The following is a 115,343-nucleotide window of genomic DNA, read 5'->3' as shown; positions in this document are numbered from 1 at the left end:
AAGAGCAAGCCTTTATCGACGGCCCGGTAGAAGAAGCCTGCCGCATGGCCAATGACTTCGAGATCACCCACGAACTGGCCGATCTGCCGCCGGAGCTGTGGGCCTATCTGAAAGAGCACCGCTTCTTTGCGATGATCATCAAGAAAGAGTACGGCGGGCTGGAATTCTCCCCTTATGCTCAGGCCCGCGTCCTGCAAAAACTGGCGGGTGTCTCAGGTATTCTGGCGATCACCGTCGGCGTGCCTAACTCCCTCGGCCCAGGCGAACTGCTGCAACATTACGGCACTGAAGAACAGAAAGATCACTATCTGCCAGGCCTGGCGCGCGGCGACGAAATTCCTTGTTTCGCCCTGACCAGCCCAGAAGCAGGTTCCGACGCTGGGGCCATCCCGGACGTAGGCACCGTGTGCATGGGCGAATGGCAAGGCAAGCAGGTGCTGGGCATGCGCCTAACCTGGAACAAGCGCTACATTACCCTGGCACCGATTGCCACCGTGCTGGGGCTGGCCTTCAAGCTGCATGACCCAAGCCGCCTGCTGAGCGATAACGAATCCCCCGGCATCACCTGTGCGTTGATCCCAACCAACACCCCAGGGGTAGAGATCGGCAACCGTCACTTCCCGCTCAACGTGCCGTTCCAGAATGGCCCAACCCGCGGCAACGACGTGTTCGTGCCGATCGATTACATCATTGGCGGGCCAAAAATGGCCGGTCAAGGCTGGCGGATGCTGGTTGAATGCCTGTCGGTTGGCCGTGGTATCACACTGCCGTCCAACTCCACCGGCAGCCTGAAATCGGTGGCTTTGGCGACCGGTGCTTACGCCCATATTCGCCGCCAGTTCAAAATCTCTATCGGTAAGATGGAAGGGATTGAAGAACCACTGGCACGTATTGCCGGTAACACCTACGTAATGGATGCAGCCGCCTCGCTGATCACCTATGCGTTGATGCAGGGCGAAAAACCTGCGGTGCTGTCTGCCATCGTGAAATACCATTGTACCCACCGTGGCCAGCAGGCCATCATTGATGCGATGGATATCACCGGCGGTAAAGGCATCATGCTGGGCGAAGCCAACTTCCTGGCCCGTGCCTACCAGGGCGCGCCAATCGCCATCACGGTAGAAGGTGCCAATATCCTGACCCGTACCATGATGATCTTCGGCCAGGGCGCGATCCGCTGCCATCCTTATGTACTGACCGAAATGGCCGCCGCCCAGAACAACGATCTGCACAGCTTCGACCAGGCGCTGTTTGGCCACCTCGGCCACGTCGGCAGCAGCAAAATGCGCAGCCTGTGGCTTGGCCTGACCAATGGCCGCACCAGCAGCACGCCAACCAAAGATGCTACACGCCGCTACTATCAGCAGCTCAACCGTCTGAGCGCCAACCTGGCGTTGCTGTCTGACGTTTCCATGGGCGTGCTGGGCGGTAGCCTGAAGCGCCGCGAGCGTATCTCTGCCCGTCTGGGTGACGTGCTGAGCCAGATGTACCTGGCCTCGGCCACGCTGAAACGTTTTGAAGATGAAGGGCGTCAGAAAGAAGATCTGCCACTGGTTCACTGGGGCGTGCAAGACAGCCTGAACCAGGCAGAGCAAGCGCTGGACGATTTGCTGCGCAACTTCCCTAACCGCTTTATCGCCGGGGTGATGCGCCTGGTGGTGTTCCCATTCGGTCGCGTGCATACCGCACCTTCGGATAAGCTGGACCATCAGTTGGCGAAGATTATCCAACAGCCTTCTGCCACCCGTAGCCGCCTTGGCCGTGGCCAATACCTGACGCCAAGCGAGCATAACCCGGTTGGCCTGCTGGAAGCCGCGCTGCTGGACGTGATAGCCGCAGAACCTATCCACCAGCGCCTGTGCAAGCAAGCGGGTAAGAACCTGCCGTTCACCCGTCTGGATCGTCTGGCACAGCGTGCACTGGATGAAGGCAAAATCAGCGCCGACGAAGCCAAGATCCTGGTGAAAGCGGAAGAGAGCCGTCTGCGTTCAATCAACGTTGATGACTTTGCGCCAGACGCGCTGGCGGCGCAGCAGCCGGTAAAGCCCGTAAAGCTGGAAAAACGCCAGAAGCAGACTGAAGCTGCATAACGTTCAGCGGCCGTAAATGCCAAAGGGGCGATACCGTTAAGGATCGCCCCTTTTTCATTGCAGATTCAGATTGGCTCAGCCATGTTGGCGGATACGGGCCAGCAAGGCATCGATGTGTTCTATGTGCGGCGCGTTGACGATCAGCGCTCGGCCCAGATTGAGGGCGTTGCGCTGACATTCGGCACGCATTTCCACATCGGTGATACTGTCCAGATCGGCCACGTGCGCCAGCCCGATAGTGCGGCGTATCAGCTCCGTACCGCAGTAGCCCACCGCATCCGTCCATACCTGTTGCAGGAACTGCTCGGCATAGCCCGGCAGCGCCAGCGTTGCATCACGACTATGTTGGTGACACAGCGCCAGAAAGCGATCGGCAAAGATCAGCCACAGCTCACGCACATCCTGCAACCGCTGCTCACGCCCAGCCGCCGCATCACGCGGGCCAAACAGCCCAGGTAACCCGCAATAGTTCAGCAGCAGGTTGCCCAATGCAGTGCCAATATCAAAACCGATCGGCCCGTAAAAGCCGAACTCGGCGTCGATCGCCTTCAGCTTACCTTCCGCGACAAAGATCGAACCGCTGTGAATATCACCGTGCAGCAGCGCTTCGGCCTTGCTCAGGAAACGATGTTTCAGCCCGGCCACCGCCAACTTCAGCGCCGCGTCATTGCGTAGCGCCTGCACCTGCGGCAACAGCGCCTCGTCAAACTGATTACGCTCATGATCCTGGTAAGGATCGCTGAAAAACAGATCTTCGGTGATCTGGCACAGCTCCGGGTTGGTGAAACGGCTGACTTCGGCCTTTTTCTGCTGTGCGGTCTGGTAAAAATCAGAGGTGTGGAACAGCGTTTGCGCCAGGTATTCCGCCAGTTGCCCGGCAGCCAGCGGATAGTAACGCCCCTTCACCAGTTCGCTGCGCCAGATGTGATGGTCAGAGAGATCTTCTTGCACCATCACCGCCAGCTCAGGATCGTGATGCAGCACCTGCACCGTGTGGCGCGGGCACAGCGCCCCGTGGATCAGCAGCGTTTCCGCTTCGATACGCGCCCGATCCAGCGTCAACGGCCAGGATTCCCCCACGCAACGCACGTACGGCAGCGCCTGTTTGACAATCACCCGGCTGACGCCGTCAGCATCACGGATTTTAAACACCAGGTTCAGATTGCCATCGCCGATCTCGTCGGCGCTCACCAGCGCCTGTGGATCGGCCAGTTGACCATATTGGCGCGCGTATTCAACGGCATCGGCAGCAGTAAACGTACGATATTGTGACATCCCCCAACCCCTCTGTTCTTTCCCATAGCGATGATTTTTTTATTTTTAGCCGCAAAAGCGTTTGGACGTCTATACATCCGGATGTCATGTTGGCAGAATGGGTTCACAGATGCAATAAGAAACACACAAGGATTTAACCACTGATGCAAGCACTTAACACCACCAGCCTGAGCCTGCAAGACAACCGCCTCCAGATCCTCGACCAGCAAGCTTTGCCGCAGGAAACGTGCTGGCTGCCCTGCGACAGCGTGGACGAATTGGTTGGGCATATCCGCGCCCTGCGGGTGCGTGGCGCACCGTTGATCGGGCTGTCTGCCAGCCTGCTGCTCGCCCTGTTGGCCGAGCGTGGCCTGTCGCAGGCAGAGTTGGAGCAGGCATTACAGACGCTACGCGCCTCACGCCCGACCGCGGTGAACCTGATGAACAATCTGGATCGTATGAAGCAGGCTTTGGCACAACCAGATTGGGTGAGCGCGATGGCCGAAGAGGCGCTACGCCTGGTAGAGGAAGATCGGACCCTGTGCGATCGCATCGCCGATAACGGGGCCGAGTGGGTGAAACCGGGCAGTCGCCTGCTCACCCATTGCAACACCGGGGGACTGGCGACGGCGGGCGTGGGCACGGCGATTGGCGTTCTATTGCGAGCGCATCAGCAAGGCAAGATCGCCCAGGTTTGGGTCGATGAAACTCGTCCGTTGCTGCAAGGGGGCCGCCTTACCGCCTGGGAACTGGGTGAGCTGGGCATTCCTTACCGCTTGATCTGCGATTCCATGGCCGCCAGCCTGATGGCTACGGGCCAGGTCGATGCCGTCTGGGTAGGCGCAGACCGCATTGCGGCCAACGGTGACGTGGCCAATAAAATCGGCACTTACAGCCTGGCGGTGCTGGCCCATTACCACCGTATTCCGTTTTACGTGGCCGCCCCACACACCACGCACGATCCTCATTGCCCGAACGGCGCGGCCATTCCTATCGAACAGCGCGCGGCAGAGGAAGTGACGGGGGTCAGCGGTAGCTTTGGTTCCTGCCAGTGGGCACCGCTCAATGCGCCAACCTACAACCCGGCATTCGATGTCACTCCAGCAGCATTAATCAGCGGCTGGGTGTTGGATAGCGGCGTCATTACGCCAGAGCAGGTTGCCGACGGCATTTTCCAGCGCGCATTGGCATAACCTTTTGCCCCTCAATCTAGCTTTGGATATGCCTCGGCAATCTGGTCGCCGGTGAAATGGGCCACCCAACCTTCCGGATTATCAAATACGCGGATGGCGGTGAAGTTGGGGGCCGAGCCCATATCAAACCAGTGGCGAGTATTGGCCGGCACCGAGATCAGATCGTTTTTCTCGCACAGGATTTGGAAGATTTTGCCTTCGAGATGCAGGCAAAACAGCCCCGCCCCTTCAACAAAGAAGCGCACTTCATCCTCGCCATGAGTATGCTCGGCCAGGAATTTTTCCCGCAGCACTTCACGCTGGGCGTTGTCCGGACGCATGCTGATCACATCCCAGCTCTGGTAGCCCTTTTCCGCCACCAGCCGGTCGATCTCATGCTGATAGGCGGCAATCACCGCTTCTGGCTGTGGGCTCTCGCCCAACTCACGATCGGCCTGCCAACGCTCAAAACGTACGCCAATCTGCGCCAACTGCTGCTGAATAGCCTGTGCATCCTGACTCTGCCATAACGGCTGCTGCGGCTCTTTATCGCTAAAAATGGTCAATCCACTCATTAGACAAACTCCCCTAACTCGATGTGATCAAAACGGTTAACCTGCCGGTGCTGGCTTTGTGGATCGGCAGCGTCACGGATCAGTTGGCAGGTATGCCAACCTGCCAGCCGCGCCGCGTCCAATTCCTGATGGATATCGGACAGGAACAACAGTTCAGTTGGCTCCAGGCCAATAGCCTTAGCGATATTCTGATACGACTGGTTTTCACGCTTGGCCCCCACGTGCGTATCAAAGTAACCGCTGAACAGCGGTTGCAGATCGCCCGCATCGCTGTAACCAAACAGCAGCTTTTGCGCTTCAACCGAGCCGGAGGAATAGACGAACAGTTTCAATCCTTGCTGCTGCCAAGCGGCCAGCTGTTCGGCCACCTCCGGGTAGAGATGCCCCTGAAAATCGCCGTTCAGGTAACCGCTGCGCCAGATAATGCCCTGCAAGGCCTTCAGCGCGGTCGATTTGCGATCTTCGTCCATAAAGCGATAAAGGGTGGTAATAAGCCGCTCATTATCGGCGTCCGGCTGCGCAATCTCTGCACGCAATGCCACCAGCGGAGCCGCAACTTCGGCGTCGTTGGCATGGCTGCGGATAAACTCCCCCAGCCGCTCACGGGCATAGGGGAACAGCACCTGATGCACAAAGCGGATATCGCTGGTGGTGCCTTCAATATCGGTGACGATGGCGCGGATCATTTAGCCTCCAGTAAACGGCGTTGCAGTTCGCACTGGAACAGGAATTCCAGCCCTTCAAGGTGGCGGCGCGCTTCCTCCACCTGTTTGCCCCAGCAATACAAGCCGTGGCTGCGCACCAGAAAACCGTACTGCAAGGGCGTTACCTCGGCATATGCGGCAACACGCGCAGCCAGCGCCGGAATATCCTGGTCGTTATCAAAAATGGGGATGCTGACGCTGTCGAGATGGCTCTTCTGCCCGCTAAGGGATTTCTGCATTTCATACCCTTGCAGCACCAGCGCTTCACTTTTCTCCACGCGGGAAAGCACGGTGGCATTGACCGAATGGGTATGAAGGATGGCACCGACGGTGGGATAAAGGCGGTAGATCAACGTGTGCAGGCCGGTTTCCGCCGAAGGCGTACGGCCGCTGGGGACATGGTTGTTTGCCGTTTCCACCAGCAATAAATCCTGTTCGCTCAGGCTGCCCTTGTCTTTGCCGGACTCGGTTACCAGGCAATGTTGGGTATCAAGGCGCAGCGACATATTGCCGCCGGTTGCCGGGCACCAGCCTTTCTCACCGATCCAGTGGCAGGCGGCCAATAGGGCAGATAATTGCGGGTTTTCTGTCATTCCGTCTTGTTTCCTGATGGCTACGGACGTCTAAACGTCTTGATTGCTAAACATTAACATCGTGCTATATTATTCGCAACATAAGCGCCAGGAGAAAGAGCCTGAATGAGTACCGCACCTGTCCCAGCCAGCAAGTTACCCGACCTCGGCACCACCATCTTTACCCAGATGAGCGCTCTGGCGCAGCAGCATCAGGCGATTAACCTGTCGCAGGGCTTCCCGGATTTTGATGGCCCGGAGTATTTAAAACAGCGCCTGAGCTGGCACGTCAGCCAGGGGGCAAACCAATACGCACCGATGACGGGCGCAGCGCCGCTGCGTGAGGCCATTGCGGAAAAAACCGCTCAGCTCTACGGCTGGCAACCCGATGCCAATAGTGAAGTGACCGTCACTGCGGGTGCCACCGAAGCGTTGTTCGCTGCAATCAGCGCCCTGGTACGCTCCGGCGATGAAGTGATTTGCTTCGACCCAAGCTACGACAGCTATGCGCCGGCGGTACAGCTTTCCGGCGGCGTTCTGCAACGCATTGCCCTGCAACCGCCAGCCTTCAAGGTCGATTGGCAACGGTTTGCCGAACAGCTTTCACCGCGCACGCGGCTGGTGATCCTCAACACTCCGCAGAACCCCTCCGCCACGGCCTGGTCGGCAGAGGATATGCAGCAGCTATGGGCCGCCATCGCCGATCGGGAAATCTATATCCTCAGCGATGAGGTTTACGAACATATCTGTTTTGCCAAAGGGGGGCACGCCAGCGTGCTGGCCCATCCGCAACTGCGTCAGCGGGCGATCGCCGTTTCCTCGTTTGGCAAAACCTTCCATATGACCGGCTGGAAAGTGGGCTATTGCGTGGCCCCGGCAGCGTTAAGTGCCGAGGTGCGCAAGGTTCACCAGTATCTGACGTTCTCGGTCAACACCCCTGCCCAGTTAGCCTTGGCCGATATGCTGCGCAATGAGCCAGAACACTGGCAGCAGCTACCCGCGTTCTACCGAGCCAAACGCGATCGTTTTGTGCAGGCGCTAGCTAACAGCAGGCTGGAAATTCTGCCCTGTGAAGGCACTTACTTCTTGCTGGCCGATTACAGCGCCATTTCCGATCTGGATGACGTCGCCTTCTGCCATTGGCTGACCGAGCACGCAGGCGTGGCGGCGATCCCGCTGTCCGTTTTCTGTGCAGTTCCTTTCCCCCATAAACTGATCCGGCTGTGCTTCGCCAAGCAAGATGCCACGCTGGATGCCGCTGCGGAGCGCCTATGTCGACTCTAAAAATTACCCTGTTGCAGCAACCGCTGGTCTGGCGCCAAGGTGAGGCCAATCTGCGCCATTTCGATGCCTTGTTGCCCTCAATGACCGGCCGCGATCTGATTGTACTGCCGGAAATGTTTACTACCGGCTTTGCTATGGATGCCGGGGAAAGCGCATTGCCTGAACAACAGGTGATCGACTGGTTACACACTTGGGCGGTGAAAACCAACGCCTTGGTGGGTGGCAGCGTAGCGTTGAAAACGGCCGAAGGGGCGGTTAACCGTTTCCTGCTGGTGGAGCCCGGCGGCAAGGTGCATGGCTATGATAAACGCCATCTGTTCCGCATGGCCGGTGAACACCAACACTATCAGGCTGGGAAACAGCGCACCATTTTCGAATGGCGCGGCTGGCGTATCCTGCCGCAGATCTGCTATGACCTGCGCTTCCCGGTGTGGTCACGCTATCAGCAGGATTACGATCTGGCCCTGTACGTGGCCAACTGGCCTGCGGCGCGCAGTATGCACTGGCAAACGCTGCTGGCAGCACGGGCGATTGAAAACCAGATTTACGTGGCGGGGTGCAACCGCGTGGGCGAGGACGGTAACGGCCTGAATTATAGCGGTGACAGCCTGATTATCAGCCCGCAAGGGGAACGGTTGGCCAGCGCAGAACCAGGCCAGGCGGCGAGGCTGGATGCCGAGCTTTCGCTGGAAACGCTACAAACCTACCGCAACGCGTTCCCTGCCTGGCGTGATGCGGATGGCTTCCAACTGCATGACTGAGTAGGGGATATCGCGGGCCAATTCGCCACGATTTGGCAATAAGCCTGAACTGCCTGCGCTACGTCGCAGGGGGTTACAGCCTCATCAGGATGATGGCTGATCCCCCCAGCACAACGGACAAACAGCATCCCCACCGGCCAACGGGCGGCGACAGCAATGGCATCATGCCCCGCACCGCTAGGCAACATCGGGCTGCTCCCTTGTACCTGCACTACCGCGTCATACCAACGCTGCTGCAACTGAGGGTCACAAGCGGTAGCCGGTATACGGTAGAACTCCTCGCTGTCGAAGCCGACTCCGCGACGCGCGCCAATGTTCTGCGCATGTGCCAGTAATTCGGCCAGCAACGCGTCTAGCGACACATCCTGCGGGCCACGCACGTCGAGGGATAACCTGACCTGCCCAGGGATCACATTAACAGCCCCCGGTAAGCTTTCGATCTGACCGACCGTGGCAACCACATGCGGATCGTATTCCATGGTGTGCCGCTCAACCGTGACCATCCATTCAGCGGCGGCAGCCAGCGCATCCTGGCGCTGCCCCATCGGCACGGTCCCTGCATGACCAGAATGTCCGGTAAAAGTACAGTTGAGGCGGCGCGCACCGTTAATCGCCGTGACCACTCCCAGAGCCTGACCGGCGGCCTCAAGACAAGGCCCTTGCTCAATATGCAGTTCGAGATAGGCGCAGATCGAGTCTTGTGCACGCTCGGCAGAACCCACAGCCGCAGGATCAAGGCCCACCTCACGCATAGCCTCGGCCACGCTGATGCCCTCAGCATCGGTACATGCCAGCCAATCCTCTGCCCACTGACCGGTGATCCCTTTACTGCCGAGCAAGGTAATGCCAAAACGGGTGCCCTCCTCGTCGGCAAAACCGATCACCTCGATCGCCTGTGGCAAACGCCGATTACGGCTATGCAACAAGGCGACAACTTCGAGCGCGGTCAAAACCCCCAGCATGCCATCGTAGCGCCCCGCGTTGCGCACCGTATCCAGATGAGAGCCCAGCAGCAGCGCCGGTGCGGCCGGTTGCAGCCCTTCGTAACGTCCGCAGATATTGCCCACGCCGTCTTGCCAGACCTCCATCCCCAGCTCACGCATCCATTTCCCAACCAGCTGGTTGGCGCGTAAATGTTCTGGGGAGAGATAAACCCGCGTCAGTTGGCCTGGCGTGCTGCTGATGGCCGCCAATTCGTCGCAGCGAGCCATCACTCTGGCCGCGGCTCGTTCCGCTTCCAGAGGGGTCAGCAGCATTGCCATCAGTTGTGCTCGGCCTCGTAAATGTTCCATGCTGCCTGCATAGCTTCACCCTGCGGGCTAACAAAACCGAGACGGTGCAGTACCGCTTCCAGCGCGGCCAACGTTTGCAGCACGCAGTCTTTCCGCGCGTTATACCCCATGGTGCCAATCCGCCAGATCTTGCCCTGCAACGGGCCAAACGAGGTGCCGATTTCAATGGCGAAATCATTGAGCATCATCTGGCGTACCTGCTCGCCATGGATGCCCTGCGGGATCACTACGCCCAGCACGTTGTTCATCTTGTTGGCGATATCGCCAAAGACCTCCAGCCCCATTCCCTGGATCCCGGCCAACATCGCCGCGCCATTCAATTTATGGCGGGCAATAGCGTTATCCAGCCCTTCCTCCAGGATCACCCGTGCACATTCACGTGCAGCAAACAGCATGCTGGTGGCTTCCGTATGGTGATTCAGGCGCTCCGGCCCCCAATAATCCATGATCATGCCGAGATCGAAATAGTTGGAGTAGATCATCTCGTCGTCCCCGTCTGCATGATCGACGGTACGGATCCCTTCTTCAACGCACTTACGGCGGCGCACGATCTCTTCAAACTGCGGGCTAAGGGTGATTGGAGAACTGCCGGAAGGGCCACCGAGGCATTTTTGCAGCCCTGCTGACACCGCATCCAAACCCCAGGCATCGGTTTCCAACTCGTTACCGGCGAACGAGGCGGTAGCATCGGTATAGAACAGGACGCCGTGGCGGCGGCAGATATCCCCCAATTCTGCCAGCGGTTGCAGCATGGTGGTGGAGGTATCTCCTTGCACCGTCAGTAATAGGCGTGGCCGTACTTTTTTGATCGCATCCTCGATCCGATCGGCACTGAATACTTCACCCCAAGGCGCTTCGATGGTGTGCACTTCGGCACGGCAGCGGCGGGCGATTTCACACAACAGATGGCCAAAACGGCCAAATACCGGCACCAGCACTTTATCGCCAGGCCGAATGGCAGAGACCAGCATCGCCTCGATACCGGCACGCGAAGTCCCGTCTATCAGCATCGTCCAGCGGTTCTGCGTGCGGAACAGGGCGCGATACAGCTCCATCACCTGATTCATATAGCCGGTCATGGCCGGATCGTATTGGCCAATCAACTGGCTGGACATGGCACGCAGCACGCGCGGATCGGCATTGATCGGCCCTGGGCCCATCAGTAGGCGGTGCGGTGGATTGATTTGATCGAATTGGTTGATAGCTAGCATGTTCATTCCTTGTCAACTTAATAACTTAGCCTGGAGATTGCTACGTCTGCGACCGGCCGGTTTTTTGTTATTGCTAGATTATCGTCAAGCGAGAAAGGATGAAACAAAAGATTCTTAAATTATTTATCTGCAACTAAAGAATCAATAGACGCAGCATGCAGCACCCGTTTAGCCGCGTGAAAACCAACGCTTCAGCGCTGCTCCAACTCCTCCAGATCGCTGAACAGATTGGCGACCTGATGAATACGCTGCCGCCCTTGCGACAACCTGTCATGCAGCAACGCATTGCTCAGCAGGCTCGCCAGGCTCATGGCGCTGGAGTAACTGTCAAACGCCGAGACGCTATCGAGCGGCGTCATCAAATGCCAGCTAGCCAACGGGATCAGCGCCTGGGCCTGTGGTTCGCAGATCAATAACGTTGGCACCTGCTTGATCTGCAACTGTTGCAATATCTCTCGCGCCAGGCGTGGACGGCGGCGAAACGCGACTACCACCACCATATCCTGTGGCCCCAGATCCACCAGATCTTCGGCCAAGGTCTGGCCCGGCTGCGGTATTAACAAAACCTGCTCACGTACCTGCATCAGTTGCTGGCGCAAATGCATCGCGACGGGATAACTGTTGCGCATCCCCAACAGCAGCAGCCGCCGGGATTGCCCCATGGCCGCGATCACCGCGCCAAACTGTGCCGCATCAATCTGCTGCACCCAGTGCGTCAGATTGGCCATTTCCTGCTGGTAATGGCGAGCCAGCAAGGTATTGCCCTGCACCGCGTCACGGTTCTCGGTCAATGGCATACCGCTTTGGCGCAGGGTGCGCAGCTCGTCACGCATTGCGCGATAGCTGGCATAGCCCAGGCGTTTGAACAAACGGCTGACCGTGGCCTTGGACACCCCGCTCAGGCGCGCCAACTCGGTGCTGTTATAGCTAATCAGGTCGTCAAAGTGATCGAAGATAAAGTCGGCCACCCGCTGCTCTTGAGGGGCCAATTGCGGATATTCGCTGCGCAGGCGCTCATCAATCTGTTTCATTGCCATGTTCCGCTGTAACTTTTGTTTCAGCGGAACATAGCACAGCAGCCAAAGCGGCTGCCAGCGTTGAAATTTGGATAGTCATGCATGCTCAAAAACTAGACAATGGAGTATAAAAGAATTTATAGTAGCCAAAGGTATTACCTTTCACGACTGAGGACGACTTATGGCTACCGCGACGTCAATTAAAATCGATGAAGAACTTAAGCTACGTGTGCAGCAAATTGCCCTAGCACGCCAGCGTACAGCTCATTGGATTATGCGTGAAGCGATCCGGGAATATGTCGAGCGTGAAGAAAAACGCGAAGCGCTACGCAATGATGCATTGCGAGCATGGGAAACCTATCAAGCTGATGGTAAACATCTAACCCAGGAAGAAGCCGATAACTGGCTGGCTAATCTGGAAAAAGGCGATGATACGGAGATCCCGGAGTGTCACAATTAAAATGGTCACCAGCGGCATTAGCTGATGTGCAACGGCTATACCTTTTTTTGGCAGAAAAGGATAGCGACACGGCAAAGCGCGCTATCAGCAAGATCCGCCGTAGCGTAAAAATTCTGGCTCTACAACCACAGGTAGGTCGTCCGGTGGAGGAGATGCCTCACCAATACCGCGAATGGCCTATTGAATTTGGCAGCAGCGGCTACGTGGTACTGTATCACTTTGATGGCACAGTCGCCGTGCTCTTGGCGGTGCGCCATCAGCTTGAAGCGGGTTACTAGCACCAGTACGCCATAAAGTTCACCGTGGAACGGTCCAGATCGCGTTCGCCAATCAGGTAACGTCGCAACGTTTTCACCACCGAAGACTCAGCAGCCACCCAGGCGTAAAAGGTCTTAGCCCCTTCGGCACGCTCCCACAGCAAATCCCCGCCGAGGCTGTTTTCAGCCAGAGACTGCGCTTCAGCCCGTGCCGAGGCAGGGATGTTAACTCGCTGACGCACCGCCTCCACCAGCAGCGTGCCATGCAGTTGCTGATGCCCAACGTCCCGTGGCAGCCAGTAAACCTCGGCAAACGGAAAGTGCGCCATATCGAGGCAGTCCCCCGCTACCGGCACTTCGAAGAAAGCCTGCACACGCGGCGGGTTAACCTGCTGCGCCAACTGCTCGAGGATACCCATCGCCGCCGGCAGTGCCGTTTCATCGGCGATCAGCAGCGCCTGCCGGGTTTGCGCCGGAGGGGCCCACTCATAGCCGCCGCTGTCCTCAGCAAAATCGGCATTCGGCGCTACAGCCTGCAGTTTATCTCCCGCAACGGCATGCGTTGCCCAGGCAGAGGCCGGGCCATTAATGCCATGGAGCACGAACTCCACGTCCATTTCATTCTCAGCAGCACGCAATGCCCGCAACGTGTAGGTACGCATCACGGGCCGTTGCTCCTTCGGTATCGCCATGTAGTTACGGTACCAATCGTCGCTATTCGCCAACGGCTGGATCGGCCCTTCCGCTACCGGGAACAACAGCTTGATCCGCTGATCCGGGGCTTCCAACTTCATGCGCTGGACCTCTGGGCCGGTAAACACGCAGCGCAGCAGCGAGGGAGAAACGTTTTCCTTGTGCTTCAAGGTAAGATCAAAGATGCGATAGCTTGCGGACATATCACTCACTCTCCCGTGCAATGTCTGCCATTCGATGCTGGCACCATAGCCAGCTGCTAATGCCGCCCAACAGGACGGCGGCTACCAGTGCCGCCGCCACCAACTGCGACTCACCGTAAAATTTACTCACCACCGGCACCATCAGCGCGCTCGCGCCGTAGCCCAGCGTATGGCTGGTGGCGATCGCTCCCGCCCCTTTGCCGGTAGATAACTTATCGTTCAGCATCAGTTGATAGCCCGGCGTCGCCATCGCGGCCCCAAACGAAGCCAGCGCACAGCCAAGATAAAACAGCGCCAGCGGAGCGGTACACATCAGCCCCAAGCCAGCGATCATCAACCAAGCGGCAACCATCAGTAGCTGCGGCGGAGTAAGGCGCTGCGGTCGCACCACCAAAAACTGCGCCAACAACGTGCAACCTGCCGCCACGCTGAGCAATACCGCCACATGGTGGCTGACGGTCGTCGCCGAATGACTGAACAGCTGCTGCAAATGCGGAGCCAAGCCCAACTGCATCAGGCTGACACAGCCCGCCAGCAGCAACGCACACAATAAATAGGGCATCATCGTCAGCCGCAGGCGGTTTTGCTGATGTGCCACAGCAGGCAGCGGAGGATCGTTATGCTGGCGGCAGATCACCAACAGCGCGATCAACGGCGCAATCGCCATCAACCACAGCGGAGCCATCGGGTGCAAAGACAGCGCCAGGGCCGCACACAGCGGGCCAAGCAACCGGCCACAGCTCAGGCCGGAACTGATAGTGGCCAACGCCGCCATACGTTGTTCATACCCAGCGCGTTGCAGCGCCCAAGTCTGGCTGGCGGGCACCATGCCCGATACCGTCAGGCCGTAGATAATGCGCGCCACAATCAAGCCACCCAGCCCCGCCATTTCAGGCAGCCAGCCAGCAGCCAGCCCCCACACGGCCAAGGCCAATAACGCAAAGCTGAGCAGGTAACCGGCCAGGGCCATAAGCACCACGTATTTACAGCCGCGAATTTCTGCCTGTCGCCCCCACCAGGGAGAGCCGACCAGAAATAACATCGATCCCAGCGTCAGCAAGCCAGCCCACACCGACAGCGAGAGCTGGGTCAGGCTGACCAACACGGGTAAGGCGACCAGCAAGCCATTTTGCCCAATGCCCAATAGCCCGGCACAAAACGCCAGCGGCCAGTTTGAAGGAGAATCATTACCAATTGCAACGATTTTTGAACCCGAAAATAAGCGCATTAAGTAAAATAACCGTTAAAAAAATGATGTTTTTATGTGTGATTAATCAAAAAATTGTATCATGCGGTGATTGATAATAATAAGAACTATTGATATAAGAATCATTCTCAATCGCTCCAGAGTGACAAGGGTCATGACCATCCAGTTAGCAAGCGCAGCAACCGATGTGGCAGCGCAATGTTTCCTCAACGCACTAATGCGTGAAACCCGGGACTGGCACATCGTTCCGGCAACCGATAGCCAACAACCTCAGCTACATCTCCCACTTTCGGATAGCCAGTTCATTCGCATTCCATTACGGCACATCTCGCCAACCCAACATCATCAATATCAGTTCCCCGCCAGCCTGAATGGCAACGGTGAAGCGCTGAGTTTTGAGCGGTTGGTTACGTTGTTGCTGGCCAAACCGGCGATAAAAGGCCATCTGGGTGAGGAGGTTTTGGCACGCTTTCGCCAGCGAGTGCTGGAAAGTCATGACAATACCCAACAGGCGATCGCCATCCGGCTGGACTGGCCAAAGCTACGTGACCAGCCGCTGAACTTTGCCCAGGCAGAACAGGGGTTATTAGCTGGCCATGCCTTCCACCCGGCTCCGAAATCCCATGAGCCCTTCGATCAGCAGCAGGCACAGCGCTATCTGCCAGATTTCGCAGGCAGCTTCCCCCTACGCTGGTTTGCGGTAGATAAACACCACCTGTGTGGTGACAGCCTGGATCTAACGTTACAGCAGCGCCTGCAGCGCTTTGCCGCAGAAAGCGCGCCGCAGTTGTTAGGCCATTTTACCGATGACGTCTGGCTGCTGCCGATGCATCCGTGGCAGGCCGATTATCTGCTGGCACAAAGCTGGTGCCGCGAGTTGGTCGAACAGCACAAGCTGAGCGATCTGGGTGAGGCCGGTGAGCGTTGGCTGCCAACCAGCTCTTCACGTTCGCTGTATCACGCGGGCAGCCGCGACATGATCAAGTTTTCCCTTAGCGTACGGCTAACCAACTCGGTGCGTACCCTGTCGGTCAAAGAAGTGAAGCGTGGCATGCGTCTGGCACGCCTGGCACAGACCTCCCGCTGGCAGGAGTTGCAAGCTCGTTATCCAACGATGCGTGTGATGCAGGAAGATGGCTGGGCCGGGTTACGTTCCGCAGACGGCACGATCCAGGAAGAGAGCCTGATGGCGCTGCGCGATAACCTGCTGTTCGGCCAGGCACAGAATCAAACCAACGTGTTGGTTACCCTGACACAGGCAGCGCCAGACGGTGGCGATAGCCTGTTAGCCGCGGCAGTGCGCCGCCTGGCTGCCCGCCTGAACTTACCGTTGCAGCAGGCCGCCCATTGCTGGCTGGAAGCTTACTGCCAGCAGGTGCTGCTACCGCTGTTCAGCGCCGAAGCCGACTACGGCCTGGTGTTGCTGGCCCATCAGCAAAACATTCTGGTGGAAATGCAGCAAGACTTGCCGGTGGGCATGCTGTACCGCGATTGCCAGGGCAGCGGCTTTACCCGCGATGCCACGCCTTGGTTGGATGAAATCGGCGAAGCCGAAGCGGAGAACCGCTTTAGCGAGCAGCAGCTGTTGCGCTACTTCCCTTACTACCTGCTGGTGAATTCTACGTTGGCCGTGACCGCCGCAATGGCGGCAGCAGGGTTCGACAGTGAAGAGAGCCTGATGAGACGAGTACGGGATGCGTTAACCACGCTGCGTAACACGGCGAAAAATACCCGCTGCCTGGACTATGTGCTCGACAGCCAACATTGGAACTGCAAGGGCAACTTCTTCTGCTATCTGCACGATCACAATGAGAACACCATTGTCGATCCGGCGGTGATCTACTTTGATTTCACCAATCCGCTGCGCGTGGAGGCCGCCCAATGATGCCCGTTGCCAAGATTGTTCACGCCACCAGCGGATTCCGCTGCGAACTGCTGGGGAAAAACCTGTCCCTTAGCCTGGGATTGGACGGCAGCGCTGCGTTGCATTATCCAGGCTCACTACCGGCAGGCTGGTTGATCCAGGCATTGGATCAGTTGCTGATCGCGGCTCCACAGCTGAGCGGCATTGCCCTGCCCTATGCCGAATGGCGCGAGGAACCACAGGCTCTGGCACTGTTCGCCCAGGCCTGCGGTGATTACCTGGCCCGTGAAACCTTCTATCAGTTGCCGCTGTGGCTGATCGCTGAACGCCAAACCGCTGGCGGCCAGATGCAATACGACGCCGAGCGCGAGCTGTGGTTCCCGCAGCGCCCTGCCAGACCCAGCGGTGAGGTTTATCGCCGCTACGATCCACAAATCAAGCGCAGCTTGAGTTTCCGTTTGCCCGAAGTGGAACGCGACGCCGAGCAGTTCACCCGTTGGATGAACTCCCCCCGTGTTGACGCCTTCTGGGAAATGAGCGGTCCGCTCGAGGTTCAGGCCGCCTATTTACAGCGCCAGCTAGATTCCAGCTATTGCTACCCGCTGCTGGGCTGCTTTGACGACCAGCCGTTTGGCTATTTCGAAGTTTACTGGGCACCCGAAGATCGCATTGGCCGCCACTATCGCTGGCAGCCGTTCGATCGCGGCCTGCACATGCTGGTCGGTGAAGAGGACTGGCGTGGCGCGCAGTACATCCGCAGCTGGCTACGTGGCCTGACCCACTATTTATACCTGGATGAACCCCGCACCACTCGCGTCGTGGCCGAGCCACGCGCAGACAATCAGCGGCTGTTCCGCCATCTGCCCACTGCTGGCTACCACACGCTGAAAGAGTTTGATTTCCCCCATAAGCGTTCACGGCTGATCGTGAACCAGCGTGATGACTTCTTCCGTGAGGGACAGGTATGAGCCGCCACGATTACGCCGATTGGCAACGCGTTAACCTGCAGATGACCGCAAAAATCCTGGCGGAACTGGAGTACGAGCGCACCTTGCAGGCCGAGGAACACGGCGGCCAATGGCAAATAGCCCTCGGTGACGCGACTTACAGCTTTAACGCCAAACGCGGGATCTGGGGTTGGTTGCACATCGACGCCAACAGCCTGAGCTGCGATCGCCTGCCGCTGGCCGCCGATCAAACGCTGCGGCAGCTGGCGCAGGTGCTGAAGATGGACGACGCACAGATCGCCGAACATTTGGAAGATTTGTATGCCACGCTACGCGGTGACATGCAGTTACTCACCGCTCGCCACGGGATGAGCGCCAACGATCTGATTGCGCTGGATGCCGACGCGCTGCAATGCCTGCTGGCAGGCCACCCGAAGTTCGTCTTCAACAAGGGGCGCCGTGGCTGGGGGCTGACGGCGCTGCAACAATATGCGCCAGAATATCAGGGCCAGTTCCAGCTGCACTGGGTGGCCGCCAAACGCAGCAGCTTTGTCTGGTGCATTGACGAGGACTTCCCGCTAGAAAACTTGCTCAACAGCGCGATGGACAGCGTGGAACGCCAGCGCTTTGACCGCCGTTGGCACGACCTGAAGTTGAACAACGACTGGCTGCCGGTGCCGCTGCACCCATGGCAATGGCAGCAAAAAATTGCGCTGCATTTCCTGCCACAACTGGCCAGCGGTGAACTGGTTGAGCTGGGCGAGTTTGGCGATCGCTATCTGGCTCAGCAGTCCCTGCGCACTTTGACCAATACCAGCCGCCGGGTGCCCTTCGATATCAAGCTGCCGCTGACCATTTACAACACCTCCTGCTATCGCGGCATTCCGGGCAAGTACATCAGCGCCGGGCCTGCGGCTTCACGCTGGTTACAGCAGATTTTCGCCAGTGACAGCACCTTGCAGGCCAGCGGCGCCCAGATCCTGGGTGAACCGGCGGCCGGCTATCTGGCCCACCCAACCTACGGAGCGCTGCCCAAGGCCCCGTACCGTTATCAGGAAATGCTCGGGGTGATCTGGCGTGAAAATCCGTCCTGTTATCTGCAACCGGGCGAACAGGCGATCCTGATGGCAACGCTGATGGAAACCGACAATCAGGGTGAACCACTGATCGCCGCCTACATCGCCCGTTCTGGCCTGAGCGCAGAGGCGTGGCTAGCGCAGATGTTCCAGGCGGTAGTGCTGCCGATGTACCACCTGATGTGCTGCTACGGGGTGGCGCTGATCGCCCACGGCCAGAACATCACATTAGTGATGAAAGACCATGTGCCGCAACGCGTGCTGCTAAAAGATTTCCAGGGCGATATGCGCCTGGTAGATCAGGACTTCCCACAGGCCTCTTCACTGCCGCAGGTGGTAAAAGACGTCACGGTGCGCCTGCCTGCCGACTATCTGATCCATGACCTGCAAACCGGGCACTTCGTCACCGTGCTGCGTTTTATTTCGCCGCTGATGAGCGGCTGCGGCATAAGCGAACCGCGTTTCTATCAAGTGCTGGCACAGGTGCTGGAGCGCTATATGGCGCAGCATCCGCAGCTGGCCGACCGCTTTGCCCTGTTCGACCTTTTCAAACCACAGATTATTCGCGTGGTACTCAACCCGGTGAAACTCACCTATTCAGAGCAGGATGGCGGCAGCCGCATGTTGCCGAACTATCTGCAAGATCTGGATAACCCTCTTTATTTGGTCTCCAAGGAGTTTGCCCAATGAATCAGCCTCTGGATTTCATCGGCATCGGCGTCGGCCCATTCAATCTGAGCATTGCCGCACTTGGCAGTGAGGTTACCGGCTTTAACAGCAAGTTTTTCGAACGCAAACCGCACTTCTCCTGGCACCCGGGCATGATGGTGCCGGACTGCCATATGCAGACCAGTTTCCTCAAGGATCTGGTCAGCGCGGTTTCGCCGACCAACCCGTACAGCTTTCTCAACTACCTGGTGAAAAGGAAGAAGTTCTACCGTTTCCTGACCACCGAGCAGCGCACGGTCTCCCGCGAAGAGTTCGCCGACTATCTCGATTGGGCGGCTAACGGGCTGGAGACGCTCGAGTTCAGCCAAGATATCCGCAGCGTGGATTTTGACGACCAGCAACGCCAATTTGTTGTCACCACCCAGCGTGATGTCTACCGGGCTCGCCATCTCTGCTTGGGGATAGGCAAACGCCCCAAGCTGCCGGACTGCGTCAGCGAGCAGAACGATCGCTGCTTCCATGCCAGCGAAATGAGCCTGCGTAACCCGGATCTTACCGGCAAACGCGTCACCGTTATCGGCGGCGGCCAAAGCGGTGCCGATCTGTTTTTGAATATTTTCCGCGCCGAGTGGGGCCAGCCCAAGCAGTTGAACTGGATCTCGCGCCGCAACAATTACAACGCGCTGGATGAGGCCGCCTTCGCCAATGAATACTTCACGCCAGAATATGTAGAAAGCTTCTACACCCTGAGCGACAGCGCCAAACAGCGCATGCTGACCGAGCAGAAAATGACGTCGGACGGCATCACCAGCGGATCGCTGCTGGCGATTTACCGGGCGATGTATCACCGCTTTGAAGTGTTACGTGAAAAGCCTTGGGCCCACCTGCTGCCTAGCCGTTCATTGGCCGCGATGCACGCATCCGGCAATGGCTATCAGTTGGTCACCCATCACCATCTCGATCAGGGCAAGGAAACCTTCGACTGCGACGTGGTGATCTTCGCCACCGGTTATCAGCAAGACCGCCCGGCGTTTCTCGCACCGCTAGCCAATCGCCTGTTGACCACGGCGAACGATGAGTATCGCATCACGCCGGATTTCACCCTGGAATGGCAGGGTCCGAGCGAAAACTGTCTGTTTGCCGTCAACGCCGGCATGCACAGTCATGGCATTGCCGAACCCCAGCTCAGCCTGATGGCCTGGCGTTCGGCCCGTATTCTCAACCGGGCATTAGGACGCGACCAGTTCGACTTAACGTCCACCCCGGCTGTGATCCAATGGCGTAGCCAGCAGGCAGCGGTCACCGCCCAAACTGCACACGACGCCATCTTTAACTTTAACTAACCATGGAAACGTTTGAACAACAATGAAACGCAGACACCTCTGGGTACTAAACCCTTGCCTGTTGGCCATGCTCGCACCAACAGCCTGGGCAGAAGAACAAAAAAATGATGACCAACTGGTGGTTTCCGCCAGCCGCTCTCACCGCAGCGTAGCGGAAATGGCCCAGACCACCTGGGTGATCGAAGGCCAGGAAATTGAGCAGCAGGTGCAGGGCGGTAAAGAGATCAAGGATGTGCTATCGCAGCTGATCCCGGGCATGGACGTCAGCAGCCAGGGCCGTACCAACTACGGCATGAACCTGCGTGGCCGCTCGATGATGGTGATGATCGACGGCGTGCGCCTGAACTCATCGCGCAGCGACAGCCGCCAGCTAGATTCAATCGATCCGTTCAACATCGCCCATATTGAGGTGATTTCCGGGGCTACCTCGCTGTACGGCGGCGGCAGCACCGGTGGCCTGGTCAACATTGTGACCAAGAAGGGCCAGGAAGAAAAACAGGTTGAGCTGCAGCTTGGCGGTAAAACCGGCTTTAACAGCAGCAGCGATCACGATGAAAACGTGGCGGCAGCGGTCAGCGGCGGCACCGATAAGGCTTTCGGGCGCCTGTCGGTTTCCTATCAGCGTTACGGCGGCTGGTATGACGGCAAAGGCGACGAGGTGCTGATCGACAACACCCAAACCGGCCTGCAATATTCCGATCGTATTGACCTGATGGGCACCGGCACCATCAACATCGACGATCACCAGCAGTTGCAGCTGACCACGCAATATTTCAACAGTGAGTCAGACGGTAAGCACGGCCTGTATCTGGGGCAAAACTTCTCGGCGGTGACCGGCAAGGGGCAAGCCTACAACAGCGGCAATCTGGATTCGGATCGCATTCCAGGCACCGAGCGCCATCTGATCAACCTGCAATACTCCAACACCGATTTCTGGGGCCAGGATCTGGTGGCGCAGGTGTATTATCGTGATGAATCGCTGACCTTCTATCCGTTCCCGACCCTGAGTGGCGGCAAGGTAACCAGCATCGGCGCTTCGCAACAGAAAACCGACTTCTACGGCGGCAAGCTGACCCTGAACAGCAAACCGATCGATAGCCTGACGCTGACCTACGGCTTTGATGCCGACCATGAAAGCTTCAATGCCAACCAGCAGTTCTTCAATCTGGCGCAGGCCCAGCAGTCTGGCGGTATGACGCTGCAAAATGCCTACAACGTCGGCCGCTATCCGAGCTATACCACTACCAATCTGGCACCGTTCATGCAGGCCAGCTACGACATCGATCCGATGTTTACCCTGAGCGGCGGCGTGCGCTACCAGTACACCGAAAACAAGGTGGATGATTTTGTTGGCTACGCACAGCAACAAGGGATCGCCAACGGCCTGGCGACCTCTGCCGATGCCGTGCCGGGCGGTAAAACCGACTACAATAACGCGCTGTTCAACGCCGGTTTGCTGGCCCATCTGACAGAACGCCAGCAGACCTGGTTCAACTTCTCACAAGGGTTTGAGATCCCGGATCTGGCCAAGTATTACGGCTCCGGCACCTATAAGCTGGTGAATGGCCACTATCAGCTGCAAAAAAGTGTCAACGTCAATGACTCCAAGCTGGACGGCATCAAGGTTGACTCCTACGAGCTGGGCTGGCGCTACAATGGCGACAATCTGCGTACCCAGGTTGCGGCCTACTATTCCCTGTCAGACAAGACCATCACCATCAACAAAACCGACATGACCATCAACATGAATGCTGACAAACGTCGGATTTATGGCATGGAAGGCGCGGTGGACTACTTCTTCGACGACAGCGAATGGAGCACCGGTGCCACCTTCAACCTGATCAAGTCGGAAACCAAGACCGATGGCAAATGGGAGAAGTTGACCGTCGACACCGCCAGCCCGTCGAAAGCCACCGCCTACGTCAACTGGGCACCGGGTGACTGGACGGTGCGCGTGCAGTCGCAGCAGACCTTCGACGTTTCCGACAGCCAGGGCCGCAAGCTCGACGGCTATAACACCATTGACGTCCTCAGCAGCTATGCCCTGCCGGTCGGCAAGGTCAGCTTCAGCGTAGAGAACCTGTTGGACAAAGACTACACCACCGTGTGGGGCCAACGTGCGCCAATCCTGTATAGCCCAACCTACGGCGCGCCGGAGTTGTACAGCTATAAAGGCCGTGGCCGCACCTTTGGTTTGAACTACTCAGTGCTGTTCTAAGACCTCTCCGATATCACCAGGCCGAATTCCTCTATTCGGCCTGCTTCTCATCCGTACAAAGGCTGCAAGCCCCTTCAATACTAAAATCATAAATAAAAAAACATAGATATGTTCAACATCTATACACACCTGTTATTATTGCGATTTATCCTACTTGCGAATGGCAAGAATAAAATATAAGATAAAAAGTCATTAGGATTCCTCCGAATACAAAATCCGTCAGTTTCGCAGACTATTTCAACTTGACTTCACTCCGCGACTTTTAAAAGAAAAAACAAAAACAATAGGCAATAACGCCACCAAAACAGCATATTATGCTTATGCATTAAATTCCCTACAGTAATAACATTAAACATCAAAATACAACCAATAAACAGACAAAAACAAACGAAAATATCAAAAAACAGCCAATAAAAAGATTTAAATTCTTTTTATTTCGGTTATTTTTTTATTCTTATGAATTGACATTAAGTCTTCAGGCAATAATATATAAAGCCAATGTGTGGAAATGACAGTTCCAATTAACGAAGTCAGAGCCAGACAGTTTTAGCAGCGGATGCGGCGGAGTTGATAATGGATGATACGATTCAAATTAAATATGTAGCAACCCCAATCACCAAGACGAGTGAGAGTGGGTTATTGCTTTTTGGTTACATCATCAATGATGAGTATCAGGTAGATATCAAATCGGGTTCCGTAATCAAACTCTATAACACGATAGAGTACCACCAGCATGGTGACGACCGATTTACCAACTATCTAAAACTGCGTGAAACAATGCTGCGCTTACTGATATATCTATTGGCACACGCCAACTGTGGCTATGTTTCCAACCAGGAGTTACTGGTACAGGTTTGGGAGAATTATAACCTCTCCTCTTCAACCACCAGATTGACCCAAGTTATTTCCGAGCTTAGGGCGAGGTTAAGTAAAATTGGTATCGCCGATGACTTTATTAAAAGCTCGCGAGGAAAAGGATATACCTTACGTGGGGCGTCTGTAACTCCGCTGTATATAAAAAAAATATGATTTGATTGTTTATCACCGCCAAAAAAGGGAACAGTATTTTCACTGCCATAGTGAAATGACGGCTCTGTTGTTACTCCATGTAACGTTCAGAGTATTTTAAGGATAATTAACAAGGATCATATGCAATGAAAAAAACCACATTAGTAGTGGCTCTCTCACTGGCTATCGGCGGCTTTGCCGCAGTTCCGGCTTCTGCCGCCATCACCGTAGCGGGTGGTAATATCAATTTCACCGGTGAAGTCACTGACGCAACCTGCCTGATCAACGACCAGACGCCAAATGGTGCTGTCGATCTGAACGTGCCTTTGGAAACGGTCAGTGCCAGTGAATTAAGCTTTGCCGGTGCCACAGCCAAGCCTGCGCCGTTTACCATCAGACTGGGTGGCCCTTCTGATTTAAACTGCACCGACGGCAAGATTGCTTCAGTGTATTTTGAGCCAACCAGCCCGGCTATCGATAATGCGACTGGTTGGTTGAAAAATACTTCAGCAACCGATCCTGCGGCCAATGTTCAGGTACAAATTCTGAACGGCGAAACCAACAGCCCGATCAACCTGGTATCCGGCAATAACAACCATGCGCCGAAAACCATCGTCAATCAAACTGCCGAATATACCTACTTTGGCCAGTATGTTGCTGTGGGTGGCGCGGCAGGCCCAGGCCAAGTTGCCTCTACGGTTAAATACAGCATCGTTTATCAATAAAACCTGACTGAATAGGTTATGGCTCTGTTACCACAGGGCCATATTTGCCACGTCTATACTGACGAGATTGTTATGCGCTTGATTAAAAAATATTGGCTACTGCTATCGCTGTTAAGCGGATTTTTTTCCTCCTCCTTGCATGCCGGTATCGTCATATCTGGTACGCGCGTGATCTACCCAAGTGATGCCAAAGAAGTCACCCTGAAGCTGGAAAATAAAAGCCGTTTTCCGCTATTGGTTCAATCCTGGATAGATGCAGGCGATGCGAATTCAGCCCCTGAGGACAGCGATGTTCCTTTTATAATCATGCCACCGGTTTCACGAGTTGAGCCCGCCAAGACGCAAACCTTACGTATTACCTCAACGCCGTTGGTAAGCCACGCCACCGACCGCGAGACGCTATATTGGATCAACGTACTTGAAGTCCCTCCCCAGTCGAAAGGGGATCAGAATTACCTCTCCATCGCCTATCGCAACCGCCTGAAGGTATTTTACCGCCCTTCCACGTTGCCAGGGCTGTCACTGGAAACCATGGATAAGGTGAGTTGGCAACGGCAAGGGGAAAAATTGCTCGCTAAAAACCCCACGCCATACCATATCAGCTATGCCTCCGTGCAATTATCTGGCTATGGCATCGCCTCGGTAGCCGGCACTGATGGCGGCATGATCGCCCCCTTCTCTGAGCAAACCTTTCAACTAAAACGCGATAACAAGGTTATTGCGGCGCCACCAAATAGCGTAATCACCAAGGCGATTAATGACTATGGGGCTTTTATTGAAAAAACATACCCGTTAGGCCGCTGACATCACCCTTTTTCAGAAGTATTGGCTTATCTGAGTCATCAAGGATGCTATGACTAGGTGTAAACCGACAATAAAAACCGTGCTGAAGTGGTTTCTTTCATGTGCCATGGTTTCAGCCACTTCCAGCTATGCGGCAGACACGCCGGAAGAAGTGACATTCGACCCCAGTTTTTTCCCTGGCGGTAAGGTCGGAACATTCGATCCGGCCCAATTCAGCCGCAGTAACGTCGTTGTTCCTGGTATCTACACCGTGGCGATCGAGCTTAATGGCCAGCGGATCGGCAATGAAAAAATCCAGTTTAAGGCCCAGCCGGGCAATAACCTGCAAACCCTTCCCTGCTATCCGGGCAGTTTCTTCTCGTTGCTCAATTTGAGCGCAGAGAAACTGTTGGCTCAGATCCCTGCCGTGCAATTGGCGCCATTAGTGCAAGAGGGCTATTGCGGTTCACTCAGTGAACTCCTGCCCGGGGCCACCGTCAGCTTTGATATCGGCGAGCAAAAGCTGACGCTGACGATACCGCAGTTGCTACTCAACAGGACTCCGCGTGGCTATGTCAATCCCGAGCTTTGGGAGGATGGCCTAACCGCCTTGATAGTGAACTACAACGCCAACGTTTATCAGTCAAGACAGCGGGAAAACAGCAACACCTACGGCTATCTCGGGCTGCGTAACGGTCTGAACGTCGGCCCTTGGCGCGTGCGAAATAACGGCAGCGTCAATTGGTCATCGGGAAAGAGTGGCGGGGATTACAAAAGCACATCTTCCTATATCAGCCGCGATGTTACCGCGCTGCAATCTCAATTGATCCTGGGTGACGCCTTTACCAGTGGCGAACTGTTTGACGGCATACGTTTCCGAGGGGTCAGACTTTATTCTGATGACCGCATGCTACCTGACGCTCTACGTGGCTACGCCCCCGTAGTACGTGGCATAGCCAATACCAACGCCAGAGTGATCATTACTCAGAATGGTTACACGCTCTATACCACTACGGTATCTCCAGGGCCTTTCGAGATCGACGATCTCTACCCCACCAGCTATGGAGGGGAATTGACCGTACAAGTAGAAGAGGCCAATGGCCAAGTGAGATCCTTCACGGTTCCCTATGCTTCAGTGACTCAAATGTTGCGGCCAGGGATAAGCCGCTACGAAGTGGCTGCAGGTAAAGTGAATAGTGATGGGTTGGCAAACAAGCCTGAATTTGGCAGCCTGACCTACCAGTTGGGCCTGAGTAATTTCATTACCGGCTACACCGGCGCGACCGCCAGCAAAGGGTACCTTTCGGCCTTATTGGGTGGCGCTATGAACACGTTTATCGGCGCCCTCTCATTCGATGTCACCCAGGCGAAAACCCGGTTGCCCGGCCAGCACCCGCGTTCAGGGCAAAGCTATCGTATCGGCTTCAGCCAGATGTATCCAGAAACACAAACCAGCTTCTCAGTGGCCGCTTATCGTTACTCAACCGACGGTTTCCTGAGCTTGAATGACGCTGTGCAGCTGCGCGATCTGGCCCTGCGTAATGGAAATGTCGATGCCTATGGACGTCAACGCAGCCTGTTTACGCTTTCGGTCAACCAGCAACTGGGAGAAGGCTGGGGAAGCCTGTATGCCACCGGCAATCATACCTCTTACTGGAACCAGAGTCGTTCGCAACAGAGCCTACAGCTAGGCTATAGCAATTTCTGGCACAATCTCAGCTATACCCTCTCGGTCAACCGAACGCTAAGCGGGCAACTCACAGGAAATACAGAAGAGAGAACGCCGGATCGGCGGGAAACCCAATACGCGTTGACGCTCTCGTTACCGCTAGGCTCGAACCTCCATGCGCCAACGCTCAATGCTACCGGCACTACCGACGATAAGGGGAACACTGGCCTGATTGGCCTGTCGGGCAATATGGGTGAACAGAATCAGTTTAACTATGTCGTCAGCACCAGCCGTAATACCGAAGGCAATAGCAACTTTTTCAACGGTGGCATTGGCTACCGCTCAACCCTTGCCCATATGGGCGCAAACTATAGCTATGGGCAGGGAAACCGGCAGGTTTCAGCAAGCATGGATGGTGCCCTGGTGGCCCACCGTGGCGGTATCACTTTAGGGCAATCACTTGGCGAAACAGGCGGTCTGGTGCGGGCGCCTGGTGCTGAAGGCGCTCTCGTTACCAGCGCTCCGGGCGTTCAGATCGACCGTTTTGGCTATGCCATCGTCCCTTACCTGCGGCCCTATTATCTCAATCAGGTCGATATCGATCCCAAGGGCAGTTCACAGGACGTAGAGTTGCTGTCTACCCGCAATACCACGGCCCCCCGCGCCGGTGCCGTGGTCCTGCTTGATTATGAAACCAAACGCGGCAAGGTGACCTACATCAGAGCCAAGCGACCGGACGGTAGCCCACTGCCCTTCGCTGCCAACGTCTATGATGCGCAGAACAACGCCGTGGGGGTTGTCGGCCAGGCCAGCCTGGTGGTGGCTCGCGATCTCGACCTGAAAGGCGTGTTGCAAGTGAGATGGGGGGATAGTCAGGCAGAGCATTGCAGCATCCACTATTCGCTGCAGCCAAGCACCGCTGAAGACAGCAGACAGTTGATCCAAGGAGTCTGCCAATGACAAACGGCCCACACGAATTGAGAAACAACATGAAAAGAATATTCGCCTCAGCAATAGCGATATCACTGATGCTCTGCGGCGGCCTGTATGCGCAGAATGCGCTCGCAGCAAGTGCGGGTTGTGATTGGGATAGTTCCTCTGCTGTCAAAGCTCCCCTTGATACCCGGTTGACCATCGGCGGCTATGTTACCGTGGGGGAGGATCTTCCCATCGGCAGTGTCATCTATTCCCAACGTATCCAGACCAATGGCAACGGTGCCAGTCTGCTGTGCCGCGCGGGGGTTTATGATCTGGTTAACACCGTAATCAGTGCCCCCCATGGCCAATCCAGTTACCGTGACGCGACGTTTCCCACCGTGTTCAATACCAATATTTCTGGCGTCGGGGTAGCCCTGTGGCAAGGTACCCCCGATGGTAACAACGGCGCCCATCTACAGCTCCCTGGTAGGCTTACTGCCTTCTTTTCACCCAGCAGCGACAGCGTTTTCAACTTTACCGGTCAGGACGATGCCGCAGTCAGTTTTAATATTGCAATGATTAAAATCGCCGCCAACATCGGCAGCGGGACTATTAGCAGTAGCGATCTCCCTAGGTTCAAAACCTCATTCGACGGCAATGGTGAGAGCTTTGTCTATCAACAAGCGAGGATAGTGGGCGACCTGACCGCGATCCCGGCAACCTGCAACGTTGGCAACAATTATTACCTGCCGCTCGGGGAGCACTATCCTGATGAGTTCAACGGTATCGGCAGCACGGCAGGCAGCGCCGAGACTCAGATTGTGCTATCGGGTTGCCCCGCTTTCTATGGTTCAACCTCTTACGGCGTGTTCAAGCCCAATGTTATCAGCCTCAAGCTGACGCCGCGCAACGGATTTATTGATGCCGAACGCGGGATCTCGAAACTGAACACCACCGCCAGTGACGCAGCCTCAGGGGTAGGTGTCCAACTGAGCTTGAGGCAGGAAAGTGGCAACTACCAATGGGCCAAATTCAACCAGAGCATCAATCTGGCAAATTACATTACCTTCCTTGAGGACCGCGGCAGCGATTACAGCCTGGGCGTCAAGGCGACTTATGTTCAAACCTCAACCCCCATCCGGGCGGGCAGGGCAGATGCCCAAATAGAGTTTATGATCACTTACCAATAACCGGGAGTGGAGAATGAAGATAACGAATACGCAGAGAATACTGTCTCTGCTGGTGCTGATTTGCTGCGGCAACAGCGTTGAAGCCGCCTCTACTGGCATACTGAACGTTACTGGTTCCATCAAGCTCGCGACCTGTTATTTTGACAGCGTCGAGGGGCAAGAACACAAGGACTACGACTGGATGATGCCGCAGGTCTCGGCGGGGAGCCTACGCGCAGCCGGTATGACTTATGGCCGTTCGCTAGGCAGTATCCATATCGGCGGGGTGCATTGTACCAATGGCTACACGCCCTATATTACGCTGGGAAATGGGCCGACGGTCAGTTCGGATACCGGCAATCTGGTCAATACGCTGAACGGCGAGGCCGAAAACGTCGAAATCAGGCTGCTGATGAATGACAAGCCGCTGGATTTACGCACTGCCCCACGCGTTGGCTGTGCCGTTATTACCAATAACCGCAGCCAATGTGATATCGGCTATGAGTATTATGCAACCGGGCGCGCAACCCCCGGAAAAGTGAAGAGTGCGGTACTGTTTAATATCAGCTATGACTGATTTCTTCAGTGCACTAAGCAAATTGATGCCTGCGCTTGTCCGTTAGCAGGCATCCCCCCGTCTACGGCATATTTCGTCCAGAGTAAATCTCCTGCATCTCTTTACACAACAGCTTGCTGATCTCCAGTTGTCGGGCCTCGCTGAGGCTGTGCAACCTGGTACTGAACAGGTAATCATGCAAATCGAACGCTTTTAGCAACATCTTGGTATGGAAGATATTTTCCTGATAAACGTTCACATCCACCAGCTGATATAGCGACTTTATCTCTGGCGAAATGAAGTTTTGGATCGAAGTGATCTCATGATCGATGTAATGTTTCACCCCATACACATCCCGGGTAAAACCTCTGACCCGGTAATCGATCGTCACAATATCTGACTCCAACTGCTGGATCAGGTAGTTGAGGGCTTTCAGCGGCGAAATCACCCCACAGGTCGAGACGTCGATATCGGCACGAAAGGTGCAAACCCCACACCCAGGGTGACTTTCCGGGTAGGTATGAACACAGATATGGCTTTTGTCCAAATGCGCCACGACGGACTCTGGCTGGGGAAGCTTGACGCCATTTGGCTTGACCGGCTCCTCACTGGCGAGAATAGTCACGCTGGCACCTTGCGGCTCATAGTCCTGGCGGGCAACGCTCAGCACGTTGGCCCCAATCAGCGAACAGGTTTCCACCAGGATCTCGGTCAGACGGCTGGCATTATATTGCTCGTCTATATAAGCGATATAGCCGTCGCGCTCGGCTACCGTCTCGGCGTAACAAATATCGTAGATACAAAAACTCAGACTCTTGGTCAGATTATTGAATCCATGCAGCTTGAGCCTTGGCAATTGACTTCACCTCCCTTATCCCTTCACCTGCGGCCACTACCACAATGGCATACGGGCAACACATTCCGGCAGCCCGGCCTTAATCATGGTTTCATCATTTTTGACGGTGATAAACAGGCACTGCTTATCCTCACCAAACGCCAGGCTGTTGGGATGCGGAGCCATAGGTAGGGTCTGCAGCAGGCAATAGCGGGCTGTATCAAATACCGTTAGCGTGCCTTCGCCAATATCCACGCGAATTCCTTTGCGATTGGCGACGTACAGCCTTTGCCGCTCGCTATCCCATGCCAGGCCGATAGGCACTTCATCCGTTGCCATACATGCGATAACGTCGCCATTGTCGGCGTTCAGAACGAAGACCTGATGACCCGCGCTACGGGCAACATATTCACGTTCCAGATGATTGTTACGCCAATCGCTGCGGTCAATGCCCTGATCGACACCGAAGATCCGGTTTTGCTGTGGGTCATAGACCATATTAAGCAGTTGATCGACTTCAATCTCCCATTGGGAAGCAACCGCCAAGCTGTCTGGGTCCACCACAAACAGCTGACCTTGCATGTTAGAAACGAAGACGCGGCGCCCCGTTTCATCCAGCGTGATGCCCACCACGTTATAGCCGAAACCGTGAATAATCTTCTCCAGCTGACGCTTGCGGGTATCCACCACAAACAGCACGCTATCGATACCCAGCCCCAGCCCTGGCAAGAACAGGCGCTCACTACGTGGATCGAAAACCAGCTCCCGCAGCTTCCATGGGAAGCCTTCACTCACGCCAAAGCGCGCCAATTCCCGTAATAAAAAAGCCTGACGCTCGCCGACAATCCCCTCCCGTTGATACAGCTGATGGAAAGCAATCTCCTGCATCAACGCAATGGTGGCGATCGACCGATTGGTGGCAATATCCACTACGGCGACGGTGCCGTTAAACCCCTGTGAGAGGTAAAGATGCCCGCGGCGATCGTCCAGCGCCACGCCAAACCCTTTGACCTGTAACGGGATCTCCTTCTCAACGGCCAGGGTTTGCGGATTTATCCGCAGTACACGGGATTGCCGCTCATCCTCCCAATCGGGAGAGCTGACAAACAAAGCCTGCTGTGAGGCGCTATAAACCAGCTCTACCAGGGTTTTGGCCGGATAGATGCGCTGAATATCGTCCAACGGTTCCTGCTTCATAATCCCCCCCTGTTATGGCGTAGCGCATCAAGCCGTAGCGCCGGTTGACCGACGGAATCGGCCATAGCGGCAAACACCTGACGTGTCGTTTGGACGATCTGCTGGACCTGATCGCATGAATAGCGGTCAGAGCGGTAGCTCAACATGACGCGCACAGAAGGCTCGCCGTCGATTTGCTCTTCCATCACCTCAAACTGCAACCCCAGCACCGATTCTGATTTCTCAGGATCGATCTGGCGAAAGCGGATCTGCTGGCCCGCGCCCAAGCTAAACGCTCCGTTAAGCTTATTTTTGGCATGAAGCTGAATGAAGACCTCAAACATATGGCTACCGTGCGGCGCCCGATCGCCAAACAGCCCTTCTTCGACCAGATCGATCGGGATGTCGCTGAAAGGCAGTGAATCATTTATCTGCCGCTTTACGTCATCGATCAGCGCGTTCAGCGTGATACCGTCGGCAAAACCGATCCGATGGGCGACGACGGTGGTGAAGTAACCGATGGTATCGAAAAATTGCGCGTCGTTACGGCCAGATGCCGAGGTGCCAATGACCAGATCTTTCGCACCACCCAGCAGATGGAGCGCCGCAGCAATTCCGCTGTATACCACGTTAAACAGTGAGGCGCCCTGCTGTTTCGCCAGGCGGTAAAGCCCGGTGGAGACAGCGTGCTCCAACTTGAACTCAACCCAGTTGCCGGAGTGAGAAGCCGCATCGGCCTGTTGCGCTTCGCTGGCGAAAATCGACGCCCCAGACGGCGCATGGTGCAAACGTTCCAGCCAGAACTGCAGATGTCGATCGTTGACCCCGGCCTGTTGCTGTTGGATTGCGAACGCGTGGAACGGTGCCGGTGTCTGCGGCCACTCCGGTGCCGATCCGGCGGAACGGCTTGCCATCGCCAGAGCCAATTCATCCATCAGGATATTCACCGACCATTCGTCCAACACAATATGGTGGAACAAGAGCGAAACCACCTGTTGACCATTTTCCTCATCCCGCAGGAAAGTGATTCGTACCGGTAACTCATCGTCGAGCTCAAAGTGGTGGCTGGCTGCGCGCTGTAGCGCCTGATCCAGCGGCACATCCTGAGACTGCGAATGCCAGAACCATTCGTACTGAGAGAGCATCTCCGGCGGAACGATCTGCTGATAAACCTCGCCGGAAATGTCGACAAACAGGGTGCGCAAAGCCGGATGACGCAGCAAAATATCCTGGAAGGCCTGGAAGAAAAGCCCTTCATCAATCGGGTCGAGAAAGCGCAGCGCAAAGGGAATATTGAAAGCCTCGCCGCAGCCTAACGCCTGATAGATTTTCCACAATGACCGTTGTGCCAGCGATAACGGAGCCTGCGGGCTTAGCGAGGCCAAATTCTCCGCTTGCTTACCCGGCGAAGCGGCCACGTTATTAGCGATATAGGCATAGCGAGCCAGTTGAGCCGCGCTGGGGTAGCTGAAGAGATCGTTGATATTGATTTCAAGATGCTGCTGGCTCTTCAAGCGGCCAATAATTCGCGTGGCAATCAGCGAGTGCCCGCCGAAATCGAAGAAATCATCATGTTCCCCCATCGTGGGCACGGCGAGCGCCTCGCGGAAGGCTTGCAGGATATGTTGCCGTATTGCCGCATCAGATCCCTGCGTGACAGGGGAATCCACCTCCCTCGCCAAGACCTCCACCGAGGTCTGCCGAGCGGAACAATCTGGCAGCGGCAATTGCTCCATAATGAATGGCTCAGATGAGGGCGAGGCAACTTGTTGCTGGTACAGTGCACTGACCTTTTGCGGTATATCCTGCCACTCCAGTGATGCTGACAGAATGTGATGCACCACCATCCCCAGCATGCCGCCCCTGTCGCCGGAAAACAGCATAAAGCGCAGCGGCGGAGCCTGCTCCAGGTCAAAAGGTATCGCTTTGGCGCTTAACAGGGCGTCAATAGCTTCCTGGGGATGGCGGATCGTTTGGATGGTCACCGCAGGCGGTGAACATGGATTGTTGCTGCGCATCAGCCCGTTCTCACCATAAACGTAACGGACGTTGATACCTGGCAACTGCCGTTGGGCTTGTTCCAGTGCGTTGACCAAGCGGCCATAATCCACTGCACCGGTTAACTGCCAGGCCCACACCTGTTGGCCTTCCCCATGTAGCTGTTGCTGGTGTTCGAACCAGGCCTGCTGCTCAAACTCGCTGGCAGCATCTTCTTCAGCGCTGAACTCGCTAAAACTAGTGTTCACATTTTCCTCCCAGGCAAAAAACTGCTGCACCTTTGATTGGCGATAGATGGCCTTAGAAATCCAGTTGGACGACGGCGCCAACCAGGCGTGGCCGCTGAATAACCGCGGTAGAAACGTCGTTATTCATCACCATGACGCGTTTATCAGAATCAAACAGGTTTTGTGCAAACACGCTGACGCGCCCCTGCTTGAAGGTGTAAGCCAACTGCATATTGGCAATCACTCTGGAAGGGATTTTCCCGCGTGGATCGTTGTCGTACTGGGAATAATAGGTATCGGAAAGCGTCACATTACCGCTTAACTCCAACCCCGGCATAAGATTATATTTCGCCCCCATATTGGCGGTGACAGCCGGAGCGCGCGGTAATTCATGACCATCGATTCTGCTGTCGGAGAATTTCTTGATTTTGGTTTTTAATAACCCTACTGAGCTATTCAGCTCAAAATTCCCCGTCGGTTTCCAGATAGCCCCAAGTTCAGCGCCATAGGTTTCGACCTTATCTGCATTGCGGATCATCATTGAGTTCATAGTGGAATCCAGATAATACGGCAGTTGCATGTCTTTATAGTCGTTATAAAACAGGTTGGTGATCACCTCGAGATCAAGATCTTCAATGCCATGGCGGCTATACAGCTCATAGTTCCAGACATATTCAGGATCGTAGGTATAGTTGATCAAGGGGGCGGAAAACGTCATCCCAGCACCGCCGCCGTTATAGCCGCGAGCCACCTTGGCACCAAAGGTTTGCCGCGATGAAGGCTTCCACGCAACATCCAGCTTGGGCAGGAACACATCCCAGGTTTCATCAAAATCGACCTTACGCGCCTTGCCACCCTTACGTTGACGGTGCTCTCTTTCCACCCGGCTGGCGGCGGTAATATCGATATGTGGCAACACGGCCCAGGTCAATTCGCCAAAGGCGGCGTAGGTATCTGTTTTATCCTTGAACGGGCTACCGCCAGGGAAAAGATTCACAAACTCATCCTGCGACGCATGGAAGTAACGCGCACCCACCAGGCCACGCCAACGATCGTTTGGTGTGCCGAAAAGCACCAGCGGCTCCATTTGGAACTCTTTACCTTCAATGTCGGCCCACGGCAGCGCTTCTGCGGTACGGCGATGGTTACTGAAATCGGTATAAATAAACTTGTTCTGGACGCTTAACTGCTCCGACGGTTCCCAGGCAATATCCCAAATGCCACTGGTGGATTGGGTCTCAACGACTGGGCGACGCCGGTCAAAACGGGAACTGGCGTGGTTGGCCGGGCTTAGTGCTTCATTCTGCGGTGCCTGGCTTTCATAGTGATTTATCGACAGTTTAGTGGTGAGATCGCGTAGCCCGGCAGGGTTATACAACAGCTTCCCACGGATGTTGGTCACTTCGATTTCGCGCGGGTTACCCACCGGCTCGTAGGAAATCAGATCGACAAAACTCTCCCGCCGCTGGCGGTCGGCACTCAGGCGAAACGCCAATTGGTCCTCAACAATCGGCCCCGATAGCATGGCAGAGGCCTGGGTAGAATCCTGATTTCCGCCCCCGGCCCTGACCGCCGAAGTCCAGTCAAACGTCGGATCCTTGCTGCTCATCACCACCGCACCGGCAATCGCATTACGCCCCTGAATGTAGTTTTGCGGCCCCCGGTATACTTCGACCCGTTGCATATCCCACAGGGATTGCGGCCCGACGGCCAGTTCGTTGTAGGTCAGGGAACGCCCATCGAGCGAGAGGTTCATGCGTGGCCGGGTACCGCTGAGGAAAGCGTTGGCCCCCGTGGCGGGCCCTGAGCCATCAATACCGCGAATGGTGGGAATATCGTTACCAATGCCCGTATCCAGGACGTTGGCCGTCATTTTTAATAAATCGGATACCTGCGTTGCACCGGGCAGTGAATCGATCCGTGCATCGTCAAACACCTCAATACTGGATCCGGTATCGTAAATAGTGCGTCTTACCTTTTCCCCGGTAACAATAATGGTTTCAGGCTCATTATTCTCATTGCGTATTGGGGCATCATCGGCAGCAATAGCATCCGCTGCGGCGAAAACACATAACCCCAGAATAACGGAGGGCATATGATATTTTTCAGAAATGCGTTGGGGCCCATTACATAATGAAATCGGGCGTTTTTTATAACCCTTTAGTTCGCTCATTGATATCTCCTTTGCCAAATGCACACTGAATTATTAGTTTTTCAACTGAGCGACAAAGAACACACTGCTTAATAACTGGTCTTTACGACCTTATGATTAGTTTTCCACTTAATAACTGCGTGTAATACCGCGCCCCCCCCAAAGCTTGAAATAGGGGAGTCATTACAGCAAGCTAGCCAACAGCCACAAACGATAATCATTTACAATATTGAATGCAAATCAATTTGATCACATTTGCGACAGCCATCCCTTAGCCTTAGCGACAGCCGCCACGCAGTAACAGAGCCAGCAAGTACCCGCCACCTATCACTCCTGTCATTAATCCTACCGGCATCATCAGCCCTGATGGCTGTATCTGGGCGACAATATCGGCCCCTAACAACAGGCAGCCGCCCACCAGACCCGCACTGACCACCGGCAGGTTTGGACTGCGTGTCAGGCGTATTGCCAACTGTGGTGCCATAAGTGCGATAAAGGCAATCGGCCCCGCCGCGCTAGTTGCTACCGCAGCCAAAATCACGCCGCAGAACGTCATAATCTTGCGGGTGAGTTCGACACGGACACCCAGTTGGTGGGCTACCTCATCCCCCATGGTCATGATGTTCTGCTCCCTGGCACACATCAGCACCACCGGCAATAACAACGCGATGCTGCTGGCCACCGGGATAACGTGCAGCCAGTTGCGCCCCTGTGTGGTTCCCGCCAGCCATAAAGTGGCCATCACGGCGTTATCAATATCACCTTTAACCAGCAGCAAACCATTGAGGGCACTGAGTACCGCACCGACGCCAATGCCCATCAATATCAGGCGGTATCCCTTCACCACGCCGTGATGATGGGCTAACCAATAGACCAGCAGCGACGTCGCCAGCCCCCCGGCTATGGCCGACAGCACGATCGCTACGGTGTTACCGTTGAGCAGGACAATCTGCACAATCGCACCGGTTGCCGCACCGGTGGTGAAGCCAATGACGTCTGGCGATCCAAGCGCATTGCGCGATACGGACTGAAAAATCGCCCCGGAGATGCCCAAGGCGCCCCCGACTAAAACCGCCGTCAACACGCGCGGCAGGCGGATCGCCCTGACAATTTGCTGCGCCATGGGATTTCCTTCCCCCGCGATGGCTTGCAGCACGCTCGATACCGGCAACGTAAAGCGCCCCACCGTCAGAGCGAAAGCGGCAGCAACCAGCAGCAAAGAGGCCAAAACCAGGCATACCAGCACCGTCCTGTTAACGCTCATACCCGCCCCCCCTGCCAACGTTTCACCAGCAACACAAAACAGGGGCCACCGATCAGCGCCACCATGACGCCAACGCTGACTTCACCGGGATAGCCGACGATGCGCCCCAGAATATCGGCCAACAACACCAGCATGGCGGAAAACAGCATGGCCCAGGGCAATAGCGCGCGATGCTGCAATCCGGCAACGGCACGGGCAAAATGCGGTGCGGTCAGGCCAACAAAAACGATTGGCCCAGCCGCCGCCGTGGCTGCACCGGCCAGTATCACGATAATCAGAGCGGACATCACCACCAGCCAGCGCGGATTAACGCCGAGCGCCAGGCCGGCATCCGAGCCGAGTGCCGCAATATCCAGCATTTTGCTGCTGGCCAGCGCCAGCAACAGCCCCACGCCCACCAGCATGGCAACCGGGAGCAGTACGTCGAACCCTCTTCCCTGTAACGATCCAATCACCCAGTGCCGGAAGCGATCGAACGCTTCTGGTTCACTGTTGATAATGACGAGCTGAGTCAGGCTGAGCAGCACAATGGTCAATGCAGCCCCGGCCAGCACAATCCTTACCGGGTTATTGCCATCGATGCCACCAACCAGCAACACCGCAATGCTGACTATCGCCGCACCGGCCACGCCAAACCACATAGTGCTAAAGACATCCGCCACATTAAACACCGCGATCGACAGGACGATCGCCAACGTGGCACCGGCATTCACACCGAGCAGGCCGGGATCCGCCAGAGGATTACGGGTGAGCGTCTGCATGATGACGCCAGCCGCGCCAAGAGCCGCTCCAACCACCACGGCCAATAAGGTGCGCGGCAGCCGTAGATAACAGACCAGTAAATGCTCGCTATTGTGTGGATCAAACTGCGTGAGCGCCTGCCAAATCACTGCTGGAGGAATGGGGCGAGCGCCGAAATAGAGGCTGAAGCCACCGAGAGCCAGCAGTAAAAACAGGCCAGGGATCAGGCCAGCCAGTCGCCAGACACGCATTTCACCGCTCCTGCGTTGGGCTACCGGCAAAATGGCGGACAATGTCTGCCACCATCTCACTGGCACTGTAGTAATCCACCCGGAACGCATGCGCGCCAAGGCTGTAAACCCGGTGTTGTTGTACCGAAGGTAAGCGCTGAAGCAGCGGGTCATGCAGAAACTCGTTAATCCTGACGCCGCCTGCGCTCAACAGAAACGTGGTGCCCGCCGTTAACTGCGTCAGATTCTCATATTCAGCCCAGATAAAGTCACCGGAGCGGGTGAGATTGCTTTGCCAGGCCGGGTTTGGCGCTTCGATAGAAAACCCTAATGACTCGAGTAAACGGGCATGCACGCTGGCCGGTGTCGCCACGGGATTGACCGTTCCCGGGCCGTTAAAATTGATAATATTGGCTTGTCCGTCAGGCAGGTGGATTTGCTGACGGGCGTTGGTCAGCAGCGCGTCAAAACCGCCGATCCGCTGTTCAACCTGAGCCTCAAGCCCCAGTGCGGCTCCCAGCTCACGGGCAAGAGCTTGCCAGGTCTGATTGCCATAATTCACGATAATGACCGGCGCAATGGCCCGTAGCTCAGCCAAATGGGCGCGCGATGAGTCTGCGCCATTGATTGAGACGACGATCAAATCGGGGACCATGGCATAGGCCAGTTCAAGATCGATACTGCCCGCGGGCCAGACTTTAGCGATGTGGCGCTGCTCGGCCACCTTGTCCCATTGCCCAAAGAACTGGCCGTTCACCGCCGTCGCGCTGGCGACAACCGGAGCATCGATCGCCAGTAGCGTTCCGGTGACGCTGACGGAGGTAGAGAGAATGCGGCCAGGAGGGGCCGGGATCTGAGTGACGGAGCCATCCGCGTTGTGAAACGCCCTGGGCCAACCTTGGGCCAAACCATGCCCGCTGCCCATCAGCAAGGCAAGTAATAATAAAAACCCCAACACGGGATGACGACGTTTACCCGGTAACAACCTCATCTTCTGCTTGCTCCCTATGCATAACCCCGAGGTGCCATCTCAGTGGCCACGGAGTGAACTTATGTGCCTCGCATAACCTTACCCTGCTCAATGTATCGCCAACAACACAAAAAAGAATAATTTTCATTCGCATTAAGCTCTGTTATATAGTTAGGCGGCTTCCGTTGGCCAATCAGGAACGATATGCGATGAAATCATTGACTCCAATGCAGGCAGCTTCATGGGTAGGCAGGCACTCTGCGCAGGCATTAGGCGGCGTTGCCGCGCATTTGTACGCAGAATTCGATGGCACCATCACCGATATCCCCCGCTTTCGGCAGGCTGTGGACGCACTCTATCGCACGCACCCAATGCTGCGTCTTCATGTCACCGCAGAGGGGCTACAGCATGTAGTTGCCAGTCATCCACCACTGGGTATCGATGATTTTTGTCATTACCCACCAGACGAAGTACAACGATTACTGGCTGGCAAGCGGCGGCGCATGGAGAACCAGCAGTTGCTGCGCGATCAAGGCTACCCTTGCGAAATCAGCCTTACGATATTGCCAGGGCAGGCCAGCCGGCTGCATATCGATCTGGATATGATCGCCGCGGACGCCCTCTCCTTTCGTATCGTGGTGGAAGATCTCGCCCGCTTCTACCAACAACCACCGCCGCAGTGCACCCCAGTGATGGAGGTCGCCTGGTTTCGCTATCTGGCACAGCGTACCCACGATCCGCTGCTGCTTAGCGCCAGAGAGCGAGATCGCGCCTGGTGGCGGCAACGTTTACCGGACATCCCCCCAGCTCCCGCCATTCCCTATACGGACAGGCATTGTCAAACCCGCAGGATGGCAATCCAGCTTAATCCCCAAATCAGCCATGCCTTGCAGCGCTGCGCACGTCACCACCATCTGACGTTAAGCTCGCTTTTCCTTGCTTTGTTCAGCCTGACGATGATGGAAGGTTTCAGGCAGCCCGCGTTGCGCATCAACGTACCGACCTTTTTCCGCGCTCCCAAGATTGCGGGCGGTGACGACATCGTCGGTGATTTTTCCGATCTGTTGTTGTTCAGCGCCGGGCTGCGCCCCGATGAAACGCTGCTGCATTATTGCCAACGCACCATGACGCAGCTGCACGAAATCCTTGGCCACGGCGGCTATTCCGGGGTGAGCGTGATGCGCGATCTTTCGCGCCTGCGTGGCCAGTTGCAATACTCCCCCATCGTCTTTACCGCCGGGTTCGGTATCTCCGGTGGCGTGCTGTTCTCTGGGCGGGTCGGCGGGCAATTGGGTGAACTGGCGTGGGTCATCTCTCAGGGGCCGCAGGTCGCGTTGGACGCGCAGGTAGCCTGGATTGGCGATGAAATTCTGATCAACTGGGATGTGCGTGAAGATGCGTTCCCCCCCGGCCAACTGCATCAGCTCTTTACGCGTTTTCACACGCTCGCCGAACGTCTGGCAGCGGCACCGCAACACATTGATGACAGCGTTTCCGGCTGGTTGGCACCGCCAGCGGCAGTACGGCAAAAGGAGAAGCGAATGGGGAAACCATTAACGTCGCTCCAGCAGGCTTATCTGCTGGGAAGCGGCGAGCAATGGCCGCTCGGTGGCGTTGCCATGCACGATTTCAGGACCTTTAGGGGGGTCATCGATCCTGCGCACTTCCGCCGTCGGCTGGCAGAGTTGGTTAATCACTTCGCCGCGTTACGCACCTGGATCGACGAGGAAACACAGCAGCAGCACATTCTGCCTGAGCTGGAACCTCACCTGGAAGAGATCGACCTGCGCGATGCCAGTGAAGCAGACGCGGCTAAAAAAGTGCAACAGCTGCGGCAGCATTACCAACAGAGCCGCCACGATCCGTCGTCACCTCCTTGGCGGATCATTCTGATTACCTTGCCTGGCGCCACCGAGTACCAGATTTTCACCAGCTTTGATGCGCTGATCCTCGACGGCCAAGGGATCTCGCATATCGTCGCCCGGCTATTTGATGAACAGCCGCTTGCCGCACTTGAACATGACGCAACACCGAACGAAGTAGATGAAAAAGAACGGGAACGGGCAAAAGCCTGGTGGCAAGACAAGCTGGCGCAGGTCGTTACCCCTTCCCGGCTTCCCTGGCAGCAACCTTTGGGCGAGATCGTGCATCCCCGCTGGCGGCGTGAACAACAAATTCTGGATGCCAGCCACCTGAAGCAGCTCACCCGCCTTGGCACATCCCGGGGACTGTTTGCCAACACCACTCTGTCGGCTATCGTGCTCGACACGTTGGCGCTCTGGTCGGAAGATGAAGCGCTCACGGTAGGCATCCCCGTTGCCTTCCCGGCCAAAGAGGGGCAACCCACCAATCGTTCGACATTTATTGCCATTCACTACGTCCGACATTGTCGGCCGTTAGGCGAGAATGCCCAACGTCTGCAGGAAGACATTCTTGGCGGATTGCAAAACCTTGCCTGGTCAGGTGTGGATCTGGCTCGCCAGTTGTCACCGCGAACCGCGCGTGCCCCCGCGCTGCCGGTGATCCTGACCAACTGCCTGGGCTGGGAAACGCTACCGGCCAACGCGCCAATCCGTGCCGAAAGCGGTCTGACCCAAACGCCGCAGGTCGCGTTGGATATTCGCCTAATGTACGATGAGCAGCGCAATTTACTGATGATTGCCGACTATGTTGAGCAGGCTCTCGCGCCCGAACAGGTCAGCGCTATGCTGAACGCAATCCACCAGCGCATGCTGCATATAGTCTCTCAGGGGTCGCTGGATATCCCCGTCCGCGAAACGATGAATTACCCACATTACCGGACTAACACTCCCGCCAGCGACGCCGTGAGCAACGATTTTCTAGGCCACATCGCAAAAAATCTGTTTTCCGGCTCTCGTGATGGGGTGGCCGTTATCTGCGGCGAACAACAATTGCGCTGGCAGGCGCTGGGTGAGCTCGTCGCCAGCATGGCCAACGGACTGCTCGAGCGCCAGTTGGAGCCGGGGAGCGTGGTGGCCATTTATCTTCCACGCAACCTGGAGCATATCGCTATCTCACTAGCCTGCTCCCTGTTAGGGATTATCCGGGTGCCGATAGATATTAATTCTCCTACGGCACGGACGGCGTATTTACTGGAAAATTGCCAACCCAAGCTGGTGATATGCGATGAAGACGCCGTAATCCCAGGCTCGGTCATGCCTGATGCGCTCAAATCCATCAACGTCAGCCCACCTCGTTTTGACGCTCGAAGCGACAGCTCCCACCCCGCCTATTATCTATATACCTCCGGCACCACGGGCAAACCGAAATGCGTCGTGCTGAATAATCGGGCAACGGCCAACGTGATTGGGCAAACCCTCGCTCACTGGCAGATCACCGAGCGAGATGTCTTTATCTCGGTGACGCCGCTGCACCACGATATGTCGGTGTTTGACGTGTTTGCCTCACTCAGCGTGGGCGCAACGCTGGTGCTGCCAGCCAGGCATGAGGAAAAAGACGCCATCAGTTGGGGCCGCCTGGTGGCACAACACCGGATCACGCTGTGGTGCTCTGTGCCAGCGATCCTGGAAATGTTGCTGGACTGCGCAACGCCAGAACAGCTCTCCTCCCTGCGGCTAGTGGCCCAGGGCGGCGATTACATTAAGCCCGCCACCATCCGGTTATTGCGTTCAAGGTATCCTCATCTGCGCCTGATTTCACTCGGCGGCCCTACGGAAACGACTATCTGGAGCATCTGGCACGAGATCACCGCTAGCGACACGACGCAAATTCCCTATGGTAAGCCGCTGGCTGGCACTCAGTATTTTATCTGTCATGACAGCGGTGAACATTGCCCTAGCGGCGTTGCTGGGCGCATCCACACTGCCGGGGCCAATCTGGCCTGTGGCTATCTGGAACATGGGGCGTTGGTGCAGCACGACTTTGTTGACGTGATGACTCCAGATGGCCTTAGCGAGCGAACGTTCCGTACCGGAGACATTGGCTATTACCGGCCTGACGGCGTCATCATGTTTGCCAACCGCATTAATGGCTACGTTAAAATTCGCGGCGTACGGGTTTCACTGCCGGAAATCGAGGAGGCGTTGCGCCAGCATCCAGCCATCGAGGATATTGTGGTGCTCGACTACGCGGTGGACGATACGCCAGAAAAGTCGCTGGGTGCGGTCTATCTGTCCGCTAATCAAGTCCCGCCGAGCACGTCGGAGCTGCGTATCTTCGCGCAGCGCTATTTGCCCTGTACTCACATTCCTGGCCGCTTCATAGTGCAAACCCGCTTTCCCCTCTCGGCAAATGGCAAAATCGATCGCCATGCGCTGCGTACCGAGCTGGAGCAATCTCATTCGGCAACGCTCGCCGCCCCGGTGACACCTCAACAAACGGTGCTGGCAATCTACTGCGCCGTAATGGGTCAGCCGCTGCGGCCTGAATGGCATCCGCAGACCCCGTTTCTTGCCATGGGTCTGAAACTCAGCCATATGCCAACGCTGAGGGAGAGGATAAGCGTGGAACTCGGCGTTTCACTGCCAGCAGCGGCCTTGATTAAGTGCAAAAACGCCGAAGAGGTTTGCTCTCTGCTGCAATAAAAAGCCAATCTCCGCCAGCGGGCCAGCCCGTTGGCGGAAGATCTTACTGGTTTAGCAGTGGGTAAACCGGCTGCTGCCACGCTTCGGGCATCATCGCCCTACTCAGGAAGCTGTGCAGGTGGGTGAACATCTCCTCGACGTTCAGGGAAGCATACATCGCAGGATCGGCGTCAATATCGATATGCAGTTCGCTAGCATCCGTTCGGCCACGCCAGGTAATGTTAAAGCCATCCCCTGGGCCGCTCGCCATGACTTCGCGCTCTGCTTCACAGCCTGCAAACAGCGGAGGATCGAAGGGAAGTACGTTGATCAACGGAGAGAAAAAGTAACGAGTTCCTTTTCCCAACCCTTGATCGGCGGCCAGGGTCTCAATGCGATAACGCCCGTGAGCACGCAGGTCGCGTAACGTTTTCGCGGTGCGTTTGACGTAGTCCACAACCTTCTCCTGTGGTTCGACATGAACAAACAACGGCAGAATATTCACCGCCAACGCCGGGACGCTGGCGGCCACCCTGCCACGGCGGTTCATGACGGGCACCCAGATTGGCTGTATTTCAGCCTTATTCTCCCCATAAAGCCGAAACGTCAGCCAGGCAGCGGAAAGTGCCAATAGCAAATCCGGCCAACCTGTACCGCAGCGCTCGGAAAAGGCGCTCAACTGCTGGCTAAAATGTTCAGGCAGTACCGCTTCGCTGTGCAGACACTCCGCACCGTAGTCCTCCCCTCCCTTTTGCAGAACCGGGAGCGAAGGCCCATCGGTAACATACCGGCGCCAATACTCGGCATCCTGCCGCGATTTTTCGCTACTGGCGTAGTGCTGCTCTTCAGCCAGAAAATCATAAAATGCATGGAAAGGTTGGCTAGCGGTGGTTTTTTGCAGGCGGGCGCGATAAAGCTCAGCGAGGCGATGTTCGATCAGCGCCATACCGAAACCATCAATAATGATGTGATGCGCCCGAATATAAACGGTGTAATGCGAAGGTGAAAAGCGGATCAACCAGACGACCGCCAAAGGCTGGCTCAGTAAATTGAGCTGGCGCTCGATGTCGGCCTGCATTATCGATTCGGCAACGTCGGTCTGTTGTAACTCAATCAGGTGTACCCGAGGACGCCGTTGGGGATTGCAGCGCTGCAACGGTAGCTCGTCATTGTCAGCCAGTTGAAACTGGATGGTAAAAACATCGGTTTCAGCAACAACCTGCTCCAACGCCGCCAACAACGCAGGTTCATCAAGCTCGCCGCGTAGCGTGATGCGGTGGGCGACGGTAGAGACGGGCTGATGCGGATGAAAGCTAAACTCCTCCCAAAAATCAAACTGTGCCGGTGTCAGCGGCAACCAACGGACTGACTGAACGGTTTCCAACATGTTCCATCCCTTTTCAGTTTTTCAGTGTTGTGAAACAGCGACGTTGTATTCACCACCCGGTGAACGCCCTGCTTCATCCCAGAGAACAATGTGTGGCTCACGACATGCTCAGCACTGAAAATAAAAAGAAGAATTTGCTCGATCTGACAGGATGAGTAGCCCATCCATTAATGGAAATAGTAATCATTATCAATAAAAAATGAAATATCTTTGCTGTATTTTCAGCAAAAGCCAACGAGGGGAGGAAGGATTGAAGATGGCACAATAGAAGAGACGAAGCCCTGAGTTATTGCTAACTCAGGGCTTCTGAATGTTGGCGGAACGGACGGGGCTCGAACCCGCGACCCCCTGCGTGACAGGCAGGTATTCTAACCAACTGAACTACCGCTCCGCAACGTTCCCTCTTGCGGGGGAACGAGCCGAATATTACGGTTGCCTCGCCATTCCGTCAACGTCTTTTCTTATAAAAAGAGTCGTTTGCACAGTTTTTCAACGAACACGCAATGATTATGCCACTTAACCGCCATTTCTATCCTGCGAGGCCGTTATTCGGCTGCTGCGCCACCACGCCACAGACAGCTACCGCCCTTCTTTTGCACCAGATCCAGACGTGATTCGTGAGCCTGCAATTCTGCGTCACTGGCATAGATCACTTTCATCGCCGTTGCCGGGCGTTGGATGCGCTGGATATCCTGGGCAGAATCCGTCTGCTGGGTGTCCCCTTCCATCTGGAAAGCCATCGAGGTCTGGCCACCGGTCATCGCCAGATAGACTTCCGCCAGGATCTCGGCATCGAGCAAAGCGCCGTGCAGCGTTCGCTTGGTGTTGTCTATCTCGTAGCGGTTGCACAACGCATCGAGGTTGTTACGCTTGCCTGGGAACAGGCGGCGCGCCATCAACAGGCTGTCGGTGATGGTGCAGAAGGTATCCGTCTTAGGAATATCTCGCTGCAACATGCGGAACTCGTGATCCATAAAGCCGATATCGAACGCGGCGTTATGAATGACTAATTCGCCACCACGGATAAAGTCGATAAATTCAGCGGCGATCTGATCGAAAGTAGGCTTATCCGCCAGGAACTCATCGCTGATACCGTGTACGCCGTAGGCTTCCGGATCCACCAGCCGATCCGGCTTGACGTAAACGTGGAAGTGGCGCCCGGTCAGGCGGCGGTTGATCACCTCAACGGCCCCGATCTCAATGATGCGGTGACCTTCGTAGTGAACCCCTAGCTTGTTCATACCGGTGGTTTCGGTATCGAGAACGATCTGTCTGGTTGGTGTAGAGATCATAATGCTGTGCTCATGGCGCTGGTTTATGTCAGACTTGGTTTTTATAAAACTGATAGGAAGAGTCTACCAGAGATGCTTAAACAGGTAGAAATTTTCACCGACGGCTCTTGCCTTGGTAATCCAGGCCCCGGCGGTTACGGCGCAATTTTGCGTTATAAACAGCACGAGAAACTGTTCAGCGCGGGTTATTACCTGACGACCAATAACCGCATGGAGCTGATGGCCGCCATTGTGGCGCTCGAAGCCTTGACCAACCCCTGCGAAGTGGTGCTGAGCACCGATAGCCAATACGTACGCCAGGGGATCACCAGTTGGATCCACAACTGGAAAAAGCGCGGCTGGAAAACCGCCGACAAAAAACCGGTGAAGAACGTCGATCTCTGGCAGCGCCTGGATCTGGCGATTGCCCGCCACACCATCCGTTGGGAATGGGTCAAAGGCCATGCCGGGCATCCGGAAAACGAACGTTGCGACGTGCTGGCACGCGATGCAGCTGGCAACCCGACGCAGGACGACGTTGGCTACAAGCCCGAAGCTTAAGGTAGTTTGCGGTAACTCTTGGTCGCGCCCACTGCGCGGCTGAGTGAGTGCTTTCTTGCCCCGACTTTCATCGGCGTTGGCGTCAGCGGCAAGGTTCGCTTGCGGGCTACAATCACGCTCATACAGCCAAGCGCCGGTAAATGCGTACTCAAGAAAGTCCCTCCCTTGCGCTGCCAAGGCAACACGTGGAAGCGCGTCTGATCCAACACCTCATAATTGAGCAGGCTGAGCCAATCCAGCAGGCGCATCTGGGTAAACATCCGGCTGACGTAAGGCTGGCGTTTGCGCAACCGGGGGATCAGCTTCCCCAAGCCTAGCAGGCTAAAAGGGTTGAAACTGCTGATCACCAGCCAGCCATCGTCGATCATGACGCGATCGACCTCACGCAGCAAACGGTGTGGGTCATCGGCATAAGAGAGCGTATGGGCCAATAGACAGGCATCGACGGACTTGGCCGCAAAGGGCAACTGATAAGGATCGGCCTGCACATGCAGGTTATCCCCGGCCAATCCCACGTTAACCTGATGCGAGATGGCGCACTTTTCGCTATCCAACTCGGCGCTGAGATTGCCGATCTTCAACAGATGGAAACCAAACATCTTGGGCCACCAGGGCTGCAACTGCTGCTCCAACGCTTCACGATAGTATTCCCCCCACGGCAACCCGGCCCAGGAGTAGGGGCTAGTGAGCTTTTCTAGAGTCTGGGCTGGTTTCATGGTTTAGTATCTCTTTCAAGCCGTTGCCAACGAGAGGTGTTCCATGAATCTTATCAGCATTCCCGCTTTTCAGGACAATTACATTTGGTTATTGGCTAACCAGCAAGGGCGCTGCGTGATCGTCGATCCCGGCGAAGCTGGCCCGGTATTGGCGGCGTTGTCCCAACGGCAACTCACCCCCGAGGCCATATTATTAACCCACCACCACCACGACCACGTCGGCGGCGTAGCGGAAATCGTTGCGCAATATCCGGATCTGCTGGTGTATGGCCCTCAGGAAACCGCTAATAAGGGAGCAAATCGGTTGGTTCAGGATGGCGATATCCTGGAAATTGGCGGGCGTAGCTACACCACCATCGCAGTTCCCGGGCATACCCTAGGTCACGTGGCATTCTACAGTGCACCTTATCTTTTCTGTGGGGATACGCTTTTTTCTGCGGGCTGCGGACGGCTTTTTGAAGGGACTGCAGAGCAAATGTACTACTCATTTCAACGGCTCGCGCAACTTCCCGACGAAACCCTAATTTGTTGCGCACACGAGTACACGCTCTCAAACCTTAAGTTTGCCAGGACAATTTTGCCGCAAGACCGCCAAATTGAAACATATCAGCAACAAATTGAGCAATCAAGGGCAAAAGGAGTACCCAGCCTGCCCACAACGTTGCAATTAGAGCGTAAAATTAATCTATTTTTACGCTGCCATGACACTGATTTACAAAAGGAAATAGGCTTTAACTCACCACCGAGCCAGCTTCATTCGGTTTTTTCCGAATTACGCCTGCGCAAGGATGCCTTCTAAGCTTTTAGTTGTGTTTTTTGGCGAAGCAAAGTATCCTTGCTCGTCTTTTAAGCAACTATATTGACACACACATGAAGGCTAAAGCGATACTTCTCGCCTCGGTCTTGCTGGTAGGTTGCCAGTCATCCTGGAAGGATGCACCGGCCCCAAAGCAGCATGCACAGAGTCTGTCTTCGGCAGGTCAAGAAAGTGAAGCAGGAGAGTACACAGCGAGTTCGGCACGGTGGCTAGACAGTAACAGTAGCGCCGCTCAGCAGAACCTGTGGAACTTCATTAGCGACGAGCTGAAGATGGAGGTTCCGGAAAACGACCGGATCCGTGAACAGAAAAGAAAATATTTAAAAAGTAAGAGCTATCTCCACGATGTAACACTACGGGCAGAGCCGTACATGTACTGGATAGTCGGGCAGATTAAGAAACGCAATATGCCGATGGAACTGGTACTGCTACCCATAGTGGAGAGCGCTTTTGACCCTCACGCCACGTCAAGTGCCAATGCCGCAGGGCTATGGCAGATCGTGCCGCAAACGGGTCGCAATTATGGTTTGAAAAACAATCAGTGGTATGACGGGCGCCGTGATGTTGTGGCCTCGACGGCCGCTGCGCTTAACATGATGGAGCGTTTGAACCGCATGTTTGACGGTGACTGGTTATTGACCATCGCCGCCTATAACAGTGGTGAAGGCCGAGTCATGCAAGCGGTTAAGGCGAATAAACGTCAGGGTAAGTCCACTGAGTTCTGGGCATTGTCGCTTCCGCGTGAAACGTCAATCTATGTCCCGAAAATGCTGGCACTGAGCGATATCATCAAGCACAGCAAAAAGTACGGCGTCAAGTTGCCAAAAACTGACGAAACCCGTGCACTGGCGCGTATTGATGTCGGGCAGCAGATCCAGCTGACTCAGGCGGCAGAGATGTCTGGGCTTTCTCTCACCAAGATGAAGGCTTATAACCCTGGCTACAAGAAAGGCGTTACGGCACCTAATGGGCCCCATTACATCATGGTTCCCAAAAAGAATGCCGCACAGTTGAAAGACTCGTTGGCCGACGGACAGATAGCTGCAACATTACCAACCACCCAGTTGGCAAAGAACAGTGGCCTGTCAGGCGGAAGTGCGTATAAGGTTCGTTCCGGCGATACGTTATCCACCATCGCCAAACGGCTGAACGTTAAGACCAGCGATTTGCAGAGTTGGAACAATTTGCGTGGCAAGAGCACGCTGAAAGTTGGGCAAACCCTGCAAGTGGCCAGCAATGCCAAAGATAACAGCAGCATTACCTACCAAGTGCGTAAAGGTGATTCGCTATCCAGCATTGCACGTCGTCACGGCGTCGAAATTAACGACGTGATGCGTTGGAACTCAACGCTCGGCAAAGCCAGCAGTTTGCAACCTGGTGTGAAGCTGACGCTGTTTGTCAGCAACAAATCGTCGCCGGAAACCTAAGTTTTCGCTACAAAAAAAGCATCCCTCGGGATGCTTTTTTATTGGTCAAATTTCGCTACCAGACCGGTTGATCGGTTTGCGAATGGAACTCCACCAGCAGCGGATTGTGGTCTGAGGCCTGAGTCACCAGCACCGAGGCCTCTGTAACGCCCAGGTTGCGGTAAAAGATAAAATCCAACGGGCGGCCAAAGGCTTTGCGGCGATGATCGTCGGCGAAATTGACCTCGTGCAACGCCATATCGCTGGCAAATTGATACAGCGCGTTGATGCGCTTGCGGCTCCAGGCGTTAAAATCTCCCGCCATAATCACCGGCCCCCGATGAAGGGCGATCTGCTCACCAATCGGGCCAAGCTGCTTGCTGTAAACGTCCACTCCCAGGCTAAAGTTCACCGCGTGGATATTCACGACCATTAACAGTTGGCCATCTAATAAAGGGTAGACGGTGATCAACGCCGACTTGGCCAAACGCAGCAGCGGCTCCCGTTCGCGCAGCGGGCAACAATACACCGGATGTGCAGCCGCCAGCGTCATCACGCCGGAAGGGTGTTGCGGCAACACAAAGGCGGGCACCTGATCGGCCGCCAGATAGTTAGAGGTGGCAAAGCTGACCAATTCCGGCGTGGTCTGCGCCTCCTGCAATAGCACCAGCTGCGCATCTTTACCGAAGTCTTTCAATACCGAAAGCCAATCGGCACGCTGCTGTTTGAAAATATTCCATACCATCACCCGCAGCGCACCAGACGTAGGCAACGCGGCCCCGGGCGGTAGCGGCTGATTGATGGCACCAGGGAAAATCCGTTCAACTGGCTGGCCCGCAACATACCTCATTGCATAAGTTCGTTTCGGCACGTTATTCGCCTATTTCCCGTTCGGATGAAAATCACGTTGATAGCAACCTGGCTACCAAGACTCAATTCAGTATACGCCTGAGCGGCTCTGCCAACATGGCTTTTAGAGATCCAGTTATAGGGGCAAGGCGGGCCGATTTCAATCAATGCCGTGTATGTGTCTGTAAAGGTTCGCGCTGAATGCGCAAAGGCCCGCCAATGCGGGCCAAGAAGAAAGGTACAAGATGGGATCAGGCGAACTGCCGTGGGTGTTGTTTATCCAAGCGGCCACTGAGGCCAATCAGTAAAAACGCCCCCACGACAATCAGCGCACCGATCCAAGGCGTTTGTGCCAACCCTAGCGAAGCCACGGTCTGCCCGCCAATCACGGAGCCCAATGCTATCCCCACGTTAAAAGCCGCGATATTCAGGCCTGAAGCAACGTCCACCGCGTTCGGCGTGTACTGCTCGGCCTTCTGCACCACATAAACCTGCAAGCCTGGGACATTGCCAAAGGCAAATACCCCCATCACCACTACAGTCAGCAGCGCGGCGGTGCTGTGGCTGGCGGTAAATTGAAACACCAACAGCAAAGCGGCTAACGCGGCAAAGATAAAGCTCAGTGCCCGCACCGCGCCATGACGGTCGGCCAGCTTGCCGCCCCAAATGTTACCGATGGCTACCGCTATGCCATAGGCCAGCAAAATCCAACTGACGGCCGGAGCCGAAAAGCCAGCCAGCTCCTGCATCATCGGTGCCAGGAAGGTAAAGGTCGTGAATACCCCGCCGTAGCCCAGCGCGGTAACGGCGTAAATCAGCAGCAGGCGCGGGTGTGTCAGCACTTGCAACTGATCGCGGATGCTGGCACTGGCCTGGTTCTTGATGTTGTTCGGGATCAGGATCAGGCTGGCAATAATCGCCACTATGCCAATCAACGACACCGCCAGGAAGGTCTCACGCCAGCCGAAGTGCTGGCCGATAAAGGTGCCTAACGGCACGCCTGTCACTAACGCAACGGTCAAGCCACCAAACATGATGGCGATCGCCGTTGCCGCCTTCTCTTTGGCTACCAGGCTGGTGGCAATGGTTGAACCCACCGAGAAAAACACCCCGTGCGCCAGGCCAGTCAGTAAACGAGCAACCACCAGTGACTCATAGCTCGGTGACTGCCAGGCCAGCAGGTTGCCAAGGGTGAACAGCACCATCAGGCCCACCAGCAGCATCTTGCGCGGCACGCGGCCGGTTAAAGCGGTCAGTACCGGCGCACCGATCGCCACCCCAATGGCATACAGGGTCACCAGCAGCCCTGCGGACGGCACGGTGACGTTCAACTGCTCGGCGATGGTCGGGATCAAGCCGACAATCACAAACTCCGTGGTGCCGATGGCATAGGCACTGATGGTCAAGGCAAGTAAAGCGAGAGGCATTGCTAACTCCAAAATAGCGTTCGGGTTGATAGCGGTGATTATCTGCCTGTGCTTAAATGATAAAAATGCTCAAAATTTCAAATAAATTTTGCTGATGGAGCAACAATGAAGGCAAATTCGGATGAACTGATCACCTTTGTCACCGTGGTGGAATGCGGTAGCTTCAGCCGTGCGGCGGAGCACTTGGAACAGGCGAACTCGGTGGTCAGCCGCACGGTAAAAAAGCTGGAGAGTAAGCTGGGGGTCACGCTGCTCAATCGCACCACCCGCCAGATAAGCCTGACGCAGGAGGGAGAAAACTATTTCCGCCAGGTGCAGAAAGTCCTGAGCGATATGGCCGCGGCGGAAAATGCGCTGATGGAGAGCCGCCAGCGGCCCCAGGGCCTGTTGCGCGTGGATGCCGCAACGCCGGTCGTGTTGCACGTGCTGACCCCGTTGGTTGGCGAGTTTCGTGCCCGCTACCCGGAAATGTCGCTCTCGCTGGTCTCTTCAGAAACCTTTATCAACCTGATTGAGCGCAAGGTCGACATTGCCATCCGCGTGGGGGAACTGACAGACTCAAGCTTGAAGGCGCGCAAACTGATGACCAGCTATCGAAAAATTGTGACGTCACCGGCCTATCTGCAGCAGTTCGGTACCCCGCAAAGCGTAGAGGAGCTGGCGCAACACTGCTGCATCGGCTTCAACGATCTGCCCAACCTGAATCGCTGGCCATTAGCCTGCGCCGATGGCCGGCAGGTGGAGATTACACCGGGGCTGACTACCAACAGCGGAGAAACACAGCGCCACCTTTGCCTGCATGGCAACGGCATCGCCTGTCTGTCGAACTTTATGATCGATGAGGATATTCAGCGTGGGGATTTAGTGCAGATCCTGGTTAAGGAGACGCTGCCGGTTGCCATACCTGTGAATGCGGTTTATTACAGCGACAGCGCCGTAAGCAACCGCCTGCGCAGCTTTATTGACTTTCTTAGCGAAAGCCTGACACCCCACTAACCTGGCCGATGCTGCAACCAGAATGCGGTGGGCGTCAGGCCACCCAGCTTCTTCTGCGGCCAGTGCTGGTTATAGCTGGCACAGAGCGCCTGCAACACGTTATCCAGCGATGAGCTCTCCGCCGCTGGTAGCAACTGCGCCAGTTGGCTTTCGAGCCGCAGCACAATCTCCATTTGCGGTAACGCGGGTTGTTGCAACGTTATCCCCTGCTCCCGGCACCATCGCTGTAAGGGATGGGTTTGAGACTCGCGATTGCCGAACAGCTTTTTATTTTCAGTCTCAAGAGATTGTATATCACCTGGGCAGTGCGGTAACAGTTCCTTCAGCCAGTTGACCACCAGCATCGGCGAGGCTCCCGCAAAGGCTCGTGCACTCAGCCAGCCGCTGACCTTCTCTTCGGCCCACAAGAGGTGCTGCTCGCCGCCATCTTCGGCCGATAGGCTAATTCGTTGATAAAAAAGAGCGAGATTCCCCGGCCGTTCACCAGCCTTCACCGCCTTTTTACCTCGTAGCGCCCTATTTTCTGCCTCACCACGTTGGCCCACACCGCGCAGATAGCGATCCAATCCTGCACGGGAGATCGGCTGTTGCATGCCCTGAACCACCACCACCAGCAGCTCATCCAGCGGCAGCTGTAATTTTTGTCTCAGCCAGTTGATAAGCAAACTTTGCTCATCCGTCAGCGCCTTGCGAAGGGTCTTGGGCACCGTATGGCGATCGGCGACATCCTGGCGCTGCCGCCAACGGCGTACCGTCGCCACGGAAATGCCCAGCTCCTGCGCCAATAAGCGGTCACTTTTATCCGATTGCTGGATATAACGCCGCACTCGTGGGGTGGTGGTCGCATTCGCATGCAGCTTGATTTCCATCGTGGACTCCACACTAGAATTGATGCTCTATCATAACCAATCTTGTGAGATATTTTATAAATTCACCTCACACTGTGAACTGATTCACCTTTCTTTAAAATCCATTCCCTGATAATCCCAGCTAATAAGTCGCCACCCTTACCTGTTTTCTCCAATAAGCATACCTACGGGGTTTACCATGAACAACGCTCTGGGATTTCTTGAAGCCAAGCTGATGCCTCTGGCGGCCAAGGCCGCACAGCAGCGGCATTTGTGTGCCATCCGCGGTGCCTATGTTTCCTTTATGCCGTTCATTATCGTCGGCTCGATCCTGCTGGTGATCTCGTCATTCCCCAATCAGGGTTACCAGCAGTTTATGGCAGGCCTGTTTGGCGCCAGCTGGAGCAATATCATCGAGATCCCGTTCAACGCGGTGTTCTCCACCATGTCGCTGTTTGTCAGTTTCCTTACCGCTTACCGCCTGGCGGAACATTATGACGAGGATCGCGTCTCCAGCGGTATTCTGTCGCTGGTGTGCTTCCTGATCCTCACGCCGTTTATCAAGGTAGAAGCCTTGGGCAATATCAATGTGATCCCAACCGAGTGGATCGGCAGCAAGGGGCTGTTTGTGGCGATGATCGGCTCACTGCTGTGGACCGAACTGTTCTGCTACCTCAAGCGCCGCAAGCTGATTATCAAAATGCCCGAAGGCGTACCACCGGCGGTACAGGAATCCTTCGCCGCTCTGCTGCCTGCGCTGTTCGTGATTATCCTGGTGCTGGCGATCCGTATTCTGTTCGAACACACCAGCTACCAAACCATTCATCAGTTTATTTATAACGTAGTCGCCACGCCGGTACGTCACTTTGGCACTTCCTATATCGGTGCGCTGCTGACGGTATTGAGTATCACCATCCTCTGGTCGGTGGGGATCAACTCCGGTTCGATGGTCAACGGCATCATTCGCCCGCTGTGGATGGAAAACCAGACCGACAACATCGCCGCTATCCAGGCCGGGGTCACGCCACCGCACATCGTTACCGAACAGTTCTTCGATATGATCTGGATGGGCGGCGCTGGTGCCACCCTGTCGCTGGTGATCGCCATTCTGTTCTTTGCCCGTAGCAACAGCATCCGCGAAGTAGGTCGCATGGGGGCTGCGGCTTCAATCTTCAACATTAATGAACCGATCCTGTTTGGCCTGCCGGTGATCATGAACCCTATCATGCTGATCCCCTTCAACCTGGTCCCGGTGGTGTTGGTTACCGTGCAATACGTGGCGATGAAGGTGGGGGCCGTCGCCGTCACCACCGGGGTATTTATCCCCTGGACGCTGCCGCCGGTGATCAGTGGCTTTATCGTGACCGGCCATTTGAGTGGCAGCCTGATGCAGATCGTTAACCTGCTGATCGGCGCCATGCTTTATCTGCCTTTCCTGCGCATTTTGGACAAACAATATCGCGCAGCCGAAACATCAGGAGTTTGATATGTGGGGAATGATTGCAACCTGGCGTATGGCACTGGAAGGCGTCACCCAGGCCAGTGAAACACTGAAAGCCGGAGCAAGCGCCGCACAAAGCGTGGTTAGCGCGGTGGCGGAAGTGGAGGACTTTCCGTTTTATAAATCTGTCGGTTTCGGCGGTCTGCCTACCGAAAATGGTGAGGTAGAACTGGATGCAGCCTTTATGGATGGCGATACGCTGGCCTTTGGTGCCGTTGGTAACCTGGTGGATATCGCCAACCCGGTGAAGGTTGCCCAGGCGCTGAGCCGCGAACGCTTCAACAGCGTCCTGGTGGGCGCTGGCGCACGTGAGTGGGCCCTTAGCCAAGGTTTTGCCGACAAGACCATGCTCACCGAGCGAGCAACCCAGCACTATCGTAAACGTTGCCGCGAAACCATCGATAAGGGCCTTAGCCCCTACGATGGTCACGATACCGTCGGCATTATCGGCCTCGATTTGCATGGCTCAATGAGCGTGGCCACATCTACCAGCGGCTTGTTTATGAAACGCCGTGGCCGCTTGGGTGATTCACCGGTGATTGGCTCCGGTTTCTACTGTGACAGCCAGATCGGTGCGGCAACCGCCACGGGCGTGGGTGAAGACCTGATGAAAGGCTGCACCAGCTATGAGATCGTGCGCCGTATGCAGCAAGGCATGACGCCACAACAGGCGGCCGATTCGGTCATCTTCGAGCTGGAAGACCGCCTGATTGCCCGCTTTGGCCGGGTGGGCGATCTCTCCGTAGTCTGCATGAATCGGCAGGGAGAATTCGGCATCTCTACCAATATCAAAACCTTCTCGTTTGTGGTCGCCAGCGCCATCCAGCCACCGACGGTGTACCTGGCAGAACGCCGTGCCGAGCATACCCACTACACTCCAGCCAGCAAGCAATGGCTAACCGACTATGCCGAGCGCATTCGTGCGCCGATTGAGGAGATCCATTTTGATTAATTATCGATTACTGAGTGAAATCCCCTCATGGGAAGTTAACAGCCATGTGATTAGCTATCCCGGCAGCCCACTGCAATTACCCTGCAATGCTGCCCTGTTACAGGAACTACAGGCCACCGCCCAACAGCAAACCGCCGACTGCGCCTATGGCTGTGCTCCGGCAGGTCGCGTCACACTGTTGCCAAAAACGTTCTGGCTCGATGGGCAAACCAGCAAGCTGGTCACCGCACTGCGTCCTCTACTACGCAGCGGCTCTAGTACGCAGTTGATCGTCGACTGTACGGTGTTTGACCACCGTAGCCTGCTGGCACTGCCCCCTCTGCTGCATTTCCTGTTCAACCTGGATTACCAACTGAGCGATCTCGGTCTGAAAAAGGCAGAAGCAGCACCCACACCGCGTATCCAGGAGTTGGTATTCTATTGCCAGCCGGAGCAACGAGCCACTCTCGAGCAGCGATTGTCTCAAGCGGCTGCCACCGCCATAGGGATGAAGGCAGCACGACGCATTGCCGACATGCCAAGCGATCGTTGTACCCCAGCATTTTTCGCCAGCGAGATCGCCCGCCAGATTGCCCCCTATCCCAGCCTGAGTTGCGAAGTGTTGGATGAACAGCAGATCGCTGAACAGGGTCTTGGCTTGCTACAGGCGGTTGGTAAAGGTGCCGATAATCCTCCGCGTCTGGTGGTGATACGTTACCAGGGGAGCGACACTGGCCCCTTCAGCGCCTACGTGGGTAAAGGTATCACCTTCGATACCGGCGGCCTGTGGCTAAAGGGTGGCGATGGCATGTACACCATGAAATATGACATGTGTGGCGCCGCTAACGTCTTTGGCCTGATGCTGGCCGTGGCAGAACTCAAGCTGCCGGTCCGTCTGGTAGGCGTACTGGCGCTGGCCGAAAATATGATTGGCCCGGCAGCGATGCGCCCAGGCGATGTCGCAACCAGCTACAGCGGCTTAACCGTGGAAATCAATAACACCGATGCCGAGGGGCGACTGGTACTGGCCGATGGCATCGCCTACGCCAGCAGGTTGACCCATAATCAGCAGCCGCCTGAATACGTGATCGATCTGGCTACGCTCACCGGCGCGGTGGTCAAAGCCTTGGGTTACGATCTTAGCGGCCTGATGACCGAGGATGAAAACCTGCGTCACGATCTCACTCAGGCAGGCTTGCGTAGTGGAGATCCTCTGTGGTCGCTGCCTTTGGATGATCGCTTCAGCAAACAGGTAGAGAGCCATATTGCCGATCTGTGCAACACGCCGACCAACAATGCGGCTATCAGTACCTCTGCCGCCTACTTCCTAAGCCGTTTCAGCCCGGCGGATATTCCCTGGGCGCACCTTGATATCAGCGGTACCGCGCTGTGGCGCGAAAATGGCCGTAGCGTGGCCTCTGGCCGACCGATCCCACTTTTAATCCAGCATTTGCTGGAACGCCTGGAGAAATAACATGAAAAAGATCCTGTTAGTGTGTGACTTGGGTATGTCCACCAGTCTGCTGGTGAAAAAGATGCAGGAAGCAGCCATTGCGCGCGGTATTGACGCCGAGATCTGTGCCAAGTCGATCCGTGAATACAAAACGGCGGTAACCGAATTTGACGTCGCGCTGCTGGGGCCGCAGATCCGCTATAAGCTGGCCGAGTGCGAGAAGATTGCCCAAGAGCACCATAAAAAAGTCGCCTGCATCGATATGATGGCCTACGGCACCATGAAGGGTGACAAGGTATTGGATCAAGCCCTGGCACTGATTGAGGAGGCCTGAAATGGATTTGGAAAACGAGGTGATGGAACTGATTGCCAATGCGGGTTACGCCCGCAGTCTGGTGTTTCAAGCCATGCGCTGTGCGCGCGAAGATGAAGATTTCGTGCAGGCCGAACAGTATATGCAACAAGCGCAGGAGGCACTCTCTGGCGCTCATCACGTGCAGACCAAACTGATCGAAATGGACGAAGGCAGCGGTAAAATCCCGGTTCATCTGGTGATGGTCCATGCACAGGACCATTTGATGAACGCAATTATGTTGATGGAAATGGGCCGTGAGATTATCGCCCTACACCAAAAGATCGCTCGTTAAGACCAGCCAGGCCGTCTGTGGCGTCAAACCACAGACGGCCAATCTATCAATCCCAGTTTGGTGCCAGACCTTCCGGGCTAACCAGACGGCCATTGCATTCTAATGCAGCAATCTCAGCCATTTCATCATCAGACAGCGTCAGTTGCTGGGCCAACAGATTGCTCGCCAGGTTTTCACGCTTGGTCGAGGACGGGATCACCGCATAACCCAGTTGCATAGCCCAAGCCAGGATCACCTGAGCCGCCGTCACATCACGGCGCTTGGCGATATTGTTGATGACTTCATCCTGCAGCGCCTTGCCATAAGCCAACGTCATATAAGAGGTGATGCCAATGCCATGCTGTTGCGCAAATTCAACCACCTGACGGTTTTGCAGATACGGCGAGAGTTCGATTTGATTGGTGGCGATCGCATCAGCACCCACCGCATCAATAGCACGCTGCATCAGTTCAACGGTGAAGTTGGAAATACCAATCTGGCGCGTCAGTCCGAGTTCCTTAGCCTTCACCAACTCCGCCATCGACTCGGCAACCGAGATTTCATCGTTCGGTGACGGCCAATGGATCAGGGTCAGATCCACATAGGAGGTTTGCAGCTTTTTCAGGCTTTCTTGCAGACTTGGGATCAGTTGGTCTTTGCCCAGGTTGGCGATCCAGATTTTGGTGGTGATAAATAGCTCTTCACGTTTCACGCCACTGGCTGCGATAGCTTGGCCAACGGCCGCTTCGTTCTCATAGATTTGTGCGGTATCAATGGCACGGTAGCCCAGTTCCAGAGCGGTGCTCACGGAATCGATCACCACTTGATCTTGTAGACGGAAGGTACCTAAGCCAAATGCAGGGATGCTCATAATTGTGTTCTCTCGGTTTGTTTATCAAAACAGCTTGGGAGGATTATGGCAGCAGTTTTGTTGATCAAAAACGCCCTATTGTGCATAAGACTTTTGATTAATTGGCAACAATAATCAGAAATTGACGCTAATTGAGGCAGGAATAAACCATTGGGGTGTTCAATTTAAGCAAATGAAAAAGCCCTGAGTCAGAGACTCAGGGCTTATCAATTAAGTGGCGGAACGGACGGGGCTCGAACCCGCGACCCCCTGCGTGACAGGCAGGTATTCTAACCAACTGAACTACCGCTCCACCGATTCTTTTACGTCGCATCTTTCGATGCTGGCAAAACCACCTGGGTGATTTCGCGCATTATCAGGTGTCATACTGATAACGTTTATTTGATGCCTGGCAGTGTCCTACTCTCGCATGGGGAGACCCCACACTACCATCGGCGCTACGGCGTTTCACTTCTGAGTTCGGCATGGGGTCAGGTGGGACCACCGCGCTATTGCCGCCAGGCAAATTCTGTTTCATTCCAACCGCTTCACTCTCGTGTCGCCATCGAAACCAATCTCGGAACTTCGCTGAAAATTGTCGTCTACTCTAAAACACCTTCGGTGTTGTAAGGTTAAGCCTCACGGATCATTAGTACTGGTTAGCTCAATGCATCGCTGCACTTACACACCCAGCCTATCAACGTCTTAGTCTTAAACGTTCCTTCAGGGACCTTAAAGGCCCAGGGAAGACTCATCTCGAGGCAAGTTTCGCGCTTAGATGCTTTCAGCGCTTATCTTTTCCGCACTTAGCTACCGGGCAGTGCCATTGGCATGACAACCCGAACACCAGTGGTGCGTTCACTCCGGTCCTCTCGTACTAGGAGCAACCCCTCTCAATCTTCCAACGCCCACGGCAGATAGGGACCGAACTGTCTCACGACGTTCTAAACCCAGCTCGCGTACCACTTTAAATGGCGAACAGCCATACCCTTGGGACCTACTTCAGCCCCAGGATGTGATGAGCCGACATCGAGGTGCCAAACACCGCCGTCGATATGAACTCTTGGGCGGTATCAGCCTGTTATCCCCGGAGTACCTTTTATCCGTTGAGCGATGGCCCTTCCATTCAGAACCACCGGATCACTAAGACCTACTTTCGTACCTGCTCGAGCCGTCACTCTCGCAGTCAAGCTAGCTTATGCCTTTGCACTAACCTCACGATGTCCGACCGTGATTAGCTAACCTTCGTGCTCCTCCGTTACTCTTTGGGAGGAGACCGCCCCAGTCAAACTACCCACCAGACACTGTCCTCACCCCGGATTACGGGGCCGAGTTAGAACATCAAACATTAAAGGGTGGTATTTCAAGGTTGGCTCCATGCAGACTGGCGTCCACACTTCAAAGCCTCCCACCTATCCTACACATCAAGGCTCAATGTTCAGTGTCAAGCTATAGTAAAGGTTCACGGGGTCTTTCCGTCTTGCCGCGGGTACACTGCATCTTCACAGCGAGTTCAATTTCACTGAGTCTCGGGTGGAGACAGCCTGGCCATCATTACGCCATTCGTGCAGGTCGGAACTTACCCGACAAGGAATTTCGCTACCTTAGGACCGTTATAGTTACGGCCGCCGTTTACTGGGGCTTCGATCAAGAGCTTCGCCTTGCGGCTGACCCCATCAATTAACCTTCCAGCACCGGGCAGGCGTCACACCGTATACGTCCACTTTCGTGTTTGCACAGTGCTGTGTTTTTATTAAACAGTTGCAGCCAGCTGGTATCTGCGACTGGCTTCAGCTCCGAGAGCAAGTCTCTTCACCTACGCGCCAGCGTGCCTTCTCCCGAAGTTACGGCACCATTTTGCCTAGTTCCTTCACCCGAGTTCTCTCAAGCGCCTTGGTATTCTCTACCTGACCACCTGTGTCGGTTTGGGGTACGATTTGATGTTACCTGATGCTTAGAGGCTTTTCCTGGAAGCAGGGCATCAACTACTTCTGCACCGTAGTGCATCGTCATCACGCCTCAGGGTTGGTAGCGTTCCGGATTTACCAGGAACACCCCCCTACACGCTTAAACCGGGACAACCGTCGCCCGGCTAGCCTAGCCTTCTCCGTCCCCCCTTCGCAGTAACACCGAGTACAGGAATATTAACCTGTTTCCCATCGACTACGCCTTTCGGCCTCGCCTTAGGGGTCGACTCACCCTGCCCCGATTAACGTTGGACAGGAACCCTTGGTCTTCCGGCGAGCGGGTTTTTCACCCGCTTTATCGTTACTTATGTCAGCATTCGCACTTCTGATACCTCCAGCAAACCTCACAGTTCACCTTCAACGGCTTACAGAACGCTCCCCTACCCAACAACGCCTGAGCGTCGCTGCCGCAGCTTCGGTGCATGGTTTAGCCCCGTTACATCTTCCGCGCAGGCCGACTCGACCAGTGAGCTATTACGCTTTCTTTAAATGATGGCTGCTTCTAAGCCAACATCCTGGCTGTCTATGCCTTCCCACATCGTTTCCCACTTAACCATGACTTTGGGACCTTAGCTGGCGGTCTGGGTTGTTTCCCTCTTCACGACGGACGTTAGCACCCGCCGTGTGTCTCCCGTGATAACATTCTTCGGTATTCGGAGTTTGCATCGGTTTGGTAAGCCGGGATGGCCCCCTAGCCGAAACAGTGCTCTACCCCCGAAGATGAGTTCACGAGGCGCTACCTAAATAGCTTTCGGGGAGAACCAGCTATCTCCCGGTTTGATTGGCCTTTCACCCCCAGCCACAAGTCATCCGCTAATTTTTCAACATTAGTCGGTTCGGTCCTCCAGTTAGTGTTACCCAACCTTCAACCTGCCCATGGCTAGATCACCGGGTTTCGGGTCTATACCTTGCAACTATTCGCCCAGTTAAGACTCGGTTTCCCTACGGCTCCCCTATACGGTTAACCTTGCTACAAAATATAAGTCGCTGACCCATTATACAAAAGGTACGCAGTCACACCACGAAGGTGCTCCCACTGCTTGTACGTACACGGTTTCAGGTTCTATTTCACTCCCCTCGCCGGGGTTCTTTTCGCCTTTCCCTCACGGTACTGGTTCACTATCGGTCAGTCAGGAGTATTTAGCCTTGGAGGATGGTCCCCCCATATTCAGACAGGATGTCACGTGTCCCGCCCTACTCATCGAACTCACAGTTAATGCATTTTAGTGTACGGGGCTATCACCCTTTGCTGCGCGACTTTCCAGACGCTTCCACTAACACAAGAACTGATTCAGGTTCTGGGCTGTTCCCCGTTCGCTCGCCGCTACTAGGGGAATCTCGGTTGATTTCTTTTCCTCGGGGTACTTAGATGTTTCAGTTCCCCCGGTTCGCCTCGTATGGCTATGTATTCACCATACGATAGTGTGTCGAAACACACTGGGTTTCCCCATTCGGGTATTGCCGGTTATAACGGTTCATATCACCTTACCGACACTTTTCGCAGATTAGCACGCCCTTCATCGCCTCTGACTGCCTAGGCATCCACCGTGTACGCTTAGTCACTTAACCTCACAACCCGAAGGTGTTTCTGTAAACAGAGACACTGTCGTGCTGTTTATTTGAGAGACTCTATGACAGGTTAATCCTTACCCCAATACATCTACGGAGGGATAAGTTTCAGCTGTCATGTTTCAATTTTCAGCTTGTTCCAGATTGTTAAAGAGCAATATCTTAAACACGACTCGTAAGAGTCATCTTTAAGATAATCAGTCACGAATGACCGGTGATAATGTCTTTCACTCATTATCGGATGGCGTCCCCAAGGGGATTCGAACCCCTGTTACAGCCGTGAAAGGGCAGTGTCCTAGGCCTCTAGACGATGGGGACCCGAAATTTGCTTATCGAATCACTGATTCGATAATTTCGGGTAAAGGTGAGATTTTTCGTGAAAAATCGAGCGCCATTGTTGTTTGTCACTGCACTAGACAGTCACAAATTTCCCGGCACTTACCTATACCACAAGGTTTTGTTTGCTCATTACTTTTCATCAGACAATCTGTGTGGACACTGCACTCAACTGCATATCTTTAGGTAAGGAGGTGATCCAACCGCAGGTTCCCCTACGGTTACCTTGTTACGACTTCACCCCAGTCATGAATCACAAAGTGGTAAGCGCCCTCCCGAAGGTTAAGCTACCTACTTCTTTTGCAACCCACTCCCATGGTGTGACGGGCGGTGTGTACAAGGCCCGGGAACGTATTCACCGTAGCATTCTGATCTACGATTACTAGCGATTCCGACTTCACGGAGTCGAGTTGCAGACTCCGATCCGGACTACGACATACTTTATGAGGTCCGCTTGCTCTCGCGAGTTCGCTTCTCTTTGTATATGCCATTGTAGCACGTGTGTAGCCCTACTCGTAAGGGCCATGATGACTTGACGTCATCCCCACCTTCCTCCGGTTTATCACCGGCAGTCTCCTTTGAGTTCCCGCCATGACGCGCTGGCAACAAAGGATAAGGGTTGCGCTCGTTGCGGGACTTAACCCAACATTTCACAACACGAGCTGACGACAGCCATGCAGCACCTGTCTCACAGTTCCCGAAGGCACCAATCCATCTCTGGAAAGTTCTGTGGATGTCAAGAGTAGGTAAGGTTCTTCGCGTTGCATCGAATTAAACCACATGCTCCACCGCTTGTGCGGGCCCCCGTCAATTCATTTGAGTTTTAACCTTGCGGCCGTACTCCCCAGGCGGTCGACTTAACGCGTTAGCTCCGGAAGCCACGCCTCAAGGGCACAACCTCCAAGTCGACATCGTTTACAGCGTGGACTACCAGGGTATCTAATCCTGTTTGCTCCCCACGCTTTCGCACCTGAGCGTCAGTCTTTGTCCAGGGGGCCGCCTTCGCCACCGGTATTCCTCCAGATCTCTACGCATTTCACCGCTACACCTGGAATTCTACCCCCCTCTACAAGACTCTAGCTTGCCAGTTTCAAATGCAGTTCCCAAGTTAAGCTCGGGGATTTCACATCTGACTTAACAAACCGCCTGCGTGCGCTTTACGCCCAGTAATTCCGATTAACGCTTGCACCCTCCGTATTACCGCGGCTGCTGGCACGGAGTTAGCCGGTGCTTCTTCTGCGAGTAACGTCAATGAACAGTGCTATTAACACTGAACCCTTCCTCCTCGCTGAAAGTGCTTTACAACCCGAAGGCCTTCTTCACACACGCGGCATGGCTGCATCAGGCTTGCGCCCATTGTGCAATATTCCCCACTGCTGCCTCCCGTAGGAGTCTGGACCGTGTCTCAGTTCCAGTGTGGCTGGTCATCCTCTCAGACCAGCTAGGGATCGTCGCCTAGGTGAGCCATTACCTCACCTACTAGCTAATCCCATCTGGGCACATCCGATGGTGTGAGGCCCGAAGGTCCCCCACTTTGGTCCGAAGACGTTATGCGGTATTAGCTACCGTTTCCAGTAGTTATCCCCCTCCATCGGGCAGTTTCCCAGACATTACTCACCCGTCCGCCGCTCGTCACCCAGGAGCAAGCTCCTTGTGCTACCGCTCGACTTGCATGTGTTAGGCCTGCCGCCAGCGTTCAATCTGAGCCATGATCAAACTCTTCAATTAAAAGCTTGATTTGCTGCAACTCGTGCAGCGATGCTCGAAAATTAACTTTCGTAATCATTCATTCGCATGAATGACTGCTTGGTCACTCTTCAAGACTTGATATTTTTTTGCTACCGAAGTAGCTGGATATCGTCTTGTGAGTGCCCACACAGATTGTCTGATAAATTGTTAAAGAGCGTTCGTTACCGGGAAGTTTCTCGGTAACGCGGGAGGTGCATATTACGCTTTCCCGCTGAAGAGTCAACCTTTTTCTCTTACGAGACGCGGTGTTTTCACCGGGTTGCTTCTTCCTGCCTGGGCGACTGGTTCTCGTTAGAGGAGTCGTTGTTCCCGGTCAGTGGAGGCGCATTATAGGGAGTTCTCAGAAGGGCGCAACCCCTAAATTCAAAAAACTTTTCAAGCGCTCAAATATCAGCCAAAACGGACGTTTTAGGATAATTATTAGTCTAAAAGACGCTGATTTCATGTTGTTGAACACCGAAAACCCGTCAACCAGGCTAAACCCAAACAAAAGGGGGCGGTAAAAACCGCCCCCTTCTATATAGCTACCAGCAACTACTTTTATTGCTTGGCAACGATATGGTCGTTTTCCACGTCCAGCGTCACCGGTTTGCCTGGGATCAACTTGCCAGACAAGATTTGCTGTGCCAGCGGGTTTTCGATTTCCTGCTGGATAGCACGTTTCAACGGCCGCGCACCATACACTGGGTCGTAACCCGTTTTGCCCAACAGCTCCAAGGCTGGCTCCGTGATACTGACTTCGTAGCCACGCTCTTCCAGACGCTGGTACAGACGAGCCAACTGGATCTTGGCAATCTGCGCGATATGTTTCTGACCGAGCGGATGGAACACCACCACTTCGTCGATACGGTTGATGAATTCCGGACGGAAATGTTGGCTCACCATCTCCATGACCGATTCCTTCATCTGTGGATAGCTCATCTGACCGAAATGCTCCTGGATCAGATCGGAACCCAGGTTAGAGGTCATGATCACCACGGTATTACGGAAATCAACGGTACGACCTTGTCCGTCTGTCAGACGTCCGTCATCCAACACCTGTAACAGGATGTTGAACACGTCTGGGTGCGCTTTTTCCACTTCGTCCAACAGGATCACTGAATATGGACGACGGCGCACCGCTTCTGTCAGATAACCGCCCTCTTCATAACCGACATAGCCTGGAGGCGCACCCACCAGCCGCGATACGGAGTGTTTCTCCATAAACTCGGACATGTCGATACGCACCATCGCGTCATCACTGTCGAACAGGAACCCAGCCAGCGCCTTACACAGTTCGGTTTTACCCACCCCGGTAGGCCCCAGGAACAGGAATGAACCGATCGGCCGGTTTGGATCGGAAAGACCGGCACGGCTACGGCGAATGGCATTGGACACCGCGTTCACCGCTTCATCCTGGCCAATCACCCGTGAGTGCAGTTCCTGCTCCAGACGCAGCAGTTTGTCGCGCTCACCTTCCAGCATTCTGGCCACCGGGATACCGGTCGCTTTCGCCAACACTTCGGCGATTTCGGCGTCGGTAACGCGGTTACGCAGCAGCTTCATGGTTTTGCCTTCTGCCTGCGTGGCCGCCTCAAGCTGTTTTTCCAGCTCAGGGATTTTGCCATACTGCAGTTCAGACATGCGACCAAGGTCACCTACGCGGCGCGCCTGCTCCAGCGTGATCTTGGCCTGCTCCAGTTCCGCCTTGATATTTTGGGTACCAGACAGCGAAGCCTTCTCCGCTTTCCACTCTTCTTCCAGTTCTGAGTATTCGCGCTCTTTCTGCTCCAGCTCGCTACTCAGCATTTCCAAGCGTTTCTTACTGGCGTCATCCGATTCCTTGTTCAGTGCCTGCTCTTCCAGTTTCAACTGGATGATGCGGCGCTCCAGGCGATCGAGCGATTCCGGTTTGGAGTCCATCTGCATGCGAATGCTGGAGGCGGCCTCATCGATCAGGTCGATGGCCTTATCCGGCAACTGACGGTCGGAAACATAGCGGTGCGACAATGTCGCCGCTGCTACGATCGCCGGGTCCGTTATCTGCACGTGGTGATGCAGCTCATAGCGTTCTTTCAGGCCACGCAGGATGGCGATGGTGTCTTCCACGCTCGGTTCCGCAACATAGACTTTCTGGAAGCGGCGCTCCAGCGCAGCATCCTTCTCTATATATTGGCGATACTCGTTTAGCGTGGTCGCCCCTACGCAGTGCAGTTCCCCACGGGCAAGCGCGGGTTTGAGCATGTTGCCAGCATCCATCGCGCCATCGGCTTTACCGGCACCCACCATGGTATGCAGCTCATCAATGAACAGGATGACGCTGCCTTCCTGTTTGGAAAGATCGCTCAGCACCGCCTTCAGGCGTTCTTCAAATTCGCCCCGGTATTTCGCCCCGGCAATCAACGCGCCCATATCCAGGGAAAGCACACGTTTATGCTTCAGCCCTTCGGGAACTTCGCCGTTGATAATGCGCTGAGCCAAGCCTTCAACGATGGCGGTTTTACCGACACCAGGCTCACCAATCAGTACCGGGTTGTTTTTGGTACGGCGTTGCAGCACCTGAATGGTGCGGCGGATCTCTTCATCACGGCCAATCACCGGGTCAAGCTTGCCCTGTTCCGCACGCTCAGTGAGATCGATAGTGTATTTTTTCAGAGCCTGACGCTGATCTTCTGCACCTTGGTCATCCACGCTGTCTCCCCCCCGCATTTGTTCAATGGCTTTGGCTATTTTATCCGCTGTAGCACCGGCTGCTTTCAGCAGATCGGTCAAGTTACCGCGATCTTCAAGCACCGCCAGCACAAACAGCTCGGATGAAATAAACTTGTCTGCCCGCTTTTGCGCCAGCTTGTCGCAAAGGTTGAGGACACGTACCAGTTCGTGTGAGGGTTGAACATCCCCACCGGTACCTTCAACCTGTGGCAGACGAGACAATGCCTGATCGATGTCGGTACGCACTCGCGCAGCATCAATCCCGGCAGAAGTCAGTAATGGACGAACCGTCCCCCCATCCTGATTGAGCAGGGCGCTCATCAGATGTAACGGTTCAATAAATTGATTGTCGCGCCCAAGGGCCAAAGACTGGGCATCGGCGAGGGCAAGCTGGAATTTGTTAGTAAGACGATCCAGACGCATAACACCTCCAATGTAGGTCAAAATTGCTACTGGAGATTAAATGAGGTCATCCCTCAAATTTTCAAGGTTATCTCGACACTATATTATGAGTACAACGTCATGCATCAGTGGATCGTCCTAGGGCAGTAGGTTATCTCACCCAGATCAAACTTGCCATACGTCCGGTTGTTCCGTCGCGCCGATAGGAGAAAAAATGACTCATTTCGTTCATTGTGCAACGATTACCGCCATAAATGGCGAAAATACCAGCACCTTGCAGGCGCTGACGAGCCAAAAGATAGAGGTCTGCGAGGAATTTTTCACCGTGGGGAGTAAAAGCGGCGGCGGCGGCGCTATCAATATCCATAAATGCCGCACGCACTTCAGCCCCAACTTCGAACCGGCTTGGGCCGATTGCCGGGCCGAGCCAGGCAGTGATGTTTTCTGGTGCGGCAGCAAAGCGCGCCACGGTATTTTCCAGCACGCCATGACATAAGCCACGCCAACCGGCATGCGCGGCGGCAACTTCATCCCCCGCTTGTGAAGCAAACAGTACCGGTAGGCAATCCGCCGTCATCACCCCGCAGACCAACCCGGCCACATTGCTGTAAACCGCATCGGCGCGCAAATCTTCAGGCGTTTGGCCATCCAGCGTCAGTACACGAGTACCATGTACCTGCTCCAGCCATAGCGGCATCTGCGGCAAGCCGGCGGCCGTGACCAAACATTGGCGATTACGCGCCACGGCCTGTGCATCATCACCAACGTGCTCACCCAGATTCAGCGAGTCGTAGGGAGGAAGGCTGACACCGCCATGACGAGTGGAGCTGCAGGCTGTTACCCCTGCAGGCAGCGGCCAATCGGGTACAATCAGCGAACTCATTACCAATTCATCTGATCTTTGAATTCTTCGGTATCGAGCTTCAGCGCGTTGATCAGATCGACCATATCCTGTGGGATTGGCGCATGCCATTCCATCTGGATACCGCTGATCGGATGATACAGGCGCAACATGGTTGCGTGCAGTGCCTGACGGTCAAAGCCGCGCAACGTGTTGATAAAGGCCTCTGACGCCCCTTTTGGCGGACGTGGACGGCCACCGTAGAGTTGATCGCCCACCAGCGGATGGTCGATATACGCCATATGCACACGGATCTGGTGCGTACGGCCGGTTTCCAGGCGCAAGCGCAAACGGGTATGGGCGCGGAAATGTTCCATAATGCGGTAATGAGTCACCGCAGGTTTGCCCATTGGGTGCACGGCCATGTGAGTACGTTTGGTGGAGTGGCGGGCAATAGGTTGCTCCACCGTGCCACCCGCGGTCATGGTGCCGATCGCTACCGCTTCGTACTCTCGGGTGATCTCACGCTCCTGCAATGCCTCAACCAGGCGGGTTTGCGCCGGAACGGTTTTGGCAACCACCATCAGGCCGGTGGTATCTTTATCCAAACGGTGAACGATACCGGCACGCGGTACGTCGGCAATCTCCGGGAAATAATGTAACAATGCATTAAGCACCGTCCCATCCGGATTACCCGCACCTGGGTGCACCACCAGGCCGCGAGGCTTGTTGATCACCAGAATATCGGCGTCTTCATAGACGATATCCAGCGGGATGTCTTGCGGTTCCCAACGGGCATCTTCTTCAATCTGTGCATCAATGGCGACCGTCTCTCCCCCCAGTACCTTCTCTTTCGGCTTGTTTATCGTTTTGCCATTGACCTGTACCCTGTCTTCCAGGATCCATTCTTTTATGCGAGATCTTGAATAATCAGGGAACAATTCGGCCAAAGCCTGATCTAAACGTTGTCCGAGTTGAGTTTCGGCCACCGTTGCGGTGAGTTGTACTTGTTGTGCCATATGCAGCTTCTTCGTTAACGTTGGGTTTTCACGGCGATGCCGTTTAATATAATGTGCTATTGTAACTGGTCTTTTGTCGGGAGCTTAACGGACAGTCTCCCAAAATAACACCCTGAGGATAATCTAAACGTCATGACGCGTATGAAATATCTGGTGGCGGCAGCCACGTTGAGCCTGGCGCTGGCAGGTTGCTCCACATCCAAGGATACGGTTCCCGACAGCCCGCCTTCGGAAATCTATGCTACTGCCCAGCAAAAACTGCAGGACGGTAACTTTAAGGGCGCGATTACGCAACTCGAAGCGTTAGATAACCGCTATCCATTCGGGCCGTACTCTCAGCAGGTCCAATTGGATCTGATTTATGCCTACTATAAATCTGCCGATTTACCTTTGGCACAGGCCTCTATCGATCGCTTTATGCGTCTGAACCCAACGCATCCGAACATCGACTACGTCATGTACATGCGCGGTCTGACAGATATGGCGTTGGATGACAGTGCACTGCAAGGCTTCTTCGGGGTTGACCGTTCTGACCGCGATCCACAGCATGCCCGCGCCGCATTCCGCGACTTCAGCCAGCTGATCCAGCAGTATCCGAACAGCCAATACGCGACCGATGCCTACAAGCGTCTGGTATTCCTGAAGGACCGTCTATCCAAGTACGAGCTCTCAGTGGCGGAATACTACACTAAACGTGGCGCTTACGTCGCGGTAGTTAATCGCGTTGAGCAGATGATGCGTGAATTCCCGGATACCAAAGCGACGCGCGATGCGCTGCCGCTGATGGAAAACGCCTATCGCCAGTTGCAATTGAATGCTCAGGCCGACAAGGTAGCGAAAATCATCGCCGCCAACGCGTCTTGAGTCTTTGATATGGGCACAAAAACAAAACGGCAGCTTCGGCTGCCGTTTTCATTTGCTGCAAATTCAGCCGTTTGAAGGATAAATACACAAGCAAAAACACGGTGTTAGCAAGGCTGCACCACCAGTTAACCTATCGATAATGCGCGTTCTGCTGCCAAGACTCAAGCGTTAGATGGCAGTTTCAGATGCTAAATCACAGATTGAACTAACTTTGCAAAAAGTGACAAAAATTTGTGTTTTCCATCACGCATTTCGGCAAAAAGAGCGGTATGCTGAATCTATCCAAGACGGAAAGACAGAGAGGTAAGTTATATGACACTCAACATTACCAGCAAACAAATGGATATCACCCCCGCAATCCGTAATCATGTCGAAGACCGTCTCAGTAAACTGGAAAAGTGGCAGGCGCAGCTGATCAACCCACACATCGTCTTATCTAAAGAACCTAAAGGGTTTGCCGTCGACGCCACCATTACCACGCCTAACGGTCCGCTGGTTGCCAGCGCCAAACATGAAGACATGTATACCGCCGTTAATGACCTGATTGCCAAACTTGAGCGTCAGTTGAACAAGGTACAACACAAAAGCGAGGCACGCCGCGCTTATGCCAGCGTGAAAGACCTGGCTCCAGTAATCACGCAGGAAGAAGAGGAATAACTCTGCAAGTGATTGTTTCACATCAAACGCGCCCTAGGGCGCGTTTTTTGTCTGTCGGTTTCTATTGACACAATGAAAAGCCAGCGGTTACTTTAAACCCTGATTTACACACATTTTGGAACGCCATGAGCCGTAAACCGTTTTTCTTCGCATTCTTTTTTACCTTCCCCTGATTGGGAGGCGTTTCGTCGTGTGAGAAAGAATGCGAAGACGAACAACCAAGCCTCCTCAAGCAGGGGGCTTTTTTTATGGCTATATGACAACCCGCCCCGCTGGGCTTCAAGCTGCGGCTTGCAAGACGACGGGATTAGAAGAATACAAGGCAAAGCTGATTATGACTGATAACCCGTTACTCGTGCTGCGCGAACGCATCAGCGCACTGGATATGAAATTGCTGGCCCTGCTGGCAGAGCGCCGTGAACTGGCGGTGGAGGTGGGCAAAACCAAACTGCATTCGCACCGCCCGATCCGCGATAAAGAGCGTGAGCGCGATCTGTTGGACGCCTTGATCAGCGCGGCCAAACCTTATGACCTCGATGGTTTTTACGTCACTCGCCTGTTCCAACTGATTATCGAAGACTCCGTGCTGACCCAGCAGGCCCTGTTGCAGCACCAGCTTAACCAGACCAGCCAACATTCCGCGCGCATTGCCTTCCTGGGGCCAAAAGGCTCTTACTCACATCTGGCCGCCCGCCAGTACGCCGCCCGCCATTTCGATCAGCTCATCGAATGCGGCTGTCAGAAATTCCAGGACATCTTTACCCAGGTGGAAACCGGCCAGGCGGATTACGCCATTTTGCCCATCGAGAACACCAGCTCCGGCTCTATCAACGATGTGTACGACCTGCTGCAACATACCAGCCTGTCGATCGTGGGTGAGTTAACCTTGCCGATCGATCACTGCGTGCTGGTAGCCAGCGACACCGATCTGCAGCAGATCGAAACCGTCTATAGCCACCCGCAACCTTTCCAGCAGTGCAGCCAGTATTTGAACCGCTATCCACACTGGAAGATCGAGTATTGCGAAAGCACCGCCGCCGCTATGGAGAAGGTCGCCAAGCTGAACTCGCCAAAAGCTGCGGCGTTAGGCAGCGAGGCCGGTGGTGCGCTGTACAATCTGCAGGTACTGGAACATAACCTGGCTAACCAGCAGCAGAACATCACTCGCTTCATTATTCTGGCGCGTAAGGCGATTGAGGTTTCCGAGCAGGTTCCGGCCAAAACCACGTTGATCATGGCCACCGGTCAACAATCCGGTGCTCTGGTGGAAGCTCTGTTGGTGCTACGTGACAATGGCATCATCATGACCAAGCTGGAATCACGCCCGATCAACGGTAACCCGTGGGAAGAGATGTTTTACATTGATGTGCAGGCTAACCTGCGTTCTGTGGCGATGGAGAAGGCGTTGAAAGGGCTGACACCGATCACCCGCTCGCTGAAAGTGCTGGGCTGTTATCCAAGCGAAAACGTGGTGCCGGTCAATCCGTCTTAAGTAGCAAAAAGGGTTCGGCTATGCCGAACCTTTTCCCCTCTATTGACGGCTATCGTTCGCCTGGCGCAGCAAAGAACGGCTCTCAACCAGGAAGCGCTGGGCATAATCACCAAACCAGTGCTCCACCTTCTGGAAGCTTTGAATAAAGGCCTGCTTGTCGCCCTGTTCCAGTAGCTTGATCGCCTCACCAAAGCGCTGATAGTAGCGTTTGATCAGATGAATATTGTCTTCAGAAGACATGATGATATCGGCGTACAGCTGCGGATCCTGAGCAAATAGCCGCCCCACCATTGCCAGTTCCAACCGATAGATCGGCGAAGAGAGCGCCAGCAACTGCTCCAGCTGTACGTTCTCTTCGGCCAGATGCAGGCCGTAAGCAAAGGTAGCAAAGTGGCGCAGCGCCTGGATAAAGGCCATGTTCTGATCGTGTTCGACGGCGCTGATACGATGCAAACGCGCGCCCCAAACCTGCAACTGCTCCAGCAACCACTGGTAGGCTTCTGGCTGACGACCATCGCAGTACACCACCACCTGTTTGGCCACGCTGCCAACATCCGGGCCGAACATTGGGTGCAACCCCAGTACCGGGCCACCGTGTACGGCCAGCATCGCCTGTAACGGTCGGTTCTTCACCGAAGCCAGATCGACCAGAATACAGTCCTGCGGCAGCGGCGGCAGTCGGGCGATCACCTGCTCGGTAATATGGATCGGCACGCTGACAATCACCATACCGGCATCTGCCAGCAGGCTATCCGCCTGCGGCCAATCCTCTTGATCCAACACTTTGACCTGATAACCCGACAGCGTCAGCAGCCGGTTAAACAGGCGGCCCATCTGGCCATTACCGCCAATAATGACGATAGGGCGCAGCTGTGGGCACAGCGTTTTGAAGCCTTTATCGTTCTCGCTAGTGTAGGATTCACGCATCACACGGCGAAGCACGTCTTCGATCAAATCTGGTGGAACGCCGAGGCTTTCCGCTTCCTGGCGGCGAGAGGCCAACATTGCCGCCTCCCGCTCAGGTACGTAAACCGGTAAACCGTAGTGGCTTTTGACTTCCCCTACTTCCGCCACCAGCTCCAGGCGTTTCGCCAACAGGGCCAGCAGCGCTTTATCCACTTCGTCAATTTGATCGCGCAATGCGGTCAGTTCAGCCACCATAACTCACTACTCTCCAGTGCGTGCCATCAGCGCAGCGCCGAGTTCCTGATGCATTTGGCGCAGCAGCGTCTCCGTGCTTTCCCAGTTGATGCAGGCATCGGTCACCGATACGCCGTAGCGCATATCCACACGCGGCTGTTCAGAAGACTGGCTGCCCTCATGCAGATTGCTTTCCAGCATGATGCCGGTAATCGAACGGTTACCCGCTCTGATCTGCTCAACGACGGATTCGGCAACCGCTGGCTGACGGCGATAGTCTTTATTTGAGTTGCCATGGCTGCAATCTATCATCAAGGACGGATGGAGTCCCGCATCCTGCATCTGTTTTTCGCAGGCAGCAACGTGCTCAGCGCTGTAGTTAGGCGTTTTACCACCTCGCAGGATCACATGGCCATCCGGGTTACCCTGGGTTTGCAGCAGGCAAACCTGGCCAGCCTGATTGATACCGACAAAACGGTGCGCCATGGATGCAGCGCGCATCGCGTTGATGGCCGTGCCCAGGCTACCGTCCGTACCGTTTTTGAAGCCCACTGGCATTGAGAGGCCGGAAGCCATTTCACGGTGCGTCTGAGATTCTGTAGTACGCGCACCGATCGCCGACCAGCTGAACAGATCGCCCAGGTATTGCGGGCTGTTTGGATCCAACGCTTCGGTCGCCAACGGCAAGCCCATACCGACCAGATCCAGCAGCAGGCGACGCGCAATGTGCAAACCCGCTTCTACATCAAAGGATCCATCCATATACGGATCGTTGATCAGGCCTTTCCAGCCGACGGTGGTTCTTGGTTTTTCAAAATAGACGCGCATAACGATATACAGCTGATCGCTCAATTCAGCCGACAGGGTTTTCAGACGGCGCGCGTAATCCAGCGCGGCATCAGGATCGTGGATCGAACATGGCCCACAGACCACCAGCAGGCGGTGATCTTGCCCTTTAAGGATATTGGCAATGGTTTGGCGGGCCGTCGCGATTTCCGTTTCATCGTTGGCACTGAGTGGGAACTGGTTCTTCAGCTCTTCCGGGGTGATCAGAACCTGTTCTGCACTGATATGTACGTTGTTGAGCGCGTCTTTTTGCATGATCCTATTCCTGTCGTTTGCCGTTATGCGTGTGCGTAGTGAAAACATTGAGCGTTACAGGTGCTACCTTAACCACTCCTTGTAAAGTTTTCAATCCATTTACTGTAAATAAAAAATTACCATCATGAACAGCGAAGTAAAACATCGGCGACAGAAAACAAAATACAGATCAACTAGCTGTTTTATTTAAATAAAAAAACAATAGGCCAATAGGGCGCAGCGAAGAACAACCAACGTCAGCCTCCCTAAAAAACACAGATCGTAAATAAAAGTGAACACAAAAATAGATTACTCATTGGCCCTGACGCGATCAAAAAAACACCACTTCGGCGTGTAGGAGGCACTGCATGCCACGCCCGCATAGCCAACAAATTCCTTGGCAAACCCGCCCCATCCATCGCCAAATTAAACAACTATAAAACAATTGTCATACATTTAACTGGCAATTGATTTTCATTCTTTATTCATTTGAATCTATATCAGAAATAATAGTCACTCTATTGAATAAATATTGCGGGATCTCACAGTTATCCCTCGCCAAATAAATAACTATGGCATAAATCGCTCACACCTCTTTAGGGTTACTCTGCGAAGACAGAGCCCGTACTGCCTGCATTGAGGAGCGATGGGCGTTAGCAGTTATTTCTTTCTGACAAGGGACTCTCATGATCACATTGCAATTCGCAATTATTATTATCTGCCTATTAGTCGGCACCCGATTTGGCGGTATGGGGCTAGGCTTAATAAGTGGTATTGGCTTATTTCTGCTGTGCTTTATTTTCGGTTTGGAACCAGGAAAACCTCCTGTAGATGTCATGCTCACCATTTTGGCGGTGATCGGCTGTGCCTCGGTGTTACAAACCGCTGGCGGCCTGAATGTCATGATGCAATATGCCGAGCGACTACTGCGCCGCCACCCACAACACATCACCTTACTCGCCCCTTTTACCACCTGGACGCTGACCTTTCTATGCGGTACCGGCCACGTGGTCTACACCATGTTCCCGATCATTTCTGATATCGCCATCAAAAAAGGGATCCGCCCAGAACGCCCTATGGCCGTCGCCTCTGTTGCCTCACAGATGGCTATCACCGCATCCCCGGTTTCCGTGGCCGTAGTATCACTGGTTTCGATCATTGCCGCCGGTCATGGGATCGGTAAAGCCTACTCGCTGCTGGAGATCCTGGCCGTTTCTATCCCGGCTTCGCTGGTCGGCGTATTGATGGCAGCATTGTGGAGCCTGCGCCGCGGCAAAGATCTGGATAAGGATGCGGATTTCCAGGCCAGGATCCAGGATCCGGAGCAGCGTGCCTATATTTATGGCGGCACCGAAACCCTGCTCAATCAAACATTTCCCAAGCAGGCTTACTGGTCAACGCTGATCTTCTTCGGCGCTATCGCTATCGTGGTTATGCTCGGCGCCTTTGCCGATCTGCGTCCTTCCTTTGCCGATGCCAAGGGTGTCTTGAAACCGCTGTCGATGAATCTGGTGATCCAGATGATGATGCTGATCGCCGGTGCCGTGATCCTGATGGGCTGTAAAGTCAAACCTAGCGATATCGCCAACGGTGCCGTATTCAAAGCGGGAATGGTCGCCATCTTCTCGGTATTCGGTGTGGCATGGATGAGTGACACCTTCTTCCAGGCACATATGGGGGAGTTAAAAGTGGTGCTGGAAGACGTGGTGAAAAGCCAGCCCTGGACTTACGCCATCGTCTTGTTCCTGGTTTCCAAACTGGTTAACAGCCAGGCCGCTGCTCTGGCCGCCGTTGCTCCAATGGCCTTGCAGCTAGGCGTCGAGCCTAAAATGTTGCTGGCCTTCTTCCCGGCGGCCTATGGCTACTTCGTGTTGCCTACCTACCCAAGCGATCTGGCCTGCATCGGCTTTGACCGCTCTGGTACCACTCGCATCGGTAAATTTATCATCAACCACAGCTTCATTATCCCTGGCCTGATCGGCGTGCTGTGCTCCTGCATCACCGGTTATCTGCTGGTGATGACCTTCCTTTAATCACGTTTCTGCCGGCAACGGACGCTCCCCGTTGCCGCAGCTAACACCGCCGCAAAAAGCCAACGGTATCACTAGACGAAAAGTGCATAAGCCCCCTGTTTAAACTAAAAACATAAGCTAACCAGGCCTATTTTTGTCCCCTCGGCGAATCGATATAATGTGACCGCTATCACTTATAATCACACTTAACTACTGGATCCAAAATGCTCTCTTTACGCGCTCGTCGCGCCATTCCGCTGTTTTTTAGCTGCTTGACCGCCTTCACCAGTGTTTCCGTGTTCGCCGACAATACCCTCTTCACCGCGATGGACGATCCGGCCACCGCCAAAAAGCCGTTTGATGGTAACGTCCAGGCTGGCTATAACGCCCAGTCAGGCAACACACAGAACTCGACCCTGTTGGCCAACACCACCATGACCTGGTTTAACAGCGATACGGCTTACAGCCTGTGGGGCTCGGCGAACAACACCACCTCCTCCAACGTACGCTCCTCGGAGAAATACCAGGCCGGTGGCCGTACCCGTTATAATCTGTCGGCTCGTAATTATATGTTTGGCCAGGTTGGCTGGTTGAACGACCGTTACAACGGGTACGATTCACGCTCCACGCTAACCGGGGGTTACGGGCGCCAGATCTTTAGCGACCCACGCCAAGATCTGCGTGTCGAATTCGGGCCAGGCGTTCGCCATGATGAATACCACGGCGGTGGCCGCACCACCCGCGCCCTGGCCTATGGCGCAGCCAACTATTCCTACAGGCTGACAGACACGGCCCGCCTATCCGAAGGTCTATCTGCTTTGGCGAACGACGAAACCACCGTTAACTCCGAAACCGCGTTAAACGTCGCCATCAATAACGACTTTGCCCTACGGCTGGCCTACACGGTGGTCTACAACACCAAGCCACCTGCCTCGGCACCGAAAAATACCGATACCACGACGTCAGTAACGCTGGTGTACGGTTTGTAATCTCGTCTTACCGCTCCGCACAGTCCTCCTCTAAGCCCATAATTAATGGGCTTTTTTTATTCCCATTCCCATGTTGACCATTTTGCTAAAAATAGTCCTATCCCCGCTTGACGACTTTAGCATTTTGATTAATACTGTATGCATATACAGTAATTATTGCTAAGGTAAAAACCATGATAAACCCGGCAAATGAGGCCAATATCGACCCGCTTATCGTGGCCGACAGTCGCGTTATCCTACAAAACAACCCGCTGCGACAGCAGATGTGGGGTTAATGGGATGGAGAGATTAACCTCATTCATTACCTACTCCGCGGCGCTATTTCTCGCCTGGCTTGGCAAGCTCTCACCGCAGGATGTGGCCTTTCTGATCGGCGCGGCCGTAGGAATCGGCACCTTCCTGGTTAATTGGTACTACAGACGCAAGAGTCTGGAGATCCTCAAAAGCATCGAACGCGATGCGGCAGCACGGAGACTTTTTGATGAACTCAATCGTTAAGCGTTGCAGCGCCCTGGCCATTCTGGCGATCGCCATGCTGCTGCCGCAGGCCAATCACATTAAAACCTCCGAACAAGGGCTATACCTGATTGCCGATTTTGAGGGGTGCCAGTTAACCCCGTATCAATGCGCAGCAGGGGTTTGGACGCAAGGTGTCGGCCATACGGCCGGCGTTATTCCAGGTAAGTCCATAACCCCAGTGCAAGCGGCGGAAAACCTGCTGGAAGATATCCGTCGGGTAGAGAGCCGCATGGCAGCCTGTCTGCCACAGCAGATGCCCCAGGCCACTTATGATGCCGTCATGGCGTTTGCCTTTAACGTTGGTACGGGAGCCGCATGTCGCTCTACCCTGGTTTATTTCCTTAACCATGGCCAATGGCAGCAGGCTTGCGATCAGTTACCGCGCTGGATTTATGTCAATGGCGTCAAAAACCGCGGGCTGGAACGCCGCCGGGCCGCCGAACGTGAGCTGTGCCTAAAAGGTCTCAGCACGCCGAACACCACCAGTTTCCCAGGGAAAGAACAGCTCGCTCAGTAACTTTTCGAGCATTGCTGACGAATAGTTTTTCACCGTTTTATCAAGAGGGGGTCTCTATGATGCATTGTCCACTGTGCGGTAGCGTGGCACACACTCGCTCCAGCCGCTATCTGAGCGAGTCGACCAAAGAACGCTATCATCAATGCCGTAACATTAACTGCAGTTGTACCTTTGCCACCCATGAATCCGTGGCCCGGGTCATCGTTTCACCCGGCGACATCATTCCTGCGCAGCCGCACCCGCAAGAAAGCAAACAACGCGCCGCTGCGATGTAATGAAAAAAGGGGTTACCATCTGGTAATCCCTTGGTTTCACCAGAATAACGATAATCCAACCAGAGGGAATAGATGGTAAGCTTTGGAAAACCGGGTCCTTGAGATGATAGGGAGATCAAATGCAACAGCTGGTCTTGGAACACTGGAGTTTTCATGCGCCAAAAACGACACGGCAAATTGTTGTTCCTGATGGCTGTCGGGATTTAATTTTTCTGACTGACGGGAATGGGCAGCAGGAGATGAAGATCACTGAGATCGACACCTGTGCCTATAGCGTGGAAAGCGTCGCAGGTGACCAATATGATGGTTTCCGGTTTCGGCCAGATTGTGTTATCGATGAAGGCAAATTATTTCATTACCTCAACGCATCCCGATTAACACCGGAGCATCCAACATTAGTGTCTATCATTCACGATACCGTTCGTGTGGATACGCAGCTTGCCGAAACATTGCAGTCGTTACGGCTTGCCAACTCTCTGACTCAGGCAAGCCTGGAGTTGGGGATTAGCGTTCGTACTCTGGAACGACTGGTGAAGAATAAAACCGGCAAGAGCCCGTTATTCTGGCTTCGTCTATTACGGATGAGAAGAACTGCATCAATGCTAACTGCCTGCGATCGTGTGTCCCTAACAGAAATCGCACTAAACGGTGGTTATTGTGACCAGTCGCACATGAATAGGGAGTTCCAGCACTGGTTAGGGATCACGCCTGCCGCATTCTGTATTAATCCCCATTGGCAACAGGCGTTTGGCGAAGGCTACGATTAGGCCATTACGGAACAGATCTCGACGAGGTTATGCTCTGGATCTGCCACGTAGCATATCGTTTGCCCCCAGGGCATGTGCTGAATATCTTCAACCAGTACCGCACCGGCATCCAACGCGGTTTTCAGCGCTTTCGGCACATCGTCGGTAGTGAAGGCAATTTCAAACACCGGATGGTGATAATCACTTTTAGCGCTCTTTTTACCCTGCCCAGCCAGCAACTCTCTTGAGCAAAATGACAGTCGCGTGGCACCGGTAGCCAACTCTCCCCAGTCCCCGCTTTCATGCAAACAATGGATCTCAAAGCCAAAGGCTCGATGATAGAAATCCATCGTTTGTTGCACGTTATCAACATATAAAATCGTATAGGCAAATTGCATCGCAGGCGCTCCATTCAGTGATCAGTGGCGGTAGTTTTACAAATCCGCCTTCCCGCGTATTGGATAAATACGACAGACGAATTAACGAGTGTGGCCATCATCGTCAAACCGCAACGCCATTCCGGCGCACCATAAAAAAAGGGGATTACCATGACGGTAATCCCCTTATAACTATTAACTTTTGGATGCAGCGTTAGTTAACGCGGTTCAGACGCTCTTTGATACGAGCAGACTTACCAGTACGTTCACGCAGGTAGTACAGTTTGGCTTGACGAACGGCACCACGACGTTTAACAGTAATGCTGTCGATTACTGGAGAGTGAGTCTGGAATACACGCTCAACACCTTCGCCGTTGGAAATCTTACGAACAGTGAATGCAGAGTGCAGACCGCGGTTACGAATAGCGATAACCACGCCCTCGAATGCCTGCAGACGTTTTTTGCTACCTTCAACGACCCATACCTTCACTTCCACGGAATCACCCGGACGGAATGCAGGTACGTCTTGCTTCATCTGCTCTTGTTCAATTTGCTTAATAATGTTGCTCATAATATGTCTCTTACCCTAGGTAAACTGATATATCGGTCTCGTCGAGACAACGCTCAGACGTTCCCTTCATAGTCCTGTTACTTAGCTCGATGTTCCCGTTGGAACTCGGCCAGCAACACCTCTTGCTCGTCAGTCAGAGCTAGGCTTTCTAGAAGTTCAGGTCTTCTAAGCCAGGTACGGCCCAGCGACTGCTTTAAGCGCCAGCGACGTATCTCGGCATGGTTGCCCGACAGCAGAACTGGCGGAACCTCCATCCCTTCTAACACCTCCGGGCGGGTATAGTGCGGACAGTCCAGCAATCCCTCAGCGAAAGAATCTTCTTCTGCCGAAGCCTGATGGCCCAGAACACCCGGTATAAAGCGGGCGACCGAATCGATCAGGGTCATTGCCGGTAGTTCACCGCCACTGAGAACGTAATCGCCGATTGACCATTCTTCGTCAATTTCGGTTTGGATCACGCGCTCGTCTATCCCTTCGTAGCGGCCACACACCAGGATCATCTTCTGGTTAGCCGCCAGTTCGCGCACACCGGTTTGATCCAGCTTGCGCCCCTGAGGTGACAGATAAATCACCTTTGCTCCCTCGCCTGCCGCTGCTTTTGCTGCATGAATAGCTTCCCGCAAGGGTTGCACCATCATCAGCATTCCCGGGCCGCCGCCGTAAGGGCGATCGTCCACGGTACGATGCCGGTCGTAGGTGAAGTCACGCGGACTCCAACACTGCACGCTCAGCAGGCCATTTTTTACTGCCCGGCTAGTTACCCCGTAATCGGTGATTGCGCGAAACATCTCAGGAAACAGGCTTACGATACCAATGAACACCAGCCAATCCCCATTTTGTTATTCCACTTGCTTCGACCATGAAATCCGGAGGTCAAAAACCAGGATCCCACTCAGCCTCGATAATCTTGGCGGCGAGATCGACTTTCTTGATAACCTGCCCATGAAGAAACGGGACCAACCGCTCCTTCATACCGAATGCATCTTTCAGGTTTGCCCGCACGACCATAACGTCGTTAGAACCGGTTTCCATCATATCGATGACTTTACCCAGTTCGTATCCGGAAGTGGTGACTACCTGGCAGCCCATAAGGTCTTTCCAGTAGTAATCATCGCCTTCCAACGGAGGCAACTGCTCGGAATCTACGACAATTTCGCAATTGGTCAGTAAATTCGCGGCATCCCGATCGTCAATGCCTTTGACCTTGATGATCAGATCCTGACTGTGGCGTTTCCAGTCTTCCAACTCGACAAACTGCCACTGACCAGAGCGCTGGATTAACCAGGGCTGATAGTCAAATATGCTTTCGGCGTTCTCGGTGGATGAAAACACTCTGAGCCAACCACGGATGCCGTAAGTAGACCCCATCTTACCGAGTACAATCGGCTGCTTAGGTGCTACCGGTTTGAGTTGCTTGCTCATTGCCACCACCGCGACAGATTAAGCTGCTTTCTTAGCGTCTTTGATCAGCGCGTGAACGCGATCAGAAACGGTAGCACCCAGACCAACCCAGTGCTCAATGCGATCCAGGTCCAGACGCAGTGCTTCAGCCTGACCAGATGCGATTGGGTTGAAGAAACCTACACGCTCGATGAAACGACCATCACGAGCATTGCGGCTGTCGGTCACTACTACTTGATAGAACGGACGCTTTTTAGCGCCGCCACGTGCCAAACGAATTGTTACCATAACATCCTCTTTAGTTAATAAAACAGCCGGGCCCCATTGAGGGACGGGGCCCGGTTGCAATATAAAAAGCCCGAAAATTTTACTCATTTTGGCGCAAAAAGCAATCTAAAGCGTAGATTGCCGGTAATTCGTTTTTGCACCATCACGCTCTCGGACAGGTTTTACCGTGATCGGTAAATCGGCAAACCCGCCACAGCCTTGCTGCGGCGTGGTTTTAACGGCCTGGGAAGCCCGGCGGCATCATACCTTTCATGCCACGCATCATCTTCGCCATTCCGCCTTTTTTCATCTTTTTCATCATGCGCTGCATATCGTCGAATTGTTTTAACAACCGATTAACATCCTGCACCTGCATACCTGAGCCCATCGCAATACGACGTTTGCGTGAACCCTTGATAATTTCCGGCTTGGCACGCTCTTTCAGCGTCATTGAGTTAATGATCGCCTCCATGCGTACCAGCACTTTGTCATCCATCTGCGATTTGACGTTGTCTGGCAGTTGGCCCGCGCCCGGCAGTTTGCTCAGCATGCTGGCCATACCGCCCATATTACGCATCTGCTTAAGCTGGTCGAGGAAGTCGGTCAGGTCGAAACCGTCGCCCTTCTTCAGCTTGCTAGCCAGTTTTTCCGCCTGTGCGCGGTCAACCTTGCTTTCGATATCTTCGATCAGCGACAGCACATCGCCCATGCCGAGAATACGTGAGGCCACGCGATCCGGATGGAATGGCTCCAGCGCGTCGGTTTTCTCGCCCACGCCGAGGAATTTGATCGGCTTGCCGGTAATGTGGCGAATAGACAACGCCGCACCGCCGCGCGCATCACCATCGACCTTGGTCAGAACGACGCCGGTCAACGGCAGCGCTTCGTTAAAGGCCTTGGCGGTGTTGGCCGCATCCTGGCCAGTCATGGCATCGACTACAAACAGGGTTTCCACCGGCTTGATCGCCGCATGTACCTGTTTGATTTCGTCCATCATCGCTTCATCTACGTGCAAGCGGCCCGCGGTATCGACGATGAGTACGTCGTAAAACTTCAGCTTGGCCTGTTGCAGCGCACGGTTAACGATGTCGATCGGTTTTTCTTTAACGTCTGACGGGAAGAAGTCGATGCCGACGCCTTCCGCCAGGGTTTCCAACTGCCGGATCGCCGCAGGGCGATACACGTCGGCAGAAACCACCAAGACTTTTTTCTTCTGCTTTTCTTTGAGGAATTTGCCGAGCTTGGCCACGCTGGTGGTTTTACCCGCACCTTGCAGGCCGGCCATCAGCACCACCGCCGGTGGCTGCGCCGCCAGGTTCAGCTCGGTGTTCACTTCGCCCATCGCGGCAATCAGCTCGCTCTTGACGATTTTGACGAATTCCTGGCCCGGCGTCAGGCTTTTGTTAACTTCATGCCCAACCGCGCTCTCTTTTACACGGTTGATGAAGTCACGCACGACCGGCAGCGCAACGTCCGCTTCCAGCAATGCCATACGCACTTCACGCAGGGTTTCTTTAATGTTCTCTTCGGTCAGCCGCCCGCGGCCGCTGATATTGCGCAGGGTGCGCGACAATCGATCGGTTAAATTTTCAAACATCGTCTCATGCTCAACGTAAGAGTCAGGCCGCAGTGGCGACACAATTGCGGCGATTATAACACGTTGCTACAACGATCTCTGCCTCAGCGTTGGAGATTGGTTGGAGTAGGGGCCGCTCAACGTTATACTGGCATTCCAATTAACCATGCCGATGCTAAATAACGCTATGCCAGTATTCTCTCTTGTGGCTTTGATGGCCTACCTGCTCAGCCTTGGACTGATCATTCCCAGTTTGTTGCGGAAGAATAGCGCATACCGTCGGCTGGCGCTGGTCTCGGCCGTAGTGGCGCTGGTTTGCCATGCCATTGCCCTCCAGCAGCGCATTTTTGACGTCAGCGCCGGGCAAAATCTCAGCCTGCTAAACATCGGTTCCATCGTTGGCCTGATTATCTGTTCGGTGATGACCTACGTCGCCTCCCGCGATCGCGGCTGGTTCCTGCTGCCGATCGTCTACAGCTTTGCCATGATCAACCTCGCGTTTGCCAGCTTTCTGCCTGGGGAGTTTATCACCCATCTGGAAGCCAGCCCGGAGCTGATGGTGCATATCGGCCTGGCGCTGTTCTCCTACTCCACCCTGATTATCGCCACGCTGTACGCCCTGCAACTCGCCTGGCTTGATTACCTGCTGAAACATAAAAAACTCAGTTTCAGTGCCGATATGCCGCCGCTGATGAGTATTGAGCGTAAGATGTTTCATATCACCCAAATCGGTGTGGTGCTGCTGACGCTGACGCTGTGTACCGGCCTACTGTATATGGACAACCTGTTTAGCAAAGAGAACGTGCACAAGGCCGTGCTGTCCATCATGGCGTGGTTTGTTTATATCGTGCTGCTGTGGGGCCATTATCACGAGGGCTGGCGTGGCCGCCGCGTGGTCTGGTTCAGCTTTGCCGGCTCTTTTCTGCTTACCATGGCCTACTTCGGGAGCCGCCTGCTCCAGGAACTGATGATGGTGCGCTAAGTCTGGCCTGGCGCTCCATCGCCCTGCTGAGGCACTCTTCTCCCCCAACATAAGGAATACCGCGTTGGAGCACGTTTCGACAGAGACCCTCATTTTCATTTTGGTGATTATGGTCGTGGTCTCCGCTTATTTTTCAGCATCCGAAACCGGCATGATGACGCTCAACCGCTATCGTCTGCGCCACCTGTCTAAGCAAGGCAACCGTGCCGCACGCCGGGTAGAGAAGCTGCTGCAAAAGCCTGACCGCCTGATTGGCCTGGTGCTGATTGGCAACAACCTGGTCAATATCCTGGCCTCTGCGCTGGGAACCATTGTCGGGATGCGCCTGTATGGCGATATTGGCGTGGCAATCGCCACCGGGGTGCTGACCTTTGTCGTACTGTTGTTCGCCGAAGTGTTACCCAAAACCTTTGCCGCTCTCTATCCTGAACGAATTGCCTTCCCTAGCAGCTTCCTGCTGGCCCCGCTGCAAAAAGTCATGCTCCCACTGGTATGGCTGCTCAATGGCATTACCACCCTGGTGCTGCGGATTTTCGGCATCCGCACCAACGTACGTATCAGCGGCGCATTGAGTAAAGAGGAGTTGCGCACCATTGTGAACGAGTCCCAGTCGAAGATTTCGCGCCGTAATCAGGACATGCTGATTTCTGTGCTGGATCTGGAGAAGGTGACGGTGGAAGACATCATGGTGCCGCGCAATGAGATCGTCGGGATTGATATCAACGACGACTGGAAATCGATCATGCGCCAGCTGACACATTCTCCACACGGCCGCATCGTGTTGTATCGCGATTCATTGGACGACTCCATCAGCATGCTGCGCGTACGCGAAGCCTACCGGCTGATGACCGAGAAAAAAGAGTTCAACAAAGAGAACCTGCTACGGGCAGCCGATGAGATCTACTACGTGCCAGAGGGCACACCACTCAATGTGCAACTGGTGAAATTCCAGCGCAACAAAGAGAAGGTCGGCATCGTGGTCGATGAGTATGGTGATATCCAGGGGCTGGTGACGGTTGAGGATATTCTCGAAGAAATCGTCGGCGACTTCACCACCTCAATGTCACCTACGCTGGCGGAGGAAGTGAATCCACAGAGCGATGGCTCGGTATTGATCGACGGCAGTGCCAACGTGCGTGAGCTGAACAAGGCCTTCAACTGGACGCTGCCAGCCACCGAGGCCAGAACCATCAACGGCATGCTGCTTGAAGAGCTGGAGGAGATCCCCAGCATCGGGACCAGGCTGCGTATCAGCCACTATGATATCGATATCCTTGACGTGCAGGATAATATGATCAAGCAGGTGCGCGTCACACCGATTAAATCCTTACAGGCCAGCGTACAGAACCACTAGTCCCCTCACCCTAACCCTCTCCCACAGGGAGAGGGAACCGATCGAGTTAGGCTGAAAGTAGGGTAATTCTCCATAAGCACCGAAGGTTGAAGGGGCGAGCGGTTAGGTTGAAAGAGTTGTGATTGTTCATGAACACCGGCTGACTGACCTTACTCATCCTGGTTAAAGAGACGTTGCTTGATCACCTCTTTACTTCCAAAAGAGCAGGGACTATCAGCTCCCTCTCCCTGTGGGAGAGGGTTGGGGTGAGGGCCTAGATGTGCAGCTCTTGCAGCTTATCTTTCGGCAGCGCCAGCTCTTCGTTATGGTTCACTACCACACCGTGCTCAAGAATATGCTTGGCAATTTCCTGCGCCTCTTCCAGCGAGTGCATATGGTAGGTACCGCATTGGAACTCATTGAGTTCAGGGATCTTGCGCTGGTCAGTCACCTTCAGCACATCGGCCATAGCGGCTTGCCAGGCATCGGCCACGCGCTGCTCTTCCGGTACGCCAATCAAGCTCATATAAAAGCCGGTACGGCAGCCCATTGGTGAGATATCGATGATCTCCACGCCGTTACCGTTCAGATGGTCGCGCATGAAGCCAGCGAACAGATGTTCCAAGGTATGGATCCCTCGCTCTGGCATCACTTCCAGATTCGGGCGACAGAAGCGCAGATCGAATACGGTGATGGTATCTCCATGAGGAGTTTGCATGGTTTTAGCAACGCGGACAGCCGGAGCCGCCATGCGAGTATGATCTACGGTAAAGCTATCCAGCAGTGGCATGTCATCACCTCTTGGTAAAATGAAATTATTTCGAAACTTTTTTCGTACCGATGAAACCTTTTACAACCCTGCGGGTCTTAATCTATGAAAGACGCGCATTTGTTATCATCATCACTGTTTTCAGAGATGTGTATTTGGCCACAGTGATGTGGCCTTTTTCTTTTTCAGCCCCCGCCGTTTTCCTTCAGGAACTGTTCAAAGCTTAGCGTATCACTGGCTTCTATGTCGCGCTGGCGCTGCCACGAGGCTTGCTGCTCCTGAGCGAGTTGCTCTTCGGTCAGCAGCTCCAACGGTTCCTCTATCAGCATTTTGCGATATTTTTCCGCCAGTTCAAGGCCAACGTTACCGGTGCCCTGCGCTTTCATTTTCTTGAGGATACGGGCCGAGAAGGTCAGCTCCGGATCGTCAAACGCCGCCACCAGTTGTTCACACACCTGCTGATATTGCCGATCGCCCGCTTCGCTATCCAACACCTCAGCCACGCGCTTCAGATCGTCAAACAGCGCCTTACCAACCTTATCCAACGGTTCACGGGTATCGTTACAGCCGATGCCAATAGTCTGGCCTGGCTTACGCCCTTCCAGGATCACCCGGTTCCAGTTTTTACGCGTGCACAGCAACTCATCGCTGCTCATTTCTGGCGCATCCGCCAATACGCACCACACCAGGAACAGATCCAGGAAACGCGCCTGCACCGCATCCACACCGATTGGCGAGAATGGGTTGATGTCCAGCGAGCGCACCTCGATATATTCGATACCGCCGCGTAACAGCGCATCTGACGGTGTCTCACCGCTGTGGGTGACACGTTTTGGTCGGATCGGGGCATAGAGTTCGTTTTCGATCTGCAACACGTTGCTGTTCAGTTGCAGATAGCGATCGCCCTCTTTCACTCCCAGCTTGGCATAGTCTTCTGAAGGCGTCGCAATAGCGCGTTTCAGACCTTGCACATAGGTTTGCAGATCGTTAAAGGTAATGCCCAGATTGCTCTGCGACTTATTGGTATAGCCCAGATCGCTCAGGCGCAGCGAAGTGGCATAAGGCAAATAGCACATGCCCCGTTCATTGCGCTCAAACGGCAAATCGGTTTCCCGGCCTTTGAGGAACGAGGAACAGATGGCGGGCGATGCCCCGAACAGATACGGGATCACCCAACCAAATCGGTAGTAATTGCGGATCAGGCGGAAATATCCCGCAGAGATCTGCTCTTTACCACTCTCTTCATCCTCAACACCGGCCCACGCTTGCCAAAACTCCAGCGGCAGGGAGAAGTTGTAGTGCACACCGGAAATGGTTTGCATCAACGCGCCGTAGCGGTTCTTCAACCCTTCCCGGTACAGCGTTTTCATCCGGCCAACGTTGGAGGTGCCAAACTGCGCCAGCTCGATATCCTGCTCGGTGTTGATAAAGCACGGCATGCTCAGCGGCCACATGCGCTCATCACCCAGATTGCGCGCCACGTGGCGATGGATGTCGCGCAGGAACGTCAGCAAGTGATCGAGATCATCATCAACCGGTGTAATAAATTCTAACAGCGCCTCGGCAAAGTCCGTAGTGATCCAATGGTGCGTTAATGCCGCCCCCAGTTGTTCTGGATGACCCGTGCTGGCAAGCGTGCCATCTGCGGTTACCCGCAGTGTTTCACGCTCAATACCGCGCCGGATCCCTTTTAATGCATGAGGGTGGGCTTCCAACCAAGAAAGCGCCTGTGATACGTCCGGGATCAAATTGACCTCCCGCTTCTAAAAACGATAGCTGTAAGCATACTGAATCCGCTCCCTAGAGAATATTGAGTTATATTCACTTGGTTAATGCCACCAGGCGATACCCTGCAGCGTGATCATCGTCAAGATGATGTAACGCAACGCTTTTCCGATACACAGAAACAGCGTGACAAAGCCCCATGGCATGCGCAACCAGCCTGCCAACACGCACAATAAATCGCCCACAACCGGCACCCAACTGAGCAACAGCGCAGCCGGGCCAAAGCGTTGTAACCAACCAAGAGCCGTTTCCAGCCCGCGTTGTGGTTTCAACGCCGGTAACAGGCGCCCGATAATGACGTTGGTCAACCCACCCAGGGTATTTCCCAACGTTGCAGCCAGCACCAGTAAACCTGGTGAAGCGCTGCTGTTGGTCAACAACGCAACCAACACGATCTCTGAATTGCCAGGCAACAGCGTCGCACTAAGGAAGCTGCTGCCAAACAGCGACATGACCGCCAGCGTACTACTCACAACGTGCGAACGTCCACCACGGCCATATTGGCGCTTCTGGCGGCCTGAATGCCGAAATCGGCATCCTCAAACACCACGCAGTGCTCCGGAGGAACGCCGATCAACTCCGCACAGCGCAGGAAAGTATCCGGTTCCGGCTTGTGGCGTTGAACATCATCAGCCCCGACGATGGCATCAAAGCAGTCGAACAGCCCTAAATGACGCAGCAACATCTCCGCCATCCGGTGCTCACTGCCCGTCCCTACCGCCATGGGACGACGGCCATGATAAGACTTCACCACCTCAATCAGCGGTAACGGACGCACCGTGTCTAATAGCATGCTTTCTACCGCGCGGGTTTTCTCGGCGGCCAGTTGATGAGGATCGAGATCGGCCTGATGTGCGGCAATCACCGCCTGAGCAATACGCCAGGTAGGTGAGCCGTTCAGCCCTGTCATGGCGGCCGCATCAAACTTCATTCCGTAACGTGCCAACACCTCGTGCCATGCCTTGAGGTGCGTTGGCTCGGTGTCCAGAATGGTACCGTCCATGTCGAAGATCAGACCCTGATAGCGATCGTACATCGTGACTCCATGACCATTGAGCAAAGAAAGCTACTTTAGCGTAAAGCCGAAAGGTTGTCGCTGCCAGAGCATGACGGAAAATGCGGTGTAGATAAGAGGTTGCGTAAGACAGAAAACAGAAGGTGGGAACTTAGAAATGAAAAGTAAAAAACCCGCCGAAGCGGGTTTCTCTAAGAAGATGGTGCATCCAGGAGGATTATTCAGCGCAAGCGCTTCACCCGCTGGGCCGTTGCAGTGCAACGTTATCCTCCCTAGTGCTACCTTCCATATTGTATCTATCTACGAGTTAGCGTTCGCGATAGGTACATTATAATATGGTGCATCCAGGAGGATTCGAACCTCCGACCGCTCGGTTCGTAGCCGAGTACTCTATCCAGCTGAGCTATGGATGCAATCTAATTTTTTTAGCGAATATGTTTCGTTCCGTGAAACGTCACTGAAGAATGGTGCATCCAGGAGGATTCGAACCTCCGACCGCTCGGTTCGTAGCCGAGTACTCTATCCAGCTGAGCTATGGATGCACAGGAATTCTTTTTTGATACCGTATGGTATGTCGTTACTACCCCACCATACTGCAAAATATGGTGCATCCAGGAGGATTACTCAGCGTAACCGCTTCGCCCGCAGGGCCGTTGCTAAAGCAACGTTATCCCCCTTTGTGCTACCTTTCAGCTCGCATTCATCTGTGAGCTAAATACTCTCAGACAAACACTTAGTAATATGGTGCATCCAGGAGGATTCGAACCTCCGACCGCTCGGTTCGTAGCCGAGTACTCTATCCAGCTGAGCTATGGATGCAAATGGCGGTGAGGCGGGGATTCGAACCCCGGATGCAGCTTTTGACCGCATACTCCCTTAGCAGGGGAGCGCCTTCAGCCTCTCGGCCACCTCACCAGTACGCTTCTTGCGAATCGTGCCTAACTTGCTTTAGAGAAGCTCATCGGCACTGCGTGGCGCACATATTACTTTCGTGGGTTTATAAGTCAAACAATTTTTCCCAACTCTCGCGCGTTTGCACAAATCACAGGCAACATGAGTGATTTCGCGGCAAAAAGAGTGCTTTATCAACAAGAAAATGCCGTGCTACCGCGGATAGGAGTTTGATCGCAGGAGAAAGTTATTGGCAAAAAATGGGGGGAGATAACAGTTAGTGTGAAAAGAAGGGGAAAGCGGGTCAAGAAAAGCAAGAAGCGTCTCGTTGTAGAACGAGACGCTACTTAGAAATCAGTAAGTCGTCTGTTGAGACTTCTCGGCCTGGATGCGCTGGTAGATTTCTTCGCGGTGAACAGACACCTCTTTGGGGGCATTCACACCAATACGAACTTGGTTGCCTTTAACCCCTAGCACTGTGACCGTAACCTCATCGCCAATCATGAGGGTTTCACCAACTCGACGAGTCAGAATTAACATTCTTTGCTCCTTGAAAGATTAAAAGAGTCGGGTCTCTCAGTTTCCCCGCCATTATCCATTATATGCAGTGAAAACGTAAGTCAAGAACCCACAATAAATGTAAGCAGACTTGGTGTCACTCCAGATTAAGAATAAGTTTAGCCGACCTGGAAAACTTTGTTCCCGCAATTGTCACTACATTGTGTTAGCACAGTCTAAAAACGCCATAAGCCACAGTGGCTTACGGCGTCAGTAACGCGCCTATTTATTTATATTCACAGTTTCGCGGCCACCCAGGCCTCTACGCTGTTTAATGCCGCAGGCAAGGCGTTGGCATCACTGCCCCCAGCCATTGCCATATCAGGGCGTCCACCGCCCTTGCCGCCAACCTGCTGTGCGATGTTGCCGATCAGCTCGCCGGCCTTAACCCGGTCGGTCAGATCTTTGGTAACCCCCGCAATCAGGCTGACTTTGCCTTCTTCCACCGTGGCCAACACGATGATCGCAGAACCCAGCTGATTTTTAAGATCGTCAACCATGGTACGCATGATCTTCGGCTCAACGTTATCCAACTGGCTGACCAGCAGCTTCACACCATTGACCAGCTTGGCTTGACTCGACAGCGAAGCACTTTCCTGCGCAGCTTGCTGATCTTTCAGCTGTTGCAGCTCTTTTTCCAGCGCACGAGTGCGATCGAGCACCGCACGCACTTTATCACTCAGGTTATTGCTGTCACCCTTCACCAGGTGAGCAACATCCTGTAACAAGTCACTCTGTTGATGCAAGGTCGCTATCGCCCCTTCACCCGTCACAGCTTCAATACGACGGATACCAGCTGCGGTACCAGACTCACTCTGGATGCGGAACAGGCCGATGTCACCGGTACGGTTGGCATGCGTACCGCCACACAGTTCGGTAGAGAAATCGCCCATCGTCAGCACACGCACGTGGTCATCGTACTTCTCGCCAAACAGTGCCATCGCGCCCTTCTCTTTGGCATCATCCAGCGCCATCACTTCGGTCTGCACCGACAGGTTACGACGGATCTGCTGGTTAACCAAATCTTCTACCGCGCGGATTTGTTCTGGCTTCATCGCTTCGGAGTGCGAGAAGTCAAAACGCAGGTACTTGTCGTTAACTAACGAGCCTTTTTGCGCGACGTGCTCACCCAGGATCTGGCGCAATGCCGCATGCAACAGGTGAGTGGCGGAGTGGTTCAGGCGGATACGGTTACGGCGTTCGCTGTCGATCACCGCATCAACGCGGTCATTCAACTTCAGCGAGCCGCTAGCCAACTTGCCCAGGTGACCGATAGCCTGGCCATATTTCTGCGCATCGCTCACCACGAACTCGATGCCGGCCGCTTTAAGCACGCCTTTATCGCCGACCTGGCCACCCGATTCGCCATAGAATGGCGTTTCGTCCAGCACCACAACGGCCTCTTCACCCGCATGGATCTCATCCACCGGCTGACCATCACGGAACAAAGCGGTCACTTTCGCCTGTTGCTCTTCGCGATCGTAACCATTGAACTGGCTTGCGCCGTCAACACGGATCAGGCTGTTGTAGTCCGCGCCAAAACCGCTGGACTCACGCGCACGGCGGCGTTGAGCCTCCATGGCCTGCTCAAAACCTTGTTCATCAACCTTAAGACCACGCTCACGGCAGACGTCGGCGGTCAGATCCACCGGGAAACCGTAGGTATCATACAAACGGAATGCCGTTTCGCCATCCAGGGTATCGCCCTGCAGCTTGGCCAGTTCGTCATCCAGCAGCGCCAAACCGCGCTCCAGCGTACGGGCAAACTGTTCTTCTTCTGATTTCAGTACCTGCTCAACCTGTGCCTGCTGACGCTTCAGTTCGTCGGCAGCCGGGCCCATCACTTCGATCAACGGAGCAACCAGCTTGTAGAAGAAGGTATCCTTCGCACCCAACATATTGCCATGACGGATCGCGCGGCGAATGATACGGCGCAGCACGTAGCCACGGTTTTCATTCGACGGGATCACGCCATCGGCGATCAGGAAGGCACAAGAACGGATATGGTCCGCAATCACGCGCAACGACTTGTTACCCATATCGGTTGCGCCGGTCAGTTTGGCGACGGCGGCAATCAGGGTGGTGAACAGATCGATTTCGTAGTTGGAATTGACATGTTGCAGCACCGCAGCGATACGCTCGAGGCCCATGCCGGTATCCACCGAAGGCTTCGGCAGCGGCAGCATGGTGCCATCCGACTGACGGTTGAACTGCATAAACACGATGTTCCAGATCTCGATATAGCGATCGCCATCTTCTTCCGGGCTACCCGGAGGGCCACCCCAGATATGGTCGCCGTGATCGAAGAAGATCTCGGTGCACGGACCGCATGGGCCGGTGTCGCCCATCTGCCAGAAGTTATCGGAAGCAAAGGCCGCGCCTTTGTTATCGCCGATGCGGATGATGCGTTCCGCAGGCACGCCAATCTGCTTCTGCCAGATGTCGAAGGCTTCGTCATCGGTCTCATAGACAGTGACCCACAGCTTTTCTTTCGGCAGGTTGAACCAGTTTTCACCGGTCAGTAGTTCCCACGCGTAGCTGATGGCATCGTGCTTGAAATAGTCACCGAAGCTGAAGTTGCCTAACATTTCAAAGAAAGTATGGTGACGGGCGGTATAGCCGACGTTTTCCAGATCGTTGTGCTTGCCACCGGCACGCACGCAACGCTGTGAAGTGGTGGCACGCGAGTAGGCGCGCTTGTCCAGCCCCAGGAAAACGTCTTTAAATTGGTTCATGCCGGCATTGGTAAACAGCAATGTCGGATCATTGTTAGGTACCAGGGAGCTGCTTGCTACAACCTGGTGGCCTTTACTATGAAAGAAATCGAGAAACGCTTGACGGATCTCAGCGGTGCTCTTGCTCATAATTTTCCCGGAAAGACTAGAATAACGATGCGTGAACGAGGCTCGACATCCTGACGATATCCTCTGGTTCACGAACTAAATGTGGGGATAAGATAAATTTTCTTCGGGGGGAAGTAAAACGCCGTGTGCATTCATTGCGCAAAATCACGATAAATCGACTGAATTTCCTCCTGGAAGAAGCCGCGATAGAGCAGATAGCGCAACACCTTGGCTTTCTCTTTCCATTCTACCGGTAACGGATCGCCAAATTTGCGCAGCGCGATCTCCCTGGCTTGCTCACACCAGTCGATTTCGCATTCCGCCAGGGCGTCCTGCACTATTTCTTTATCTACGCCCTTTTGCATCAGTTCTGAGCGAATGCGTTGCGCGCCATATCCCTTGCGGCTGCGGCTGGCAATAAAGCTATTGGCGAAACGCCGATCGTCCAGCCAGTTATGCTGGTAGCAATAGCTAATCACCTGTTCAATGATTGCAGGATCGACGGGTTCTTCGGGGGGTTCTGTAGGGGATTTGCTACCGAATCTGGCGTTAGCCATAAATGGCGGCGCCGCAAGTTTGCGGCGCAGTTCGGCTTCACTATGATCGCGTTGGGACAATAGCCGCATCGCACGGCTAATCAACGTATTTTGCTGATTACCAGCAGATTGGGAACCTACATCATTCATATCTGCAAGCCTTGGTGATCGGTATACGCCCTAAGGGGCGTATACCCACCGGCAAAGATTAAAACTCTTCGCTGGTTTCTGCTTCGTTGTCATCGGCCTTCTCGGCACTGGCAGCAGCTGGCTCACCATTGCTGTGCAGCAACAGGTCGCGCAGTTTTTTATCCAGTTCCGCAGCAATGGCCGGGTTTTCTTTCAGGAAGTTACAGGCATTGGACTTACCCTGACCGATCTTCTCACCGTTGTAGCTGTACCAGGCACCGGCCTTCTCGATCATCTTGTGTTTCACGCCCAGATCGACCAGTTCGCCACGGCTGTTGATCCCTTCACCATACAGGATCTGGAACTCTGCCTGTTTGAACGGTGCAGCGATTTTGTTCTTCACCACTTTCACGCGGGTTTCGCTGCCGATCACTTCATCACCTTCTTTGATCGCACCGATACGGCGGATATCCAGACGGACAGAAGCGTAGAACTTCAGGGCGTTACCCCCGGTGGTAGTTTCCGGGTTACCGAACATCACGCCAATTTTCATACGGATTTGGTTGATGAAGATCAGCAAGGTGTTGGCGTTCTTCAGGTTACCGGCCAACTTACGCATGGCCTGGCTCATCATACGTGCCGCCAGCCCCATATGGGAGTCACCGATTTCGCCTTCGATTTCCGCTTTCGGCGTCAATGCCGCTACGGAGTCAACGATGATGACGTCAACCGCACCAGAGCGGGTCAACGCATCACAGATTTCCAGCGCCTGCTCACCGGTATCCGGCTGAGAACACAGCAGGTTGTCGATATCCACGCCCAGTTTCTTGGCGTAGATAGGATCCAGCGCATGCTCGGCATCGATAAACGCACAGGTTTTACCTTCGCGCTGTGCAGCGGCAATAACTTGCAGAGTCAGGGTGGTTTTACCGGAGGATTCCGGGCCATAAATCTCGACGATACGGCCCATTGGCAAGCCGCCTGCGCCCAGTGCGATATCGAGTGACAGCGAGCCGGTGGAGATCGTTTCTACGTCCATGGAGCGGTCTTCACCCAGACGCATGATGGAGCCTTTGCCGAACTGTTTCTCAATCTGGCCCAGTGCTGCAGCTAACGCCTTTTGCTTGTTCTCATCAATAGCCATTTTTGCTCCTTCGTTGCGCAATGTCAGTGTGACTCACATTGCCGCTGAATGTATGTTGTGCAGGAAATTGCTGCTAATTATACTGTATGGTCATACAGTATCAAGCCTAATTTTACAAAAATTCATCAAGCGCCGTTTGCAGCGCAAAAAGGGTTGCCTGCAGGCGCACCGCATCGCGATCGCCGGTAAATTGCATTTTGCGCGCCAGCACCCGGCCGGAACGTTCGGCAAAACCAAACCAGACGGTACCCACCGGTTTTTCCACACTGCCACCGCCTGGGCCGGCAATGCCGCTGACCGAGAGCGCAAGATCGGCTTTGGCCGCGTGCATCGCGCCCTGCGCCATCTCGCGCACCACTTCCTCACTGACCGCGCCATGAGCCTGCAAGGTCGCTTCCGCCACCCCTAGCAGTTCGTGCTTTGCCGCGTTGCTATAAGTGACAAAGCCGCGATCGAAATAGGCCGAGCTGCCGGCGATATCGGTAATTGCCTTGGCAATACCGCCGCCCGTACAGGACTCTGCACAGCTGATCCAACGCCCATTGGCCTTTAGCCTTTGTCCGACGGCAATACTGAGCTCACGCAACCGCTTCTCACTCATGGACTCTCCTTTGAATCAATCAAGGTATATGCGCCTGATGGTAGCATTTATCAAGCCTCTACGGCATTTTACCGGCCGAAATGCCATGCGCTTCGCAGTGCTGCGGTTTTAAGCCGTTGTACTAACTGCTAGTATCGGGGATACGTCCAGCTTGTTGCGGCAAACCCGTTTGCCTCAATCTTCGACTAAAACAGGAAGGCCGAGTGAAAAAAACGTTAGGTGTATTCTTTCCGCTGTATACCACCACCCTGCTGATGCTGCTGGGTTCAGGGTTACTGACCACCTACATTTCCCTGCGGTTAACCTCCATCAACGTCAGTGGCGCCCTGATCGGGGCCATTATCGCCGCCAACTACATCGGCCTGGTGATCGGCGGCAAGGTCGGCCACTTTCTGATTGCCCGCGTAGGGCATATCCGCGCCTATGTCTCCTGCGCCGGGATCATTACCGCTGCGGTGCTGGGCCACGGCCTGACGGAATACATCCCGGTTTGGGTGGTGCTGCGGCTGATTATCGGCCTGTGTATGATGTGCCAGTACATGGTGCTGGAGAGCTGGCTGAACGATCAGTCCGAATCCAATCAGCGCGGCATGGTATTCGGCTTTTATATGGCGGCCTCCTACCTTGGCATGTCGCTGGGGCAGATTGTGCTTATGCTACAAGCCAACCTTGGCATCAGCACGCTGCTGCTCATCGCGCTGTGTTTTTCCCTCTGCCTGGTGCCGATCGCCCTGACAACCCGTACCAATGCCCGGCATATGTCGCCCGCCCCGATGGAGCTGCGCTATTTTGTGCATGCCATTCCTAAAGTGTTGGCCACCACGCTGGTGATCGGCATGGTGGTAGGCTCCTTCTACGGGCTGGCACCGGTATATGCCAGCCAGCAGGCATTGACCACTCAGCAAACCGGTCTGTTTATGGCCATAGCTATCTTTGCCGGGCTGGTGGCGCAGTTTCCGCTGAGCTGGCTGTCAGACCGTTACAACCGCACGCTGCTGATGCGGGTTAATGCACTACTGCTGGTGATTGCCGCCTTACCGCTGGCCCTGTTGCCCCATATCAATTTCCCGGTGTTACTGATCGTCGGCTTCATAGTCAGCATGTTGCAGTTCACCCTATATCCGCTGGCGGTAGCGCTGGCCAACGACATGATTGAGCCAGAGCGCCGCGTCTCCCTGGCTGCCTGTCTGCTCATGGCATTTGGCGTGGGGGCCAGCATCGGGCCGCTGGCCGTCGGTGCGCTGATCCAGCCTTTGGGTGGGAATATCCTGTACGTGTTTTTCGCACTGTGTGGCCTGTTGATTATGGCCTTCAGCAGAACGGTCAAACAGGATGAGTCGCAGTTTGTACAAGATGCGCCAGTGCCCCATATCGCCATGCCAGACAGCCTCTCCAGCTCCCCACTTTCCCCGGCATTAAACCCGACGTTCGATGAGCAGACCATTCAAGATACGATGCCAGCGCCGGAGGCCGCTCCCGACCCGCTAGCAGAAACTCCGTTGGCAGAACTGCTGCCTGAAGAAGAGCCCGCCCATCCCCAAGGTGCAGATCCCGAAGAAGACACCGGGCTGAAAAAAGCCTACACCATGCTATAGGTCAGCCAGGCGTGGTCCGCCACGCCTCCTCACCCCAGAATATGAAGATTTTCTTATGACGCATAGAGAAATCAGTAGCATAACTAATAAATAAAAAGCATTAGCCTCACACTTTCAAAAAACATCTCTTTATTAGCCCGCAAAGACACGCCAATAAAACCCGTAAAAACCGTTAACTTTGTAATGTAATTATCTTATTTATTCCACCCGGTAGCACCAGTTATAAAATAAGTAAAACCTTTGACGTAAAAAAATTAACCTATTGATTTTAATAAATTAACTATGTAATGGCAGCTAATTTAAATGGTAATTAAAATACAAATTATCTAATTTAAAATTAAAACACCCCGCTGAATTAAGAAACCATCAATTATCCATGGGTACTTACCCACCTTGGTAAATAAGAATTTTTATCAATAGCAAATTCGCACAATAATCATTACTACGTATGGCATTTTTATCAAAGCTCGCTTATACCTTACCTCACGGATAAATTAGGAAGATTAATCTTAAAACCCTTTCAGGGATGAGTTTAGTGTTAACTTTGTATTAATTAGTCATCTAAACACCAGGTTAAATTTAGCTCTAGGGCACCCCCTCGGGCATTCCAGCGCGCCTACAAAAGCCACACAAACGGCTTTGGCGCGCTATGCAAATTAACTTTGGCGTTCAGAGGCTAACCACATGGCACAATCCAATTTTACCCTTGGGGCTGTTGATATTATTGCTCGTCATGGCGGCGCGAAAATCGCTGACGTAGCAACCGGTACCCGTTCCGTCAGCCTCACACAAAGCAGTATTGTGCGGATCCATGGTACTCAGGCTTTGGTGAGCAGCTATGAACGCCAAGGTAACGACCTGATCGTGCATATGAAAGATGGCACCACGGTACGTTATCAGAGCTTCTTTGAAGTGGACGCCGACGGTAAACACAGCGAGTTGGTGTTTGATGATGGCAATGGCGCCATCCAGCACGCGATATTCCCGGCAACCGCCGCTACCACTGAACCAATGCTGATCACGCCGCAGTTTGAATCACTGTCTGACGTTTCACCTCTGCTAATTGGCAACCATGATTTATCCAACGGTGCCATCGCCGCCATTCTAGCCGGCCTGGCGCTGGGGGCTGGCGTCGCCATCGCTACCGGGACGGGGAAGAACGACCACAACAATGACGAACCGTCCGTACCACCAGAACAACCTACCCTGACCGTAGGAAAACTGGGTCAGGACAACGTTCTCAACGCCAGTGAAGTTAAAATTGCCCAGTTACTGAGCGGCCTGACCACCGGCGTTGCCGCAGGCGTGACCATCACGCTGACGCTCAACGGCAAAAGTTACACCACTACCGTCGGGGCCGATGGCAAGTGGAGCTTTGATTTCAGCTCCGCTGCGCTTGCTGGCCTAAAAGACGGCAATTATCAACTGACGGTTAAACTGACTAACCAGGATGGGATCAGCGTCGAAAAAACGATCAGCGTACTGGTCGATACCACCCCGCCTGTCTTGACCGTCAACAAGCTGACCGGCGATGACCACCTGACCGGTGCCGAGTTAAAAGCGGCGCAGGCGCTGAGCGGTACCGGCGAGGTCGGGCTGACAATTACCATTACCCTGAACGGTAAAACCTACACCACGACGGTGGGTAGCGACGGCAAATGGAGCCTGCAACTGCCTGCGGCAGATCTGGCTTTGCTGAAAAACGGTAACTACGAGTTAATCGTGACCTCCGTCGATAAAGTGGGCAACCAAACCACGGTCGATCATCAGATCTCGGTTGATACCACCGTAGTTAATCCTACCCCGCAGATCACGATTAACGCCCTGACCGGCGATAACGTAATCAACGCCAACGAAGCGAAAAGCACCCAAACGCTGAGCGGCCATACGCAAAATGTTCAAGCAGGGCAAACCGTTACCATCACCTTGAACGGCAAAACCTATAGCGCAGTGGTTCAAGGCGATGGCAGTTGGTCGCTTTCACTGCCTGCCGCCGATCTGGCCGCGCTGGCCAATGGCTCGATCACGCTCAATGCCACCGTCACCGACAAAGCAGGCCAAAGCGCCAATGCGCATGAGAACATCACCGTCGATTTGACCGCCCCGGTGCTGACCGTCAACAAACTGGCCGGAGACGACGTACTCAACGCCGCCGAGGCGCAAACATCACAGACCCTGAGCGGCACCAGCAATCCTGGCCAGACCATTGTCGTTACCCTGAATGGTAAAACCTACACGACAGTCACTGGCGGGGATGGCAAGTGGAGCCTGGTACTGCCTGCCGCAGACCTGCAGGCATTAGCCCAAGGGGATAATACCCTCACCGTGACGGCTACCGACGCCGCAGGCAACAGCACTACCGTGACGGAGCACTTGCAGGTAGATACCGTGCCACCGGTGCTGACGTTGGATAAATTTACCGGCGACGATTTGATCACCGTCGACGAGCAAAAATCGGCGCAAAACATCACCGGCACCGCTTCCGTCAGCGAGGCTGGGCAGGTGGTCAGCGTTTCCTTCAATGGTAAAACCTATACCGGCATCGTAGGTGCCGATGGCAAATGGAGCATCAGCGTGCCAGCCGCGGATATGGCCGCGTTGATCGACGGTAGCTATCAGATGATCGCCACGCTCAGCGATCAGGCAGGCAATACCACCACTACCGCCCCACAAGTGATCACCGTAGACAGCAATGCTTCGGCAATCAATATCGGTATTGTCTCTTCAGACGATAAACTCAACGCCGTCGAAGCCGGGCTTCCTCTTGCCATCAGCGGCACCACGGCCAACGTCGCCACCGGGGCTACCGTTACCGTCACGCTCAATGGCAAAACCTATACCGCGCTGGTATTGGCAGACGGCAGTTGGACATTGCAGGTGCCTAGCGCCGATCTGCAACTGCTGGCCGAAGGCAGCAACACCATTTCTGCCAGCGTGACAGGCAACGATGGTTCTACCGTGACCACCACGCACAATCTGGGCGTTTACACTCATGATTTGCCTGCGGTGACTCTGGACACGCCGTTTGGTGATGGCATCCTGAATGGCGCAGAAGCGGGTCAGCCACAGACGCTTACCGGCACCACCGGCATCACCAGCCCGGGCCAGACCATCACCATCACCCTGGGCGGTAAAACCTATACCGGCACCGTGGATGGCAGCGGCCATTGGAGCGTCACCATCCCTGCCGCCGATCTGCAAGCGTTGCCAGACGGCACGCCGGCCTTGACCATCACGGTTACCGATGCGGCGGGCAACAGCAATACGCTGAACACCACCGTCACCGTCGATGAGACCGCGCCACCCCTCACCATCAACACCATCGCGGGCGACGATATCCTCAACGCTGCTGAGGTGCTGGTGGCGCAGACCGTCTCCGGCACTGCGTCCGTTGCCGATGCGGGCCGCACCGTCACCCTGACCTTGAACGGCAAGACCTACACCGCTGTGGTACAAGCGGACGGCACCTGGAGCGCTTCACTGCCAGCAGCTGACCTCGCCGCTCTGGCCGACGGCAACCATAATCTGGTCGCCACCCTCACCGATGCGGCAGGCAACAGCACCAGCGTCACCCACGGCATCAACGTCGACGCCAACCCGACCAATCTGCCAACGCTCAGCATCGGCGTGTTCGCCGGTAACGACATTGTCGACGGCGCAGAGGTGAAAACCGCTCAGACCCTGACCGGTACCACCACTCATGTGGAAGCGGGCCAGACCGTCACCATCACACTAAACGGCAAAACCTACACCGCCACCGTGCTGGCAGACGGTTCCTGGAGCACCAGCGTACCGGCTGCCGATCTGGCGCGGCTGACCAACGGCCAGACCACCATCACCGCCACCGTCAACGACAGCGCCGGGAACCCGGCCAGTGCCAGCCATGACGTGACCGTCGACACCAGCCTGAGCGGGCTGTCTATCGCCGTCATTGCCGGTGATGACAAACTCAGCCTGGCAGAAAGTCAGTCGCCATTGGTCATCAGCGGCAGCAGTGCCAACCTGGCCACGGGCGCAACAGTGACCGTCACGCTCAACGGTAAAACCTACACCGGCACCACGCTGGCGGACGGTAGCTGGAGCGTCACCGTGCCTGCCGCCGACTTGGCGTTGCTGGCCGATGGCACCGCCTCCGTAACCGTGAGCGCCGTCGATCAGGCCGGTAACCCGGTCAGCGACAGCCACAATCTGGGCGTGTTTATCCATAGCCTGCCGGAAGCCACCCTGAACACGCCATTTGGCGATGGCATCCTGAACGGTGCAGAGGCGGGCCAATCCCAGACGCTCACCGGTACCACTGGCATCACTACGCCGGGGCAGAGCGTTACCGTCACCTTGGGCGGTAAAACCTATACCGGCACCGTGGATGCCAACGGCAACTGGAGCGTCACGCTGCCAAGCGCCGACCTGCAAGCATTGCCAGACGGCACTCCGGCCTTGACCGTCACGGTCACCGACGCGGCGGGCAACAGCAATACGTTGAACACCACTGTCACCGTCGATGAGACGGCACCGACCCTCACCGTGAGTCTGGTTGCAGGGGATGACGTGCTGAACGCCGCCGAAGTGCTGGTGGCGCAGATCGTCTCCGGTACCGCCTCGATTGGTGATGCGGGCCGCACCGTCACCCTGACCTTGAACGGTAAAACCTACACCGCCGTGGTGCAGCCAGACGGTTCATGGAGCACCAGCCTGCCTGCCACCGATCTGCAAGCACTCAGCGACGGCGGCCATAACCTGGTCGCCACCCTCACCGATGCGGCGGGCAACAGCACCAGCGTCACCCACAACATCAACGTCGACGCCAACCCGGCCAACCTGCCAACGCTCGGCATCAACGTGTTCGCCGGTAACGACATTGTCGACGGCGCAGAGGTGAAAACCGCTCAGACCCTGACCGGTACCACCACCCATGTGGAAGCGGGCCAGACCGTCACTATCACCCTGAACGGCAAAACCTACACCGCCACCGTGCTAGCAGACGGTTCCTGGAGCACCAGCGTACCGGCTGCGGATCTGGCGCTGCTGGCCAACGGCCAGACCACCATTACCGCCACCGTCAGCGACAGCGCCGGGAACCCGGCCAGTGCCTGCCATGACGTGACCGTCGACACCGACCTCAGCGGGCTGTCTATCGCCGTCATTGCCGGTGATGACAAACTCAGCCTGGCGGAAAGCCAGCTGCCGCTGGCCATTAACGGCAGCAGCGCCAACCTGGCCGTCGGGACTACGGTTACTGTCACCCTGAACGGTAAAACCTACACCGGCACCACGCTGGCAGACGGCTCCTGGAGCGTCACCGTGCCTGTCGCCGACTTGGCCTTGCTGGCCGATGGTACCGCCACCGTGACCGTCACCGCCGTCGATCAGGCCGGTAACCCGGTCAGCGACAGCCACAACCTGGGCGTGTTTATCCATAGCCTGCCGGACGCCACCCTGAACACGCCATTTGGCGATGGCATCCTGAACGGTGCAGAGGCGGGCCAATCCCAGACGCTCACCGGTACCACTGGCATCACCACGCCGGGGCAGAGCGTTACCGTCACCTTGGGCGGTAAAACCTATACCGGCACCGTGGATGCCAACGGCAACTGGAGCGTCACGCTGCCAAGCGCCGACCTGCAAGCATTGCCAGACGGCACTCCGGCCTTGACCGTCACGGTCACCGATGCGGCGGGCAACAGCAATACGTTGAACACCACCGTTACCGTCGATACGACGGCACCAACTCTGACCGTGGGCCTGATTGCTGGCGATGATGTGCTGAACGCCGCCGAAGTGCTGGTGGCACAGACCGTGTCTGGCACCGCTTCCGTGGCCGATGCGGGCCGCACCGTGACCCTGACCTTGAACGGTAAAACCTACACCGCCGTGGTGCAGCCAGATGGTTCATGGAGCACCAGCCTGCCTGCGGCCGACCTCGCCGCCCTGGCCGACGGTAGCCACAATCTGGTCGCTACCCTCACCGATGCGGCGGGCAACAGCACCAGCGTCACCCACAACATCAACGTCGACGCCAACCCGGCCAATCTGCCAACCGTCAGCATCGGCATCTTCGCCGGTAACGACATTGTCGATGGTGCAGAGGTGAAAACCGCCCAAACCCTGACTGGTACCACCACCCATGTGGAAGCGGGCCAGACCGTCACTATCACCCTGAACGGCAAAACCTACACCGCCACCGTGCTGGCAGACGGTTCCTGGAGCACCAGCGTACCGGCTGCCGATCTGGCGCTGCTGGCCAACGGCCAGACCACCATCACCGCCACCGTCAGCGACAGCGCCGGGAACCCGGCCAGCGCCAGCCATGACGTGACCATCGATACCGACCTCAGCGGGCTGTCTATCGCCGTGATCGCCGGTGACGACAAACTCAGCCTGGCGGAAAGCCAGCTGCCATTGGTCATCAGCGGCAGCAGTGCCAACCTGGCCACGGGCGCAACAGTGACCGTCACGCTCAACGGTAAAACCTACACCGGCACCACGCTGGCGGACGGTAGCTGGAGCGTCACCGTGCCTGCCGCCGACTTGGCGTTGCTGGCCGATGGCACCGCCTCCGTAACCGTGAGCGCCGTCGATCAGGCCGGTAACCCGGTCAGCGACAGCCACAACCTGGGCGTGTTTATCCATAGCCTGCCGGACGCCACCCTGAACACGCCATTTGGCGATGGCATCCTGAACGGTGCAGAGGCGGGCCAATCCCAGACGCTCACCGGTACCACTGGCATCACCACGCCGGGGCAGAGCGTTACCGTCACCTTGGGCGGTAAAACCTATACCGGCACCGTGGATGCCAACGGCAACTGGAGCGTCACGCTGCCAAGCGCCGACCTGCAAGCATTGCCAGACGGCACTCCGGCCTTGACCGTCACGGTCACCGATGCGGCGGGCAACAGCAATACGTTGAACACCACCGTTACCGTCGATGAGACGGCACCAACTCTGATCGTGGGCCTGATTGCTGGCGATGATGTGCTGAACGCCGCCGAAGTGCTGGTGGCGCAGACCGTCTCCGGTACCGCCTCGATTGGTGATGCTGGCCGCACCGTCACCCTGACCTTGAACGGTAAAACCTACACCGCCGTGGTGCAGCCAGACGGTTCATGGAGCACCAGCCTGCCTGCCGCCGATCTGCAAGCACTCAGCGACGGCAGCCATAACCTGGTCGCCACCCTCACCGATGCGGCGGGCAACAGCACCAGCGTCACCCACAACATCAACGTCGACGCCAACCCGGCCAACCTGCCAACGCTCGGCATCAACGTGTTCGCCGGTAACGACATTGTCGACGGCGCAGAGGTGAAAACCGCTCAGACCCTGACCGGTACCACCACCCATGTGGAAGCGGGCCAGACCGTCACTATCACCCTGAACGGCAAAACCTACACCGCCACCGTGCTGGCAGACGGTTCCTGGAGCACCAGCGTACCGGCTGCCGATCTGGCGCTGCTGGCCAACGGCCAGACCACCATTACCGCCACCGTCAGCGACAGCGCCGGGAACCCGGCCAGCGCCAGCCATGACGTGACCGTCGACACCGACCTCAGCGGGCTGTCTATCGCCGTCATTGCCGGTGATGACAAACTCAGCCTGGCGGAAAGCCAGCTGCCGCTGGCGATCAATGGCAACAGCCAGAACCTGGCCGTCGGGACTACGGTTACCGTGACCTTGAACGGTAAAACCTACACCGGCACCACGCTGGCAGACGGTTCCTGGAGCGTCTCCGTGCCTGTCGCCGACTTGGCCTTACTGGCCGATGGCACCACCACCGTGACCGTCACCGCCGTCGACCAGGCCGGTAATCCGGTCAGCGGCAACCACGATCTGGGCGTGTTTATCCATAGTCTGCCAACCGCCACCCTGAACACACCGTTTGGCGATGGCATTCTGAATGGCGCAGAAGCGGGTCAGCCACAAACCATCACGGGGTCTACCGGCATCACCACGCCGGGGCAGACCGTTACCGTCACCCTGGGCGGTAAAACCTACACCGGCACCGTGGATGCCAGCGGCAACTGGAGCGCCACCATTCCGGCAGCCGATCTGCAAGCGCTGCCAGACGGCACGCCTACCCTGTCCGTAACCGTTACGGATGCCGCCGGTAACAGCAATACGCTGAACACCACCGTTACCGTCGATGAGACTGCCCCAACCCTCACCGTTAACGTAGTGGCTGGGGATGATGTGTTGAATGCCGCGGAAGTACAGGTGGCGCAGACCGTGTCCGGTACCGCCTCGGTCGCCGATGCGGGCCGCACCGTCACCCTGACCTTGAATGGCAAAACCTACACCGCCGTGGTGCAACCAGATGGATCGTGGAGCACCAGCCTGCCCGCCGCCGATCTGCAAGCGCTTAGCGATGGTAGCCATAACCTGGTCGCTACCCTCACCGATGCCGCGGGTAACAGCACCAGCACTACCCATGTCCTCGGTGTGGATGCCAACCCGGCCAACCTGCCGACGCTCGGCATCAACGTGTTCGCCGGTAACGACATTGTCGACGGCGCAGAGGTGAAAACCGCTCAGACCCTGACCGGTACCACCACTCATGTGGAAGCGGGCCAGACCGTCACCATCACCCTGAACGGCAAAACTTACACCGCTACCGTGCTGGCCGATGGCTCCTGGAGCACCAGCGTACCGGCTGCCGATCTGGCACTGCTGGCCAACGGCCAGACCACCATCACCGCCACCGTCAGCGACAGTGCAGGTAACCCGGCCAACGCCAGTCATGACGTGACCGTCAATACCAATCTCAGTGGGCTGTCCATCTCCGTGATCGCAGGAGATGACAAACTGAATCTGGCCGAAAGTCTGCAGCCGCTGACGATCTCCGGCGACAGCGCCAACCTGCCGCTCGGTGCCATCGTCACCGTGACGCTGAATGGCAAGATTTACATCGGCCTAACCCTGCCAGACGGTTCCTGGAGCGTTCAGGTCCCAGCCGCCGATTTAGCGCTGCTGGCCGATGGCACCGCCACCGTCAGCGTCAGCGCCGTCGATCAGGGCGGCAACCTGGTCAGCAATAGCCATAATCTGGGCGTGTTTATCCACACTCTGCCGGACGCCACCCTGAACACGCCGTTTGGCGATGGCATCCTGAACGGCACGGAAGCGGGCCAACAGCAGACCATCACGGGCTCCACCGGCATCACCACGCCGGGGCAGACCGTTACCGTCACCTTGGGCAGTAAAACCTATACCGGCACCGTGGATGCCAACGGCAACTGGAGCGTCACCGTCCCTACTGCCGATCTGCAAGCGCTGCCAGACGGTACACCGGCCTTGTCTGTAGTGGTCACCGATGCCGCTGGCAACAGCAATACGCTGAATACCACCGTCACCGTCGATGCAACCGCGCCAACCCTGACCGTGGGCCTGATTGCTGGCGATGATGTGCTCAACGCCGCCGAAGTGCTGGTGGCACAAACCGTATCCGGCACCGCCTCAATTGGTGATGCTGGCCGCACCGTCATCCTGACCTTGAACGGCAAAACCTACACCGCCGTGGTGCAACCGGATGGTTCGTGGAGTGCGTCACTGCCCGCCGCCGATCTGCAGGCGCTCAGCGACGGCAGCCATAACCTGGTCGCTACCCTCACCGATACTGCGGGCAACAGCACCAGCGTGACCCACAGCATCAACGTCGATGCCAACCCGGCCAACCTGCCGACCATCAGCGTCGGTGTATTTGCTGGTAATGACATTATCGACGGCGCAGAAGTGAAAACCGCTCAGACCCTGACCGGTACCACCACCCATGTGGAAGCGGGCCAGACCGTCACCATCACCCTGAACGGTAAAACCTACACCGCTACCGTGCTGGCCGATGGCTCCTGGAGCACCAGCGTACCGGCTGCCGATCTGGCACTGCTGGCCAACGGCCAGACCACCATTACCGCCACCGTCAGCGACAGTGCCGGGAACCCGGCCAGTGCCAGCCATGACGTGACCGTCGACACCAACCTCAGCGGCCTGTCGATTGCCGTGATTGCCGGTGACGACAAGCTGAATCTGGCCGAAAGCCTGCTGCCACTCACCATCAACGGCGGCAGTGCCAACCTGGCCACGGGGACAACCGTGACCGTCACGCTCAATGGTAAAACCTACACCGGTACCACGTTGGCAGACGGTTCCTGGAGCGTCACCGTGCCTGCCGCCGACTTGGCGTTGCTGGCCGATGGCACCGCCACCGTGACCGTCACCGCCGTCGATCAGGCCGGTAACCCGGTCAGCGGCAGCCACGATCTGGGCGTGTTTATCCATAGCCTGCCAGACGCCACCCTGAACACGCCGTTTGGCGATGGCATTCTGAATGGCGCAGAAGCGGGTCAGCCGCAAACCATCACGGGGTCTACCGGCATCACCACGCCGGGGCAGACCGTGACCGTGACCCTGGGCGGTAAAACCTATACCGGCACCGTGGACGGCAGCGGCAACTGGAGCGTCAGCGTCCCTTCTGCCGATCTGCAAGCGCTGCCAGACGGCACGCCAGCCTTGACCGTTACGGTTACTGACAGCGCAGGTAACAGCAATACGCTGAATACCACCGTCACCGTCGATGCAACCGCGCCTACCCTCACCGTGGGCCTGATTGCTGGCGATGATGTGCTGAACGCCGCCGAAGTGCTGGTGGCACAGAGCGTCTCCGGCAGCGCCTCGATCGCGGATGCGGGTCGCACCGTGACCCTGACCTTGAACGGCAAAACCTACACCGCCGTGGTGCAGCCGGATGGTTCGTGGAGCACCAGCGTACCCGCTGCCGATCTGCAGGCGCTCAGCGACGGTAGCCACAATCTGGTGGCAATCCTCATCGATGCGGCTGGCAACAGCACCAGCGTCACTCACAGCATCAATGTCGACGCCAACCCGGCCAACCTGCCAACGCTCAGCATCGGCATTTTTGCCGGTAACGACATCATCGACGGCGCGGAAGTGAAAACCGCTCAGACCCTGTCAGGCACCTCCACCCATGTGGAAGCGGGCCAGATCGTGACCATTACGCTGAACGGTAAAACCTACACAGCCACCGTACTGGCCGATGGCTCCTGGAGCACCAGCGTACCGGCTGCCGACCTGGCGTTGTTGGCCAACGGCCAGACCACCATTACCGCCACCGTCAACGACACTGCAGGTAACCCGGCCAGCGGCAGTCATGAGGTGACCGTCGATACCGACCTCAGCGGGCTGTCGATTGCCGTGATCGCCGGTGATGACAAACTCAACCTGGCGGAAAGCCAACTGCCGTTGGCAATCAGCGGTAGCAGTACCAATCTGGCCGTCGGCGCCACGGTTACCGTGACCTTGAACGGTAAAACCTACACCGGCACCACACTGGCTGATGGTTCCTGGAGCGTCTCCGTACCTGCCGCCGACTTGGCATTGCTGGCCGATGGCACCGCTACCGTGACCGTCACTGCCACCGATCAGGCCGGTAACCCGGTCAGCGACAGCCACAACCTGGGCGTCTTTACCCATAGCCTGCCAGAAGCTACCCTGAATACGCCGTTTGGCGACGGCATTCTGAACGGTGCCGAAGCGGGCCAGCCTCAGACCCTCACAGGGTCTACCGGCATCACCACGCCAGGGCAGACCGTCACGGTCACCCTGGGCGGTAAAACCTACACCGGCACCGTGGACGGCAGCGGTAACTGGAGCGTCAGCGTTCCTTCTACCGATCTGCAAGCGCTGCCTGACGGCACACCAGCCTTGTCCGTAGTGGTCTCCGATGCCGCCGGTAACAGCAATACGCTGAACACCACCGTCACCGTTGATGCCACTGCGCCTACCCTCACCGTGGGTCTGGTTGCCGGGGATGATGTGCTGAACGCCGCAGAAGTGCTAGTGGCACAAACCGTGTCCGGCACCGCCTCGGTCGCGGATGCGGGTCGCACCGTGACCCTGACGTTGAACGGCAAGACTTACACCGCCGTGGTACAGCCAGATAGATCGTGGAGCACCAGCCTGCCTGCCGCCGATCTGCAAGCGCTCACCGACGGTAGCCACAATCTGGTCGCGACCCTCACCGATGCGGCTGGCAACAGCACCAGCGTCACCCACAGCCTCAATGTCGATGCCAACCCGGCCAATCTGCCAACGCTGAGCATCGGCGCATTCGCCGGGGACGATATCGTTAACGGGGCCGAAGCGCTGGTCACTCAGGCCCTGTCCGGTACCACCACCAATGTCGAGGTGGGCCAGACCGTTACCCTGACCTTGAACGGCAAAACCTACTTCGCCACCGTGCAGGTGGGCGGCGCCTGGAGCGTTAACGTTCCGGCGGCGGATATGGCGTTGCTGGCCAACGGCCAGGCTACCATCACCGCCAGCGTCAGCGATCGGGCAGGCAATCCGGCCACCGGCAGCCATATCATCAGCGTTGATACGGCGGTGGAAAGCATCGCCATTAACCTGATTGCCGGTGACGATAAGCTGAACCTCACCGAAGCCTCACAGCCGCTGACCATCAGCGGGACTACGGTCAATGTGAACGCAGGCCAAACCGTTACCGTAACCTTGAACGGTAAAACCTACACCGGCGTCGTTCTGGCCAACGGCAGTTGGAGCGTATCGGTGAACAGCGCCGATCTGCTGGCCCTGCAAGACGGCCTGACCACGGTCACCGCCAGCGTCTCCAACCCAGGAGTCGATCCGGTCAGCAACAGTCATTCGCTGGATGTGCATATCCATACCCTGCCAGAGCCAACCATCAATCTGCCGTTTGGCGATGGTTTCCTCAATCAGGCTGAAGCCGCCACGGCACAACTGCTGAGCGGCAGCACAGGCATCCCTGGTGCAGGACAAAGCGTGATCGTCACTCTGGGTGGCAAAACCTATACCGCAACCGTGGATGGCAGCGGTAACTGGAGCGTTTCCATCCCATCGGCCGATCTGCAAAACCTGCCAGCGGGCAGCAATACCATTAGCGTATCCGCTACGGACTCCGCGGGTAACAGCGTACCTGGCAGCACTACGGCACAGGTCGATCTGGTGCCACCCACTCTGGCGGTCAAGCCGTTTGCCGGGGATGACAAGGTTAACGCCCTGGAAAGCCTCAGCGACCAGGTGGTTTCCGGCACCGCTTCCATCGGTGACGCCGGCCGTACCGTCACAGTGACCTTCAACGGTAAGTCCTATACCGGGGTAGTCGCCAACGACGGCACCTGGAGTGCCACCATCCCAAGCGCCGATCTGCAAGCAATTGGCGATGGCAGTTATCCATTAACCACCACCCTGAGCGATGCGGCGGGCAACACCACTACCGTCACCCATACCGTGACGATCGACGCCAATCCGCTGGATCTGCCAACCCTGAGCATCAATGTGTTTGCCGGTAACGATATTATCGACGGCGCAGAGGTGAAAACCAGCCAGACGCTGAGCGGCACCACCACCCACGTGGAAGCAGGCCAGTTGGTGACCATCACGCTGAATGGCAAAACCTACACCGCCACCGTGCTGGCAGACGGTACCTGGAGCACCAGCGTATCCGCCGCCGATCTGGGCCAACTGGCTCAGGGCAACAGCACCATTAACGTCACCGTTAGCGATACTTCCGGCAACCCGGCTACAGCAACGCACAACGTGCTGGTCAACACGGCCCTGAGCGGCATCGCCATCGACGTGATTGCCGGTGACGATAAGCTGAACCTGGCCGAAAGCCTGTTGCCATTAGCTATCAGAGGCAGCAGCCTCAATCTGGCCATTGGCGCAAGCGTGACCGTAACGCTGAACGGCAAAACCTACACCGGCATTACGCTGGCGGACGGTTCCTGGAGTGTGCTGGTTCCACCGGCCGATCTGGCGCTGTTGGCAGACGGCAATATCAACCTGAGCGTTTCCGCTGTCGACCAGGCCGGTAACCCGGTCAGCAGCAGCCATACCTTGGGCGTATTTATCCATAACCTGCCAGACGCCACCCTCAATACGCCGTTTGGCGATGGCATCCTGAACGGCACGGAAGCAGGCCAGCCGCAGACCATCACCGGCTCCACCGGCATTACCACGCCGGGGCAAACCGTGACCGTGACCCTTGGGGATAAAACCTACACCGCCACGGTGGACGGTAGCGGCAACTGGAGCGTCACCGTTCCGGTTGGCGATCTGCAGGCATTGCCGGATGGGACGCCATTGCTCAACGTTGTGGCCACCGATTCTGCGGGCAACAGCAACACCCTGAGTGGCACCGTCGTGGTCGATAAGGTCGCTCCGACCCTCACCATCGGCGTCATTGCCGGGGATGACGTGCTTAACAGCGCAGAAGTGCTGCTCAACCAGACCGTCTCAGGCACCGCCTCCATCGGCGATGCTGGTCGTACCGTAACGCTGACGTTGAACGGTAAGACTTACACCGCAGTGGTTCAGCCTGATGGTTCGTGGAGCACTTCACTGCCAAGCGCCGATCTCACCGCACTGTCCGATGGCAACTATAACCTGGTCGCCACTTTGACCGATAGCGCCGGTAACAGCACTAGCGTCACCCACGCCATCGGGGTTGATGCCAGCGCGTTGAACGCACCGGTGCTGACCATCGGCACCTTTGCGGGCAACAATATTATTGACGGTGCCGAGGTGCAGGCAACGCAAATCCTGAGCGGCAGCAGCCTGAATGTTGAAGCCGGGCAGATCGTTGCCATCACCCTCAATGGCAAAACCTATACCGCCACCGTGCAGGCAGACGGTTCCTGGAGCACCAGCGTACCGACGGCCGATCTGGCTCTGCTGACCAACGGTAACTTAACGATCACCGCCGACGTCACCGATAAAGCCGGTAACCCGGCCAGCGCCACCCATGATGTTACGGTCGATCTCACCCAGAGCGCCCTGGCGATTGCTCCAATCACTGGCGATAACCAGTTGAACGCCATCGAAGCCGCCGCAGGGATCAGCATCAGCGGGAGTTCCACCAACGTTGCCGCCGGTGCAACCGTCACCATTGCACTGAACGGTAAGTTCTATGAGGCAATAGTGCAGGCCGATGGCAGTTGGACGACAACCGTTCCTTCAGCGGATCTGACAATCCTGGGCGATGGCAAACTGACCGTCACCGTCAGTGCCACCGACGAAGCGGGCAACCTGGTCACCGGTTCGCAGCAGTTGGGCGTGCTGATCAACAGCCTGCCGGTTGCCACCCTGAACACGCCGTTCGGTGATGGCTATCTGAACAAGGCGGAATCCACCAGCGATCAAACGCTGAGCGGCACCACCGGCGTCAGCGGCAGTGGGCAAACCGTCAGCGTGGTGCTGGGAGGGAAAACCTATACCGGCATTGTCGATAACAACGGTAACTGGAGCGTGAGCGTACCAAGTGCCGATCTGGCAGCCCTGCCTGACGGCCCAACCAACATTGGAGTCACCGTCGGCGACGTGGCTGGCAATACCTCCAGCATCAACTCCAGCGCCACGGTCGATCTGACCGTGCCGGTGCTGACCATCAACACCATCAGCGGTGATGACATCATCAACATCGCCGAAAGCCAGCAAGCGCTGCAAATCACCGGTACTGCGCCGATCAACGACAGCGGTCAGCCAGTGGTGGTGAAAGTCACCATCAACGGCTTGACCTATAACGGGCTGGTGCTGGCGGATGGCAGTTGGAGCGTCACCATTCCGGCTGGCGATCTGGCTAACCTGCCGAACGGTGCCTCCTCCATCACCGCCACCTTGACCGACGCCGCTGGCAACACCGGCAGCGTCAGCCACGGCATCACCCTGGATACCGACCCGGCCCAGGCGCCGCTGTTGACCATCAACACCCTGTCCGGCGATGACTACCTCAGCCTGGCGGAATCCAACCTGCCGCTGACCATCAGCGGGGGTAGCCAGCGCGTCGAACAGGGGCAACAGGTCACCGTAACGCTCAATGGCAAAACCTACACCGCCATCGTCGGCGCGGACGGCAGTTGGAGCCTGCAGGTTCCGGCGGTGGATGTGGGGGCCTTGCCAGACGGTAAAGACACCCTCACCGCCACGGTTAGCGATACCTCTGGCAACCAGGCTACCGCCAACCACAACCTCACCGTGATCACCGATGCGGGCAATCTGCCACAGCTGTCGGTCAACGTGATTGCCGGTGATGACATCATCAACGCCAATGAGGCGAAAGCTGCCATCATCATCAGCGGGGGATCCAGCCACGTGCAGCCTGGCCAGGTGGTCAGCGTGCTGCTTAACGGCAAAACCTACACCGCCGTGGTACAAGCAGACGGCAGTTGGAGCGCAACGGTGCCATCAGCCGACGTGCAGGCATTGCCGCAAGGTTCGCAGACCGTGACTGCCTCGGTGACCGATATCGCCGAGAACCCGGCCAGCGCTACCCATAACGTCACTGTTGATACCGTGCCGCCGTTGCTGGAGATCGATATCTTCGCTGGTGACGGCATCCTGAACCTGGCGGAAGCACTGCTGGGGCAAGTGTTGAGCGGGCATACCGATCCGGGCCTGACCGTTACCGTCACGCTGGGCGCCAACGTTTATACCGCCCTGGCGGATCCGACGACCGGCGCGTGGAGCGTCAATATCCCAAGCAATATCCTGCAAGGGCTGTTGGATGGTAGCGTGACCATCGGCGTGAGCGTCACCGACGCCGCAGGTAACGGCGTGTCAGACTCCATCACGGTGGCGGTCAATACCC

General features: G+C 55.5%; 83 protein-coding genes, 7 tRNA genes, 3 rRNA genes, 1 pseudogene and 1 other annotated feature (2 of these 95 running past the window's edge). Of the genes and pseudogenes, 41 read left to right on the top strand and 53 right to left on the bottom strand.

Features of this window, described 5'->3' with window-relative positions; translation table 11 throughout:
- Window positions 1–2,090: the 3' portion of an acyl-CoA dehydrogenase FadE gene (fadE, locus tag KGP16_RS05435; protein ID WP_037375284.1), read on the top strand. It extends 367 nt beyond the left edge of the window; only the last 2,090 of its 2,457 coding nucleotides appear in the window; its start codon lies beyond the left edge, outside the window; it ends in the stop codon at window positions 2,088–2,090.
- Window positions 2,091–2,165: 75 nt separating this feature from the next.
- Here the strand turns inward: fadE and mtnK are convergent, their stop codons facing one another.
- Window positions 2,166–3,365: an S-methyl-5-thioribose kinase gene (gene mtnK, locus KGP16_RS05430; RefSeq protein ID WP_223500929.1), complete on the bottom strand. Its 1,200-nt coding sequence runs from the start codon at window positions 3,363–3,365 to the stop codon at window positions 2,166–2,168.
- A gap of 143 nt (window positions 3,366–3,508) precedes the next feature.
- Between mtnK and mtnA the strand changes: the two genes are divergently transcribed.
- The gene (mtnA, locus tag KGP16_RS05425; protein ID WP_059199925.1) at window positions 3,509–4,537 is read left to right on the top strand and encodes an S-methyl-5-thioribose-1-phosphate isomerase; all 1,029 of its coding nucleotides are present in this window, start codon (window positions 3,509–3,511) and stop codon (window positions 4,535–4,537) included.
- Between the two features lie 11 nt (window positions 4,538–4,548).
- Here mtnA and KGP16_RS05420 read toward each other — a convergent pair whose 3' ends face one another.
- From KGP16_RS05420 to KGP16_RS05410, 3 genes are read right to left on the bottom strand one after another with little or no spacing between them, the layout of a single operon-like run.
- Complete coding sequence (locus tag KGP16_RS05420) at window positions 4,549–5,091, bottom strand: acireductone dioxygenase (protein WP_021805602.1); 543 nt, start codon at window positions 5,089–5,091, stop codon at window positions 4,549–4,551.
- Window positions 5,091–5,777: an acireductone synthase gene (gene mtnC, locus KGP16_RS05415; protein ID WP_223500928.1), complete on the bottom strand. Its 687-nt coding sequence runs from the start codon at window positions 5,775–5,777 to the stop codon at window positions 5,091–5,093. Before mtnC ends, KGP16_RS05420 begins: the two co-directional genes overlap by 1 nt.
- Window positions 5,774–6,388, bottom strand: coding sequence for a methylthioribulose 1-phosphate dehydratase (locus KGP16_RS05410; RefSeq protein WP_223500927.1), 615 nt, complete (start codon window positions 6,386–6,388; stop codon window positions 5,774–5,776). Before KGP16_RS05410 ends, mtnC begins: the two co-directional genes overlap by 4 nt.
- 105 nt (window positions 6,389–6,493) lie before the next feature.
- Between KGP16_RS05410 and KGP16_RS05405 the strand changes: the two genes are divergently transcribed.
- Window positions 6,494–7,651 carry a pyridoxal phosphate-dependent aminotransferase gene (locus KGP16_RS05405; protein ID WP_223500926.1) on the top strand — a complete coding sequence of 386 codons (1,158 nt, stop codon included), beginning with the start codon at window positions 6,494–6,496 and terminating at the stop codon, window positions 7,649–7,651.
- Window positions 7,639–8,412, top strand: a complete 774-nt coding sequence (locus KGP16_RS05400; protein WP_021805606.1) for an amidohydrolase — start codon at window positions 7,639–7,641, stop codon at window positions 8,410–8,412. The genes KGP16_RS05405 and KGP16_RS05400 overlap by 13 nt, the downstream gene beginning before the upstream one ends.
- Here KGP16_RS05400 and hpxK read toward each other — a convergent pair.
- The 3 genes from hpxK to KGP16_RS05385 all read right to left on the bottom strand — a co-directional run bounded on the left by hpxK (window position 8,355) and on the right by KGP16_RS05385 (window position 11,946).
- On the bottom strand, window positions 8,355–9,674 hold the full coding sequence (gene hpxK / locus KGP16_RS05395; protein ID WP_094983022.1) for an allantoate amidohydrolase: 1,320 nt from the start codon (window positions 9,672–9,674) through the stop codon (window positions 8,355–8,357). The genes KGP16_RS05400 and hpxK overlap by 58 nt on opposite strands.
- On the bottom strand, window positions 9,674–10,915 hold the full coding sequence (locus KGP16_RS05390; RefSeq protein WP_094983021.1) for an alanine--glyoxylate aminotransferase family protein: 1,242 nt from the start codon (window positions 10,913–10,915) through the stop codon (window positions 9,674–9,676). The genes hpxK and KGP16_RS05390 overlap by 1 nt, the downstream gene beginning before the upstream one ends.
- Before the next feature lie 191 nt (window positions 10,916–11,106).
- Window positions 11,107–11,946, bottom strand: a complete 840-nt coding sequence (locus KGP16_RS05385) for a MurR/RpiR family transcriptional regulator (protein ID WP_021181942.1) — start codon at window positions 11,944–11,946, stop codon at window positions 11,107–11,109.
- A 166-nt stretch (window positions 11,947–12,112) separates the two neighbouring features.
- Here KGP16_RS05385 and KGP16_RS05380 point away from each other — a divergent pair, with 166 nt between their 5' ends.
- Both KGP16_RS05380 and KGP16_RS05375 read left to right on the top strand, forming a co-directional pair.
- Entirely contained in the window at window positions 12,113–12,391 is a 279-nt protein-coding gene (locus KGP16_RS05380) for a CopG family ribbon-helix-helix protein (protein WP_021181943.1), read from the top strand.
- A complete protein-coding gene (locus KGP16_RS05375; RefSeq protein WP_021805609.1) occupies window positions 12,379–12,669 on the top strand; it encodes a type II toxin-antitoxin system RelE/ParE family toxin in 291 nt (96 codons plus the stop codon). Before KGP16_RS05380 ends, KGP16_RS05375 begins: the two co-directional genes overlap by 13 nt.
- Here the strand turns inward: KGP16_RS05375 and KGP16_RS05370 are convergent.
- Window positions 12,666–13,544 (bottom strand): siderophore-interacting protein, encoded by an 879-nt coding sequence (locus KGP16_RS05370; protein WP_179249125.1) that lies wholly within the window; start codon window positions 13,542–13,544, stop codon window positions 12,666–12,668. The genes KGP16_RS05375 and KGP16_RS05370 overlap by 4 nt on opposite strands.
- A gap of 1 nt (window position 13,545) precedes the next feature.
- Window positions 13,546–14,772: an MFS transporter gene (locus KGP16_RS05365; protein WP_223500925.1), complete on the bottom strand. Its 1,227-nt coding sequence runs from the start codon at window positions 14,770–14,772 to the stop codon at window positions 13,546–13,548.
- 133 nt (window positions 14,773–14,905) lie between these two features.
- On the opposite strand from KGP16_RS05365, the gene KGP16_RS05360 reads away from it, so the two are divergent.
- The 11 genes from KGP16_RS05360 to KGP16_RS05310 all read left to right on the top strand — a co-directional run bounded on the left by KGP16_RS05360 (window position 14,906) and on the right by KGP16_RS05310 (window position 29,717).
- Complete coding sequence (locus tag KGP16_RS05360; protein ID WP_223500923.1) at window positions 14,906–16,636, top strand: IucA/IucC family siderophore biosynthesis protein; 1,731 nt, start codon at window positions 14,906–14,908, stop codon at window positions 16,634–16,636.
- Window positions 16,633–17,583, top strand: a complete 951-nt coding sequence (locus KGP16_RS05355) for a GNAT family N-acetyltransferase (RefSeq protein WP_094983017.1) — start codon at window positions 16,633–16,635, stop codon at window positions 17,581–17,583. The genes KGP16_RS05360 and KGP16_RS05355 overlap by 4 nt, the downstream gene beginning before the upstream one ends.
- Window positions 17,580–19,328, top strand: a complete 1,749-nt coding sequence (iucC, locus tag KGP16_RS05350; protein ID WP_094983016.1) for an IucA/IucC family siderophore biosynthesis protein — start codon at window positions 17,580–17,582, stop codon at window positions 19,326–19,328. Before KGP16_RS05355 ends, iucC begins: the two co-directional genes overlap by 4 nt.
- The gene (locus KGP16_RS05345) at window positions 19,325–20,650 is read left to right on the top strand and encodes a lysine N(6)-hydroxylase/L-ornithine N(5)-oxygenase family protein (protein WP_094983015.1); all 1,326 of its coding nucleotides are present in this window, start codon (window positions 19,325–19,327) and stop codon (window positions 20,648–20,650) included. The genes iucC and KGP16_RS05345 overlap by 4 nt, the downstream gene beginning before the upstream one ends.
- A 22-nt stretch (window positions 20,651–20,672) precedes the next feature.
- Complete coding sequence (locus KGP16_RS05340; protein WP_166734218.1) at window positions 20,673–22,868, top strand: TonB-dependent siderophore receptor; 2,196 nt, start codon at window positions 20,673–20,675, stop codon at window positions 22,866–22,868.
- A 573-nt stretch (window positions 22,869–23,441) separates the two neighbouring features.
- Window positions 23,442–23,897 carry a helix-turn-helix domain-containing protein gene (locus tag KGP16_RS05335; protein WP_051363696.1) on the top strand — a complete coding sequence of 152 codons (456 nt, stop codon included), beginning with the start codon at window positions 23,442–23,444 and terminating at the stop codon, window positions 23,895–23,897.
- A gap of 125 nt (window positions 23,898–24,022) precedes the next feature.
- The gene (locus KGP16_RS05330) at window positions 24,023–24,601 is read left to right on the top strand and encodes a fimbrial protein (protein ID WP_094983013.1); all 579 of its coding nucleotides are present in this window, start codon (window positions 24,023–24,025) and stop codon (window positions 24,599–24,601) included.
- An 18-nt stretch (window positions 24,602–24,619) separates the two neighbouring features.
- Complete coding sequence (locus tag KGP16_RS05325; protein WP_094983012.1) at window positions 24,620–25,405, top strand: molecular chaperone; 786 nt, start codon at window positions 24,620–24,622, stop codon at window positions 25,403–25,405.
- Between the two features lie 49 nt (window positions 25,406–25,454).
- Window positions 25,455–28,013 carry a fimbria/pilus outer membrane usher protein gene (locus KGP16_RS05320; protein WP_094983011.1) on the top strand — a complete coding sequence of 853 codons (2,559 nt, stop codon included), beginning with the start codon at window positions 25,455–25,457 and terminating at the stop codon, window positions 28,011–28,013.
- A 29-nt stretch (window positions 28,014–28,042) separates the two neighbouring features.
- Window positions 28,043–29,161 carry a fimbrial protein gene (locus tag KGP16_RS05315; protein WP_223500921.1) on the top strand — a complete coding sequence of 373 codons (1,119 nt, stop codon included), beginning with the start codon at window positions 28,043–28,045 and terminating at the stop codon, window positions 29,159–29,161.
- Between the two features lie 13 nt (window positions 29,162–29,174).
- Window positions 29,175–29,717 carry a fimbrial protein gene (locus KGP16_RS05310; protein WP_209528233.1) on the top strand — a complete coding sequence of 181 codons (543 nt, stop codon included), beginning with the start codon at window positions 29,175–29,177 and terminating at the stop codon, window positions 29,715–29,717.
- 61 nt (window positions 29,718–29,778) lie between these two features.
- Here KGP16_RS05310 and speD read toward each other — a convergent pair whose 3' ends face one another.
- The 7 genes from speD to fepB all read right to left on the bottom strand — a co-directional run bounded on the left by speD (window position 29,779) and on the right by fepB (window position 39,310).
- Window positions 29,779–30,552 carry an adenosylmethionine decarboxylase gene (gene speD, locus KGP16_RS05305; RefSeq protein WP_094983009.1) on the bottom strand — a complete coding sequence of 258 codons (774 nt, stop codon included), beginning with the start codon at window positions 30,550–30,552 and terminating at the stop codon, window positions 29,779–29,781.
- 36 nt (window positions 30,553–30,588) lie between these two features.
- Entirely contained in the window at window positions 30,589–31,728 is a 1,140-nt protein-coding gene (locus KGP16_RS05300; RefSeq protein ID WP_223500919.1) for a YncE family protein, read from the bottom strand.
- Entirely contained in the window at window positions 31,725–33,953 is a 2,229-nt protein-coding gene (locus KGP16_RS05295; protein ID WP_223500918.1) for a condensation domain-containing protein, read from the bottom strand. The genes KGP16_RS05300 and KGP16_RS05295 overlap by 4 nt, the downstream gene beginning before the upstream one ends.
- Before the next feature lie 52 nt (window positions 33,954–34,005).
- Window positions 34,006–36,027 carry a TonB-dependent receptor gene (locus KGP16_RS05290; protein ID WP_371822706.1) on the bottom strand — a complete coding sequence of 674 codons (2,022 nt, stop codon included), beginning with the start codon at window positions 36,025–36,027 and terminating at the stop codon, window positions 34,006–34,008.
- Between the two features lie 334 nt (window positions 36,028–36,361).
- Entirely contained in the window at window positions 36,362–37,348 is a 987-nt protein-coding gene (locus KGP16_RS05285) for an iron chelate uptake ABC transporter family permease subunit (RefSeq protein WP_094983006.1), read from the bottom strand.
- Entirely contained in the window at window positions 37,345–38,340 is a 996-nt protein-coding gene (locus KGP16_RS05280) for an iron ABC transporter permease (RefSeq protein WP_209523807.1), read from the bottom strand. Before KGP16_RS05280 ends, KGP16_RS05285 begins: the two co-directional genes overlap by 4 nt.
- 1 nt (window position 38,341) lies before the next feature.
- Complete coding sequence (gene fepB, locus KGP16_RS05275) at window positions 38,342–39,310, bottom strand: Fe2+-enterobactin ABC transporter substrate-binding protein (protein ID WP_223500916.1); 969 nt, start codon at window positions 39,308–39,310, stop codon at window positions 38,342–38,344.
- 188 nt (window positions 39,311–39,498) lie between these two features.
- On the opposite strand from fepB, the gene KGP16_RS05270 reads away from it, so the two are divergent.
- Window positions 39,499–43,854, top strand: coding sequence for an amino acid adenylation domain-containing protein (locus tag KGP16_RS05270; RefSeq protein WP_223500915.1), 4,356 nt, complete (start codon window positions 39,499–39,501; stop codon window positions 43,852–43,854).
- Window positions 43,855–43,897: 43 nt separating this feature from the next.
- Here the strand turns inward: KGP16_RS05270 and KGP16_RS05265 are convergent, their stop codons facing one another.
- From KGP16_RS05265 to dnaQ, 3 genes are all read right to left on the bottom strand, one after another.
- Window positions 43,898–45,220, bottom strand: a complete 1,323-nt coding sequence (locus tag KGP16_RS05265; protein WP_223498953.1) for a condensation domain-containing protein — start codon at window positions 45,218–45,220, stop codon at window positions 43,898–43,900.
- A 314-nt stretch (window positions 45,221–45,534) separates the two neighbouring features.
- Window positions 45,535–45,611: transfer RNA gene (locus tag KGP16_RS05260), tRNA-Asp, on the bottom strand.
- A 154-nt stretch (window positions 45,612–45,765) separates the two neighbouring features.
- A complete protein-coding gene (dnaQ, locus tag KGP16_RS05255) occupies window positions 45,766–46,512 on the bottom strand; it encodes a DNA polymerase III subunit epsilon (RefSeq protein ID WP_024483610.1) in 747 nt (248 codons plus the stop codon).
- Between dnaQ and rnhA the strand changes: the two are divergent.
- Window positions 46,466–47,052: pseudogene (gene rnhA, locus KGP16_RS05250) on the top strand (ribonuclease HI). The gene dnaQ and the pseudogene rnhA sit on opposite strands and share 47 nt — an antisense overlap.
- Here rnhA and KGP16_RS05245 read toward each other — a convergent pair.
- On the bottom strand, window positions 47,049–47,768 hold the full coding sequence (locus KGP16_RS05245) for a class I SAM-dependent methyltransferase (protein ID WP_094983000.1): 720 nt from the start codon (window positions 47,766–47,768) through the stop codon (window positions 47,049–47,051). The pseudogene rnhA and the gene KGP16_RS05245 sit on opposite strands and share 4 nt — an antisense overlap.
- Window positions 47,769–47,811: 43 nt before the next feature.
- Here KGP16_RS05245 and gloB point away from each other — a divergent pair, with 43 nt between their 5' ends.
- Together gloB and mltD are read left to right on the top strand one after the other, a co-directional pair.
- Entirely contained in the window at window positions 47,812–48,567 is a 756-nt protein-coding gene (gloB, locus tag KGP16_RS05240) for a hydroxyacylglutathione hydrolase (protein ID WP_218519821.1), read from the top strand.
- 71 nt (window positions 48,568–48,638) lie between these two features.
- Entirely contained in the window at window positions 48,639–50,012 is a 1,374-nt protein-coding gene (gene mltD / locus KGP16_RS05235; protein ID WP_223500914.1) for a murein transglycosylase D, read from the top strand.
- 55 nt (window positions 50,013–50,067) lie between these two features.
- Here mltD and KGP16_RS05230 read toward each other — a convergent pair whose 3' ends face one another.
- Window positions 50,068–50,841 carry an endonuclease/exonuclease/phosphatase family protein gene (locus tag KGP16_RS05230; RefSeq protein ID WP_021181971.1) on the bottom strand — a complete coding sequence of 258 codons (774 nt, stop codon included), beginning with the start codon at window positions 50,839–50,841 and terminating at the stop codon, window positions 50,068–50,070.
- A gap of 250 nt (window positions 50,842–51,091) precedes the next feature.
- Window positions 51,092–52,267 (bottom strand): MFS transporter, encoded by a 1,176-nt coding sequence (locus tag KGP16_RS05225; RefSeq protein ID WP_021805640.1) that lies wholly within the window; start codon window positions 52,265–52,267, stop codon window positions 51,092–51,094.
- 105 nt (window positions 52,268–52,372) lie between these two features.
- On the opposite strand from KGP16_RS05225, the gene yafC reads away from it, so the two are divergent.
- A complete protein-coding gene (gene yafC / locus KGP16_RS05220) occupies window positions 52,373–53,263 on the top strand; it encodes a DNA-binding transcriptional regulator YafC (protein WP_021805641.1) in 891 nt (296 codons plus the stop codon).
- Here yafC and KGP16_RS05215 read toward each other — a convergent pair.
- Window positions 53,260–54,132 carry a hypothetical protein gene (locus KGP16_RS05215; protein WP_223500913.1) on the bottom strand — a complete coding sequence of 291 codons (873 nt, stop codon included), beginning with the start codon at window positions 54,130–54,132 and terminating at the stop codon, window positions 53,260–53,262. The two genes, yafC and KGP16_RS05215, sit on opposite strands and share 4 nt — an antisense overlap.
- Before the next feature lie 178 nt (window positions 54,133–54,310).
- Between KGP16_RS05215 and KGP16_RS05210 the strand changes: the two genes are divergently transcribed.
- Genes KGP16_RS05210 through KGP16_RS05190 form a run of 5 tightly spaced genes read left to right on the top strand, consistent with a single transcriptional unit; the run spans window position 54,311 to window position 58,643 of the window.
- The gene (locus tag KGP16_RS05210) at window positions 54,311–55,597 is read left to right on the top strand and encodes a PTS sugar transporter subunit IIC (RefSeq protein ID WP_021805643.1); all 1,287 of its coding nucleotides are present in this window, start codon (window positions 54,311–54,313) and stop codon (window positions 55,595–55,597) included.
- A gap of 1 nt (window position 55,598) precedes the next feature.
- Window positions 55,599–56,564: a N(4)-(beta-N-acetylglucosaminyl)-L-asparaginase gene (locus tag KGP16_RS05205; RefSeq protein WP_094982997.1), complete on the top strand. Its 966-nt coding sequence runs from the start codon at window positions 55,599–55,601 to the stop codon at window positions 56,562–56,564.
- A complete protein-coding gene (locus tag KGP16_RS05200) occupies window positions 56,557–58,017 on the top strand; it encodes a M17 family metallopeptidase (RefSeq protein WP_059199893.1) in 1,461 nt (486 codons plus the stop codon). The genes KGP16_RS05205 and KGP16_RS05200 overlap by 8 nt, the downstream gene beginning before the upstream one ends.
- A gap of 1 nt (window position 58,018) precedes the next feature.
- A complete protein-coding gene (locus KGP16_RS05195; protein ID WP_021805646.1) occupies window positions 58,019–58,330 on the top strand; it encodes a PTS sugar transporter subunit IIB in 312 nt (103 codons plus the stop codon).
- A 1-nt stretch (window position 58,331) separates the two neighbouring features.
- Window positions 58,332–58,643 (top strand): PTS lactose/cellobiose transporter subunit IIA, encoded by a 312-nt coding sequence (locus KGP16_RS05190; protein ID WP_021805647.1) that lies wholly within the window; start codon window positions 58,332–58,334, stop codon window positions 58,641–58,643.
- Between the two features lie 46 nt (window positions 58,644–58,689).
- Here the strand turns inward: KGP16_RS05190 and dkgB are convergent, their stop codons facing one another.
- The 9 genes from dkgB to rluD all read right to left on the bottom strand — a co-directional run bounded on the left by dkgB (window position 58,690) and on the right by rluD (window position 70,046).
- Window positions 58,690–59,493 carry a 2,5-didehydrogluconate reductase DkgB gene (dkgB, locus tag KGP16_RS05185; RefSeq protein ID WP_218519826.1) on the bottom strand — a complete coding sequence of 268 codons (804 nt, stop codon included), beginning with the start codon at window positions 59,491–59,493 and terminating at the stop codon, window positions 58,690–58,692.
- Window positions 59,494–59,708: 215 nt separating this feature from the next.
- Window positions 59,709–59,785: transfer RNA gene (locus KGP16_RS05180), tRNA-Asp, on the bottom strand.
- Between the two features lie 94 nt (window positions 59,786–59,879).
- Window positions 59,880–59,995: ribosomal RNA gene (gene rrf, locus KGP16_RS05175) — 5S ribosomal RNA — on the bottom strand.
- A 105-nt stretch (window positions 59,996–60,100) separates the two neighbouring features.
- A 23S ribosomal RNA gene (locus KGP16_RS05170) occupies window positions 60,101–63,008 on the bottom strand.
- A gap of 242 nt (window positions 63,009–63,250) precedes the next feature.
- Window positions 63,251–63,326, bottom strand: a tRNA-Glu gene (locus KGP16_RS05165).
- A gap of 205 nt (window positions 63,327–63,531) precedes the next feature.
- Window positions 63,532–65,072 (bottom strand): 16S ribosomal RNA (locus KGP16_RS05160).
- Together the 16S, 23S and 5S rRNA genes with 2 tRNA genes alongside form the textbook arrangement of a ribosomal RNA operon.
- Window positions 65,073–65,633: 561 nt before the next feature.
- A complete protein-coding gene (clpB, locus tag KGP16_RS05155) occupies window positions 65,634–68,207 on the bottom strand; it encodes an ATP-dependent chaperone ClpB (RefSeq protein WP_021808129.1) in 2,574 nt (857 codons plus the stop codon).
- Window positions 68,208–68,337: 130 nt separating this feature from the next.
- Complete coding sequence (gene yfiH, locus KGP16_RS05150; RefSeq protein ID WP_223500911.1) at window positions 68,338–69,069, bottom strand: purine nucleoside phosphorylase YfiH; 732 nt, start codon at window positions 69,067–69,069, stop codon at window positions 68,338–68,340.
- Window positions 69,069–70,046: a 23S rRNA pseudouridine(1911/1915/1917) synthase RluD gene (gene rluD / locus KGP16_RS05145; protein WP_021182199.1), complete on the bottom strand. Its 978-nt coding sequence runs from the start codon at window positions 70,044–70,046 to the stop codon at window positions 69,069–69,071. The genes yfiH and rluD overlap by 1 nt, the downstream gene beginning before the upstream one ends.
- Before the next feature lie 132 nt (window positions 70,047–70,178).
- Between rluD and bamD the strand changes: the two genes are divergently transcribed.
- From bamD to pheA, 4 genes are all read left to right on the top strand, one after another.
- Window positions 70,179–70,910 (top strand): outer membrane protein assembly factor BamD, encoded by a 732-nt coding sequence (bamD, locus tag KGP16_RS05140; RefSeq protein ID WP_021808131.1) that lies wholly within the window; start codon window positions 70,179–70,181, stop codon window positions 70,908–70,910.
- A gap of 312 nt (window positions 70,911–71,222) precedes the next feature.
- A complete protein-coding gene (gene raiA, locus KGP16_RS05135; protein WP_021182197.1) occupies window positions 71,223–71,567 on the top strand; it encodes a ribosome-associated translation inhibitor RaiA in 345 nt (114 codons plus the stop codon).
- Window positions 71,568–71,691: 124 nt separating this feature from the next.
- Window positions 71,692–71,817, top strand: a sequence feature (Phe leader region).
- Complete coding sequence (gene pheL, locus KGP16_RS05130; RefSeq protein WP_192958309.1) at window positions 71,693–71,740, top strand: pheA operon leader peptide PheL; 48 nt, start codon at window positions 71,693–71,695, stop codon at window positions 71,738–71,740. Its footprint overlaps the feature before it by 48 nt.
- Before the next feature lie 84 nt (window positions 71,818–71,901).
- Window positions 71,902–73,059 (top strand): bifunctional chorismate mutase/prephenate dehydratase, encoded by a 1,158-nt coding sequence (gene pheA / locus KGP16_RS05125; RefSeq protein ID WP_021182196.1) that lies wholly within the window; start codon window positions 71,902–71,904, stop codon window positions 73,057–73,059.
- Between the two features lie 39 nt (window positions 73,060–73,098).
- Here the strand turns inward: pheA and tyrA are convergent, their stop codons facing one another.
- Entirely contained in the window at window positions 73,099–74,220 is a 1,122-nt protein-coding gene (gene tyrA, locus KGP16_RS05120) for a bifunctional chorismate mutase/prephenate dehydrogenase (RefSeq protein WP_218519827.1), read from the bottom strand.
- A gap of 6 nt (window positions 74,221–74,226) precedes the next feature.
- Entirely contained in the window at window positions 74,227–75,300 is a 1,074-nt protein-coding gene (locus KGP16_RS05115) for a 3-deoxy-7-phosphoheptulonate synthase (protein WP_021182194.1), read from the bottom strand.
- Between the two features lie 665 nt (window positions 75,301–75,965).
- On the opposite strand from KGP16_RS05115, the gene KGP16_RS05110 reads away from it, so the two are divergent.
- The 6 genes from KGP16_RS05110 to KGP16_RS05085 all read left to right on the top strand — a co-directional run bounded on the left by KGP16_RS05110 (window position 75,966) and on the right by KGP16_RS05085 (window position 80,358).
- On the top strand, window positions 75,966–77,312 hold the full coding sequence (locus KGP16_RS05110; protein ID WP_021182193.1) for an anaerobic C4-dicarboxylate transporter: 1,347 nt from the start codon (window positions 75,966–75,968) through the stop codon (window positions 77,310–77,312).
- A 203-nt stretch (window positions 77,313–77,515) separates the two neighbouring features.
- Window positions 77,516–78,280 carry a YdiY family protein gene (locus tag KGP16_RS05105; protein ID WP_021808133.1) on the top strand — a complete coding sequence of 255 codons (765 nt, stop codon included), beginning with the start codon at window positions 77,516–77,518 and terminating at the stop codon, window positions 78,278–78,280.
- 279 nt (window positions 78,281–78,559) lie between these two features.
- Window positions 78,560–78,778, top strand: a complete 219-nt coding sequence (locus tag KGP16_RS05100; protein ID WP_021808134.1) for an HP1 family phage holin — start codon at window positions 78,560–78,562, stop codon at window positions 78,776–78,778.
- A complete protein-coding gene (locus KGP16_RS05095) occupies window positions 78,762–79,316 on the top strand; it encodes a lysozyme (RefSeq protein WP_115160223.1) in 555 nt (184 codons plus the stop codon). Before KGP16_RS05100 ends, KGP16_RS05095 begins: the two co-directional genes overlap by 17 nt.
- A gap of 56 nt (window positions 79,317–79,372) precedes the next feature.
- Complete coding sequence (locus KGP16_RS05090) at window positions 79,373–79,591, top strand: DNA-binding transcriptional regulator (protein ID WP_021182189.1); 219 nt, start codon at window positions 79,373–79,375, stop codon at window positions 79,589–79,591.
- Between the two features lie 119 nt (window positions 79,592–79,710).
- A complete protein-coding gene (locus KGP16_RS05085) occupies window positions 79,711–80,358 on the top strand; it encodes a helix-turn-helix domain-containing protein (RefSeq protein WP_223500910.1) in 648 nt (215 codons plus the stop codon).
- Here the strand turns inward: KGP16_RS05085 and KGP16_RS05080 are convergent.
- From KGP16_RS05080 to ffh, 6 genes are all read right to left on the bottom strand, one after another.
- Complete coding sequence (locus tag KGP16_RS05080) at window positions 80,355–80,735, bottom strand: VOC family protein (RefSeq protein WP_021182186.1); 381 nt, start codon at window positions 80,733–80,735, stop codon at window positions 80,355–80,357. The two genes, KGP16_RS05085 and KGP16_RS05080, sit on opposite strands and share 4 nt — an antisense overlap.
- A gap of 193 nt (window positions 80,736–80,928) precedes the next feature.
- The gene (rplS, locus tag KGP16_RS05075) at window positions 80,929–81,285 is read right to left on the bottom strand and encodes a 50S ribosomal protein L19 (RefSeq protein ID WP_004712521.1); all 357 of its coding nucleotides are present in this window, start codon (window positions 81,283–81,285) and stop codon (window positions 80,929–80,931) included.
- A 77-nt stretch (window positions 81,286–81,362) separates the two neighbouring features.
- Window positions 81,363–82,106: a tRNA (guanosine(37)-N1)-methyltransferase TrmD gene (gene trmD / locus KGP16_RS05070; protein ID WP_021182185.1), complete on the bottom strand. Its 744-nt coding sequence runs from the start codon at window positions 82,104–82,106 to the stop codon at window positions 81,363–81,365.
- A gap of 52 nt (window positions 82,107–82,158) precedes the next feature.
- Window positions 82,159–82,707: a ribosome maturation factor RimM gene (gene rimM, locus KGP16_RS05065; protein WP_021182184.1), complete on the bottom strand. Its 549-nt coding sequence runs from the start codon at window positions 82,705–82,707 to the stop codon at window positions 82,159–82,161.
- An 18-nt stretch (window positions 82,708–82,725) separates the two neighbouring features.
- Window positions 82,726–82,974, bottom strand: a complete 249-nt coding sequence (rpsP, locus tag KGP16_RS05060) for a 30S ribosomal protein S16 (protein WP_004932501.1) — start codon at window positions 82,972–82,974, stop codon at window positions 82,726–82,728.
- A gap of 214 nt (window positions 82,975–83,188) precedes the next feature.
- Complete coding sequence (ffh, locus tag KGP16_RS05055) at window positions 83,189–84,550, bottom strand: signal recognition particle protein (RefSeq protein WP_021182183.1); 1,362 nt, start codon at window positions 84,548–84,550, stop codon at window positions 83,189–83,191.
- Window positions 84,551–84,716: 166 nt separating this feature from the next.
- Here ffh and KGP16_RS05050 point away from each other — a divergent pair, with 166 nt between their 5' ends.
- Both KGP16_RS05050 and KGP16_RS05045 read left to right on the top strand, forming a co-directional pair.
- Window positions 84,717–85,511 (top strand): inner membrane protein YpjD, encoded by a 795-nt coding sequence (locus KGP16_RS05050; protein ID WP_024530732.1) that lies wholly within the window; start codon window positions 84,717–84,719, stop codon window positions 85,509–85,511.
- Between the two features lie 64 nt (window positions 85,512–85,575).
- The gene (locus tag KGP16_RS05045) at window positions 85,576–86,865 is read left to right on the top strand and encodes an HlyC/CorC family transporter (RefSeq protein WP_021808138.1); all 1,290 of its coding nucleotides are present in this window, start codon (window positions 85,576–85,578) and stop codon (window positions 86,863–86,865) included.
- A gap of 253 nt (window positions 86,866–87,118) precedes the next feature.
- Here KGP16_RS05045 and luxS read toward each other — a convergent pair whose 3' ends face one another.
- The 13 genes from luxS to pncC all read right to left on the bottom strand — a co-directional run bounded on the left by luxS (window position 87,119) and on the right by pncC (window position 97,115).
- Entirely contained in the window at window positions 87,119–87,634 is a 516-nt protein-coding gene (luxS, locus tag KGP16_RS05040; RefSeq protein ID WP_021182180.1) for an S-ribosylhomocysteine lyase, read from the bottom strand.
- Window positions 87,635–87,798: 164 nt separating this feature from the next.
- Entirely contained in the window at window positions 87,799–89,361 is a 1,563-nt protein-coding gene (gshA, locus tag KGP16_RS05035; protein ID WP_223500909.1) for a glutamate--cysteine ligase, read from the bottom strand.
- Between the two features lie 81 nt (window positions 89,362–89,442).
- Window positions 89,443–89,871, bottom strand: a complete 429-nt coding sequence (locus KGP16_RS05030; RefSeq protein WP_039996317.1) for a YqaA family protein — start codon at window positions 89,869–89,871, stop codon at window positions 89,443–89,445.
- A complete protein-coding gene (gene yqaB, locus KGP16_RS05025) occupies window positions 89,868–90,434 on the bottom strand; it encodes a fructose-1-phosphate/6-phosphogluconate phosphatase (RefSeq protein WP_024485178.1) in 567 nt (188 codons plus the stop codon). The genes KGP16_RS05030 and yqaB overlap by 4 nt, the downstream gene beginning before the upstream one ends.
- Before the next feature lie 315 nt (window positions 90,435–90,749).
- A tRNA-Arg gene (locus KGP16_RS05020) sits at window positions 90,750–90,826 on the bottom strand.
- Window positions 90,827–90,878: 52 nt separating this feature from the next.
- A tRNA-Arg gene (locus KGP16_RS05015) sits at window positions 90,879–90,955 on the bottom strand.
- Between the two features lie 200 nt (window positions 90,956–91,155).
- A tRNA-Arg gene (locus KGP16_RS05010) sits at window positions 91,156–91,232 on the bottom strand.
- 3 nt (window positions 91,233–91,235) lie between these two features.
- Window positions 91,236–91,328: transfer RNA gene (locus tag KGP16_RS05005), tRNA-Ser, on the bottom strand.
- A gap of 330 nt (window positions 91,329–91,658) precedes the next feature.
- The gene (csrA, locus tag KGP16_RS05000) at window positions 91,659–91,844 is read right to left on the bottom strand and encodes a carbon storage regulator CsrA (protein ID WP_004091602.1); all 186 of its coding nucleotides are present in this window, start codon (window positions 91,842–91,844) and stop codon (window positions 91,659–91,661) included.
- A gap of 254 nt (window positions 91,845–92,098) precedes the next feature.
- The gene (gene alaS / locus KGP16_RS04995; RefSeq protein WP_071682370.1) at window positions 92,099–94,726 is read right to left on the bottom strand and encodes an alanine--tRNA ligase; all 2,628 of its coding nucleotides are present in this window, start codon (window positions 94,724–94,726) and stop codon (window positions 92,099–92,101) included.
- A 131-nt stretch (window positions 94,727–94,857) separates the two neighbouring features.
- The gene (recX, locus tag KGP16_RS04990; RefSeq protein WP_024485176.1) at window positions 94,858–95,391 is read right to left on the bottom strand and encodes a recombination regulator RecX; all 534 of its coding nucleotides are present in this window, start codon (window positions 95,389–95,391) and stop codon (window positions 94,858–94,860) included.
- A gap of 58 nt (window positions 95,392–95,449) precedes the next feature.
- Window positions 95,450–96,514, bottom strand: a complete 1,065-nt coding sequence (recA, locus tag KGP16_RS04985) for a recombinase RecA (protein ID WP_065686951.1) — start codon at window positions 96,512–96,514, stop codon at window positions 95,450–95,452.
- Between the two features lie 112 nt (window positions 96,515–96,626).
- The gene (gene pncC, locus KGP16_RS04980; RefSeq protein WP_223500908.1) at window positions 96,627–97,115 is read right to left on the bottom strand and encodes a nicotinamide-nucleotide amidase; all 489 of its coding nucleotides are present in this window, start codon (window positions 97,113–97,115) and stop codon (window positions 96,627–96,629) included.
- Window positions 97,116–97,318: 203 nt separating this feature from the next.
- Here pncC and KGP16_RS04975 point away from each other — a divergent pair, with 203 nt between their 5' ends.
- Window positions 97,319–98,710 (top strand): MFS transporter, encoded by a 1,392-nt coding sequence (locus KGP16_RS04975; protein ID WP_223500907.1) that lies wholly within the window; start codon window positions 97,319–97,321, stop codon window positions 98,708–98,710.
- 684 nt (window positions 98,711–99,394) lie between these two features.
- Window positions 99,395–115,343, top strand: partial view of an Ig-like domain-containing protein gene (locus KGP16_RS04970; protein ID WP_223500906.1) — the 5' portion only. 6,563 nt of this gene lie beyond the right edge of the window; the window shows 15,949 of its 22,512 coding nt (coding positions 1–15,949); the start codon lies at window positions 99,395–99,397; the stop codon falls past the right edge of the window.

The sequence above is a fragment of the Serratia sp. JSRIV006 genome (assembly GCF_019968685.1).
Classification (GTDB): domain Bacteria; phylum Pseudomonadota; class Gammaproteobacteria; order Enterobacterales; family Enterobacteriaceae; genus Chania; species Chania fonticola_B.
Note: the sequence above shows the minus strand (reverse complement) of the source record. Positions and strands in the feature narration are given on the sequence as shown.

What these genes read in the sequence shown, in the direction of transcription:
- KGP16_RS05300 (WP_223500919.1), bottom strand. Translation starts at nt 31,728, where the DNA reads ATGAAGCAGGAACCGTTGGACGATATTCAGCGCATCTATCCGGCCAAA.
- tyrA (WP_218519827.1), bottom strand. Translation starts at nt 74,220, where the DNA reads ATGGTGGCTGAACTGACCGCATTGCGCGATCAAATTGACGAAGTGGAT.
- KGP16_RS05205 (WP_094982997.1), top strand. Translation starts at nt 55,599, where the DNA reads ATGTGGGGAATGATTGCAACCTGGCGTATGGCACTGGAAGGCGTCACC.
- KGP16_RS05340 (WP_166734218.1), top strand. Translation starts at nt 20,673, where the DNA reads ATGAAACGCAGACACCTCTGGGTACTAAACCCTTGCCTGTTGGCCATG.
- KGP16_RS05365 (WP_223500925.1), bottom strand. Translation starts at nt 14,772, where the DNA reads ATGCGCTTATTTTCGGGTTCAAAAATCGTTGCAATTGGTAATGATTCT.
- clpB (WP_021808129.1), bottom strand. Translation starts at nt 68,207, where the DNA reads ATGCGTCTGGATCGTCTTACTAACAAATTCCAGCTTGCCCTCGCCGAT.
- KGP16_RS05410 (WP_223500927.1), bottom strand. Translation starts at nt 6,388, where the DNA reads ATGACAGAAAACCCGCAATTATCTGCCCTATTGGCCGCCTGCCACTGG.
- pheA (WP_021182196.1), top strand. Translation starts at nt 71,902, where the DNA reads ATGACTGATAACCCGTTACTCGTGCTGCGCGAACGCATCAGCGCACTG.
- KGP16_RS05420 (WP_021805602.1), bottom strand. Translation starts at nt 5,091, where the DNA reads ATGAGTGGATTGACCATTTTTAGCGATAAAGAGCCGCAGCAGCCGTTA.
- KGP16_RS05230 (WP_021181971.1), bottom strand. Translation starts at nt 50,841, where the DNA reads ATGAGGTATGTTGCGGGCCAGCCAGTTGAACGGATTTTCCCTGGTGCC.
- KGP16_RS05225 (WP_021805640.1), bottom strand. Translation starts at nt 52,267, where the DNA reads ATGCCTCTCGCTTTACTTGCCTTGACCATCAGTGCCTATGCCATCGGC.
- KGP16_RS05285 (WP_094983006.1), bottom strand. Translation starts at nt 37,348, where the DNA reads ATGAGCGTTAACAGGACGGTGCTGGTATGCCTGGTTTTGGCCTCTTTG.
- recA (WP_065686951.1), bottom strand. Translation starts at nt 96,514, where the DNA reads ATGGCTATTGATGAGAACAAGCAAAAGGCGTTAGCTGCAGCACTGGGC.
- luxS (WP_021182180.1), bottom strand. Translation starts at nt 87,634, where the DNA reads ATGCCACTGCTGGATAGCTTTACCGTAGATCATACTCGCATGGCGGCT.
- KGP16_RS05330 (WP_094983013.1), top strand. Translation starts at nt 24,023, where the DNA reads ATGAAAAAAACCACATTAGTAGTGGCTCTCTCACTGGCTATCGGCGGC.
- KGP16_RS05195 (WP_021805646.1), top strand. Translation starts at nt 58,019, where the DNA reads ATGAAAAAGATCCTGTTAGTGTGTGACTTGGGTATGTCCACCAGTCTG.
- KGP16_RS05110 (WP_021182193.1), top strand. Translation starts at nt 75,966, where the DNA reads ATGATCACATTGCAATTCGCAATTATTATTATCTGCCTATTAGTCGGC.
- KGP16_RS05400 (WP_021805606.1), top strand. Translation starts at nt 7,639, where the DNA reads ATGTCGACTCTAAAAATTACCCTGTTGCAGCAACCGCTGGTCTGGCGC.
- KGP16_RS05385 (WP_021181942.1), bottom strand. Translation starts at nt 11,946, where the DNA reads ATGAAACAGATTGATGAGCGCCTGCGCAGCGAATATCCGCAATTGGCC.
- gloB (WP_218519821.1), top strand. Translation starts at nt 47,812, where the DNA reads ATGAATCTTATCAGCATTCCCGCTTTTCAGGACAATTACATTTGGTTA.
- KGP16_RS05290 (WP_371822706.1), bottom strand. Translation starts at nt 36,027, where the DNA reads ATGCCCTCCGTTATTCTGGGGTTATGTGTTTTCGCCGCAGCGGATGCT.
- KGP16_RS05325 (WP_094983012.1), top strand. Translation starts at nt 24,620, where the DNA reads ATGGCTCTGTTACCACAGGGCCATATTTGCCACGTCTATACTGACGAG.
- KGP16_RS05390 (WP_094983021.1), bottom strand. Translation starts at nt 10,915, where the DNA reads ATGCTAGCTATCAACCAATTCGATCAAATCAATCCACCGCACCGCCTA.
- pncC (WP_223500908.1), bottom strand. Translation starts at nt 97,115, where the DNA reads ATGAGTGAGAAGCGGTTGCGTGAGCTCAGTATTGCCGTCGGACAAAGG.
- rpsP (WP_004932501.1), bottom strand. Translation starts at nt 82,974, where the DNA reads ATGGTAACAATTCGTTTGGCACGTGGCGGCGCTAAAAAGCGTCCGTTC.
- KGP16_RS05090 (WP_021182189.1), top strand. Translation starts at nt 79,373, where the DNA reads ATGATGCATTGTCCACTGTGCGGTAGCGTGGCACACACTCGCTCCAGC.
- KGP16_RS05050 (WP_024530732.1), top strand. Translation starts at nt 84,717, where the DNA reads ATGCCAGTATTCTCTCTTGTGGCTTTGATGGCCTACCTGCTCAGCCTT.
- KGP16_RS05335 (WP_051363696.1), top strand. Translation starts at nt 23,442, where the DNA reads ATGGATGATACGATTCAAATTAAATATGTAGCAACCCCAATCACCAAG.
- yafC (WP_021805641.1), top strand. Translation starts at nt 52,373, where the DNA reads ATGAAGGCAAATTCGGATGAACTGATCACCTTTGTCACCGTGGTGGAA.
- KGP16_RS05270 (WP_223500915.1), top strand. Translation starts at nt 39,499, where the DNA reads ATGAAATCATTGACTCCAATGCAGGCAGCTTCATGGGTAGGCAGGCAC.
- KGP16_RS05360 (WP_223500923.1), top strand. Translation starts at nt 14,906, where the DNA reads ATGACCATCCAGTTAGCAAGCGCAGCAACCGATGTGGCAGCGCAATGT.
- KGP16_RS05355 (WP_094983017.1), top strand. Translation starts at nt 16,633, where the DNA reads ATGATGCCCGTTGCCAAGATTGTTCACGCCACCAGCGGATTCCGCTGC.
- KGP16_RS05105 (WP_021808133.1), top strand. Translation starts at nt 77,516, where the DNA reads ATGCTCTCTTTACGCGCTCGTCGCGCCATTCCGCTGTTTTTTAGCTGC.
- csrA (WP_004091602.1), bottom strand. Translation starts at nt 91,844, where the DNA reads ATGTTAATTCTGACTCGTCGAGTTGGTGAAACCCTCATGATTGGCGAT.
- bamD (WP_021808131.1), top strand. Translation starts at nt 70,179, where the DNA reads ATGACGCGTATGAAATATCTGGTGGCGGCAGCCACGTTGAGCCTGGCG.
- KGP16_RS05215 (WP_223500913.1), bottom strand. Translation starts at nt 54,132, where the DNA reads ATGGAAATCAAGCTGCATGCGAATGCGACCACCACCCCACGAGTGCGG.
- fepB (WP_223500916.1), bottom strand. Translation starts at nt 39,310, where the DNA reads ATGAGGTTGTTACCGGGTAAACGTCGTCATCCCGTGTTGGGGTTTTTA.
- yqaB (WP_024485178.1), bottom strand. Translation starts at nt 90,434, where the DNA reads ATGTACGATCGCTATCAGGGTCTGATCTTCGACATGGACGGTACCATT.
- KGP16_RS05310 (WP_209528233.1), top strand. Translation starts at nt 29,175, where the DNA reads ATGAAGATAACGAATACGCAGAGAATACTGTCTCTGCTGGTGCTGATT.
- KGP16_RS05345 (WP_094983015.1), top strand. Translation starts at nt 19,325, where the DNA reads ATGAATCAGCCTCTGGATTTCATCGGCATCGGCGTCGGCCCATTCAAT.
- KGP16_RS05085 (WP_223500910.1), top strand. Translation starts at nt 79,711, where the DNA reads ATGCAACAGCTGGTCTTGGAACACTGGAGTTTTCATGCGCCAAAAACG.
- KGP16_RS05190 (WP_021805647.1), top strand. Translation starts at nt 58,332, where the DNA reads ATGGATTTGGAAAACGAGGTGATGGAACTGATTGCCAATGCGGGTTAC.
- hpxK (WP_094983022.1), bottom strand. Translation starts at nt 9,674, where the DNA reads ATGGCAATGCTGCTGACCCCTCTGGAAGCGGAACGAGCCGCGGCCAGA.
- KGP16_RS05245 (WP_094983000.1), bottom strand. Translation starts at nt 47,768, where the DNA reads ATGAAACCAGCCCAGACTCTAGAAAAGCTCACTAGCCCCTACTCCTGG.
- KGP16_RS05370 (WP_179249125.1), bottom strand. Translation starts at nt 13,544, where the DNA reads ATGTCCGCAAGCTATCGCATCTTTGATCTTACCTTGAAGCACAAGGAA.
- mtnA (WP_059199925.1), top strand. Translation starts at nt 3,509, where the DNA reads ATGCAAGCACTTAACACCACCAGCCTGAGCCTGCAAGACAACCGCCTC.
- alaS (WP_071682370.1), bottom strand. Translation starts at nt 94,726, where the DNA reads ATGAGCAAGAGCACCGCTGAGATCCGTCAAGCGTTTCTCGATTTCTTT.
- rplS (WP_004712521.1), bottom strand. Translation starts at nt 81,285, where the DNA reads ATGAGCAACATTATTAAGCAAATTGAACAAGAGCAGATGAAGCAAGAC.
- rimM (WP_021182184.1), bottom strand. Translation starts at nt 82,707, where the DNA reads ATGAGCAAGCAACTCAAACCGGTAGCACCTAAGCAGCCGATTGTACTC.
- KGP16_RS05115 (WP_021182194.1), bottom strand. Translation starts at nt 75,300, where the DNA reads ATGCAAAAAGACGCGCTCAACAACGTACATATCAGTGCAGAACAGGTT.
- mtnC (WP_223500928.1), bottom strand. Translation starts at nt 5,777, where the DNA reads ATGATCCGCGCCATCGTCACCGATATTGAAGGCACCACCAGCGATATC.
- KGP16_RS05210 (WP_021805643.1), top strand. Translation starts at nt 54,311, where the DNA reads ATGAACAACGCTCTGGGATTTCTTGAAGCCAAGCTGATGCCTCTGGCG.
- recX (WP_024485176.1), bottom strand. Translation starts at nt 95,391, where the DNA reads ATGAATGATGTAGGTTCCCAATCTGCTGGTAATCAGCAAAATACGTTG.
- KGP16_RS05280 (WP_209523807.1), bottom strand. Translation starts at nt 38,340, where the DNA reads ATGCGTGTCTGGCGACTGGCTGGCCTGATCCCTGGCCTGTTTTTACTG.
- KGP16_RS05315 (WP_223500921.1), top strand. Translation starts at nt 28,043, where the DNA reads ATGAAAAGAATATTCGCCTCAGCAATAGCGATATCACTGATGCTCTGC.
- KGP16_RS05095 (WP_115160223.1), top strand. Translation starts at nt 78,762, where the DNA reads ATGAACTCAATCGTTAAGCGTTGCAGCGCCCTGGCCATTCTGGCGATC.
- KGP16_RS05405 (WP_223500926.1), top strand. Translation starts at nt 6,494, where the DNA reads ATGAGTACCGCACCTGTCCCAGCCAGCAAGTTACCCGACCTCGGCACC.
- KGP16_RS05320 (WP_094983011.1), top strand. Translation starts at nt 25,455, where the DNA reads ATGACTAGGTGTAAACCGACAATAAAAACCGTGCTGAAGTGGTTTCTT.
- yfiH (WP_223500911.1), bottom strand. Translation starts at nt 69,069, where the DNA reads ATGAGTTCGCTGATTGTACCCGATTGGCCGCTGCCTGCAGGGGTAACA.
- mtnK (WP_223500929.1), bottom strand. Translation starts at nt 3,365, where the DNA reads ATGTCACAATATCGTACGTTTACTGCTGCCGATGCCGTTGAATACGCG.
- KGP16_RS05100 (WP_021808134.1), top strand. Translation starts at nt 78,560, where the DNA reads ATGGAGAGATTAACCTCATTCATTACCTACTCCGCGGCGCTATTTCTC.
- dkgB (WP_218519826.1), bottom strand. Translation starts at nt 59,493, where the DNA reads ATGAGCATCCCTGCATTTGGCTTAGGTACCTTCCGTCTACAAGATCAA.
- mltD (WP_223500914.1), top strand. Translation starts at nt 48,639, where the DNA reads ATGAAGGCTAAAGCGATACTTCTCGCCTCGGTCTTGCTGGTAGGTTGC.
- KGP16_RS05265 (WP_223498953.1), bottom strand. Translation starts at nt 45,220, where the DNA reads ATGTTGGAAACCGTTCAGTCAGTCCGTTGGTTGCCGCTGACACCGGCA.
- KGP16_RS05380 (WP_021181943.1), top strand. Translation starts at nt 12,113, where the DNA reads ATGGCTACCGCGACGTCAATTAAAATCGATGAAGAACTTAAGCTACGT.
- raiA (WP_021182197.1), top strand. Translation starts at nt 71,223, where the DNA reads ATGACACTCAACATTACCAGCAAACAAATGGATATCACCCCCGCAATC.
- rluD (WP_021182199.1), bottom strand. Translation starts at nt 70,046, where the DNA reads ATGGCACAACAAGTACAACTCACCGCAACGGTGGCCGAAACTCAACTC.
- dnaQ (WP_024483610.1), bottom strand. Translation starts at nt 46,512, where the DNA reads ATGATCTCTACACCAACCAGACAGATCGTTCTCGATACCGAAACCACC.
- KGP16_RS05080 (WP_021182186.1), bottom strand. Translation starts at nt 80,735, where the DNA reads ATGCAATTTGCCTATACGATTTTATATGTTGATAACGTGCAACAAACG.
- ffh (WP_021182183.1), bottom strand. Translation starts at nt 84,550, where the DNA reads ATGTTTGAAAATTTAACCGATCGATTGTCGCGCACCCTGCGCAATATC.
- iucC (WP_094983016.1), top strand. Translation starts at nt 17,580, where the DNA reads ATGAGCCGCCACGATTACGCCGATTGGCAACGCGTTAACCTGCAGATG.